107 protein-coding genes, 1 pseudogene and 1 riboswitch (1 of these 109 only partly in view) are annotated in these 115,343 nt (G+C 33.8%); of the genes and pseudogenes, 62 read left to right on the forward strand and 46 right to left on the reverse strand.

The window, feature by feature from the left end:
* Positions 1–138 precede the first annotated feature (138 nt).
* Positions 139–747, reverse strand: a complete 609-nt coding sequence (locus AAA453_RS01860) for a GNAT family N-acetyltransferase (protein WP_427705856.1) — start codon at positions 745–747, stop codon at positions 139–141.
* Between the two features lie 283 nt (positions 748–1,030).
* Here AAA453_RS01860 and AAA453_RS01865 point away from each other — a divergent pair, with 283 nt between their 5' ends.
* The 9 genes from AAA453_RS01865 (at position 1,031) to AAA453_RS01905 (ending at position 10,602) form a co-directional block, all read left to right on the forward strand.
* The gene (locus AAA453_RS01865) at positions 1,031–2,293 is read left to right on the forward strand and encodes a putative glycoside hydrolase (protein ID WP_427705858.1); all 1,263 of its coding nucleotides are present in this window, start codon (positions 1,031–1,033) and stop codon (positions 2,291–2,293) included.
* Between the two features lie 182 nt (positions 2,294–2,475).
* On the forward strand, positions 2,476–3,054 hold the full coding sequence (locus AAA453_RS01870; protein ID WP_427705860.1) for a glycerol-3-phosphate responsive antiterminator: 579 nt from the start codon (positions 2,476–2,478) through the stop codon (positions 3,052–3,054).
* Positions 3,055–3,174: 120 nt separating this feature from the next.
* A complete protein-coding gene (locus AAA453_RS01875; RefSeq protein WP_427705861.1) occupies positions 3,175–4,455 on the forward strand; it encodes an ABC transporter substrate-binding protein in 1,281 nt (426 codons plus the stop codon).
* A 20-nt stretch (positions 4,456–4,475) separates the two neighbouring features.
* Complete coding sequence (locus AAA453_RS01880) at positions 4,476–5,351, forward strand: carbohydrate ABC transporter permease (protein ID WP_427705863.1); 876 nt, start codon at positions 4,476–4,478, stop codon at positions 5,349–5,351.
* Positions 5,341–6,156 (forward strand): carbohydrate ABC transporter permease, encoded by an 816-nt coding sequence (locus tag AAA453_RS01885; RefSeq protein WP_069832535.1) that lies wholly within the window; start codon positions 5,341–5,343, stop codon positions 6,154–6,156. The genes AAA453_RS01880 and AAA453_RS01885 overlap by 11 nt, the downstream gene beginning before the upstream one ends.
* Positions 6,157–6,166: 10 nt before the next feature.
* On the forward strand, positions 6,167–7,237 hold the full coding sequence (locus AAA453_RS01890) for an ABC transporter ATP-binding protein (protein ID WP_427705865.1): 1,071 nt from the start codon (positions 6,167–6,169) through the stop codon (positions 7,235–7,237).
* A gap of 2 nt (positions 7,238–7,239) precedes the next feature.
* Entirely contained in the window at positions 7,240–8,019 is a 780-nt protein-coding gene (locus AAA453_RS01895; RefSeq protein ID WP_427705867.1) for a sugar phosphate isomerase/epimerase family protein, read from the forward strand.
* Between the two features lie 137 nt (positions 8,020–8,156).
* Entirely contained in the window at positions 8,157–9,104 is a 948-nt protein-coding gene (locus tag AAA453_RS01900) for a glycosyltransferase family 2 protein (protein WP_427705869.1), read from the forward strand.
* A gap of 1 nt (position 9,105) precedes the next feature.
* A complete protein-coding gene (locus AAA453_RS01905; RefSeq protein WP_427705871.1) occupies positions 9,106–10,602 on the forward strand; it encodes a DUF6056 family protein in 1,497 nt (498 codons plus the stop codon).
* 128 nt (positions 10,603–10,730) lie between these two features.
* Here AAA453_RS01905 and AAA453_RS01910 read toward each other — a convergent pair whose 3' ends face one another.
* The 8 genes from AAA453_RS01910 to AAA453_RS01945 form a co-directional block, all read right to left on the reverse strand.
* Positions 10,731–11,411, reverse strand: coding sequence for a PepSY domain-containing protein (locus tag AAA453_RS01910; RefSeq protein WP_427705873.1), 681 nt, complete (start codon positions 11,409–11,411; stop codon positions 10,731–10,733).
* Entirely contained in the window at positions 11,408–12,766 is a 1,359-nt protein-coding gene (locus AAA453_RS01915) for a sensor histidine kinase (protein ID WP_021338973.1), read from the reverse strand. Before AAA453_RS01915 ends, AAA453_RS01910 begins: the two co-directional genes overlap by 4 nt.
* 5 nt (positions 12,767–12,771) lie before the next feature.
* On the reverse strand, positions 12,772–13,449 hold the full coding sequence (locus AAA453_RS01920) for a response regulator transcription factor (RefSeq protein ID WP_002511690.1): 678 nt from the start codon (positions 13,447–13,449) through the stop codon (positions 12,772–12,774).
* A gap of 12 nt (positions 13,450–13,461) precedes the next feature.
* Complete coding sequence (locus AAA453_RS01925; protein WP_427705875.1) at positions 13,462–14,865, reverse strand: SLC13 family permease; 1,404 nt, start codon at positions 14,863–14,865, stop codon at positions 13,462–13,464.
* Positions 14,855–16,060: a glycerate kinase family protein gene (locus tag AAA453_RS01930; RefSeq protein ID WP_064783362.1), complete on the reverse strand. Its 1,206-nt coding sequence runs from the start codon at positions 16,058–16,060 to the stop codon at positions 14,855–14,857. Before AAA453_RS01930 ends, AAA453_RS01925 begins: the two co-directional genes overlap by 11 nt.
* A gap of 103 nt (positions 16,061–16,163) precedes the next feature.
* Complete coding sequence (gene chrA / locus AAA453_RS01935; RefSeq protein WP_427705877.1) at positions 16,164–17,318, reverse strand: chromate efflux transporter; 1,155 nt, start codon at positions 17,316–17,318, stop codon at positions 16,164–16,166.
* A 24-nt stretch (positions 17,319–17,342) separates the two neighbouring features.
* Entirely contained in the window at positions 17,343–17,645 is a 303-nt protein-coding gene (locus tag AAA453_RS01940; protein ID WP_107516837.1) for a PadR family transcriptional regulator, read from the reverse strand.
* Positions 17,646–17,869: 224 nt separating this feature from the next.
* Entirely contained in the window at positions 17,870–18,334 is a 465-nt protein-coding gene (locus AAA453_RS01945; protein WP_427705879.1) for a helix-turn-helix domain-containing protein, read from the reverse strand.
* Between the two features lie 218 nt (positions 18,335–18,552).
* On the opposite strand from AAA453_RS01945, the gene AAA453_RS01950 reads away from it, so the two are divergent.
* The 3 genes from AAA453_RS01950 to AAA453_RS01960 all read left to right on the forward strand — a co-directional run bounded on the left by AAA453_RS01950 (position 18,553) and on the right by AAA453_RS01960 (position 20,967).
* Entirely contained in the window at positions 18,553–18,777 is a 225-nt protein-coding gene (locus AAA453_RS01950) for a DUF3955 domain-containing protein (protein ID WP_069816891.1), read from the forward strand.
* Positions 18,778–19,031: 254 nt separating this feature from the next.
* Positions 19,032–19,796 (forward strand): 2,4-dienoyl-CoA reductase, encoded by a 765-nt coding sequence (fadH, locus tag AAA453_RS01955; protein ID WP_427705881.1) that lies wholly within the window; start codon positions 19,032–19,034, stop codon positions 19,794–19,796.
* A 331-nt stretch (positions 19,797–20,127) separates the two neighbouring features.
* Positions 20,128–20,967: a YitT family protein gene (locus AAA453_RS01960; RefSeq protein WP_069816892.1), complete on the forward strand. Its 840-nt coding sequence runs from the start codon at positions 20,128–20,130 to the stop codon at positions 20,965–20,967.
* Positions 20,968–21,067: 100 nt separating this feature from the next.
* Here the strand turns inward: AAA453_RS01960 and AAA453_RS01965 are convergent, their stop codons facing one another.
* From AAA453_RS01965 to AAA453_RS02000, 8 genes are all read right to left on the reverse strand, one after another.
* Positions 21,068–22,105: a galactitol-1-phosphate 5-dehydrogenase gene (locus tag AAA453_RS01965; RefSeq protein ID WP_069832546.1), complete on the reverse strand. Its 1,038-nt coding sequence runs from the start codon at positions 22,103–22,105 to the stop codon at positions 21,068–21,070.
* 36 nt (positions 22,106–22,141) lie between these two features.
* Positions 22,142–22,297, reverse strand: coding sequence for a hypothetical protein (locus tag AAA453_RS01970; protein WP_176721523.1), 156 nt, complete (start codon positions 22,295–22,297; stop codon positions 22,142–22,144).
* Positions 22,298–22,351: 54 nt separating this feature from the next.
* Complete coding sequence (locus AAA453_RS01975; protein WP_069832547.1) at positions 22,352–23,383, reverse strand: zinc-binding dehydrogenase; 1,032 nt, start codon at positions 23,381–23,383, stop codon at positions 22,352–22,354.
* 20 nt (positions 23,384–23,403) lie between these two features.
* Positions 23,404–24,663 carry a PTS galactitol transporter subunit IIC gene (locus AAA453_RS01980; protein WP_021338962.1) on the reverse strand — a complete coding sequence of 420 codons (1,260 nt, stop codon included), beginning with the start codon at positions 24,661–24,663 and terminating at the stop codon, positions 23,404–23,406.
* 129 nt (positions 24,664–24,792) lie between these two features.
* Positions 24,793–25,071 carry a PTS sugar transporter subunit IIB gene (locus tag AAA453_RS01985; protein WP_021338961.1) on the reverse strand — a complete coding sequence of 93 codons (279 nt, stop codon included), beginning with the start codon at positions 25,069–25,071 and terminating at the stop codon, positions 24,793–24,795.
* Between the two features lie 76 nt (positions 25,072–25,147).
* On the reverse strand, positions 25,148–25,615 hold the full coding sequence (locus tag AAA453_RS01990; protein WP_021338960.1) for a PTS sugar transporter subunit IIA: 468 nt from the start codon (positions 25,613–25,615) through the stop codon (positions 25,148–25,150).
* A 19-nt stretch (positions 25,616–25,634) separates the two neighbouring features.
* Positions 25,635–27,740: a BglG family transcription antiterminator gene (locus AAA453_RS01995; protein ID WP_427705883.1), complete on the reverse strand. Its 2,106-nt coding sequence runs from the start codon at positions 27,738–27,740 to the stop codon at positions 25,635–25,637.
* Positions 27,741–27,926: 186 nt separating this feature from the next.
* A complete protein-coding gene (locus tag AAA453_RS02000; protein WP_069816904.1) occupies positions 27,927–28,676 on the reverse strand; it encodes a DeoR/GlpR family DNA-binding transcription regulator in 750 nt (249 codons plus the stop codon).
* Positions 28,677–28,846: 170 nt separating this feature from the next.
* Here AAA453_RS02000 and AAA453_RS02005 point away from each other — a divergent pair, with 170 nt between their 5' ends.
* The 9 genes from AAA453_RS02005 to eutH all read left to right on the forward strand — a co-directional run bounded on the left by AAA453_RS02005 (position 28,847) and on the right by eutH (position 39,121).
* The gene (locus AAA453_RS02005; protein WP_069832549.1) at positions 28,847–30,313 is read left to right on the forward strand and encodes a rhamnulokinase; all 1,467 of its coding nucleotides are present in this window, start codon (positions 28,847–28,849) and stop codon (positions 30,311–30,313) included.
* On the forward strand, positions 30,300–31,559 hold the full coding sequence (rhaA, locus tag AAA453_RS02010) for an L-rhamnose isomerase (RefSeq protein WP_427705885.1): 1,260 nt from the start codon (positions 30,300–30,302) through the stop codon (positions 31,557–31,559). Before AAA453_RS02005 ends, rhaA begins: the two co-directional genes overlap by 14 nt.
* The gene (rhaD, locus tag AAA453_RS02015; protein WP_069816910.1) at positions 31,560–32,390 is read left to right on the forward strand and encodes a rhamnulose-1-phosphate aldolase; all 831 of its coding nucleotides are present in this window, start codon (positions 31,560–31,562) and stop codon (positions 32,388–32,390) included.
* Positions 32,391–32,705: an L-rhamnose mutarotase gene (rhaM, locus tag AAA453_RS02020; RefSeq protein WP_427705887.1), complete on the forward strand. Its 315-nt coding sequence runs from the start codon at positions 32,391–32,393 to the stop codon at positions 32,703–32,705.
* A 21-nt stretch (positions 32,706–32,726) separates the two neighbouring features.
* The gene (locus tag AAA453_RS02025; protein WP_427705889.1) at positions 32,727–34,073 is read left to right on the forward strand and encodes an MFS transporter; all 1,347 of its coding nucleotides are present in this window, start codon (positions 32,727–32,729) and stop codon (positions 34,071–34,073) included.
* On the forward strand, positions 34,070–35,503 hold the full coding sequence (gene aldA / locus AAA453_RS02030; protein ID WP_427705891.1) for an aldehyde dehydrogenase: 1,434 nt from the start codon (positions 34,070–34,072) through the stop codon (positions 35,501–35,503). Before AAA453_RS02025 ends, aldA begins: the two co-directional genes overlap by 4 nt.
* Positions 35,504–35,752: 249 nt before the next feature.
* Positions 35,753–37,210 carry a sensor histidine kinase gene (locus AAA453_RS02035; RefSeq protein ID WP_427705893.1) on the forward strand — a complete coding sequence of 486 codons (1,458 nt, stop codon included), beginning with the start codon at positions 35,753–35,755 and terminating at the stop codon, positions 37,208–37,210.
* Position 37,211: 1 nt separating this feature from the next.
* Positions 37,212–37,778, forward strand: a complete 567-nt coding sequence (locus AAA453_RS02040) for an ANTAR domain-containing response regulator (RefSeq protein WP_069816917.1) — start codon at positions 37,212–37,214, stop codon at positions 37,776–37,778.
* 107 nt (positions 37,779–37,885) lie between these two features.
* Positions 37,886–39,121, forward strand: a complete 1,236-nt coding sequence (gene eutH / locus AAA453_RS02045) for an ethanolamine utilization protein EutH (RefSeq protein WP_427705895.1) — start codon at positions 37,886–37,888, stop codon at positions 39,119–39,121.
* Positions 39,122–39,464: 343 nt separating this feature from the next.
* Here eutH and AAA453_RS02050 read toward each other — a convergent pair whose 3' ends face one another.
* Genes AAA453_RS02050 through AAA453_RS02060 form a run of 3 tightly spaced genes read right to left on the reverse strand, consistent with a single transcriptional unit; the run spans position 39,465 to position 43,120 of the window.
* Positions 39,465–40,232, reverse strand: coding sequence for an SDR family NAD(P)-dependent oxidoreductase (locus AAA453_RS02050; protein WP_427705897.1), 768 nt, complete (start codon positions 40,230–40,232; stop codon positions 39,465–39,467).
* A 26-nt stretch (positions 40,233–40,258) separates the two neighbouring features.
* Entirely contained in the window at positions 40,259–41,659 is a 1,401-nt protein-coding gene (locus AAA453_RS02055) for a glutamine synthetase family protein (protein WP_427705899.1), read from the reverse strand.
* Between the two features lie 21 nt (positions 41,660–41,680).
* The gene (locus AAA453_RS02060; protein ID WP_427705900.1) at positions 41,681–43,120 is read right to left on the reverse strand and encodes an NAD-dependent succinate-semialdehyde dehydrogenase; all 1,440 of its coding nucleotides are present in this window, start codon (positions 43,118–43,120) and stop codon (positions 41,681–41,683) included.
* Positions 43,121–43,344: 224 nt separating this feature from the next.
* Between AAA453_RS02060 and AAA453_RS02065 the strand changes: the two genes are divergently transcribed.
* A complete protein-coding gene (locus AAA453_RS02065; protein ID WP_427705902.1) occupies positions 43,345–44,415 on the forward strand; it encodes a M20 family metallopeptidase in 1,071 nt (356 codons plus the stop codon).
* Positions 44,416–44,507: 92 nt separating this feature from the next.
* Here AAA453_RS02065 and AAA453_RS02070 read toward each other — a convergent pair whose 3' ends face one another.
* Positions 44,508–46,034: an SLC13 family permease gene (locus AAA453_RS02070; protein ID WP_427705904.1), complete on the reverse strand. Its 1,527-nt coding sequence runs from the start codon at positions 46,032–46,034 to the stop codon at positions 44,508–44,510.
* A 254-nt stretch (positions 46,035–46,288) separates the two neighbouring features.
* Between AAA453_RS02070 and AAA453_RS02075 the strand changes: the two genes are divergently transcribed.
* Both AAA453_RS02075 and AAA453_RS02080 read left to right on the forward strand, forming a co-directional pair.
* Positions 46,289–46,798 (forward strand): YfiT family bacillithiol transferase, encoded by a 510-nt coding sequence (locus AAA453_RS02075; RefSeq protein WP_069832559.1) that lies wholly within the window; start codon positions 46,289–46,291, stop codon positions 46,796–46,798.
* A gap of 465 nt (positions 46,799–47,263) precedes the next feature.
* Positions 47,264–47,938 carry a transglycosylase family protein gene (locus AAA453_RS02080; protein ID WP_427705906.1) on the forward strand — a complete coding sequence of 225 codons (675 nt, stop codon included), beginning with the start codon at positions 47,264–47,266 and terminating at the stop codon, positions 47,936–47,938.
* Between the two features lie 392 nt (positions 47,939–48,330).
* Here the strand turns inward: AAA453_RS02080 and AAA453_RS02085 are convergent, their stop codons facing one another.
* Positions 48,331–48,999, reverse strand: a complete 669-nt coding sequence (locus tag AAA453_RS02085) for an RluA family pseudouridine synthase (protein WP_427705908.1) — start codon at positions 48,997–48,999, stop codon at positions 48,331–48,333.
* A 511-nt stretch (positions 49,000–49,510) separates the two neighbouring features.
* On the opposite strand from AAA453_RS02085, the gene AAA453_RS02090 reads away from it, so the two are divergent.
* From AAA453_RS02090 to AAA453_RS02100, 3 genes are all read left to right on the forward strand, one after another.
* The gene (locus AAA453_RS02090; protein WP_277575685.1) at positions 49,511–50,221 is read left to right on the forward strand and encodes a transglycosylase family protein; all 711 of its coding nucleotides are present in this window, start codon (positions 49,511–49,513) and stop codon (positions 50,219–50,221) included.
* A 151-nt stretch (positions 50,222–50,372) separates the two neighbouring features.
* The gene (locus AAA453_RS02095) at positions 50,373–50,792 is read left to right on the forward strand and encodes a hypothetical protein (RefSeq protein ID WP_427705910.1); all 420 of its coding nucleotides are present in this window, start codon (positions 50,373–50,375) and stop codon (positions 50,790–50,792) included.
* 11 nt (positions 50,793–50,803) lie between these two features.
* Positions 50,804–51,604 carry an HAD family hydrolase gene (locus tag AAA453_RS02100; protein WP_427705912.1) on the forward strand — a complete coding sequence of 267 codons (801 nt, stop codon included), beginning with the start codon at positions 50,804–50,806 and terminating at the stop codon, positions 51,602–51,604.
* Between the two features lie 44 nt (positions 51,605–51,648).
* On the opposite strand, the gene AAA453_RS02105 is transcribed toward AAA453_RS02100, so the two are convergent.
* Both AAA453_RS02105 and AAA453_RS02110 read right to left on the reverse strand, forming a co-directional pair.
* Positions 51,649–52,602 carry a rhodanese-related sulfurtransferase gene (locus AAA453_RS02105; RefSeq protein WP_427705914.1) on the reverse strand — a complete coding sequence of 318 codons (954 nt, stop codon included), beginning with the start codon at positions 52,600–52,602 and terminating at the stop codon, positions 51,649–51,651.
* Positions 52,603–52,957: 355 nt separating this feature from the next.
* The gene (locus AAA453_RS02110; protein ID WP_427705916.1) at positions 52,958–53,176 is read right to left on the reverse strand and encodes a hypothetical protein; all 219 of its coding nucleotides are present in this window, start codon (positions 53,174–53,176) and stop codon (positions 52,958–52,960) included.
* 153 nt (positions 53,177–53,329) lie between these two features.
* On the opposite strand from AAA453_RS02110, the gene AAA453_RS02115 reads away from it, so the two are divergent.
* Positions 53,330–53,800 (forward strand): peptide-methionine (S)-S-oxide reductase, encoded by a 471-nt coding sequence (locus AAA453_RS02115; RefSeq protein WP_069818080.1) that lies wholly within the window; start codon positions 53,330–53,332, stop codon positions 53,798–53,800.
* Between the two features lie 95 nt (positions 53,801–53,895).
* Here AAA453_RS02115 and rbsK read toward each other — a convergent pair whose 3' ends face one another.
* The 4 genes from rbsK to rbsR all read right to left on the reverse strand — a co-directional run bounded on the left by rbsK (position 53,896) and on the right by rbsR (position 57,351).
* A complete protein-coding gene (gene rbsK, locus AAA453_RS02120; RefSeq protein ID WP_427705918.1) occupies positions 53,896–54,810 on the reverse strand; it encodes a ribokinase in 915 nt (304 codons plus the stop codon).
* Between the two features lie 20 nt (positions 54,811–54,830).
* Complete coding sequence (gene rbsD, locus AAA453_RS02125) at positions 54,831–55,235, reverse strand: D-ribose pyranase (RefSeq protein WP_427705920.1); 405 nt, start codon at positions 55,233–55,235, stop codon at positions 54,831–54,833.
* 23 nt (positions 55,236–55,258) lie between these two features.
* A complete protein-coding gene (rbsU, locus tag AAA453_RS02130; RefSeq protein ID WP_427705922.1) occupies positions 55,259–56,140 on the reverse strand; it encodes a ribose/proton symporter RbsU in 882 nt (293 codons plus the stop codon).
* 215 nt (positions 56,141–56,355) lie between these two features.
* Positions 56,356–57,351, reverse strand: coding sequence for a ribose utilization transcriptional repressor RbsR (gene rbsR, locus AAA453_RS02135; protein WP_427705924.1), 996 nt, complete (start codon positions 57,349–57,351; stop codon positions 56,356–56,358).
* Positions 57,352–58,830: 1,479 nt separating this feature from the next.
* Here rbsR and AAA453_RS02140 point away from each other — a divergent pair.
* The 5 genes from AAA453_RS02140 to AAA453_RS02160 all read left to right on the forward strand — a co-directional run bounded on the left by AAA453_RS02140 (position 58,831) and on the right by AAA453_RS02160 (position 65,264).
* Positions 58,831–59,910 (forward strand): GntR family transcriptional regulator, encoded by a 1,080-nt coding sequence (locus AAA453_RS02140; protein ID WP_427705926.1) that lies wholly within the window; start codon positions 58,831–58,833, stop codon positions 59,908–59,910.
* A gap of 142 nt (positions 59,911–60,052) precedes the next feature.
* Complete coding sequence (locus AAA453_RS02145; RefSeq protein WP_427705928.1) at positions 60,053–61,651, forward strand: xylulokinase; 1,599 nt, start codon at positions 60,053–60,055, stop codon at positions 61,649–61,651.
* A 1-nt stretch (position 61,652) separates the two neighbouring features.
* Positions 61,653–62,348, forward strand: coding sequence for an L-ribulose-5-phosphate 4-epimerase (locus AAA453_RS02150; RefSeq protein WP_427705930.1), 696 nt, complete (start codon positions 61,653–61,655; stop codon positions 62,346–62,348).
* Between the two features lie 12 nt (positions 62,349–62,360).
* A complete protein-coding gene (gene araA / locus AAA453_RS02155; RefSeq protein WP_427705932.1) occupies positions 62,361–63,782 on the forward strand; it encodes an L-arabinose isomerase in 1,422 nt (473 codons plus the stop codon).
* 72 nt (positions 63,783–63,854) lie between these two features.
* Positions 63,855–65,264, forward strand: a complete 1,410-nt coding sequence (locus AAA453_RS02160) for a sugar porter family MFS transporter (RefSeq protein ID WP_069818089.1) — start codon at positions 63,855–63,857, stop codon at positions 65,262–65,264.
* 153 nt (positions 65,265–65,417) lie between these two features.
* Here AAA453_RS02160 and AAA453_RS02165 read toward each other — a convergent pair whose 3' ends face one another.
* On the reverse strand, positions 65,418–65,549 hold the full coding sequence (locus tag AAA453_RS02165) for a beta-class phenol-soluble modulin (RefSeq protein ID WP_002506432.1): 132 nt from the start codon (positions 65,547–65,549) through the stop codon (positions 65,418–65,420).
* A 244-nt stretch (positions 65,550–65,793) separates the two neighbouring features.
* Between AAA453_RS02165 and AAA453_RS02170 the strand changes: the two genes are divergently transcribed.
* The 7 genes from AAA453_RS02170 (at position 65,794) to AAA453_RS02200 (ending at position 73,327) form a co-directional block, all read left to right on the forward strand.
* Positions 65,794–66,519, forward strand: a complete 726-nt coding sequence (locus tag AAA453_RS02170; protein ID WP_427705934.1) for an ABC transporter ATP-binding protein — start codon at positions 65,794–65,796, stop codon at positions 66,517–66,519.
* On the forward strand, positions 66,519–67,613 hold the full coding sequence (locus tag AAA453_RS02175; RefSeq protein ID WP_427705936.1) for an ABC transporter permease: 1,095 nt from the start codon (positions 66,519–66,521) through the stop codon (positions 67,611–67,613). The genes AAA453_RS02170 and AAA453_RS02175 overlap by 1 nt, the downstream gene beginning before the upstream one ends.
* A 206-nt stretch (positions 67,614–67,819) precedes the next feature.
* A complete protein-coding gene (locus tag AAA453_RS02180; protein WP_427705939.1) occupies positions 67,820–68,809 on the forward strand; it encodes a LacI family DNA-binding transcriptional regulator in 990 nt (329 codons plus the stop codon).
* Positions 68,810–68,917: 108 nt separating this feature from the next.
* Positions 68,918–70,207, forward strand: a complete 1,290-nt coding sequence (gene hisD, locus AAA453_RS02185; RefSeq protein WP_427705941.1) for a histidinol dehydrogenase — start codon at positions 68,918–68,920, stop codon at positions 70,205–70,207.
* A gap of 33 nt (positions 70,208–70,240) precedes the next feature.
* Positions 70,241–71,554, forward strand: a complete 1,314-nt coding sequence (locus tag AAA453_RS02190) for a GntP family permease (RefSeq protein WP_427705943.1) — start codon at positions 70,241–70,243, stop codon at positions 71,552–71,554.
* 61 nt (positions 71,555–71,615) lie between these two features.
* Positions 71,616–72,551 (forward strand): 3-hydroxyacyl-CoA dehydrogenase family protein, encoded by a 936-nt coding sequence (locus AAA453_RS02195; protein ID WP_427705945.1) that lies wholly within the window; start codon positions 71,616–71,618, stop codon positions 72,549–72,551.
* 11 nt (positions 72,552–72,562) lie between these two features.
* Complete coding sequence (locus AAA453_RS02200; RefSeq protein ID WP_427705947.1) at positions 72,563–73,327, forward strand: SDR family NAD(P)-dependent oxidoreductase; 765 nt, start codon at positions 72,563–72,565, stop codon at positions 73,325–73,327.
* 233 nt (positions 73,328–73,560) lie between these two features.
* Here AAA453_RS02200 and xylE read toward each other — a convergent pair whose 3' ends face one another.
* From xylE to AAA453_RS02230, 6 genes are all read right to left on the reverse strand, one after another.
* On the reverse strand, positions 73,561–75,009 hold the full coding sequence (gene xylE, locus AAA453_RS02205; protein WP_427705948.1) for a D-xylose transporter XylE: 1,449 nt from the start codon (positions 75,007–75,009) through the stop codon (positions 73,561–73,563).
* A 20-nt stretch (positions 75,010–75,029) separates the two neighbouring features.
* Positions 75,030–76,520 carry a xylulokinase gene (gene xylB / locus AAA453_RS02210; protein ID WP_427705950.1) on the reverse strand — a complete coding sequence of 497 codons (1,491 nt, stop codon included), beginning with the start codon at positions 76,518–76,520 and terminating at the stop codon, positions 75,030–75,032.
* 5 nt (positions 76,521–76,525) lie between these two features.
* Positions 76,526–77,848, reverse strand: coding sequence for a xylose isomerase (gene xylA / locus AAA453_RS02215; protein ID WP_427705952.1), 1,323 nt, complete (start codon positions 77,846–77,848; stop codon positions 76,526–76,528).
* A gap of 144 nt (positions 77,849–77,992) precedes the next feature.
* Positions 77,993–79,129 carry an ROK family protein gene (locus AAA453_RS02220; protein WP_427705954.1) on the reverse strand — a complete coding sequence of 379 codons (1,137 nt, stop codon included), beginning with the start codon at positions 79,127–79,129 and terminating at the stop codon, positions 77,993–77,995.
* A gap of 395 nt (positions 79,130–79,524) precedes the next feature.
* Positions 79,525–80,277, reverse strand: coding sequence for an amino acid transporter (locus AAA453_RS02225; RefSeq protein ID WP_069818105.1), 753 nt, complete (start codon positions 80,275–80,277; stop codon positions 79,525–79,527).
* A 4-nt stretch (positions 80,278–80,281) separates the two neighbouring features.
* Positions 80,282–81,163 carry an ABC transporter ATP-binding protein gene (locus AAA453_RS02230; protein ID WP_427705956.1) on the reverse strand — a complete coding sequence of 294 codons (882 nt, stop codon included), beginning with the start codon at positions 81,161–81,163 and terminating at the stop codon, positions 80,282–80,284.
* Positions 81,164–81,689: 526 nt separating this feature from the next.
* Between AAA453_RS02230 and AAA453_RS02235 the strand changes: the two genes are divergently transcribed.
* The 13 genes from AAA453_RS02235 to AAA453_RS02295 all read left to right on the forward strand — a co-directional run bounded on the left by AAA453_RS02235 (position 81,690) and on the right by AAA453_RS02295 (position 95,309).
* Positions 81,690–83,123 (forward strand): YhgE/Pip family protein, encoded by a 1,434-nt coding sequence (locus AAA453_RS02235; protein ID WP_427705958.1) that lies wholly within the window; start codon positions 81,690–81,692, stop codon positions 83,121–83,123.
* Positions 83,124–83,150: 27 nt separating this feature from the next.
* Positions 83,151–83,612, forward strand: coding sequence for a MarR family winged helix-turn-helix transcriptional regulator (locus AAA453_RS02240; RefSeq protein ID WP_069818108.1), 462 nt, complete (start codon positions 83,151–83,153; stop codon positions 83,610–83,612).
* A 156-nt stretch (positions 83,613–83,768) separates the two neighbouring features.
* Positions 83,769–84,323, forward strand: a complete 555-nt coding sequence (locus tag AAA453_RS02245; RefSeq protein WP_427705960.1) for a DUF4064 domain-containing protein — start codon at positions 83,769–83,771, stop codon at positions 84,321–84,323.
* A 733-nt stretch (positions 84,324–85,056) separates the two neighbouring features.
* Positions 85,057–85,980 carry an AEC family transporter gene (locus AAA453_RS02250; RefSeq protein ID WP_427705961.1) on the forward strand — a complete coding sequence of 308 codons (924 nt, stop codon included), beginning with the start codon at positions 85,057–85,059 and terminating at the stop codon, positions 85,978–85,980.
* A gap of 170 nt (positions 85,981–86,150) precedes the next feature.
* Positions 86,151–87,647, forward strand: a complete 1,497-nt coding sequence (gene xylB, locus AAA453_RS02255; protein WP_427705963.1) for a xylulokinase — start codon at positions 86,151–86,153, stop codon at positions 87,645–87,647.
* A 164-nt stretch (positions 87,648–87,811) separates the two neighbouring features.
* A riboswitch (TPP riboswitch) is annotated at positions 87,812–87,920 on the forward strand.
* A 59-nt stretch (positions 87,921–87,979) separates the two neighbouring features.
* On the forward strand, positions 87,980–88,573 hold the full coding sequence (locus tag AAA453_RS02260; protein ID WP_427705965.1) for a thiamine phosphate synthase: 594 nt from the start codon (positions 87,980–87,982) through the stop codon (positions 88,571–88,573).
* Positions 88,566–89,690 (forward strand): NAD(P)/FAD-dependent oxidoreductase, encoded by a 1,125-nt coding sequence (locus tag AAA453_RS02265; RefSeq protein WP_427705967.1) that lies wholly within the window; start codon positions 88,566–88,568, stop codon positions 89,688–89,690. The genes AAA453_RS02260 and AAA453_RS02265 overlap by 8 nt, the downstream gene beginning before the upstream one ends.
* Positions 89,668–89,868, forward strand: a complete 201-nt coding sequence (gene thiS / locus AAA453_RS02270; RefSeq protein ID WP_069832732.1) for a sulfur carrier protein ThiS — start codon at positions 89,668–89,670, stop codon at positions 89,866–89,868. Before AAA453_RS02265 ends, thiS begins: the two co-directional genes overlap by 23 nt.
* 1 nt (position 89,869) lies before the next feature.
* A complete protein-coding gene (locus AAA453_RS02275) occupies positions 89,870–90,637 on the forward strand; it encodes a thiazole synthase (RefSeq protein ID WP_427705969.1) in 768 nt (255 codons plus the stop codon).
* Positions 90,634–91,635, forward strand: coding sequence for a ThiF family adenylyltransferase (locus tag AAA453_RS02280; protein WP_427705971.1), 1,002 nt, complete (start codon positions 90,634–90,636; stop codon positions 91,633–91,635). The genes AAA453_RS02275 and AAA453_RS02280 overlap by 4 nt, the downstream gene beginning before the upstream one ends.
* A 138-nt stretch (positions 91,636–91,773) precedes the next feature.
* On the forward strand, positions 91,774–93,642 hold the full coding sequence (gene nrdD, locus AAA453_RS02285; RefSeq protein WP_427707036.1) for an anaerobic ribonucleoside-triphosphate reductase: 1,869 nt from the start codon (positions 91,774–91,776) through the stop codon (positions 93,640–93,642).
* Positions 93,639–94,175 (forward strand): anaerobic ribonucleoside-triphosphate reductase activating protein, encoded by a 537-nt coding sequence (gene nrdG / locus AAA453_RS02290; RefSeq protein ID WP_427705973.1) that lies wholly within the window; start codon positions 93,639–93,641, stop codon positions 94,173–94,175. The genes nrdD and nrdG overlap by 4 nt, the downstream gene beginning before the upstream one ends.
* 150 nt (positions 94,176–94,325) lie before the next feature.
* The gene (locus AAA453_RS02295; protein ID WP_427705975.1) at positions 94,326–95,309 is read left to right on the forward strand and encodes a choloylglycine hydrolase family protein; all 984 of its coding nucleotides are present in this window, start codon (positions 94,326–94,328) and stop codon (positions 95,307–95,309) included.
* A 141-nt stretch (positions 95,310–95,450) separates the two neighbouring features.
* Here AAA453_RS02295 and AAA453_RS02300 read toward each other — a convergent pair whose 3' ends face one another.
* The 4 genes from AAA453_RS02300 to AAA453_RS02315 all read right to left on the reverse strand — a co-directional run bounded on the left by AAA453_RS02300 (position 95,451) and on the right by AAA453_RS02315 (position 98,903).
* Complete coding sequence (locus AAA453_RS02300) at positions 95,451–96,017, reverse strand: NADPH-dependent FMN reductase (protein WP_427705977.1); 567 nt, start codon at positions 96,015–96,017, stop codon at positions 95,451–95,453.
* A 10-nt stretch (positions 96,018–96,027) separates the two neighbouring features.
* Positions 96,028–97,089: an LLM class flavin-dependent oxidoreductase gene (locus AAA453_RS02305; protein WP_069818121.1), complete on the reverse strand. Its 1,062-nt coding sequence runs from the start codon at positions 97,087–97,089 to the stop codon at positions 96,028–96,030.
* 13 nt (positions 97,090–97,102) lie between these two features.
* Complete coding sequence (locus AAA453_RS02310; protein ID WP_069832729.1) at positions 97,103–98,029, reverse strand: VOC family protein; 927 nt, start codon at positions 98,027–98,029, stop codon at positions 97,103–97,105.
* Between the two features lie 256 nt (positions 98,030–98,285).
* Positions 98,286–98,903 (reverse strand): GntR family transcriptional regulator, encoded by a 618-nt coding sequence (locus tag AAA453_RS02315; RefSeq protein ID WP_427705979.1) that lies wholly within the window; start codon positions 98,901–98,903, stop codon positions 98,286–98,288.
* A gap of 115 nt (positions 98,904–99,018) precedes the next feature.
* Between AAA453_RS02315 and AAA453_RS02320 the strand changes: the two genes are divergently transcribed.
* Genes AAA453_RS02320 through AAA453_RS02330 form a run of 3 tightly spaced genes read left to right on the forward strand, consistent with a single transcriptional unit; the run spans position 99,019 to position 102,668 of the window.
* Entirely contained in the window at positions 99,019–99,894 is an 876-nt protein-coding gene (locus AAA453_RS02320) for an NAD(P)-binding domain-containing protein (RefSeq protein ID WP_427705981.1), read from the forward strand.
* Between the two features lie 13 nt (positions 99,895–99,907).
* Positions 99,908–101,290, forward strand: a complete 1,383-nt coding sequence (locus tag AAA453_RS02325) for a four-carbon acid sugar kinase family protein (RefSeq protein WP_427705983.1) — start codon at positions 99,908–99,910, stop codon at positions 101,288–101,290.
* Between the two features lie 16 nt (positions 101,291–101,306).
* The gene (locus AAA453_RS02330) at positions 101,307–102,668 is read left to right on the forward strand and encodes a gluconate:H+ symporter (protein ID WP_427705985.1); all 1,362 of its coding nucleotides are present in this window, start codon (positions 101,307–101,309) and stop codon (positions 102,666–102,668) included.
* Between the two features lie 75 nt (positions 102,669–102,743).
* On the opposite strand, the gene AAA453_RS02335 is transcribed toward AAA453_RS02330, so the two are convergent.
* From AAA453_RS02335 to AAA453_RS02350, 4 genes are all read right to left on the reverse strand, one after another.
* Positions 102,744–103,421, reverse strand: coding sequence for an ABC transporter ATP-binding protein (locus tag AAA453_RS02335; protein ID WP_069818127.1), 678 nt, complete (start codon positions 103,419–103,421; stop codon positions 102,744–102,746).
* A gap of 18 nt (positions 103,422–103,439) precedes the next feature.
* Positions 103,440–104,489 (reverse strand): ABC transporter permease, encoded by a 1,050-nt coding sequence (locus tag AAA453_RS02340; RefSeq protein ID WP_427705987.1) that lies wholly within the window; start codon positions 104,487–104,489, stop codon positions 103,440–103,442.
* Positions 104,490–104,703: 214 nt separating this feature from the next.
* Entirely contained in the window at positions 104,704–105,132 is a 429-nt protein-coding gene (locus tag AAA453_RS02345) for a pyridoxamine 5'-phosphate oxidase family protein (RefSeq protein ID WP_427705989.1), read from the reverse strand.
* A gap of 91 nt (positions 105,133–105,223) precedes the next feature.
* Positions 105,224–105,799: a LysE family transporter gene (locus tag AAA453_RS02350; protein WP_427705991.1), complete on the reverse strand. Its 576-nt coding sequence runs from the start codon at positions 105,797–105,799 to the stop codon at positions 105,224–105,226.
* Positions 105,800–105,928: 129 nt separating this feature from the next.
* Between AAA453_RS02350 and AAA453_RS02355 the strand changes: the two genes are divergently transcribed.
* Positions 105,929–106,477 carry a helix-turn-helix domain-containing protein gene (locus AAA453_RS02355; protein ID WP_069818131.1) on the forward strand — a complete coding sequence of 183 codons (549 nt, stop codon included), beginning with the start codon at positions 105,929–105,931 and terminating at the stop codon, positions 106,475–106,477.
* 97 nt (positions 106,478–106,574) lie between these two features.
* Here AAA453_RS02355 and AAA453_RS02360 read toward each other — a convergent pair whose 3' ends face one another.
* The 3 genes from AAA453_RS02360 to AAA453_RS02370 all read right to left on the reverse strand — a co-directional run bounded on the left by AAA453_RS02360 (position 106,575) and on the right by AAA453_RS02370 (position 109,834).
* Positions 106,575–108,143: an alanine/glycine:cation symporter family protein gene (locus tag AAA453_RS02360; protein ID WP_427705993.1), complete on the reverse strand. Its 1,569-nt coding sequence runs from the start codon at positions 108,141–108,143 to the stop codon at positions 106,575–106,577.
* A 230-nt stretch (positions 108,144–108,373) separates the two neighbouring features.
* Positions 108,374–108,796, reverse strand: coding sequence for a DUF2871 domain-containing protein (locus tag AAA453_RS02365; RefSeq protein WP_069818133.1), 423 nt, complete (start codon positions 108,794–108,796; stop codon positions 108,374–108,376).
* A 177-nt stretch (positions 108,797–108,973) separates the two neighbouring features.
* Entirely contained in the window at positions 108,974–109,834 is an 861-nt protein-coding gene (locus AAA453_RS02370; protein WP_427705995.1) for an oxidoreductase, read from the reverse strand.
* Between the two features lie 81 nt (positions 109,835–109,915).
* Here AAA453_RS02370 and panB point away from each other — a divergent pair, with 81 nt between their 5' ends.
* The 5 genes and pseudogenes from panB to AAA453_RS02395 form a co-directional block, all read left to right on the forward strand.
* Positions 109,916–110,728, forward strand: a complete 813-nt coding sequence (gene panB, locus AAA453_RS02375) for a 3-methyl-2-oxobutanoate hydroxymethyltransferase (protein WP_427705997.1) — start codon at positions 109,916–109,918, stop codon at positions 110,726–110,728.
* Positions 110,725–111,574 (forward strand): annotated as a pseudogene (gene panC, locus AAA453_RS02380) (pantoate--beta-alanine ligase). The gene panB and the pseudogene panC overlap by 4 nt, the downstream one beginning before the upstream one ends.
* A 261-nt stretch (positions 111,575–111,835) precedes the next feature.
* The gene (mqo, locus tag AAA453_RS02385; protein ID WP_069818137.1) at positions 111,836–113,323 is read left to right on the forward strand and encodes a malate dehydrogenase (quinone); all 1,488 of its coding nucleotides are present in this window, start codon (positions 111,836–111,838) and stop codon (positions 113,321–113,323) included.
* A gap of 566 nt (positions 113,324–113,889) precedes the next feature.
* Complete coding sequence (locus tag AAA453_RS02390; RefSeq protein WP_427705999.1) at positions 113,890–114,624, forward strand: YSIRK-type signal peptide-containing protein; 735 nt, start codon at positions 113,890–113,892, stop codon at positions 114,622–114,624.
* A 27-nt stretch (positions 114,625–114,651) separates the two neighbouring features.
* Positions 114,652–115,343, forward strand: the 5' portion of a protein-coding gene (locus tag AAA453_RS02395) for an Ig-like domain-containing protein (RefSeq protein WP_427706001.1). Its footprint extends 5,005 nt past the window's final position; the window shows 692 of its 5,697 coding nt (coding positions 1–692); the start codon lies at positions 114,652–114,654; the stop codon falls past the right edge of the window.

The raw sequence follows: 115,343 nt of genomic DNA on the forward strand, positions 1-115,343 counted from the left end.
TCCTTCCACCCCATCACACCAACAAGGTCAGTCATCGGGTTGTCTGGCCGGACAATGCCGGATGTCTCGAAACAACAATAAAGCACGCGCTTCTTAGCTAAAAGGAGTGCGTGCTTTTCATATCTTAAAAAGTAACTACTAACCTAGATATTTCTGCATTTTATATACTTTAATATCGCCTTCGCCAGTTTCACCCACGTAATCGTAACCTTGTTTCTGGTACAAGCGCTGGGCAGAAGCGTTATTGATTTCTACTGTCAGTGAAATAGTATTATAGCCTTTATGTAAAGCAAGTAGTTCAGCATAAGTAAGTAGTTTTTTAGCTATACCCATACCTCTAAATTGAGAAAGTGTGGCAAGCATGCTTACATGATATTCTCCAGAACTACCTTCATCTAAATTAATCAAAGCGACTATAGCTTTAAAGTTATTGATGAACTGAGGCACAATTTGGAGTTTCTGTATTTTCACTATTTGTTCGACAGTGGATAGTGTCTGACTTTCAAGCGTATCGTAAGGTAGATAAGAGATAGCGCCAGCGGGTTGACCATCTACGAAAGAAATCATCGTATTGTTATAGCTAAAGCGATTGCCATTTTGACGCCATAAACTTTGCATGCCTTGTTCAAGTTTAGATTCATCATCTGTATTGAAAAAGACTTTGGCCATATCATCAATTGCTAGTAGGTTAAAATACCCACCTTCTTGTAATTCAGGGTAGGCAGGTTTAATTGTTATATGTGACAAAAGCATCCTCCTTTTCTGACTCACGAATATTTTATATTAACATTTACCCTTAAAATGATATAAATAAATTGAATATCAAATTATTTCACAAGGAATTATTTAATTCTACGATTGCTAAATATATAAAGTGTCCAATTATTTTGTTATAACAAAAAATGACTTAATAATAAACAATAACTTTTATAATTAAACGTTTGCAACATAAGTGCATTGTGCTAAACTTAAAATCAAGGCATTCGAACGTGAAGGGATACCTAAGTTTATGTTAAGGGGTAAATTAATAATGAAAGAAAAACTGATTTTATCAACGATACTTGCAGGGACGCTTGTATTAACGGGGTGTGCGAATGATTCATCACAAAAGGGTTCCGAAGAAGATAAGCATAAAAATCATGCAAGTGAATCAAAAGATAAAGAAAATGGTAAACCTTATAGTGACGTTGCGTATCCTAAAGATGGCGTGAAAGGTATTTATGTTACTGCAAATTCAACAAATGGAGAAAAATTTAAAGAATTAACGAAATTTATTAATGAGACTGACTTAAATGCGATGGTCATTGATGTTAAAGATGACACTGGTAATGTGACAATCAATTTCAATACTGGTAATAAGCAGATTGATGATAATACGATAGACATCGTGGATGCAAAGCCATTGCTTAAGCAAATGGAAGCAAAGAATATTTATCCTATTGCCAGAATAGTTACTTTTAAAGACTCAAAATTAGCTGAAGACCACCCAGAATGGTCATTTAGAGAAGAAGACGGCTCAGTTTGGGAAAATGATGGTGGCGATAAGTTTGTTAACCCATTTAATAAAAATGTATGGGATTATAATATCGATATTTCTAAAGAGGCGGCTAAGGCTGGATTTAAAGATATTCAATACGATTACGTGCGTTTCCCTGAAGGTTTTGAAAATGTGGAAAGTAGTTTGCAGTACAACAAAGGTGCATATAAAAATAGTAAGTTAAGTGATGTAGATCAACGTGTAGATACAATTACTCAATTTTTAGGTACAGCTAGAAAAGAATTGAAAGATTATGATGTGAAAGTATCAGCAGATGTATTTGGTTATGCTGCGATGGTCGAAGAAGCACCTGGTATAGGTCAAAGCTTCCCTAAAATTGCGAAAAATACAGACGCAATTTCATCTATGATTTATCCTTCGCATTGGAGTCCAGGAGATTTCGGTCTTGCAGCACCAGATAAAGAACCGTACAAAGCAATAGATAATTATTTAGATAAAGAAACGTCAGTGTTAAATGCATTAGGCAAAGATAAACCAAAATCACGTCCATGGTTACAAGATTTTACTGCTCAATATTTGGGTGAAGGAAATTATAAAGCGTACGATAGTCAAGCTATTGAAGACCAAGTCCGAGCACTTAAAGATCATGGTGTAAATGAATTTTTATTATGGAATGCTGCGAATGATTATACAACAGGCGTAGACTATACACCTGAAGCAGATAAGGAAAAATTAAAAGAAAACAAACAAGAGTTAAAGAACGAATCAAAAGAAAACAAAGATAAAGAAAAGTAATATTTAACTAAATTAAATTGCCGACAAAGACTCAGACTTTGTCGGCAATTTTTTTGTGTGTTGTATTTGACTCAATATTAAAGCTTCAAATAATTTTAACAAACTTTAAATGTGAAGGCGTATCTGTATTAATAAAATAATGCTTAAATAGTATTATAGATATTTATAAAGTGGAGGATAAAATGAAAGACAATAGAGTAGTGATTGCATCTGTGACAAATGAAAAACAGTTAGAAACTGTTCTAAAATATAAAGATAATATAAAAGCAGTGTTTATTTTAACGGGCAACTTTATAAACATAAAAGAGTATGTGAAGCTGTATCAATCATATGGCATTGATGTTTATATTCATGTAGAGATGATTAAAGGATTAAAATTAGATGATTTTGGTTTTAAATATATAAAACAAATGATCCAACCCCAGGGTGTTGTAACCACAAAAACGAGCCATGTTAAATTAGCTAAGAAAAATGGCATCTTTGTGATACAACGTTTCTTCTTAGCGGATCATGATATGAAAGAAAATATCATTAATACCGCTCGTGTAAGCCAACCTGATATGTTAGAAATGATGCCAACAATTACATCGTTTTTAATCAACTCGATTCAGTCACAAGTGAAGATACCAATTATTATGGGGGGTTTAGTAGATAGAGCAAGTTACTTAACTCAAGCACTTGAAGATGGTGCGTTAGGCGTATCGACAGCGAATGAAGAGATGTGGAGCAGAGAATTTACTGAATTTTTACATGAGCATTGATGAAACTCAATATTGATTTGTTACATTGAATATGACAAGTAAACGATAGGCAATTGGAGAGCCAAATAAGCGTGTATTTACACGTTTATTTGGCTATTTTTTTGGGAGGTTTTAAGGCAAATGAAAAAAATTGGTTTTCTATTGTGTATTGGATTGTTAATTTTAGCCGGTTGTAGCGCTGAAGGAAACAGCAATAAGACAAAGGATGGCAAGGTCAAAATAGAATATTGGCATGTCAATGCTGAGACGCAAGGTGGTAAAACAGTAAAAGAGCTTGTGAAAGATTTTAATGCGCAAAGTGATGATGTTTACGTGCAATCTAAATATAATCCGGACATGTATAAAGGATTAATACAGAATATGATGTCTGAAGCCGCGGGAGGAAGGACACCAGATGTTGTTCAAATTGGTTGGTCATTTAAAAACTATTACAAGGATAACTTTGAATATACATCACCTGAAGCAATCATCAACGAATCATTTCCAGAAGACAAGGAATTTATAGAGAAAAAATTCGACGATAAAATGTTGAGTATTGCACAGGATGAAAAAGGCGAACAATTAGGCTTGCCATATTCTGTCAGTAGCCCCGTAATGTTTATAAATAAAGATATTTTACGTAAGGCAAATTTAGATGAAAGTGGTCCGAAAACATGGGAAGAAGTTAAAACATACGCTGAAACGATTAGAAATAAATCAAATCAATATGGCGTGTTTATACAAGAACCGGCTGATAGCTGGGCACAACAAGCAATCGTTGATAGTAACGGTGGCAATATTGTTAAAGATGGAAAAGCATCATTTGCGAGTGAAGAGGGCGTAGAAGCGTATCAATTGATGCAAGATATGGTGAAAAATAAATCAGCATTACATACAAATGATGAACAAGGTCAACAAAGCTTTATTAACGGTGAAGTTGGTATGTTATTTACAACCAATGCGAAACAAACACATATTAAAGATAATGCCAAGTTTGATGTGGAAGCGATAGAAATGCCTGGATGGGAAGGAAAAGAGAAAAAAGTCCCAGCTGGTGGATCAATGCTAGGTATTACTTCAGATACAAAAGAAGAACAAGAAGCATCGTGGAAGTTTATGAAGTATCTATATAAAGTAGAGAACATGGCGAAATGGACAAAAGGTACAGGCTATGTGCCGCCAAGTAACGATGTTGTAGATGATCCGAATGGCTTGAAAGCATATGTTGCAGAAAATGAAATGATGCAACCCGCAATTAAACAGATGAGCAATGTTGTACCATGGGCTGCTTTCCCTGGTAATAGTGGTTTAGAAGCTGAACAACAGATCATTGATATGCGAGATAAGATACTCGGTGAAGATGCAGATGTAAACCAAACAATGAAAGAAACACAAAATAGAATTAATCAGGAATTAGATTAACGAGTTGAGGAGGACGCGTAATGAATAAAAAATGGTTACCTTACGCACTGTTATTACCATCTGTAATCATCATTTTAATATTTAACATTATTCCTTTAATTTATACCGTATATTTAAGCTTTTTTGATTGGAATATGGTTAAAACACATAAAGAATTTGTGGGATTGAATAATTATATTGATCTTTTTACAGATCCTAAATTTTATATGATTATCGTTCAGACATTTGCTTATATTGCACTACTTATAGCATTTAATACAGTGATGACCTACATTTTTGCATTTATTGTAGATTACTTTGTAGGCAAAGGTAAACGGATTTATCAAACGGTATTATTTATACCTTCCGTAATTTCTTTAGTGGTAGGAGCGATGGTGTTCCTTTGGATACTGAATCCTGTATCAGGGCCTGTAGCACAAATACTTGGTGTATTTGGATTATCGATACCGAACTGGACGACAACAAATGGCTGGGTCATATTCGTGATTAGTTTAATCGTTGCTTGGAAAGTATTTGGTTATAACTTCCTAGTACTATATTCAAGTATTATCGGTATTCCAAGAGAGATGATTGAAGCGGCAAAAATAGATAATGTAAAACCATCGCGTATTTTTATCGATATTATTTTACCGATGAGTTCGGCGACAGGGTTTTATATTTTAATTATGACGATTGTCCAAGGGTTACAGTATGTCTTTACGCCCATTAGCGTCATTACTAAAGGCGGCCCAAATTATCAGAGTAGTAACTTAATCTATCACGCTTACCACGAAGGTTTCACCTTATATAAGACAGGAATGTCAGCTGCAGTATCAACAATTACGCTAGTTATTTTCTTTTTACTATTACTGGTTCAGTTTTTAGTGGTTGAGAGGAGGGTTAAGTATGAAAACTAAATCTTATATTGCGCATATTGTATTAATTACGTGTATATTATTGGCAATTTATCCGATTATTTTTGCGGTAAGTAATTCATTCAAAAAGTTAAGTTATGCGTATGACTCCATGCTTAATTTAATTCCGATACCATTTACGATGGAAAATTTCGATAAGTTAGTTAACGATATTCCGTTACTACAAATTACAACGAATACATTTGTAATTGCGAGTGTGATTACGATTGTTAAAGTGGCAATCTCATTTTTAGCAGCGTTTGCCATTGTCTTTTACCAATTTAAATTTAAAAAAGTGACATATATGGTACTTGTAGCAACGATTTTCGTGCCATTTACAGTAACAATGGTTCCGAACTACATTATTATGGCACGTTTAGGATTTGTGGATTCAGTTTGGGGCGTCATTTTACCGCAGCTTGCAGACGCAATTGGCATATTCATGTTAACGCAGTCTATGCGTAATATTCCAAGAGCTTTATTAGACTCGCTTCAAGTAGATAATATTTCAGTGTGGCACACGATGAAAGATGTGATTGTGCCGATTACTAAGCCTGCACTAACATCTACAAGTATTTGGTTTTTCATATTGTCATGGAATGAGTATATCTGGCCGAATTTAATGTTGAAAAATGAAGAAAATTATACGTTACCTTTAGCATTACAACTGTTTGTAAGTTCAGAAGGAGGAACAAACTTTACTGTGGCGATGGCCTTAAGTGTCTTAACAATGGCGATTCCACTCATTATATATTTAGTGTTCCAACGTTTTATTATCGATACCTTTACTACTAGTGGAATTAAATAGGAGGATGACAATGGGTACTTTAGAATTAAAAAATTTAAGTAAATCATTTGGTGATACCAAAGTAATTGAGAATTTAACTTTAAAAATAAATGACGGTGAACGTGTTGTGTTTTTAGGTCCTTCTGGGTGTGGAAAGTCTACGATACTCAGAATGATTTCAGGTATTGAAAGTGTTTCAGACGGTCAAATTCTTTTTGATGATAAAGATGTAACAAGTTATGAACCGGGGGAACGAGATATTGCGATGGTCTTTCAAAACTATGCACTGTATCCGCATATGAGTGTAGAGAAAAATATTACTTATGCATTGAAACGGAATAAAGTCCCACAAGAAGAGATTAGCAAGAGACTGGATCAAGCACTTTCTATACTTGATTTAAATCATTTAAAGGAGCGTAAACCGAGTGAATTATCAGGCGGACAACGTCAAAGGGTTGCCTTAGGGCGTGCAGTTGTTAAAAATGCTTCATATTTCTTGTTAGACGAACCGTTGTCTAATTTAGATGCCTTATTACGTGTTTCTGCAAGAAGAGAGTTGTTGCATTTACATGACATGTACCAACATACCTTTATTTTTGTTACGCATGATCAGTTAGAAGCGATGGCATTGGCAGATCGTATTGCATTGTTTAATAAGGGTGAAATACAAATGTTCGATACACCTGAAAATATTTATAATCATCCACGTAATGTCTTTACGGCGCGTTTTATTGGTGCACCTCCGATGAATATTTTGGATGCAACATATGAAAAGCATCGACTTAAATTTGATGACCAACTTTCAATTAATGCAGAAAGTTTAAAACAACAACATCTAAATCAGTATGAGGGGCATCAACTTTTAGTTGGTATTCGTCCTGAAGCAGTTCATATTATAGACGAACCAACGGAGCTGAAATTTGAAATAGAAGATATTGAAAATTTAGGTGAATGCTACAGTCTCATTGGTAAGTTAAACCAACAGACACTGACTGTGAAAAGTTATGACAAGCCTGAACAATTAGTTGTAAATATAAAGTTTGATATGAATAAAGTAACATTGTTTGACCCAAATACAGAAATAAATATTGAGGAGCGATAATCATGGCATTAATCTTAAGTACAAACGCATATATTAGAAGCGGGTTAGCACCAATTTATAGTCTATTAGAAGTAAATCCCAATTTAGGCATAGAACTTTTTGGTAACAATCAAGATGAAGCTTATACGAAGGAATTACTTGAGATAGGTAAAGATTCACAACGTTTCTTAACATATCACGAACAAATTTTTGATGTAGAGCATTCGCGTCCTAGAGAAGCAGACCCATATAGCTTAAAACAAATTAGATTGGCAATTGAACACTGCGTGGCATTAGGGATTAAAGATATTGTTTACCATGTAAATAATGTAGCTATTAACAATAAACAGCAAATGATTGCTGAGACAGCAAATAATTTAGACAATATTACATCAGAAGCGAAAGTACAAGGTGTAAACATTTTAGTAGAAAATGTAGGGGTAGATACTAAGCAAAATAAACTGTTAACAGAATCAGAATTTATTGACTTCTGTAAAGAAAGAGAGAACAGTGTATTAATTGATGTGGGACATGCTAACGCTAATAATTGGGATTTAGAACATGTGGTTCAACAACTTAAGCATAAGATTAAATTCTATCATTTACACAACAATGATGGTAAGCATGATGACCACAATTTATTGCATGAAGGAACATTAGATATGGATGCATTTTTTGAAATTTATCATCAATATACGCCGAACGCACATCTGACTCTAGAATATAATTATGATATAGGGGAACAACCAGAAAACATCCAACGTGATATTAATTATGTAGTAAGTAAAATGGGAAGTAAATAAAGCAAAATAAAATAGACATAGTGCACACGATAAATCAGAATGTACAAAATATATGGTACATTCTGGTTTTTTATATTGTATAATACTGTATATAATACATTTTATATAATTATAATTCAAAGAGGTGCGCCGTTTTAATGATTAGAATATTGATTCCATGCTTTAATGAAGCGTTTGTAATTAAACAAACGTATGATAAATTAACAGAAATTATGCAACATGATAGTTATATTAACGGTTATACATATGAATTACTTTTCGTGGATGATGGTAGTAGAGACCAAACATTAACAATAATTCAACAATTATCTGAATTAGATAGTAGGGTGAAATACATTTCGTTTTCACGTAATTTTGGTAAAGAGTCTGCGATGTATGCAGGGTTGAAAGCGAGTACGGAAGCTGAGGCGTTGATCATCATAGACGGAGATTTACAGCACCCGCCGTCATTAATTCCACAAATGATTGTAGATTTTAGAAATGGTGAAGATCAAGTGGTGGCTAAAAGAGATCGAACTGGAGAACGTTGGTTACGTAAGCATCTGTCTAAAATGTATTATTTAATGATTAATAAAATGGTAGATGTTACCTTAGAGGATGGCATAGGAGATTTTAGGTTACTGAGTCAGCGTGCCGTTAAAGAAGTTGTGAAATTAGGAGAATACAATCGATTTTCAAAAGGATTATTTGCATGGATCGGCTTTGAGCCAAAAGTCATTGAATATCAAAATGTACAACGCGAAGAAGGAGAGTCTAAATGGTCATTTAGTTCATTGTTAAATTATGGTATAGATGGACTGATTTCCTTTAACAATAGACCGTTACGTATTATTATTTATTTAGGATTATTTAGTTGTTTGATGAGCTTTCTCTATATTATATTCAATTTAATTTATACACTGAGTTATGGTGTATCTACGCCTGGTTATTTCACTACTATTTTTGCAGTATTGTTCCTAGGCGGCGTGCAGCTGACTTCTTTAGGTATTATTGGAGAATATATAGGTAGAATTTATTATGAAGTGAAACAGAGACCGTTATTTATTATACATAAGACGAATTTAAATAAACATGAGGTAAATTAATATGAAATCACTAAATTTGGACAAGATGTACCTGACACTTACCGCACTATTTTTATTTTACTATTTTATGGCGTTCTTTTTACCATTAACCCATGATGATTGGGATTGGTATAGTCAGTATGGCGTGCAAATGTGGCAGGAAAAATATGCGAATTTAAATGGGCGTTATTTGGGTAATATTTTAGAAACTGTAGCAGTTCGTTTGGATTGGTTTAGGTGGATATCTTACGCGTTAATTAGCATGGCTATGATATATATTATTGTTCGTTTTACTCACAATACGAAACAGCCACTATATTATTTAATAGCTTTTATACTTATGGTTACGATACCAAGTGAGATATACAAACAAACTTATGGATGGTTTGCAGGTTTTTATAATTATGTCCCAGCCACGTTGTGTGTGCTGTTCATTTTATGGTTTATCGTTACAGTTTTATTTGAACGAAAAGGGCTTACACCTGTAATCAATATTGTCTTTTATATTATTTGTTTTATTGGGCAGTTTTTTATGGAAAATACGACGCTCTTTAATAGTATGATTTTGGTGTTAGCTATCGCCCTGAACTTATTACTTTATCGACAAATTAACCCTAAATTTATTGTTGGTTTATTATTATCTGTGGCTGGCACAGTAATCATGTTTTTAAACCCCAATTATCGTAAAATATTTTTTGAAGGCAGCAGTTACCAGAATGTATCTAGTGAAACAGGATTATTCGATAAAATATTCCATACGGTGACTACGACAATTCCAGATTGGGTCTTTTTCAATCAAATTGTGATTTTATCTATGATTATTGCTGTGGTGCTAGTTATGCTTTATCGCAGTACTGTGCTGTACAGCTTATCCAAGGTGAAAATAGGGCTGACTGTTAGTGGATTATTGATATTGCCTATTTATTACTTTTTCATATATAAACAATTCGAATTACAAAATTTCCATTCAATCACTATAGCAAATCTGCTTAATACTGTGATTTGTATTATATTTTTAGGTGCAATGATTTATGCAATACATTTAGTGATCGGGCAAAAGGAAGTACGTTATACATTATATTTACTCCTAGCCTCAACTTTACTTGTATGTGCACCTTTAGTCATTGTATCACCACTCGGTCCAAGGAATTTTTATACAGTATATGTAATCTATAGCATCATTCTACTGATATTACTTGTTCAACTCAACGTCATGCATGCGTTGTGGCGTAATATGATTGTGGGAATTGCAATTATGTTTGGTGTTGTTTATTTGAGTGGTTTTTACTATATCCACTATCAAAATGAAACGCGAATCGCGAATTTGAAACAAGAAGTAAAAGAGCATCCAGATAAGGATTTCTATACGATGGAGAAACTGCCATTTGAACATTATTTACATCATGCAACGCCAACCAGCGAGAAATATCAAACACTATTCAATAAATATGAAGGTTTACCAGCAGATACAAAAGTTAAGTATGTGCCTTTTGGTAGCGAAGAAAAGAAGAGTGATTGATGAAATAATGTGTTAATTATTATAAATTATTACTAGTTTTCGAATTACTCGAAACAGATAAAAGCTCCGGGATAGTAAATTTACTAACTACCTCGGAGTTTTTATTTAAATATTTGTAAAGTGATTTATTAATCATCGCCATCTTCATAATCATCATAATCGTCGCCGTCGTCATCACTGTCATCGTCGCCGTCATCATTACCGTCATCATCACCTGAATAAATACGTTGTTTTTGATTTGTAGGCGGTGGTTGTGTAGGTTGGGTTTCAGTTGATGCTGCATCATTATTTTTATTGAACCAAGCTACTGAGGATACTTTACCTGTAACATGATTGATAATGATATTAGCACCTTTTTGACTACTTATATCTTGAGTCACCAAATAGTATTTAATACCTTTATCTTCTTTTAAAGTAATAGATTTAAAGGTACCGCCGACGTGTTCTTTTGCTATATCTTTGGCTGATGCTTCACTGATTTTTTTATCTTCCTTTTTCTGTTCCTTTTTGGGTTCAGGTTTCTTTGGTTTTAAATCCTTTGTTTGTTTTATATTAGAAATTGTTTTCTTTTCTCTATCTACTTTAATGTGATATATACCTTCACTTGATTTTAATTTTACTAAAAATTCATTTTTATTATCAGTGAGCTTGATAGATTCAATATCACCGTTGTAACGTTTCTCAACCATTGCTTTTGCATCTGTCTCTGCCATAAGTTGCTGATTCGCTTTTAAAAATATAATTACACATAGGGCGACAGATAATCCAATACATGTCATTATTAAAATTAATTTAACGAGCAGTTTCATTTTTTGACTCCTTTAGGCACAGTTAAAATAAAGGATGATCCTTTATTTACTTCGCTTTTTACATCAATCACTATATTTTGTTGTGTGGCAATTTCTTGCGCAATGGACAATCCTAAACCTGAACCGCCAGTGCTACGTGACCGTGCTTTATCTACACGATAAAAGCGAGTGAAAATATGAGGCAAGTCAGATTCTGGAATACCTATACCGTCATCCATAATTTCAATATTGAATGAATCTTTATTATCAGAAATTCTGACAATAATAAGTGATTCACCATATTTGTGTGCATTATCTAAAAATATGTGTATTAATTGCTTGAATAAAGAAATATTTAGCCAAGCTTCATAAGATTCACAAGCTACTTCTACTTTTATATCTTGTTTATATACATGCTTTAAGCGATGTGTGATTTCTTCAATTAATTCCACTATATTTTCATATTCAAGACTACTTTCCGTCTTATTTTTCGTTATTTGAGCATAATATAACAATTGTTCTGTTAAATATTTCATTTTTTTAGCTTCATCACCAATAGCATGGATACTTTCATCTAATGTTTTTTGATCTTTCTTTCCAAATCGCTGCAACATTTGACTATAAGAGTTTATAACTGTAATTGGTGTTTTTAATTCATGTGACGCATTCATAATAAATGCTTGTTGTCTCTCGTCGTGTTCTTTCAATTTGTTCATCATGTCATTAAAGGAAGTAGATAATTCCTGCAATTCATACGAATCATTTTGTTGTACTTCTACAGGTAAATAATCTTTGGTTTCTTGTGTTTCTTTGATGTGCTTACTTAATTTCAAAATCGGTTGCGTGATAATATTGGTGATTACTCTATTCAAGTAAAAAATTACTATTAGTAATAATATAACTGAGCCGATTAAAATCCATTTTAAAATTTGAAAGGATTCATACTTAAAGTCTACATTTTCATAAAGCTGTAAATTGACGACTTCACCATGTTCCCAAACGATAGGCAAGGAAATCATTGCAAAATGATGACCTTTATAAGCAACGGTTTTTTTATATTGCTTACTTTGAAAGGGTTGTTGGATATTATTATAATCTACATTAGTCGTGAAATTCACTTTGGCTTTATCGTTCTTATCAATAACACTGATGTAGCCATCAGAAAGTATGTAACTGTTATTCATAATTTCTTGATTCGTTCTATTATCCGATTTTTTAATTTCTTCTATAATATTAATACTACGTGCTTCAAGTTGATTTAGCTCAGAAGCTATTGAAAAATGTTTGAAAATAACATACACAAAGATGTTCACACAAATAATCAAAATTACGGTCATCACGGTGATATACAACTGGATTCTAGTACCTAATCTCATATAAATTAATCCTTAATCATATAACCATACCCACGGACACTATCGATAATGGATGGTTTGTTTTTGTCTAACTTTTTACGTAAGTGACGTACATACACATCGACTACGTTAGTATCGCCTTGGTAATCAAATTGCCATACGTGTTTGATTATTTGCTCACGCTCTAAAGCCTGATTTTTATTTTCCAGGAAATAAACAAGCATTTCATATTCTTTTGGCGTAGTACTCACTATAGTATCGTCCATATAGACTTCACGTGACTTTGTATCTACAGAAATATGTCTATGTACGAGAATGTCATCATCTTCTTCTGTGTCAGCATGTAGCATTTTTAAATGCGCACGGATTCTAGCTAATAATTCTTCTATTTCGAAAGGCTTAGTAACATAATCATTTGCGCCAGAATCAAGGCCGCCGACTTTATCCATTAATGCGTCACGAGCGGTTAACATGATGACCTTTATTGAATTATCTTTCGTTCTAATACGTCTCAACACTTCCAAACCATTTAATTCTGGCAACATAACATCAAGCAAGATGAGATCAAAGGAATTATCTTGAAATGCTTGTATTCCTTGCTTGCCTGTATATGCTAAAGTCACATCGTATTCTGCAAACTCTAGTTCTAATTGCAATACACGTGCAATTTTTTCATCATCTTCCACAATTAAAATCTTTTCCATTATTCAATACACCTACTTTAGTTTTAAACCTATAAATTGCCAATAAAATAAATACATTAAGACCATAAATACTACATAAATAGGGAGTAACCACATATTTAATTTTAAAAGTTGTGAAGTATTAAATGGTCGATCATCTAACTCATAAAATATTAATAATGCTTTTGAACTTACTGGTAATGTTAAGCAATAGTTTATGCCAATTAATGTTATAAATACAACTGACATAGGATTTAATTCAAAGGTTTCCGCGAAAATAAGTACCGTTGGAACAAGTACCACAGCTCTTGTTGTATGGCTTGTAATGAGTAAATGTGAACCTACACTAATGATGCTTAGTATAATCACAAATACAATTGCAGGCATTACTGGTAATCCGTTAAGTAATGATAAAATTTGGTCTTGTATGTACTTAACGACACCGTATTTTATTAATAATTCTCCAAGTGCAGTTGCACTCGCTACGAAAAATATTAAACTCCATGACACTTCGGACAAAGCTTTTTTCCAAGTTATGAGTCCTAATTGAGGAATCAACATGCAAAAAGCCATTAAAATTGTTACAAAAGCAATATCAAGTCCATGTAAACTTTCAGTAACCCACAGTACAATAGTTATGCCAATTAAAATAATTGCTTTACGTTCCTTTGACGAAAGTGGTGTTTGTTCAACGTCAACTTCAATATCGACAGGTTCTTTATCTGAAACTTCCTTCATAGGTTGTTGTTTAATAGGACTGTACATTAATATGACAGCAGCAATCAAACTAATTAGTAAACCAAAGGGTAAGCCCCATAACACGAAATCAATATAAGAAATCGATTTATCTGTTTGACCTTCTAAAATACCTATACCTATTAAATGACTTCCCGCACCAATTAAGGTCGTATTCGTCATAGTTAAAATAAGTATAGGTATCATTAAACCATACATCGTGGCACGCTTTGGAAACTGTGTTTTTATCGCTTGATAAATAGGTAACATTGCTGCTGCACGACTTGAAGTTGAAGGTATAAAGAAAGTCATGAGTTGAATCGTTGCCAAAATGAATAAACTTGCACGCTTTTCAGTATGGCATTTTCGGCTAAACCAATTGACGAGCCTTGTTAATAAACCACTTTCTTCTATGACACTACTGATGATAAATGCGCCAATCATTAACCAAACGATATGTTGATTTAATGATTCAAATAATATTGAATCTGGAACACCCAGCAACACTGCACCGATCAAACATAGCATCCCAGCTAATCCTGCAGGTAAATTTGAAAATATAAATAATATAATAGCTAAAATAAAAATCATTATACTTACTTTGCCTAAGTAACTTAAATCTAATACCAAAAAGATATAAAAACTTAAACAAAGAAAAGATATCCAAATCCATAGATGTGAAAATGAAACATTAGCTAGCATCTGTAACGACTTCCTTCAGTTTATGCTTTTGTTGTTCTCTTGCTTTAAAAAGGTTCATACCAATCATAATATAACGAATCGCACTTTCTACACTGCCCTCTAACCATTTATCTGCGTCGTTGATTGCATTTTCTAAAGTAGCTGGCTCAGGTATAATACTAGAAAATGCATCAATACCACTTTGATAATTTATTTTTGCGCCTTTACCAATCGTTCCTGCAAAAGCTATTACAGGTTTATTGTGATTTTTAGCAATACGTGCAACTTCAGCAGGCACTTTTCCATTCGGTGTTTGATAGTCAATACAACCTTCTGCAGTAATGACAATATCCGTTGATTCAAGATTGCTTTCGATTTGAATATAATTTTTAATCAAATCAAACCTTGGATGCAATGTTGCATTAGCGAAAGCGATGAGACCGGCTCCAAGACCACCTGATGCCCCTGTACCTTCTGCATAACGTAAATCCTTATTTGTATGTTGCTTAATTAAAGCAGCTAAATGATATAAATTATTTGATAAATGTTCTACGTCCTCTTGTGACGCCCCTTTTTGAGGACCAAATACTCGTGCAACGCCTTTATCACCACATAATATATTAGACCAATTTACAGCAACATCAATTGGTGTTGTTGATACTCGGCTGTCTATATTGCTTAAATCTAAGTCATGAATTTTATCAATATCAACGCCACCATCAATGTAAACTGCCTCGCCATGCTTATTATAGAATTTAACGCCAATAGCTTGAGCCATACCTACGCCACCATCAGATGTACCAGAATCGCCACAACCTATAATTATTCTATCTACACCGTAATCAAGTGCTTTAATAATCATTTGACCTACGCCATAAGTTGTTGTGTATAATGGGTTTCTTTGTGTCTTAGGGACATGTCTTAATCCTGCAATTGCAGCCATTTCAATCACAGCTACAGTTTCTTTTCCTTCTTTAAATACGCCAAAGTAAGATTGGATGCGTTGTCCGACAGGGCCAGTGACATGAGTCATTATTTTATAGCCATTTCTAATTTTAATAATAGATTCTACGAAACCTTCGCCACCATCAACCATAGGTATAACATTTACTTCATAATTTGAATTGACACGTTTAATACCTTTTTCAATTGCATAACCAACTTCTTCTGCACTTAAACTTTCCTTAAAACCTGATGGAATAACTGTAAATTTCATAATCTTCATCTCCCCGTATATAGTCTTAATTAATTGATACTCTTAGACTATGGTATGGGGGTTTACAATTGCTTAAAGAATTATTAAAAAATGATTAAAAAATTTAATAAAACATGATACCCAGTGCTAATCCTAAAATTACAATTAGCCATGACGGGGCTTTACAGTATGCTAGCAATACAAATAATATGGCAGCAAATGCGAAATCCATGTGTGAATTGACGGATGATGTAAAAATAGGATCATACAGTGCTGCGATTAGAATACCAACTACACCAGCACTGACCGCTTTTAACATTGCTTTAGCATAGCGATTCGACTGCACGTGTTCCCAAAATGGTAAAACGCCAATTAATAGTAAAAAGGCAGGTAAAAAAATAGCGATTGTTGCGACAATGCCACCTGGAATGCCAGACATAACGGTACCGATATATGCTGCAAAGGTAAATAATGGACCCGGCACTGCCTGTGTTAATGCGTAACCTGTTAAAAAGTCGTTCGCACTGATCATATCTGTTGCGACAAATGCTTGTTCTAATAATGGTAGAACAACATGGCCGCCACCGAAAACAAGTGCACCTGAGCGATAAAAATGATCAATCATACTCACCCATGAATTGGTTGTGAAGAAATTAATAATAGGTAAAATTAATAAAAAACTGAAAAAGAGTGTAAGTGCAATAACACCAACCAATTTAGGAATATTGAATATCTTTATTGATGGTTTACTTTCATCATTTTCTTTAAAGAGTATTAATCCAGCAAGCGCCACGATAATCAATGCACCCAATTGTGACATAGGGTGAATCACTGTGACTGCCATAACTAAGGTAAATAGTGCAAGAAGCTTTGTTTTCACATCAGGCAAAAGCTTCTTGCCCATGCCAATAATGGCATTAAGCACGATGGCAACTGCAACTAATTTCAAACCATGCGTCCAACCTAAATCACTGCTGTAAGCAAGGAGCAGCGTCGCACAAAACATTAATACAATGACTGAAGGCAATGTAAAACCAATAAATGAAATAACACCACCAAGTAAACCTGCCTTCGTTATGCCGATACCAAAACCGACCTGGCTACTTGCAGGACCAGGTAAAAACTGACATAACGCGACTAAATTTGTATATTGCTGTTCTGTGAGCCACTTCCTACGTTTAACGTATTCATCATAGAAGTAACCGAGATGTGCTGTTGGACCACCAAAAGATGTACAACCTAATCTTAGCGCGACCAAAAAGACTTCAAGATATTTCATTAGCATAACCTCCCAATTTATAAATTATACTTCGCCAACAAGTTCTTTTAATTTTTGTTGGCTTTTGGCTAACATTTCTTTACCAAATGAAGTGATGATATAGTTCTTGCGTTGTTTACCTGCAACCACATTTTTCTCACTAACAAGTAATCCTTCGTCTTCCATACTATGTAAGAGGGGATACAACGTACCAGCACTCATTGTATAACCGTGTTCTTGAAGTTCCTCAATCATCCAACTACCATAGATAGGATGTTCACTTGCATGATGCAAAATGTGAATATAAATAAACCCTAAAAACATACGTCTTTCTAATTTTGATTCCACATACATTCATCCTCTCTAATTAATATATCGAAAAGCGATATCGTATTTCGATTTCAATGTAACATTTATACTTTTGTCTGAGGTTGAATTTACATAAAATTTAAGAATTTATCATATTTTGTAATATAGATAGTGGATAACTCTTGTTAATGAAAAAGACCTATTTCAAAACAACTTTAAATAATTGTTTTGAAATAAGTCTTATATAATGGGGAGGATATTTTTTAACTGCGACGTGAATGTTTGTAGTGACTCATGAATATTAACATTAAATTGATAAGTCCTACGATGAGACCGCCTATCAACGCATACAATCCAAGGGGTACGAGGAACCAAGGCTCATGCAGTATGCCGTCTTGTGAAACGTAAGAGGGTATGACTAAGAAAAGTATCGCACAGGTGATACCAATTAAAATTAAAATCATACTTACAATGCTTAGACGTATGCGTTTGATACTTTTCCCATCATTAACGAGCTTATCTTTAATAACATCATCGCCTAAGATTAAATCATCGAGTGACAAGTGGAACGTTTTAGCGATATGGACAATCATTTCTATATCTGGTAAATATCTATTATTTTCCCAAGCTGATACTGTTTGTCTGGATACATTAAGCTGTTCGGAAAGTTGTTCTTGTGTGAGTTGATGCTCTTTTCTAATCGATTTAATTTGATTTCCAAAATCCATACGATCTTTCCTCCAATCTCTATAGCGTTAGATTCTTCGTAAAAAGCTGTTGTTATGCGATTGCAAGCAACACTTTACACCTCCCGCAAGACATACTGTCGCTTAAAACAGCTATGTCTTGTGATGCTTTCTTTTATTAATTAATTCTATGTTTGATAATAAAAACTTGAAAGCAGCCAGCTAATTGGCTAATAAATTTAGGAGGTTATATACAGATTATGAGTAAAAAATTATTTTTTTCAAGTATTTTTTGCATGATTTTTGGAATTTTAATGGGAGGGCTATTTATTGTTTTACCTAGTCATGTTGATCAAGATGGCACCTTACGTGAACCATGGTTTTTAGTGGAATTTGGTTTTATATTTGTGGCATTGGGGTTATTATTAATGTTCGTAACTGCCGGAAAATATTTATATCATCGTTTTTTACAGCATAAACAATAATATTTTAAGCATCTAGGTCATAAATAAAACATGTTATGTTGTAAATTTTAATATCTAGTAATCCTTGTAGAGCGAGAAAGAAACCAAATTTCTAAGCTTGGTTTCTTTCTTACTTTTTTCAATTTAATAGCAATCTTTTTAAAAACTAAAATAAGATGATTTACTAAAAAAGTAAAATTAATGTACAATAATATGTAAGCGCTTACTAATTTATTTGAATCATATTAAATCAAGCTTTTAAAAGGAGAATGTAAATGAAGGACAAAGTGATGATGATAACGGGCGGTAGTAGTGGCATGGGCAAAGCAATGGCGAAACGATTTGCTGAAGAAGGTGCCAAAGTAGTTATAACAGGTCGCTCATTAGAACGACTTGAAGTTGCTAAAGCGGAAATTGAACAATATGAAGGTCAAGTGCTGTGTATAGATATGGATGTACGTGATCCAGAGCGTGTGCAGTATACAGTAGATGAGACTGTAAAAACATTTGGACAGATAGATGGTCTTGTGAATAATGCAGCAGGTAATTTTATTTGCCCTGCAGAAGATTTATCGATTAATGCGTGGAATTCAGTTGTAGATATTGTATTAAATGGTACATGGTATTGTACACAAGCAGTAGGTAAAGAATGGATTAAAAATGGTCAGAAAGGTCGTATTTTGAACATGGTTGCGACGTATGCTTGGAGATCTGGTCCGGGCGTTATTCATTCGGCAAGTGCCAAAGCTGGCGTCCTTGCAATGACGAGAACACTTGCAGTGGAATGGGGTTCTAAATATGGTATTACAGTGAATGCCATTGCACCTGGACCAATCGAAAATACGGGTGGAGCAGGAAAATTAAGTCTATCTGAAGAAGCACGTCAACAGACACTAGATAGTGTGCCAGTAGGTAGAATGGGTCAACCTGAAGAAATTGCAGGCTTGGCTAAATTCTTGTTCTCAGGTGATGCAGACTATATTAATGGCGCTTGCATGACTATGGATGGCGGACAATGGCTCAATCAGAATGCGTTTTAAGCAATTCGCAATTTATATATTAGACAAATTGGACGCGTCATATCGTTTAATTTGTCTTTTAAATTCAACACTATTGCTAATATATAATAAAAACAACGGATTCAATTACAATTTATAAAACAAATTAACCTAATTCAATTGAAATAAATGACTATTTCTACTATCATATATACTTGTGCTAAAAAAATAACAAAAATTATATCTTTCGAAACTTTTTGGTTAATAACTGAAAAGTTTCTTTTTATGTCGGTCTTTCTAGCCGATCAATATAAATGAAATAAAACAGTAGAATTGAGTGATTTTCAAATAAAAGAAATGAGGTGTTATTGGGATGTTGTACAAAATTCATTTTAAAAATATATGTTTCTGTATTTTAGGGACATTTCTTATAGGTATAGGTATTAATGTGTTTGTAATTCCTGCTAATTTTGGGGAGGGTGGTACGGTTGGTGTTTCGTTAAATCTAAAATATACACTAGGCTTATCACCGGCAATTACCTCTCTAATTATAAATATGATATTAATTGCGGTAGGTTGGAAATATTTAAGTAAAACGACAGCAGTTTACACATTGATTACAGTAATTTCGAGCTCAATGTTTTTAGGACTAACTGAATCATTTAATATGCAGATTGAATCTGATTTTATAAATACAGTGTTTGGCGGCTTACTACTTGGTGTCGGTACTGGACTTGTAATCTCAGCACGCAGTACATTAGGTGGCACATCTGTTATTGCTAAAATTATAAATAAATATACTGAAATCAAAACTTCTCAAGCGTTGTTTATGCTTGATTCAATCATTGTGCTATCTTTCTTAATCATCCTTCCCGCGCAAAATGTTTTATATACCATTGTTATGCTTTTTATAGTTGAGAAAAGTATGTCATTTGTAATAGAAGGTTTTAATCCTAAAAAGGCAATTACAATTATTTCAAATTATAATAATGAAATTAGTAAGGGGATTAATAAAGAAACTGGTAGAGGTTCAACATTATTGAATGGAGTCGGTGGCTATGAACGAAAAGAGACGAATGTGCTTTATGTTGTCGTACCACAAAACCAATTATCAAGAATTAAGAAAATCGTTAATGCTCACGATGAAAATGCTTTTCTTGTTATTCATGATGTGCGAGATGTCTTGGGGAATGGCTTTATGAAAGTACAGTAATGTAAAATATGTGTGGGTATCAATACGCATTGAAAAAGTCCTAATACTGTCAGCAGTGTTAGGACTTTTTTATAATAATTATGGCAATGTTAGATTTTAATTATGGGTGGAAGATTACTTTATCAAAATGTTTCTTTTTATTAACTAATGCATCAAATGTTTCAGGACCTTTTGCTAAATCTAAGCGATCTGAAATCATCGGATCCACTTGAATCTCTCCTGTAGACATGTAATGAAGGGACGCATGCCATTCTTCGCCTGGAAATGGGGCGGATAAGCCGTTCCAAGATCCAATAACATTAAGTTCATTGCGTAATATTTTTTCAAAATGAACACGATCCATTTCAATATCGGAGTAAGGTATGCCTAGCAGTAAGACTTCCCCGCCCTTAGCTGGTAACGTTAAGACTTGTCCAATCGTAAATGGTGAGCCTGCTGATTCAACAGCGACATCTATGTTATGAGGAATAGTAGCGATGACGTCATCTAAATTTTCTGTTTTAGAATTAATCGTATAATCTGCACCGAGCGTCTTAGCAATTGCTAGTTTATCTGGGTCGATATCAATCGCAATCGTTTTAGCAGCACCAAATATTTTAGCCCATTGAATGGCTAGTAAACCGATACTGCCACACCCTATAACAGCTACCGTTGCACCAGGTTTCATGCTTGTTCTATAAAACCCATGTGCTACTACTGCAGAAGGCTCGACCATAGCAGCTGTATCAAAGTCTACATTAGCTGGCAATTTTAAGACGTTATTTGCAGGTAGTTTAACGAATTCTGCAAAACAGCCAGGTTCATAAGAGCCAATAACATATAAATGTTCACATCTAGAGTATTCACCTTTCTCACATTGTTCACAGGCGTGACAAGCGATAGCTGGACAACCCGTGACTGCATCGCCAACTGCCACATGATTTACGTTACTGCCTATACTTTCCACAACTCCTGAAAATTCATGCCCAAAAGTCATGCCCTCACGATAAGGTCCTAACTTTTTATAGCGGGAATTATCCGAACCGCATATACCAGTTGCAATCACTTTAATAATGACATCATTACTGTCTTCAATTTCAGGAGATTTTGTTTCTTCGTACCTTAAATCTTCAATGCCGTATAGGTTCAAAGCTTTCAAAGTATTTCACCTCTTATCTTCTGAATAATAAGCGCATTAATTTTGTTCAGAAGTAACTTTTTTCTTTTTAAAAAATTTTGCGCCGAAGTAACCAAGAAAAACGACTATATTACAATAAAGTAAGTTATCCATATATAAATCTGTAATACCTCTCAATGGCCCAAGCATGAAATCTAACATATGTTCTACCATAATAATTATCTCCTTATATCATTTAAGTGCTAAATGATGATTATTTAAAACAAGTTAATCGATAGGGCGAAGGAGTACTTTGATGCCTTCTCCACCTTTGATATGGTTGTAGCCTTCTTCCCATTGCGTAATATCAAGTTCATTTGTGACTAATGCTTCAGCATTGACATCACCACTGCTTAACAGTTGTAAAGAAGGTTCCCAGTCGGCTGGTTTTTGACTTCTCGTACCGACCATTCGTATTTCTTTTTGTATGATTTTTTCTAAATCAAAAGAAATTTCTGGATCTTTAAAGATACCAACTTGGACATATTGTCCTTTTTTACGTAAGATATCTAAACCTTGTTTGGCGGCAGGTACTGCACCAGAGCATTCTAAAACTACGTTTGCACCATAACCATTGGTAATACTGTTTACATAGTCTTTTAAATCAGTATTTTGAATATTGACGACATGATCTAATTTAAGTTCTGTTGCCTTATCTAATCTTGTTTGATCATTATCTAATCCAGTGATTACGACTTCTGCACCTTTACTTTTAACGACTTGCGCGACAAGTAATCCAATAGGTCCAGGCCCCATAACAACTACGACATCGTCAGGCTGTATTTCAATTTTAGAAACGGCATGGTGGGCACAAGCTAATGGCTCCGTCATAGATGCTGCTTTATATGAAACATTGTCAGGAATACGGTGGACACTCGCTGCACGTGCAACTAAGTATTGTGTGAAGCCACCGTTTTGTTGTGTGCCTAAACCTTTACGATGATTACATAAGTTATAATCACCACTTTGACAATATTCACATTCACCACAAATGTAATATGTTGTTTCAGAAGTGACGCGATCACCAATTTTAAAATCGGTGACATTAGCGCCTGTCTCTACAACCTCTCCTGAAAATTCATGGCCAAGTGTTACTGGAAAGTTCACTTTATAATGACCTTCATACGTGTGCACATCCGTACCACAAATACCTGCATAATGGACTTTTATTTTTACTTCATCTGCGTTCGGTGAAGGTATCTCTCTATCTAAGACTTCTAGATTCCCGAATCCTGGTTCAGTTTTAACGAGTGCTTTCATGTAATGTCAGCTCCTATCTGTTAATTAAATAAACTAAAGAATTTGAAAATAATGTAATTTAAGATGTTACCACCTTGGTCAAGACTTGAAATTTGAGATGAGCCAGATGGCATGTTTACGTTAGTGCCTTCTGCCATGCTTGTGAATATCGGTGCAACATCTGTTGCGATATATAAAGAGATGGCAATCATAATTGTGCCGACAATAACCGAGTGTATGATATTACCTCGTGCAGCACCTACGATAAATGCGACAATAAATGGAATTGTTGCTAAGTCACCAAATGGTAAGACTTGGTTACCAGGTAAAATAACTGCTAATAATACTGTGATCGGAACTAAAATTAAAGCTGTTGAGATAACTGCTGGGTGGCCTAATGCAACCGCAGCGTCTAAACCAATATAGATTTCACGATCCCCAAAGCGTTTGTTTAACCAAGTACGTGCAGATTCGGAAACAGGCATTAAACCTTCCATCAAAATCTTAACCATACGAGGCATTAACACCATAACGGCAGCCATTGACATACCAAGGTTGATAACATCGCCAGCGTTGTAACCAGCTAACAAACCAATGATTAAACCAAGTACTAAACCGACGAATATGGATTCACCAAATGCACCGAAACGTTTTTGAATCGTTTCTGGGTCTGCATGTAGTTTGTTGATACCAGGCACTTTTTGTAAACCTTTTACTAAGAAAATACCTGGAGCATATGAAATTGTACTACCTGTGGCAATCGATACCCCAGGTAAATCGTAGAACTCACTCATCATTGGTGCAGTCCAGTCAGCCACTTTTAGACAGACGATTTGGAATATTGCTGCAGCCACTAATGATTGCCAAATGCTATCAGATACGGCGTAAACCATGGCACCCATAAATGTATAATGCCAGAAGTTCCAAATATCTACGTTCATTGTTCGAGTAGTCTTTGTCAGTAACATAACAATGTTAATTACAATACCTAAAGGAATAATAAATGCTGCGATAACAGATGCCCATGCAATAGAAGATGTTGCTGGCCAACCCACATCAATAACATTTAAGCTTACACCTAAGTTCTTAACCATCGCTTGGGCAGCGGGCCCCAAGTTGTTTACAAGTAAATCAATAACTAAGAAAATCCCTACGAATGCGACACCAATCGTCAAACCTGATCTAAATGCTGCACCGACTTTTTGCCTAAAGAATAATCCTAGTAAAAATATAACGATTGGAAGGATTACTGTTGCCCCTAAATCTAGAAAAGCTTGAATAAAATCTACAAATCCACTCATCCCTTACACCATCCTCTTTAATATAAAGTGATGTTGGTATAAATTAAGACGCCATTTTGATATAACCATGAACTTCTCTTTTGATATTTATCCCAACGGTTGATTCGGTATGTTAAATTAAATGACTCATTATTCTTGTAATGCGTCTAAGATTTCTTTTTTAGTATCTTCAACGCCAATTCCAGTTAAGAAATTACGTGCGTTAATGACAGGGAAGTCGTATTCTTTTTGCGTCATTGCAGTTGTAACTAATAAATCTGCTGAATCTGCGTAAACGCCAACTTCTGAAATTTTAATTTGTTTTAAATCTACTTTGATATTGTGCTCTTTTGCCATTTCTTCGATTGCACTATTTACTACCGTTGAAGTTGCGATACCTGCGCCACATGCTACTAATACTTGTTTCATAATAATTTCCTCCTAATTTGAGAACTTAATATTTAAATTCTCTTCCTGTTATATTTTTTATTAATAAATTGAATGATTATGCGTCTGCTAATTCTTGCTCAATAACTTCTACGACTTGATTGCTATCTGTTGCGTTGGCAATGGTTTCAAGTATTTGATCATTTTGGAAAATGCCCATCAATTTTTGTAGTAATGATAACTGTGCATCCTCTTTATCCATTGCGAGCATAAAGATTAATTTCACATCCGTTGTTTCTTCAACTTCGCCCATAATGACGAAAGGAACTGTTTCTTTAAGGACAGCCACACCGATTGATTTTGAATTCACGTGCTGGATATCTGTGTGCGGGATGGCTACAGAACAATATACTGTAGGTAACCCTGTAGCAAATGATTGTTCTCTTTCGATGACTGCATCTTTGTATGATGCTTTGACGTAACCATTGTCATGCATTAAATCGGCTAATTGACTTAAGACGTCTTCCTTTGTTGTGGCCTCTAAACCAATGACAACATTCGAGGCATCAACTGTTAAACCTTCCATATGACGCAACCCCTTTGCTTTAGTCTATTTTTGAAAATTGTTTAATCGTTTCAAATATTTGTGATTTTGAATCTGTTTGTATGATGCTTTGCATACTTTCATTGTCTTGTGCTAAATCTCGTAACTGTAATAGGGGTCTTAAATGTTTGAATTTATCTGTTGCTGCGATAACTACAAAGACATGTACATTACGTCCTGTACTTAGCGTCAATGGTTCGTCTAATACCAACATACTCATAGACGTACGGTTTACATTTTGTTCGTTCTCAGCGTGTGGTATGGCGATGTTTTGATTGATAACCATATAAGTATCGTCGAAAGATTGAATCATCGAATCGATGTAATTTACATCTATATAGCTTTGACTAGAAAGTGGTTCAGCTGTAAGCCGAATTGCTTCTTCCAAATTTGAAACACGAGATGCAAATTGAATATGGTGTACTGGCAACAAATCTTGTAAATTCAAATGACCATTTAACGAAATTGAAGACGATTTGATTGAAGCGTATGCATGAATATCATCAAATTGGTTTTTAATTTCATTAAGTAAAGCATCTTCGTTATGAATATCTGCATGCTCACGTATCATGGCGAGCATCTTTTCAGCGTGTATGTCTGTCTCAAAATTATTGTTGAGTTGACCGAATACGTACTGACGAAGATCGTGTTTTTCTTTGGCAGTTAATATTGCCTTTGTGATATATAATCTTTTGTGTGTCATCACGTGCATTGGTGAAAAGACAATATCAAAGTCTAGCGTATACTGATTAAATTCACGTAGTGATAAGGCATCTAAAAATATGAATTCTGGAAACACACTCCGTAATTCTTGTAACATGAGTTGAGAAATTGACGTACCTTGTGTACAAACCACCACAGCTTTTACTTTTTTGTCGATGTCTTCATCTTGTCTTCTTAAAATACCGCCAATGAGTATGGTTAGATATGCGATTTCATTATCAGGTAATGGTTGGTTAAAGAACTTTTCCATAGGTTTGGAAGAGAGTTTAACAAGATGAAATAATTCCTTGTAATCATCTTTCAGATTATTCTGTAAACTATCGACATCAGATAACTCATATCTAATTCTGTAAAAGGCGGGCTTCATATGAAACAACAATTGGTTGACCAATGTTTCACGATCTTCAAAAGTGATAAAAGTAATTTTCTCAAATTGATCAAGCATGCTTTGTAGTGCAGTTTTTAATTCCGGTAAAACTTTCACATCATCTAATTCCGACCATTGCACACTTGTTGATAAGAGCTGCAATGTTATAAATAATTTCTCTTGCCGAGGAATATCAGGATAGTTTGAAGTTAGTATTTCGGTCGCTTGATACTCCTCAGTGTCGGAAAGGTCATCGTATCCAATTGAAAAAGGTGAGACGATCTTATCGTGTTGAATTCTTCTCAAGATGAAATAGAGTTTATAACGTAATGTCTCAGTACTTTGATCAATAAAATTATTCTCTAAATATTGTTCTATTTTGTTAATTTGAAGATCGATGATTTGAAGTTTATCTTCTTGCAAAGCTAAACTTGTTAAAATATCATCTTTTGAAATATTTAAAGTGAATACTTTATCAATTAAGCGTGTTAAAAGTCTTCTAATTTCAAACTCATTACCGACTAAATAATAACCCTCCTGTCGTGAATATTTCAGAGTGACATCATATGGTTCTAGTAATAATTTTAATTTTTTTAAATCATTTAACACTGTGTTCTTACTTACTTTTAAATCGATTGCAAAGTGATTTAATGACAATGTTTCATCTTCTCTAAACAACATCAGTAAAATGAGATGCGCGCGTTGGTAAGCAGTATATACTTGCTCATCTTCCTGTGGAATAGGTTCAAGTGATACATTAAGAAAATTTTTGATTATATCATCAACGATGAAGAATCCTTGGCTTGTGCGTTCAATTGTTGGGCAATCTTGTTCAGTTAACCATTCATTGATTTTTTGGATTCGATAGCCAAGTTGTCTGCGAGACATGTTGAACATTACTTCTAAGTCTTTGCCTTTAATTTTCGGATTTTTAATCATTTCGGTAATGATATTAAAGTTTTCTGCTTGTATTTTGAATCCCTCCCTTGTTGTTGACTCTAATTTAGCACAGGTCATCAAAGAGTTGTACACTCATTAGACACAAATGCATTTCCGTTTTATGTACATCATTGTGATTAGAACGAGAAAAAGCACTTACCATCGCATTTGGAATGATAAGTGCTTATCGTATAATATGTTTATTATTTTAATAATTTCATTCTTAATTCATTGATTATAAGATATGAAAGTTAAAAAGAGAAATTATATTATCTTTACTGAATGATTTTCTAGGATGCTTTTCCATTCGTCATCAAATTCAGTATCTGTTACGATATAGTCGATATTGGATAGGTGACCAAAGCTTATTAAACTATTGCCATCAAATTTAGAAGCATCAATTGCCAAAATAACTTGTTTGGCTTTATTGATCATGAGTTCTTTAATGTGAGATTCGTATTCATTAGAGTCGGTGATGATGCCATCTTTAGACAAGGCTTTACAGCTTAAAATCGCATAATCAGTATGGAATTTATTAATTGATTCTGTCGTTTGAGGACCAACTAATGCAGAAGAATGTTTTAATAATTTGCCACCTGTTGAGTTGATTTCCATAGATGTTTGATTAAGTTCATATAGTGCGTTTACAGCATTTGTTATGATATGAATTCTTTTATTGGAAATAGCAAAACGCTTTAATGCTTCATTTATTGTAGAACTGGAATCAGCAAATAAACTTGTATCATTTTGTATAAATTGATCAATTTTTTTAGCAATAATGACTTTGCTATCTTTATTGCGCGTATGTCTTACAGAATAAGGCAGTTCTTCAGTTTTGATTAGTTTCGCGCCACCATAATTCCGTTCTACGATACCTTCTTTTTCCAATTTTTCTAAATCTCGACGAATTGTTTCTTCTGAAACATTAAATTCAGAAGCTAATTTATTCACATAAACAACATTGTTTAAATAGAGATGATTTAGTAGTGACTTTCTTCTTTCAAATGGCTTCATAATAAATTTCTCCTAAATATATATTGTCATCATTATAGCATAAAACCGCTTTTAATCTCACAAAAAAAGACTGAAACCAACATATAAACCACATTAATTATCAAAATATTTTGTTTTATGTTGATTTATGTGGATTGTTTGATTATAATCATAACCAAAGAGGTGATAAGTTGAAGCATTATATAGCTGTTGATATTGGGGCGTCTAGTGGTAGAGCCATCTTAGCAAATATCGACAATAACCAGATTAAAACACAAGAAATCAATCGTTTCGCCAATGGTTTTACAACACAGAATCAACAGGAAGTGTGGGATGTTGACTATTTATTTGAAGAAATTATTGTTTCTTTGAAAAAAGCTAAAGCTATGGGCATCACAGAGTGTTATTTAAGTATAGATACGTGGGGCGTAGACTATCTTTTTTTAGACCACAAAGGGAAGCGCTTACAAAACGCCGTCTCATATAGAGATTCAAGAACGGATACAACGATGGATAAATTATTCACTGAAGTTTCCAAATATGATATTTTTCAAAAAACTGGAATTCAATTTTTAACTTTTAATACAATTTATCAGTTGTTTGAAGAGACACACGCATTAAAAGATCAAGCACATGATATTTTGCTTATTCCTGATTATTTGAATTATTTACTTACCAATGAGAAAAGAAATGAAATTACCAATTTAAGTACGACACAATTACTCTCAGTGCATGATCATTCATTAGATCAAGCGTTACTAACATCAATAGGAATAGATAAGGCACAATTTCCAAACACGATTGAACCTGGCACATACATAGGCGAAATCAATGCAGACTTAAACATCCAGGATGATTTACCTGTGACACATGTTTATGCCACAGCATCGCATGATACCGCATCAGCTGTTTTAGGTTCTGTTGGAGATGCATTTAAAAAATGGGCTTTTTTATCAAGTGGGACTTGGTCATTAATAGGTAAAGAATTAGAAAGCCCAATCGTAACTGAAAAAGCATTAGAACTTGGATATTCTAATGAACGCGGTATGAATCACACCTATCGCTTCTTAAAAAATATTATAGGTATGTGGATTATACAGCGGATACGCAAAGATTGGCCTGAAAATTATACATTTCCTGAAATGGTAGAGGAAGCAAAGCAACATCAAGACTTTAAAGTTTATATCGATTTTAACGATCAACGCTTTATTAATCCTGACTGTATGGTGGATGAAATTAAAAATTACTGTATTCAGACAAACCAAACAGTGCCACAAACGTTAGGTGAAATTGTGCAAAGCGTCTATATGAATCTGGCAATAATTTATGCAATTTCCATAGAAGAGTTAAACGAAATAACAAGAGAACCAATCGAAGTAATCAATATTGTTGGCGGTGGTTCCAACAATGACTATTTAAATGAACTTACGGCCTTGTATACAAATTGTGACGTCATTGTGGGGCCAACAGAAGCGACAATTTATGGGAATTTGGCAGCAACAATGATTGGCACAGGTGAGTTTGAAAATATTCAAGAAGCTAGAGCGGTAATTAAGCGTTCTACAGATACGACAAAGATAGACAAACCGGAGTTAAAGCATATAGCAAATCAAGATATTAAGACATTCAAGGGGGTTACTCATTATGAGTACGTATAATAAGCAAGCATTTGAAGCAGCAAAAACACAATATGAGACATTAGGCGTTGATGTAGAGAAAGCATTAACTAAATTAAAAGATATTAAAATCTCTATCCATTGTTGGCAAGGAGACGATGTAGAAGGTTTCCTTTTCAATCAAGAATTATCAGGAGGCATATCAGTTACTGGTAATCATCCAGGTAAAGCAAGTAATGGAGCAGAACTTAGAAGTGATTTAGAAGAAGCTTTAAAGCATATTCCAGGAAAACATAAAATTAATCTACATGGTATTTATGCCGAATCTGAAGAAGCAATCGATTTAGATGAAATCGAGCCAAAGCATTTTGAAAAGTGGGTGCATTGGGCAAAAGAGAATGAATTGGGATTAGATTTTAACCCAACATGCTTCAGTCATGAGAAGTCAGAAGATGGCTTTACATTAGCGCATCCGGATAAATCAATTAGAGACTTTTGGATACAACATTGTAAACAATCTAGAAAAATCGGTGAATATTTTGGTAAAGAGCTCGGTCAACCTTCAACAACAAATATTTGGGTGCCAGACGGTTATAAAGACACACCGGTAGATCGTTTAACACCTCGCAAACGTTTGATGGAGAGTTTGGATGAAATTTTTAAAGAAGAAATAGACGAAAGCTACAATATCGATACATTAGAAAGTAAATTATTTGGTATTGGTTCTGAAAGTTATGTTGTGGGATCTCATGAATTTTATATGGGTTATGCCTTAACAAGAAATAAACAAATATTACTAGACGCCGGACATTATCATCCAACAGAAGTGGTGTCTAACAAATTATCGGCACTCAATTTATTTACAAAAGGTTTAAGTTTACATGTTTCTAGACCAGTAAGATGGGATAGCGATCATGTGGTTACATTGGATGACGAATTGAATGAGATAGCCAAAGAACTCATTTATAACGATTTACTTAAGAGTACAACAGTTGGTTTAGATTTCTTTGACGCATCTATTAATAGAGTGGCTGCATGGGTTATTGGTACTAGAAATATGCAAAAAGCATTGCTTAAAGCATTATTAGATCCTATTAATGAATTAAAAGAAGTTGAACAAAGCGGTGATTTTACGAGACGTTTAGCGTTACAAGAAGAAATGAAGATGTATCCGTTTGGCGCGATATGGAATGAATTTTGTAGCAGAAACGATGCTGAACCAGGATTGGATTGGTATGAGCCAATTAAAAAATACGAAGAAAATATTTTACAGGAAAGAGGAATTTAATTGGAAAACTTTGTAGATTCTCCCGCGGTTAAAGAATTATCTAAGATTACACATTTAATGTATCACAAAGGTTGGGACGAACGTAACGGAGGCAACATATCTTGGATATTAGATGCTGCCAAGGTTCAACCGTATTTATCAGAAGATGGCAGAAATATAAGAAACGTAAGTCTGCCATTTGAGGTGCGTCCATTAGCGAATAAATATATTCTTGTCACTGGTACAGGAAAATACTTCAAAAATATTATAGACGATCCACAAGATGCATTAGGTTTAATTAAAATTGCAGCAGACGGTAAAAGCTATAACATTTTATGGGGTTTTGTGAACGATGCAGTAGCAACAAGTGAATTGCCAACGCATTTAATGAATCATATCCAACGTTTAGAAGTCGATGCTACACACCGCGTTATTATGCATTGTCACGCCACACATACGATTGCGATGACGTATACGCACGAATTAGATGAAAAGGCATTTACGAAAACATTATGGAAAATGTGTACAGAATGTCTCGTTGTATTTCCAGATGCAATTGGTATTATTCCGTGGGTGGTACCTGGCACAGAACAAATAGGACAACTCACTTCAGAAAAAATGAAACAGCAAAGATCTGTGATTTGGCCATTTCATGGTGTATTTGGAGCAGGGCATGATTTAGACGAAGTGTTTGGTCTGATTGAAACCATTGAAAAAGCAGCTGAAGTATATACGTATGCGCAAGCACAAGGTGGTATTAAACAAACGATTTCGGATGAGAATTTATGGGAGTTAGCTCAAGGATTTAATGTAGAACCTAAAGAAGGTTACTTAGAGGTTGAGGTGAGATAGATGACGCGAATTGCAACGGTGATGTATGTCAATGAAGGTTCTTATGATGCATATAAACGAAGACATGATGAACTATGGCCTGAAATGAAACAGTTATTAAAAGAGAGCGGCGTGCATGACTACAGTATTTTTCTAAATGAAGCCACTGGAGAATTATTTGCAGTACTTGATGTTACCGATAAAACAGCATATGACAATATGGAGAAAAATCCGATTTGTCGGAAATGGTGGGACTACATGGCCGATATCATGCAAGTGAATGAAGATAACAGTCCTAAATCAACTGAATTGAGAGAGATGTTCTATTTGAAATAAACGAAAAATGGGGATGAGGTTATGAGTTTAAAACCTAAAAAGACAAATGGCTGGCTGGCAACAATTGCAGTTGCGATGGCCAATTATATAGAAGCGGGTTCAATTATTGCAGCAGCGAGTAGTTTATCACTCTGGCAAGCATATTTAAATATTGATAATTGGCAGATGGGCTTACTGAGTGCATTAAGTGCGAACGCGTTAGGTGCAGCAATTGGTGCATTAATCGGTGGTCCATTAACAGATAAATTAGGTAGAAAATTTATCTTTAAATACGATCTATTATTATACATGGTAGGTATTTTAATTATCATGCTATCTGTTAATTTATCAATGTTACTCACAGGTACAATCATTGTTGGTATAGCTGTAGGTATAGGGGTACCTGTAGCTTGGACATATATTGCAGAAGAAGCACCAGAAAAAGAAAGAGCAAAACGTGTAGGAACTGCACAATTAGCTTGGTCTATTGGACCAGCAATTACTTTTACTTTAGCAGTTATGTTAGCGCCATTAGGATTATTAGGCTCAAGATTAATTTTTCTACATTTGTTTATCATCGCAGGTGTTACGTGGTGGATTAGACAAGGTATGGAAGAATCTAAAATCTGGGAGGAAGAGAAGGAAAAAGAACAAAGAGAAGCTTCGTTTAATGTTAAAAAGACATCAGCTTTTAAAGAATTATTTACTAACCCAGTGAATTTAAAAGCAATGTTATTACTTATAGGAATTTATTTATTTTGGAATTTAACGTCTGGCGCCATGGGGTACTTTATGCCCTTTATTTATGAAAGCGTCGGTGGTCTGAGTGGTGCACAAGCCAACATTTTACAAGCGATTTTATGGCTGTGTACAGTGATTACGACTTACTTTGGATTTATGAAATTAGGAGACCGTATCAGTCAAAGATTACTATTTAGTATTGGTGCAACGATGGGTATTGTTGCTTGGATTATATTGACCTTTGCACCTATGAATTGGATATCACTGATTTTATTTGTTTTATTATGGGGGTCAGCAGCAGGTATAGGTGCCCAAGTCTTTTATGCATTATGGACAAGTGAACTATTCCCAACCCGTTATCGTGCCGGTGCGCAAGGCTTGATGTACTTTATAGTACGAGCAGGAATATCAGTATATACATTTGTATTACCTACCATTTTAGCATCACTTGGATTCAAAATTACTGGAATCATTATGATTTCATTTTTAGTTATTCATGCAGTCATTGGCATTGTCCTAACTCCTAAGACACAAGGTAAGACGTTAGAACAGATTGAACGTGAAAGATATGGAGAAAGGGCAAATAGTAGCGTAAGCATTACACCAGAAACAAATACCATGATTCAAGAAGGGGAGAGTAAAATATGATAAATATTAAAGATTATATTAACGGTTCATTTGTTGAAAGAAACATGGAAGATGCAATTGATGTGAAAAATCCTGCAACTGAAGAAACAATTGCAAAGTTATACAGAGGTTCAGAACAAGACACTAAAGAAGCTATCGACTACGCAGATAAAGCCCAAACGAAATGGAGCGAACTGCCAGCAATTGAGCGAGGCAACTACCTTAAAAAAATTGCAGCAGGTATTCGAGAACGTAGTGAAGAAATTACCAAAGTCATTATGCAAGAAGGTGGTAAAACATATGATTTAGCGAACACGGAAGCCTTTTTTACAGCAGATTATATAGATTATATGGCAGAGTGGGCAAGAAGATATGAAGGAGAAATCATACAGAGTGATCGTAAGAAGGAACATATTCTAATGTACAAAAAAGCTCTGGGTGTTACTACAGGTATTTTGCCATGGAACTTCCCGTTCTTCTTAATCGCACGCAAAACAGCGCCAGCACTTATTACTGGAAATACAATTGTAGTTAAACCTTCAGAAGAAACACCTATAAATGTGCAAATATTCACTGAGATTTTAGATACAGTTGACTTACCACCTGGTGTGTTTAATTTAGTGAACGGTGAAGGTAGCGTGGTGGGTAATGAGCTTGCGAGTAATAGTAAAGTCGCACTCGTATCTATTACTGGTAGTGTCTCAGCAGGTAAAAAAGTAATGGAAGCTGCAAGTAAAAATGTAACTAAAGTTAATTTAGAATTAGGTGGTAAAGCACCGGCAATTGTCTTAGAAGATGCTAATTTAGATAAAGCAGTTCAATATATTATAGATTCACGTATTATTAATACGGGTCAAGTGTGTAACTGTGCTGAACGAGTGTATGTACATTCCAGTATAAGTGAAAAATTCACACAACGATTAGTTCAAAAAATGAGCGAAGTTCGTTTTGGTAATACATTAGAACATAATTACGACATGGGTCCTTTAATTAATAAGCAGGCTCAAGAGCGTGTGCATAATCATGTTAAAAAAGCTGAAGCACAAGGTGGCGTAATTAAATGTGGCGGAGAAATACCTGAGCAACAAGGTTACTTCTATCCAGCTACAATCATCACAAATTGTAAAAATAGTATGGATATTGTTCAAGAAGAAGTCTTTGGACCTGTCTTGCCAATTGTTGAATTTGATACTTTTGAAGAAGCAATTGAATTAGCAAATGACAGTAAGTACGGCTTAACATCTTCTATCTATACAGAGAGTATCCAAAAAGCATTTACAGCAGTAGAAAAATTAGAATTCGGTGAAACATATATAAATAGAGAAAACTTTGAAGCAATTCAAGGTTTCCATGCAGGCGTAAAACAATCAGGTGTTGGTGGAGCAGACGGTAAGCATGGCTTAGAAGAATATTTAAGAACACATATCGTATATATGCAGTTAGATGAATAAATAATTTACAACCGAGCTTGTTTATAGAGAGTCTTGTGGGGGCGGGATAGGAAATCAAATTTTGATTTCTATTCTGCTCTCGTTTTAATTATAAGAAGCGTAGAGCAACACATATATGAGCCATATAAAAATGCGATGTAGAATAAGCGAGAGCACGCAATAATGATGAAAAATTACTATAAATTTTTAGATTTATCTCATTTTACATTGACATATAATCGTCAAAATTTCATAATGGTAGTTATATATATGAGAAATCTAAAAATTCGCACAACTATGTTTGGAATGATGACTATCAACGAAGTGAAAAATTTATGTAAAACGCATACAAGTTTAACACCACAGGCTACACAACATATCGTAGAAGTATCTGATCATTTACAAATGATTGCTGATTTAAATAGGGCGAATGTGTTTATTGATTGTCCTACTAAAAAAGATGGAGAAGTTATAGTAGTAGCGGAAGCCATACCTACAAATGACGAAGGTTTATATCAAGGTTCAGTCATTGGTGAAAATGTGTATGAAAAATTTGAACCCGCTGTATTCCAAGTGTTGGAAGGAGATGATTTTGCACAACATCGTGCAATCACTCAAGAAGGTAAAGTCGTAGAACAAAGTGTTACACCAATTAAATTGGAAAATGCCATTGTTGGCACGCTGATTATGGAAATAGATGTAAGCAACAAAGTAATGGAAGAAAAACGATTAAGAGCTTTGACACAGGCGACTACAACATTAAGTGATATCGTCTCGCAAAATAGTGATAACCCAATTTTTGTACCGGATATGATTGAAGAAAGTTTATTTGATTTAGATAACTCATTAGACATCCGCTACTATAATTTAGCCGGTGAGACAATGGTTAGAGATTTAGTGGGTGTCGATTGTGAAGCGGGATTGAATTTCGTAGCATTGTTTCCGAGCATTAAAGACATGCTTACAGATGGTCGTGTTATTACAATTGAAGAACGCGAGCTTAAAGGACACTACTTTCAAGTGAAATGTATTCAGTTACTTGAAGAAGGCGTAATGACAGGTCATTTAATTCTACTGAAAGATATTACAGATTTGAAAGAAAAGGAACGCGAACTTATTTCTAAATCTGTAGCAATTAGAGAAGTACATCATCGTGTGAAGAATAATTTACAGACCGTAGCCAGTTTACTGCGCTTACAGATGAGACGCGGTTTGCCAAATGGCAGTGAAAAATATTTCCAAGAAAGTTTAAATCGCATTCTAAGTATCGCATCTGTGTATGAAGTCATTCTAGATGAATCATCGACAGATACGGTGAATATCGATAAATTGATTAAAAAGATAGGTAATATGGTCGTTTATAACGAATCATCGAATAAAACCTTACATATTACATATCAGACAGATGAACATATTAATTTAGTATCTAATATTGCAGTCTCTGTAGCGTTGATTGCGAATGAATTAATTACGAATTGTCTAACACATGCTTTCAACAATCAGACTGAGGGTATAATAAGCGTAACGCTAGCTTACGATACAGAATCGGATACCGTAAAGCTTGAAGTTCAAGATACGGGCGAAGAAGAGAGTGCTTTTCTACCATCATTTGGATTGAAAATTGTTACTACTATAGCAGAAAATGATTTAGAAGGTACATTTAACATTGACCGTAATTCAATTGGAACAATAGGTAAAGTTGAATTTCAACACAAAGGGGTGGATTGAAATGAAATCTATTATGGTAGTTGAAGATGAAGCGATTGTCCGAATGGATATAGTAGAAATGCTTGGGGAAGCAAACTACAATGTCGTCGCAGAAGTAGGTAATGGAGAAAAAGCAATTGAAGCCGCAGATCAATTTCGGCCAGATTTGATTGTCATGGATATTAAAATGCCGAAGTTGAATGGTTTAAAAGCCAGTAAAATTATTGGTAAGAAACATGATATTCCGATACTTATCCTGACAGCATATAGTCATTGTGAGTACGTTGAAGAAGCTAAGCAACAAAATGTCGTAGGTTATATCGTTAAACCTATATCTGAGTCACAATTGCTACCAGCTATTGAAATTGCAATGTCGCAATCAGATAGTATGGGTAAACTCAAGCAAGAAGTGAGTGATACACGTTTGCAAATGGAACATCGGAAACGTATAGAAAAGGCAAAAGGCTTATTAATGAAACAACTTGATTTAACGGAAGAAGCAGCTTATCAAAAGCTTAGGAGAAACAGTATGGATAACCAAATAGCTATTGAAAAAGAAGCTTCAGCAATCATTAAACAATTGGGGTAATAGCTTTACAATACAAGTGAATATAATCAAGCAAAGGTGCTTATTTGAATTAATCAAATAGGCACCTTTTTGTTTTTTTATAGCTCATAAAAATGGGGGAAACTATCATGGAACATATTGGTACAGTGATTATTTACATTATTATGGTATGTGCAGTGTTAGGTGCTTTTGGTGCAATTCGGAATGCGAATGAAGGGATAGGGAAGGAATTTATGGAAGGTATTTATACCATCGGACCTATCTTTGCTAACTCAGCAGGTATTATGGCTTCTATTCCATTCATATCGCAATTTATAGAAAAATTCTTTGGACCGCTTTTTGATAAAATTGGTGCGGATCCCGCTATAGCTGCAACATCAATACTCGCGACAGATATGGGGGGATATCAACTTGCAGATGTATTAAAGGATAGCTATGAAGGTTGGATTATGGCAATGATTGTTGGTTTTATGGCTGGTGCCACAATCGTGTTCACAATACCGCTTGGTCTACCAATGCTTGATAAACGAGATCATAAATACATGGCTTTGGGTATTCTATCAGGATTGTTGGCCATTCCTTTTGGTGTATTTATTTCTACGGTAACTATTTTATTTAGTCATACAAAAATCCGTACAGTGATTGATACAACGAGTGCAGCCACACACGTTTTTCAAATCAGTTTATCCACTGTATTTATCAACTTATTACCATTAATTATTTTTGTAGTAGTAACAGCCATTGGACTGTATTTCTTCTCGGATATTATGATTAAAACCTTTATTGTCTTTGGTAAAATACTAGATTCCTGTATTAAATTGGTCTTTGTATTTTCAGTAGTAGAAATATTTACAGGATTATTTACAACAGTTTTTGGTGTCTGGGGCTTCGATCCAATTATGGCGGATAGTGAAGATAACTTTAGGGCATTAGAGAACGCAGGGAATATTGCTATTATGTTATCGGGTGCATTCCCAATGGTTTATTTAATACGTAAGTACTTCTCTAAAGGTTTGCATACTGTTGGTAGTAAAGTGGGACTCAGTGAAGTAGGTAGTGCTGGGTTTATCGCTACAATTGCTAATATTCTAGCTATGCTCAAGTTAGTAAGAGATATGCCACCTAAAGATAAAGTGTTAAATATCGCATTCGGTGTCTGTGGTGCGTTCTTATTAGGAGATCATTTGTCATATACGGCAAATTTTCAGCCAACGCTCATACCAGCTGTATTAATTGGTAAATTGAGTGCGGGTATTATAGCAATATGCTTTGCTTACATTCTATGTATCCCGAAAGCGAGAAAATTGGAAGAAATTGATAGACGTGCCGGCATCATTGGAGAGCATGAATATTTAGATAAATAAACTGAAAAACAGGGACGGGTCATAAATACCTCAGTCTCAATTTTAAAACACCAATCTATTATTTTCTAATGGATTGGTGTTTTAAAGTTAAAATAATCCGGTTTTAAAAGCGCATGCTTGCCTGGGGAATAGTATGGCTCGAGCCTATAGTCTCTCACTCATACTATTTCCCTAGGCGTCAGCGCTTTACAAAAATGGTTCAATTATATAACTATATATAATAGAAGAAACACGTCATGAAATTTATTTAGAACACAGTAAAAGGAAGCGGGAATATGAAATCAAAATGTAGAATTTGATTTCGTGTTCCTGCTTCCTTAAAGGCTGTTTCTATAGAGAGGTATTAGAAGTAGTTTGCAGTGATACCGCCGTCTACGTTCATGTTTGCACCGTTTGTCCAATCCGATTCATCTGACGCTAAGTATAACGCGGCGTTGACAATATCTTCTGGTTTGCCAAATCTTCCAGTAGGTTGTCTGTTTAATCTCGCATTTTTAGCTTCTTCATCTGCAACTAACCATTCCATTAATAAGGGTGTTTCAATCGGACCAGGGCTGATTGCATTTGTACGAATGCCTTTAGGACGGAATTGAATTGCTAATGATTTCGTTAAAGATACGACTGCACCTTTTGAAGCGGTGTACGCATCTTGAGGCACTGAACAACCCATTTCAGCAACAAATGAAGCTATATTAATGATAGATCCAGAGTTATTTTTTTCCATTTCTGGAATAACATATTTCGTCATAAAGAAAATACCTTTAACATTAATATTCATAACTAAGTCCCATACGTCTTCGCTTGTATTGACGACAGAGTTATCTGCTTCTGGCATGACACCAGCATTATTATATAGCACATCAATTTTTCCATAAGCTTCAACTGTATCGGCGACCGCATTTTTAACATTGGCTTCATTAGCAATATCCACTTTGAAAAAAGAAGCTTCTCCGCCATTATCTGTGATTGCCTTCACAGTCGCTTGACCGGCTTGTTCATCTCTTTCGAATACTGCGATTTTACCGCCTTCATTTGCAAACATTTGTGAAGCTACTTTACCCATGCCACCGCCAGCACCTGTAATAATACATACTTTGTCTTGTAATCTCATAATCGTTTTCCTCCTCAGTAGTATATTTAGCTTTGTTCAAAGTAACGCGAACGTTCCCAAGTTGTTACGAAAGAATCGAAGTCATTCTGTTCTGATTGTGCAGCTTCTAAATAATGATTCGCGACATCTTCACCAAGGACTTTTGTCACAACATCACTATTTTTCCAAGTTAAGATAGCCTCGTGTAACGATGATGGGATACGGTCGATATTATCTTGTTCATAAGCATTACCAACTAGTTCATCAGTAAGTTCGATTTTATTTTCTATACCATATAAACCAGCACCAATTAAAGCAGAGTAAGCTAAGTATGGATTCATATCTGCACCTGAAATACGTGATTCAAAGCGTAATGCATTTTGTTCTCCTACAACACGGTAGCCAGCAGAACGATTGTCTTGGCTCCATGCAATACTTACCGGTGCCCATGAGTTAGGCGCAAAACGTTTATAAGAGTTTACGTAAGGCGCAAACATTAATGAAAAATCTCTCGTAAATTTAATGATACCTGCTAAGAAATGTTTCATCGTTTCAGATTTTGGTTCTTCTGCGTCATCACCTGCATAGAAAGCATTCGTTTTCGTGCCTTTTTTCATCATACTTAAATGAATATGACCGCTTGAACCTGTCCATGCTTCGTAAGGTTTAGCCATGAATGTTACGGATTTATCATTTTGGATACAGATTTCTTTCATACCATGTTTGAACATAATATGTTGATCAGCAGCATCTAAGGCGTCTGAGTATTTTAAGTTGATTTCGTGCTGTCCTTTATACGCTTCACCTTTTGAAGATTCGATAGTAATGCCCATTAAGTGCATTTGATTTCTAATTTCTTGATAAATTGGTTCATTCTTACTACCTTGCAATAAGTTATAATCTTCATTTAAGTGACCGGCAGCTTCTAAATTGTCGTATCCTTGTTTCGAAATATCTTCAAATGAATTATTGAATAAATAGAATTCAAGTTCACTTGCCATATGTGGTGACAAGCCTTGTGCTTCTGCTTTATCAATTTGTTGTTTTAGAATGTTACGTGGCGCAATCGCAATCGGTTCACTACCATCTACGGTATATACATCACAAAAGACCATCGCAGTGTGTTCTAACCACGGTACAACTTTTAACGTATTCAAGTCAGGTACGGCTAAGTAATCACCGTAACCTTTGTCCCAGTTCATAAATTCAAAATTATCGTTCGTATCCATTTCAAAGTTTGTACCTAACAAGTAGTTACAGAAATGTGTACCATCAGATATATCATTTTCTAAAATGAAATCACCCGTGATTCGTTTCCCCATCAAACGGCCTTGCATGTCACAAAAGCCCATGATAAGTGTATCGATATCATCAGATTTAACTAATTCAAGTAATTGTTCCTTTGTAATATCGCCAGTTACTTTTTTGCCTTTAATATTGTTATTCATATATGACAACCCCTTATTAGTTTATTTAAGTAAAGATAATGAAATATATTTCAATTCTAAGAACCCATCTAATCCAAAGTGACTGCCTTCACGACCCATTCCACTTTCTTTAATACCGCCAAATGGTGCTTGAGGGACACTTAATTGAGTACCGTTAACACCAATCATGCCAAATTCTAATTTTTCACTGATTTTATAAACCGTATTAATATTATTAGAAAAGAAGTAAGCAGCTAAACCATATGGTGAAGCATTTGCAATATCAATCGCTTCATCTTCGTCGTCGAATGTAATGATTGGTGCGACAGGGCCAAATATTTCTTCCTGTGCAATAGCCATTGTTCGTTCAACTCCTGTTATGACAGTAGGTTGATAGAAAAGACTTGATGTAGAAATGTCAGCTTTATCTCCGCCAGTTTCAACTTGTGCACCTTGTTTTTTAGCATCTGCGACTAAGTGTTCAACTTTATCAATCGCTTTTTGATTAATGAGCGGTCCTACTTGCGTATCCTCTTGATCACCTGGGCCGACTTTGATGGTTTTTACACGGTCGATAATTTTCTGTGTCATCTCTGCTTTAACATCTTTGTGTACAAGTACAACGTTGATGCCATTGCACATTTGACCGCTATTTTCGAACTTGTTATCAACGATTGCGTCTGCAGCGTTATCTAAATCGGCATCGGGTAACACAATTGCTGGTGCATTGCCTCCGAGTTCGAGTGAGATGCGTTTGACTTGATCAGAAGCTTTGCTCATTAGCTTCTTGCCAATTGGCGTTGAACCTGTGAATGACATTTTTCTAACACGCTTGTCCTCAAATAGTTTGTCTGAAATGACTGAAGAACTACCAGTAACAATATTTGCGACTCCTTTATCAATGCCGGTTGCCATTAATTCATCGAAAATCGCAATTGCAATTCTTGGTGTTTCACTTGATGGTTTGACGATTACAGTACATCCAGCAGCTAATGCAGGTGCCACTTTACGTGCAACCATTGCGCCAGGGAAATTCCATGGTGTAATCAATCCACAAACGCCTACAGGTTGTTTCGTGACTGAAATGCGTTGATTCTCTGATGAAGGTGGAATGACTTCACCATAAATACGTTTCCCTTCTTCAGCAAACCAACGAATGAATTTAGCACAAACTCCGACTTCACCAAAAGCTTCTGCGTAAGGTTTGCCTTGTTCTTCACTCATAATCGTTGCGAGTGCTTCTTGTTTATTTAATAAATTGACTGCCCATTGTTCTAAATAACCTTGCCTTGTTTCAGCAGTATAATTCGACCATGTTTCAAAAGCAGTGGACGCACTATCAATTGCTTGTTGCACGATGTCCTCAGTTACACTTGGTACTTTGCCAATTGAGTTTCCATTTGCTGGGTTAACGACGGCGATGGTATTGTCTGTTTCAACTTTTTCACCGTTTACCCAGTTATAATTTAAATTACGTGTCATATAATCTCCCCTTAATACGCAAAAAGACGCCTATATACTCAATTTTTGTTAATTGAGATATAAGCGCCTTTGCTTAGTTGTTATTCACTTGGAAAAAACTAAAATCATATTATTGAAACCCTTTTCAATTTCGTGTTAACCAAATGTTACTAAAATTTTTAAATCTTGTCAATATTCAGATAATATACTATACTTTGCACAAATAAGCATAGGGGGTAGATTGAATGGGCAAAACGTTGGATTTATTACAAAAATTAATTACTTTTGATAGTTCTAATCAAGAAGTTGCAAATGAAACCATTGATTATTGTAAGCAGTGGTTAGAAGAACAGGGACTAAAACCTGAAATTATAACGAACAATGATTATAAGATGCTTATATGTAATGTAGGCGAAGGTAGTAAGCGACTCATTCTAAATGGACATGTTGATGTGGTGAGTGGTAAAGAAGCACAATTTGACCCTGAAATTCAAGATGGCAAAATTTATGGACGCGGTTCTGCTGATATGAAAGCAGGCGTCGCTTCATTTATGGTTGCAATGACTGAACTTCAAGATGCTGATTTAGGTGATGCCAGCGTTCAACTTCAATTAGTTACAGACGAGGAAATTGGTGGCCATAATTGTTCTGCGTATTTAACTGACCAAGGCTATTTAGGTGATTTCGTGATTTGTGCTGAACCAACTCAAATTGGAATTGGCTATCAATCTAAAGGCCTTTTACAATTTGATGTTCAATTAAACGGTAAGTCAGCACATGGTAGTAGACCCTGGGAAGGTGACAATGCCATTATAAAAGCGTATGAAGTATACGAAAAAATAATTGATTTACCGTTTGCAAAACAATCTACAGATATTTTTGATGGCCCCTCAATCAATCTCGCTAAAATTTCTGGTGGTGAGGTTTATAACAAAGTACCAGATGCATGTACGCTTTCAATTGATATTCGTTATTTACCTAACCAAGATAAAGATGACATTCTAGAACAAATTAAAGGTGTTACAGATGATGAAATAGCTGTGCATATGTCAGGTCCTAGTGTGAAAAATGAAATTGACAATCCTTATATTCAACACCTTGTAAAAGAAATCAAATCTGTAACTGGCAATCAAGAAGCTAATATTTTTGGACAGCATGGCTTTGCAGATACAAGATACTTTTCAAGATTTGATGTGCCAGCAATTGAATTCGGACCTTCTGGTGATGCGTGGCATGGAGATGGTGAATATGCCGTAGTAGACTCATTAGATCAATATAAAGATATCATTGTAGGTTTTGGAAAAACGTTTAATTAGAAACAGGCAAGTGGTTGAAATAGATATGAAAATATAAGCGAACGCTCAATTTTAATCATTGTGCGTTCGCTTTTTTAGATAACTAAAAGTGTTTAAATGAAACCTATCCATTGCCAGTAAGTAAAACTAAATAATACGATAAGTAAGTAACCAATAACGGTGATTGGAATACCTGTTTTCAAGAAATCTTTAACGGTAAATGTTTCTGTACCATATGCCAACATAGATTGTGGTGAACTAACAGGAAGTAAGAAGCCAAAGCTAATTACAAATTGTTGTATGAGCACAAAGGCCATAGACTGCGCTCCTAAATCTAATGTCATCGTGAGTGAAATAAACACTGGAATTAATGCAGATGCCAAGCTTGTGGCACTTGCAAAACCTAAATGAATTAATATATTAAACAAAGAAATTAAAGCAATCGTCATCACTAATGGATAGTGTTCAAGGCCAATCAGCCCAAAGGTTTGATCACTTAGCCATTGCGCAGCAGTTGTTTTTAATAACACATTACCCAAGGAGATACCCACACCAAATACAATAATCGTACCCCATGGAATGCGAGACTCAGCTTCTTTCCATGTCATAATACCAATTTTAGGGGTTAACATGATTGCTAGCGCTAATAAAATAATAGAAGATGAATCAATCGGATGTAGCACTTTTTCTGTAGACCAAAGTAAAAGTAATGCAATTGAAATAGCAATGAGACGCCATTCTTTAGCAGTGACAGGTCCCATTTCATGTAATTGTTTTTTGATCAGTTGTTTGCCTCCAGATATTTCGTGTACTTCTGGTGGCATTACTTTTAGCATAATGAAATAAAGTGCAATAGACATCAAGATAGACCACGGACCAGCATAAAGAAACCATTGCCCCCATGAAATATCTATTCCTAATTGATCATTAATAAAATTGATGGCAACGATATTTTGAGCGGCTGCCGTTTTAATACCTACGTTCCAAATAGACACAGCTTGGACCGCCGTAATGACAAGTAAAGCGGCAAGTTTACTATTTTTAGAAATGCCAAAAGCAGTAACCATACCTAACAAAATAGGAATAACTGCCCCAGCACGCGCAGTTGCTGAAGGTACAAAGAAAGCTAGAAAAATGGCAACAATAATTGTGCCAATAACGATGCGGTTGGTCTTATTACCTACCATAGAAAGAACGATGAGTGCGAGACGTTTATGTAGATTTGTAATTTGCATTGCAGTAGCTAAAAATAGTGCAGCAGCTACTAGTGCAATAGCAGTAGATGAGAAGCCACTAAAAGCAAGCTTCAATGCGTTAGTCGTACCGAATAAGCTACTGCCTTCTAAAACTTTACCGCCTGTTTGTGGATTGCCTAGCGACTCAGTTAAATTTTGTACGGGGCTAAATCCTAAGAGCAAGATAATCAAACCGACAATCATCGCTGCAGATACAGGATAAGTGACTGCTTCAGTTACCCATAAGATAACGGCGAATATTAAGATAGCTAATGCACTTTTAGCCATGAAAGGTAAGGTATCTGGCGTTGGTAATACCATGATAACCACAAGCGCAATGACGCTAATGATTAACCAAAGCGGTTTAAATGTAGTGTTTTTCTTCTTAGTTGAATGCTGTTTCATCTTTAAAGTGCTCCTTTTCTTATTTTTTCAATTTTATAATATCAAATACCTAAAACGTGCTCACTATAATATTAAAAAGTTCATAAAAATGCCTTTAGTTAAGCAGAAAATAAAAAGAAGAGGATGAGAACCTACATTACAATGACTGAAAAGTTTGTGTGTATTTTATAAAATGTTTAATTATACAGAAACAGAGAATAATAATGATGTAGAGTAATGTGCGGGATTTAAATAAATGATAATAAGGTGATTAAATGGATGTAAGGTTTCCAATAGGAGAATTAGAAATACCAGATAAAGTAACATTAGATGATATTCAAAAATGGGCGAAAGAAATAGAAGGTTATACTGAACGCTTAAGAGAGACTGTAGATTCATTAGATGATGAAGCGTTGAATGCAAAGTATCGTGCAGGGAGTTGGACAGTGCGTCAACTTGTACATCATATTGCTGACTCTCAATTAAATATGTATCAGCGTTTGAAGTTAGCGCTCACAGATAATAATCCGACAGTACCAGCATTTATTCAAGATGAATGGGTGATGTTGCCGGATAACGACTTACCCATCGAAAGCTCGATTAAGATGCTAGAAGGTATGAACGAACGTATTGTAGCAATTGCTAACAATTTAAATGAAGATCAATTAGTACAAACATTTACGTTAAAAGATAGTGGCGAGATAACCGTAGCTGAAAAAGTTGCAAAATTATCTTGGCACGAAGAACATCACTTAGCGCATATTAAAATAGCACTATCTAAATAGTAGAATCTAGAAGGCCGTTCAAATTATGAAAATTTGAACGGTTTTTTTAATTTGTTATCTAATTGATTTGTATGATTTATATAGAACTACAGTAAAATAACTCTTAAAAAGACTGCAAGTAGGATTTTCAATAAATTGCAAATGGAAAAATAAGGTGGAATTGTACACAATTGACAAACAAATTACATAAATATTACGTGCTTATATTCTAAATTAATCTGTTTACAGACGTTCATCAAAGCTTTTCTTCACTTTTTAGTCATAATGAGTCACTTTTTCACTGTAATTTAGATGTAATGAACATACGTATATTTTAATTTGACTGTAACCTACAAACATTTTATGGATGTTATAGTATTATTTGTGAGTTGGTTGAAGCAGTAAATTATTTTTTAATTAAATAATTGAAATTCAACCGCATAAAATAAAAAATGAAAATTATCTTTCTGGGAGGATTTATTAATAATGAAAAAAACAGTAATCGCATCAACTTTAGCAGTAGGATTAGGCGTAACAGGAGCAGCAGCAGGAAATTCAGCTGACGCTTCAGAACAAAACGTAGACCAAGCACAATTAGCGCAACAAGCTCAATCAAATCCAGAGCAATTAAATGAAGCACCTGTTCAAGATGGTTCATATGACATAGACTTTAATCATAACGGTACAGACTATAGCTTCGAATCAGATGGTACAAACTTTAGCTGGAGCTTTGGTGGAGGATCAACTGAAGCACCAGCTCAACAAGAAGCACCAGCTGAACAAGCAGCTGAGCCAGCACAACAATCAGCACCAGCTGAACCAGCTCAACAAGAAGCTCCAAAAACTGAAACAACTCAACAACCACAACAAGAATCTACTTCAAAAGAATCTAGCTCAAGTGAAGCTTCAAGTGGTTCATCAGTAAATGTTAACTCTCATTTACAAACAATTGCTCAACGTGAATCAGGTGGCGACATTACAGCTATCAATGCTTCATCAGGTGCAGCAGGTAAATACCAATTCCTACAAAGCACTTGGGATTCAGTAGCTCCAGCAGCATACCAAGGTGTATCTCCAGCAGAAGCACCTGAGTCAGTACAAGATGCAGCAGCAGTTGAACTTTACAACACTGCAGGCGCTTCACAATGGGTTACTGCATAATTTAAACAGTAATTAATTATTTTAAATAAAGTATTCAAAACCTGCTTCTATAATATAGAGGCAGGTTTTTTGATTTAATAAATAATTTGAGATAAATAAAACAAGGGAGTGGGACAGAAATCTAATTTTTCTAATAAAATTTCGTCGTCCCACCCCGGCTCAGCTGACTAGAAAATGGAATACAAGAGCTGAAGCTCTTGCATAAGAACTACTTGTCTTCATAAATGAAGTAGTAGTATTATAAAAGATTGATATAAGCGCATTTTCAATTCAGTCAGCCACTGCCAATATAAAAAACTGAGGCTAAGACATGTGATATGTCCCAGCCTATTGTTTTTGTTATTAAAATATTTCCGAGGAAATGCAAGCGTAGTATGAATGCAATGCAAGTATTACAAATAACGTGACCAGATGCCTTCGCTTGGGATCGATTCTACAGATATAATTTCATCTTTAGTCGGATGTTTTACGCTAAGGTGCGATGCCCATAAAGCAATTTGTTGACCAGGTTTATTTATATGTTGTCCATATTTTTGGTCACCATATAATGGTAGGTTTTGATTCGCAAATTGCACTCTAATTTGATGTGAGCGTCCAGTTCGTAATTGTACTTCGACTAAACTTTTCTTTTCAGCATTATGAATCATCTTATAGTCTAAGATGGCTTGCTTTGCTTCTTTTTTTCTTGAATCTACCACATGTACGATGTTTTTATTCCGATCTTTCCAGAGATAATTTTTAAGTTCACCTTGTTTTTTTGCAGGTGCACCATGAACAACCGCTAAATATGTTCTATCAAAGTTTTGTTTTCTTAGTTCATTTGATAAGCGAGATGCAGCTTTAGATGTTTTGGCAAAAACCATAGCACCACCGACGGGTCTGTCGAGACGATGTACTAAACCAAGGTAAACCTTTCCTGGTTTATTATATTTTTCTTTAATGTAATCTTTTAACATAGATAATAAATCTTCATCTTTTGAGTCATCAGCCTGTACTGGTATATTAATAGGTTTTTCGACCATAAGTAAATGATTATCCTCATAAAGGACATTGATCAACATTGAACTCCTCCAAATCGATATAATGCTTTACATAGTTAGTACGCAATATTAAAAAATAATTAAAAATATATCAACATATTATATTATCATATTGTAGAATAAATTCAATGACATAAATATATTGTAGAAATAAAAAATAATGTATTTTAAATAACGTGAAATAAAAATAAATCGAAGTAAAAAGCAACTATATACTATTGGTGTAAAGATACACCGTTGTCACACTAATTACATAGAGATTACATAGAGGTAAAGCCAAGTATTCTATTTATGAACTATCATGAGAGGATTTTGGTTGAATTTTCTGGAAATTATTAAGATTTTTAGTGTAATGGGAGTGTAAAAAGTCGATTGTTTTTTTAACTTCACTGTAACCCACGGGCTATTTATAGATGTTACAGTAGGTCTTGTAAATTAATTGAGGAAAGTAAATCGTCTTAGCGATGATTGAAATTACGAATTAATTTTAAAACTATAAAATAGAAATTATCTCTTAGGAGGATTATTAATAATGAAAAAAACAGTAATTGCATCAACTTTAGCAGTAGGATTAGGCGTAACAGGAGCAGCAGCAGGAAATTCAGCTGACGCTTCAGAACAAAACGTAGACCAAGCACAATTAGCGCAACAAGCTCAATCAAACTCTGAACAATTAAATCAAGCACCCGTACAAGAGGGTTCATATAATCATAACTTTACTCAAGATGGCGTAAATTATAACTTCCAATCAGATGGTACAAACTTTACTTGGAGCTATGGTGAAGGTTCAAATGGTTCATCAGAGCAAGCTTCAACTAATAGTGGTCAACAACAAGCTCAACCACAACAAGAGCAAGCACAACAAGCAACTGCTGAGCAACCAACTGAACAATCAGCTCCACAAACTGAAGAAACTCAACAACCACAACAAGAAGCAGCTTCAACTCAATCTTCAGAAAGTTCAAATGAGTCTAGCTCAAGTGAGGCTTCAAGTGGTTCATCTGTAGAAGTTAATGATCACTTAAAAGGAATTGCTGAACGTGAATCAGGTGGGGACCTTAAAGCTGTTAACCCTTCATCAGGTGCAGCAGGTAAATACCAATTCTTACAAAGTACTTGGGATTCAGTAGCACCTGAAGAATACCAAGGTCAATCACCAACTGAAGCTCCAGAATCAGTACAAGATCAAGCAGCAATGGATCTTTACGAATCTGAAGGTGCTTCACAATGGGTTACTGCATAATATAAGCAGTAATGTCTAATTAAAATTAAATATAGTTAAGTGAATAAACTAATCCCTGTTTCTACACATGTAGAGGCAGGGATTTTTATATGTAAGTAAATTTATTTTAAAAGCTGATTAACTAGTGGGTGTAAGGGAATAACATGATATTATGAAAAAACTTTTAGCACATTTAATCATAGCTTTGACGTTAGCAATTATATTATTTTTGACTACTTTATTATTCGATTTATTTAAATCGATGCACTTAACGGCATTATTACTGAATATAGATTTTTTAATAGATGACAATGCTTCAAATGTTATTTTGGAATTTCTAATTCATGTAGGTATTACAATTTCACTTTATGCTTCACTCTATTTTATTTATAAAAAGTGGGGAAATTATTATTATATGGCATTAATTTGTGCCATGATTTCATTTTTAGCACTGTATCCATTATTAATTTATATGGCAGTTAGCCCAATTTTTCAATTTCATTATACAGGTTATATCTGTTGGACTATTGCACATATAATATTTTTAGTTTGCACGCATAAAGGAATTAAATTTATGGAGAGCAAGCTTTAAAATTCATAATTTTGTTAAAAAGTTATCATAGTAAAAGTGAAAATGCGGTTTATAATTATTATGTAACGACGTTAATTACTCTTAAGGAGGGGTTTTTAATTAAAAATGCAGAATTAGTATTATTTGATTTAGATAATACTTTATTTCCTTTCAATGATTTATGGTTAATTGCGAATAAACAAATTTTCAACCATTCATCATATGCAGAAGATATTGCATATGATGAATTCCTGAAAATTTATACTTATTACGATAAAAAATTTTGGTCGGAACATAGTCGTGGAGAGATAACTTTAGATGAACTTAGGCAACTACGATTAATTGAAAGCTTAAAATATTTTAAGAAAAATATTACAACGAAAGAAGCTCATGAATATTTCTTAGCATTTTTTGACATTATTATTCAACATATTAAACCTAATATAATATTAAATGATCACCTTAATAAATTAAAAAAATGGGTGAATATAGGTATATTAACTAACGGGAAAAATTTAGAACAAATGACTAAGATAGCGCGTTTAGAATTAAATAAGGTTTTTGAAAGTAATATATTTATATCTGAAGATATTGGAAGTGAAAATCCTGATAGTGCTGCTTTTTTAAAAGTGACTCATATGCTAAATATCAAACCTGAACATACAATATTTGTAGGAGATTCTTGGGAAAATGATGTTTCTGGTTCACTTAATGTAGGCATGAAACCAATTTGGTTTAATGGTGACAAAAACATAATTGACAAAAATATAGAAGTTATTAATAGTAGTATTGAAGGGTTAGTAGAAAGTTTGATAACACGAGTGAAACGATAAATAAAACACTGTTATGCATCATGCATAACAGTGTTTTATATTATTTATTGGCTTACAAGATTTTTGAAGTTTTCCAAGCGTGCTGCTTTTTCTTCTTCGCTAATGTCATGTTTTTTTACATAACGATTATTTTCGTGAGTTGCACATTCGTATGTACAAGCACCTAAATAACGTTCTTCATTTTCTTCAGAAACAAGAATTTGTTTGTTACATTCTGGATTGCTACAGTTGATATAACGTTCGCATGGCGTACCATCGAACCATTCTTTGCCCACAACTGTTTTATCTACTTGGTTAACTTCTACACTAATACGTTCATCAAAGACATACATTTTACCGTCCCATAATTCACCTTTTACTTCCGGATCTTTACCATAAGTAGCAATGCCGCCTTCAAGTTGACCAACATCCTCAAAGCCTTCTTTTAATAAGTAACCAGAGAATTTTTCACAGCGGATACCGCCAGTACAATAAGTGACAATTTTTTTGTCCATGAATTGCTCTTTATTTTCTTTAATCCAATCAGGGAGGTCTCTAAATCTCGTGATATCAGGGCGAACCGAACCACGGAAATGACCTAAATCGTATTCGTAATCATTTCTTGCATCAATGACTACAGTATCATCAGCTAATAAAGCTTCTCTAAATTCTTGTGGTGATAAGTAATTTCCTGTTAATTCTCTTGGGTCAACGTCATCTTCTAAATCTAGTGCAACAATTTCTTCTCTTGGACGTACATGCATTTTTTTGAAAGCATGTCCTTCAGCTTCATCAACTTTAAAAGTAATCCCTTTAAATCTTTCATCTGATTTCAACTGTTCCATATATTTATCAGTAGCTTCGACTGTTCCAGATACAGTACCATTGATACCTTCTGTAGATACTAAAATACGACCCTTAAGTTCTAAATCCTTACAAAATTCTAAATGCTCCGTGGCAAAAGTTTCGGGGTCATCAAGTGTTGTATATTTATAATACAATAATACTCTATAATCCATAATTCGATTCTCCTCTAATCTATTCTTTTCATTATTATTAATATAAAATTTATGGTTGAAGTGGTTGGTTGTGTTGAAGCAGTGTGATGCTTCATTTATAATTTACTTACTCATTATTTCGAGTAAAAGAACAAAATTCTCCTTATTGCATTATAACAAAAAAAGGATAATATTCAATTTATTAATTTAAATTAGTGCAATATTTTTATTATATATGAAAAGTACATTCTAAGAAATAGAAAAGTAAATATGCTCTTCTCAAAGCCGTCACTTTAAAAGTGATAACCATGAAAAGAGCATAGGTGTATAGCATTTATTTTATACTTCTTAAAATTTAGAAGTAGCTATGATGAACTTATTTCTTTTTGTTTGTGCAAACAAGTGCAACCACTAAGCCAATTGTACTTATAGCAAAAATGATGTTCATAATTGCTAAAGTTTCGATGATTACGACGTCTTTGCCTAATCTTTCAAAGGCATTTTGCTGCATTTCTTTTTCAGAGCTTAAATCGCTTTGTGATCTTGAAGGTTTTTCTTCGATATCTTCTAACATTCTTTCTTCAACTTTAGGCATGTAATTCCTCCTTGTGTACTACTTTAATGTTTTCCCTTTTGACAAAAAATCAATCATATACCTTTGAAAGCGCTAAACTATAAGTAATTGCAAATAGATGTGGTTATTACTATACTGAATTGATAATTGTTAGTAGAAAAAGGAGAGATGTAAATGGAAACGGTATACTTGGCAGGCGGATGTCTATGGGGTGTACAAGCCTTTGTTAAAACTTTGCCTGGCGTCGCAGATACAGAAGGCGGTAGGGCAAACGGTATTACAGATACACTCGATGGAGAATATGATGGTTATGTAGAAGTCATTAAGACAACATTTGATCCAGAAAAAGTAACAGTTACAGACTTAATGGGATACCTATTTGAAATTATTGATCCTTATAGTGTAAACAAGCAAGGTGAAGATGTTGGCTTAAGATATAGAACAGGATTATACAGCGAAGACGCCAAACATTTAAAAGAGGCGCAAGCGTTTATAGACGCAATTGAAGACCATCATCTGATTGCAACAGAAGTATTACCACTGACAAATTACGTGAAAAGTGCAGAAGAAAATCAAGATAGACTAACAAGATTCCCTGATGATTACTGTCATCTTCCTAAAGCACTTGTAAATAAATATAAATAAATGAACAAGGCGGCTCTCAGAATAATGAGAACCGCCTTTATTTATGTGCAATGATTATGAACTATCTGATGATGCATAAAATAAGTAGTATATCTTTAAGCTTTCAATACATCTTGTTCTAATGGAATTGATTTTTGAGCGCCTTCAACTTGGACTGTAAGCGAAGCTGCTTTATTTGCGTAAGTAATACTTTCTTCTATATTAAAGTCTGTCATATTGAGACGACTTGCTAGTGCACCGATAAAAGTATCACCTGCTGCTGTTGTATCAACTGCTTTCACTTTAAACGAAGGTATTAAACCAGCAGAATTTGCTGTTGCGTAATAAGTCCCTTGCTCGCCAAGTGTGATAATGACAACTTTCATACCTAAAGATAAAAAGTATTCTGCGTTTTGATGCATTGATGAACGATCTGTAACTGGGATACCACTTAATAATTCAGCTTCTGTTTCGTTTGGCACAATAATATCAGTTAAAGTAAGTAAATCCTTAGACAATTCACTTGCTGGAGCTGGATTTAAAATGGTAGTGACATTGTTTTCACGAGCAATTTTAAAAGCACTAATAATCGCAGGTACAGGCACTTCAAGTTGAGCAATAATGTAATCTGCTTCTGCAATCGCATCAGCTGCTTTATTTACATCTGTGTCATTTAATTCCATATTTGCGCCACCATAAACTAAAATTGTATTCTGTCCATTAGCATCAATTGTTATGAATGCTTGACCTGTTTGAGCAGTATCTGTTGTCATGATGTAGTCTGTATTAATATGCGCTTGTTCAAAATCTTCTAACATGAAATCTGCATCGTCTTCAGTTCCAATCTTAGAAATAAAAGTTGTTTGGGCATTTGAGCGTGCAGTTGCAAGTGCTTGATTTGCGCCTTTACCGCCACCATAAATTTTTTGAGCATTTTGAAGATGTAACGTTTCTCCCGGTTTAACAAAACGATCTACGTTTAAAATTTTATCTACATTGGTAGAACCAATAATTACAACTTTATTTGTCATAGTATATTCTCCTTTTTTCTTTAAAATGTCACGTTAGATTCAAGTGCAATATTTGAAAATGGTGTCGTTTCCCCTGTACGAATATTAGCTTTTGTTAGTGAATGATTTAAATTTTGTTTCATTTCTACGTGTGGAATAAATGAAATTTCTACATTGTCACCAATTAATGATTTGATTTGTTTAAGTTGGTCAGCGTTTTGCGTTTTAATTTCTTCTGCAAGAAATATTTTTTGAACTTCAACTTCGGATAACACGTTTTCTAAAACATCGATAAAACGTGGTAAATCTTTAGTAATCGCTAAATCAATTCGACGTTCGTCATTTGGAATCGGCATGCCCGCATCATTAATTGTTATTACATCAAAATGCCCCAATGTTGCAATTGCATGTGATACATGACTATTTAATACCTTTGTTTTTTTCATAATTAAATCTCCCATCTTATACTTTATTTAATAAATACTGTAACTGCTGCTGCTATTAATATGATTACAAGTCCAATAATAGTAACGATAAGTTCTTTTGGTGTTTTTCTCTGATTCAAGAAATAAATACCTGTTAACGTAGCTAACACTACTGATGTTTGTGACAGTATAAATCCTGTCGCTAAACCATTCATATCTGACTGTGCAGAAATTAAGTATGTTAATGCACCAAATGCAAAGAATAATCCTGAAATAATTTGTTTCCAGCTGACTTTCTCTAAGAAAGCATTGCCTTGTTTCATATTCATAAATGCATAAATGACTGCAGCAAGCACCATACCCATTGCTTGTGGTAAGAATGCTTCCATGCCACTGATATTAGTTGCTTGAGGTGCTGCAGAGTAGGCCCAATAACCTATTTCACCTATAAGTAGTAAAATAACTGCATTTCTTAATTTTTTATTATGCTGTTGTCCTGATTTTTCACTCCAAACTGTCATATATGCACCAATGAGTACAACAAGTAGAGCAGCGAATCCGATAATTTTATTTGTTACTCCTGGCCAATCACCTAATGCGAAAACGCCCCACAGGGATGCACCTAAAAGTTGAAACGCTGTTGTGATTGGCATAGCTCTAGAAGAACCGACTAGACCAAATGCTTTAAAAGTAATTATTTGTCCAAAGCCCCAACCAACACCTGAGATTAATGAAAATATAAGGTTCATTCCTGTTGGGAAATCGACACCTTGAATGAATGCGAAACATAATGCGAAAATCAATGTTCCTACTGTTGCACCAAATATTTGGTTAACTGGTCGACCACCAAATTTAGATGCGATGGTAGGGAATAGCCCCCAACCCAGTAATGGTCCAAGACCAATTAAAATTGCTATAATATCCATAAGACACCTCTATATATATTTATGTAGTGATAATTTTTAGGTAAAACGATTTAGTAAAACGTTTTACTACGTCATAATAACACCAATTTCTATTTTTGTACACGCTTTCATTCATGCAAAAAAATATAAGACCTAAATGATAAACTGAAAATTGATTACTGCTAACTCGAATTAAGCATCAATGACATATCATTTGGTCTTATATTATGTGTGTTTTATTTTTTTAAATATTGCGTTGTTTCTCTAATAATTAACTCATTATGTAAAGCAACATTATGTAAAGTTGCATCATTTTGTTTTAGCTTATGCGTGATTAAAGCTAATGCTGACTCGCCTATTTCTTTAATTGGCTGTGCAACTGTTGTAAGGGCAGGAACAAGATACTTTGCAATGTCTATATCATCAAATCCAATTACTGAAATATCGTGTGGCACGCGAACCCCTTTATCAGCGAGACCACGCATAATACCAATAGCCATCTCATCATTCGTTGCAAAAATAGCACTGGATTTGGATTTTATAATCTCATCGATGACTGCAAATCCACCTTCTTTATTTAAAAGGGTTTCGATAATTATAGGCGATGGTATCTCATGCATTTCACAATATTTGATGAAACCATCTGTTCTTGCTTTCATATTACTCGTTAAATTATAAGGTTGAATGATTGAAATGTGCGTGTGGCCGTAATCAATAAGATGTGCGGCCGCAAGTTCACCACCATTGCGTTCATTTGTTTTTACGATATCCGTAAATCCATGGTCATCACTTTGATCTAGTACGATATATGGAATGTTATGATTTAATAAATATTGATTTAAACGAGACGGGTTTTTAATCATCTGCGCAATAATCAGACCATCCATGCCTCGTTCGACAAGATGCATAATACCTTCTTCGATTTTATCTTCCTTTGTGGTTAAGAAGAATAGATCGACATCATCTGGTTTATGATCATCCATAGTTTGCATCATCGTGGAAAAGAATGGATTAGTTAAATTTGGTAATAGCACACCGATTAATTTTGTATTGCTACCACGTAATTGTTGCGCATTTTTATTAGGGAAGTAGCCTAATCGCTCTTTAGCAGCAATGACTTTGTTTACTGTTTCCTCTGAAAAACGGTTACTTTTTTTATTTAAAATTTGCGAGACCGTAGTCAAAGACACGTCTGCTGCTTTAGCTACATCTTTGATAGAAACTTTTTTCATCCAAGTTCACTCCTTATACAATCTATCCATTTAATATAATAAGTAATATTTTTATTAATTATAGCGTACCATGTACAAAGTAAAATGTATCAATTTCTTATTAATAAAATGAAAACGTTTTATATTTTGAGGTGAATTTTTCAAAAAGTGAAGAAAAGATAGGAGTGAAGCAGATCGTGTAGTAAAATATTTTTACAGACAAGTTGGAATAAAGGTGGCTAATCTCATTGAAAATGGGGTGATACCTATGGTTTTGGTCTCTACTCCAAGAAAGAATAGAATATGACTGATTATGAAATCATAATGGTTGTGTTAACAATCATTGGACTCATATTAGTTTGTAATAACCAAAAAAAATAACGTTCCAACTTTAGGCAGATAAATGTTGGGACGTTGTTTTCACTTTGTCTAGCGACCGTCTTTTTAACGGGTCTGTGAGGGAGGTATGTTAGCGCATATCTCCTTCTTAATTTTAATATAACAACGGTTAATTCATAAGTCAAAACATTTTATTATATTTTTAAAAGCTTACATAGAGACGTTTTAAGACTTCGTTAGAATAATTCATATAGGGATAGCTAAATTTTTCAAAAAGTGAAGAAAAGATAGGAGTGAAGCAGTTCATGTAGTAAAATATTTTTACAGACAAGTTGGAATAAAGGTGGCTAATCTCATAAAAAATGGGGTGATGCCTATGATTTTGGTCTCTCCTCCTAGAAAGGATAGAAGATGACTGATTATGAAATCTTAATGGTTATATTAACAATCATTGGACTCATATTAGTTTGTAATAGCCAAAAAAAATAACGTTCCAACTTTAGGCTAATAAGTGTTGGAACGTTGTTTTCAACTAAAAAGCCACCGTATTTTAACGGGTCTGTGAAGGAGGTATGTTAGCGCATATCTCCTTCTTAATTTTAATATAACAACGGTTAATTCATAAGTCAAAAGATTTTATTATATATTTTAATTCTCACATGGAGGGTTTTGTAGAGGGACCAGAGCCTTTAAAACACTATTTTATTTTTACTCATAAAAAGGGGATAAATGACTGATTATGAAATCTTAATGGTTGTGTTAACAATCATTGGACTCATATTAGTTTGTAATAGCCAAAAAAAATAACCTTCCAACTTTGGACAAGTTAAGGTTATTTTAACCAAAAGCCACCGTCTTTTTAACGGGTCTGTGAGGGAGGTATGTTCACGCATATCTCCTTCTTAATTTTAATATAACAACAGTTAATTCATAAGTCAAAAGATTTTAGTGAGTGAGGTTTCAATGGTGTTACAGTAGTTTTTAAAGAGAGAATGTAGTATAAAATACGACGTTTAAATAAGTATGTAAATGCTTAAGATTATATGATGAATTTAGCGTTGAAATTCAATTTTTCTTAAAATTTGATTCATTGAATAAATATGACGTATGCTATAATATGCGGTATTAAGACAAATTGGTGAGACTAGGAGATTTTCGATTATGAATAAGCCAAAATATCAAATTGTAGCGGACGAAATTAAAGAAAAAATAATTAACAAAAGCTATCAAGTTGGAATGCTCTTACCTACAGAAAAGCAATTTCAGGATAGATATAATTTAAGTCGCTATACAATCAGACAAGCAATGGATTTATTAGTCAAAGAAGGATACATTAAAAAGAAAAAAGGTTCTGGATCATATGTGAGTTACAATTACTTAAATACAAATCAGAACAATGAAACTAAAAAAATAGGCGTAATCGTGACTTACTTATCGGATTATATTTTCCCGAGTATTATTCGAGGCATTGAGAATGTATTAAAAAAACATGGCTATTCTTTAATATTAGCAAGTACGAATAATAATCATGAGGAAGAACGTAAATGTTTAGAGATGATGCTGAATCAAGGTGTGACGGGACTTATTATAGAACCTACTAAGAGTAATGTCTATAACCCGAACTTGTCCTATTATTCATTATTCAAACAGCGAGATATTCCGATTTTAATGATTAATGCTAAGTATGATGAGTTGAATTTACCTTATATCGCAATCGATGATGTGAAATCTGGCTATTTAGCAACAAAATATTTAATAGATCAAGGACATGAAAATATTGCTTTAATCACAAAAATAGACGATAACCAAGGTAAATTAAGAATGAAGGGTTATTTTAATGCTTTTGAAAGTAATCATATTCTTTTTAAAGGTGAACATATTTATACATTCGATACCGAAAGTAAGCCACAAGTCATCGAACAAATTGTTCAGCATGTTTGTGATAAAAAGATTAATATCACTGGCTTAGTTTGTTATAACGATGAAATTGCTTACGAGATTATCCAAAGATTGAAACAGCGAAACGTGCAGATACCAAACGATTTATCTGTGGTTGGCGAAGATAACTCAGTACTAAGTAAATTGAGTGAGATGGATTTGACTACAACGTCACATCCCCAAGAATTACTTGGTAGAAAAGCAGCAGAATGGATGATTAACGCGATAGATACAGAAAAAAACCAAACGTCACAACTTATCGATACATATATTATCGAACGTAATTCTGTAAAAAAAATATAAAAACAGGCTCAAATCAATCACGCTATTGGTTTGAGTCTTTTTATTCCTAGAAACATGTACGGACATAAAATAATAAATGTTGACATGTACGGACAAATATTATAAAGTATACTTGAAAACGGTTTCAATAGGAGTGTTGGAAATGGATGGTTTGAAGAAAGCATTAAGTAGTGAAGATATATCGATTGGTATTGAACTTGGTTCTACAAGAATTAAAACCGTAGCAATTGATCAGCATTTGAATACAGTAGCATCTGGACATTTTGAATGGGAAAACCAATTCGTAGATGGATATTGGACATATTCAATTAATGATATCTGGGTCGGTTTACAGAAAAGTTATAATGCAATGACAACAGAAATGAAAGAAAAACATAATTTAACATTAAAACAAGTGAAGTCGATTGGTATCAGCGGTATGATGCATGGTTATCTAGCGTTTGATCATAATGAAGATTTACTTGTACCATTTAGAACTTGGAGAAATGGTAATACAGCAAAGGCAGCTACGTTACTTAGCGAAGCGTTTCAATTTAATATTCCAGAACGTTGGAGTATTGCGCATGTATATCAAGCCATATTAGATAAAGAAGCCCATGTGAATCAAATTGAATATTTAACAACGTTAGCTGGATATGTACATTGGTACTTAACTGGTGAAAAGGTTGTCGGTATTGGCGAGGCTTCAGGCATGTTCCCAATAGATGTTAACAACAAAACGTATAGATCAGATTTATTAAATACAGCTAATGACTTATTTGAAAGTAAAGGATTTGCAAAGTCAGTAGAAACTATATTACCTGAAATTAAATTGGCAGGTGAAAATGGTGGTCGTCTTACAAGTGATGGTGCAACATTATTAGATCCTTCAGGAAATCTTGAAGCTGGTAGCGTGATGTGCCCTCCAGAAGGTGATGCTGGTACTGGTATGGTAGCAACGAATACAGTAGCGCAGAATACAGGTAATATATCAGCCGGTACTAGTGCGTTTGCAATGGTTGTATTATCTGATGCATTAAAAGGTATGTACCCGGAAATTGATGTAGTAACAACGCCCGATGGTAGTGAAGTAGCAATGATTCACACCAATAACTGTACTTCTGATATTAATGATTGGATGAACATATTTGGCGAAGTATTAAGTGTCATGGGTGTTGATTTTTCATCAGATGAGTTGTACGGACAAATATTCGAGCGTTCATTGGAAAGTGATGACAACATTGGTGGCTTACTTTCATACAACTATGTTTCAGGCGAAAACATAACAGACGTAGAGACAGGTTATCCATTATTTGTACGTGAACCAAACTATAATTTCAATTTAGCTAATTTTATGAAAATGCATTTATATAGTGCATTCAGTACTTTGAAAATTGGAATGGATTTATTGAAAAATAATGAATCGATTAACATAGATAAATTAATAGCACATGGCGGTATTTTTAAAACGAAAGGTGTCGCACAGCAAGTATTATCATCAGCACTTGAAAATAAAATTACCGTAATGGATACGGCAAGTGAAGGTGGCGCTTGGGGTGTCAGTGTTTTAGCTTACTATAGCGCACAAGAATCTCAACAACCTTTAGCTACATTTTTAAATGAAGTTGTATTTTTAAACACAGAAGAAGTAACAGTGGAGCCAGCAGAACAAGAAGTGATTAACTTTAATAACTATGTAGAAAAAGTTAAAAAAGGTTTACCTATAGAACAATCGATAGCTAAGTATTTAGGAGGCAAATAACATGTTAGAAGCGTTAAAAGCTGAAGTTTATAAAGCAAATTTAGAGTTGCCAAACCGAGGATTGATTAAATATACATGGGGTAACGTGAGTGCCTTTGATGCAGAATCACAATTATTTGTTATCAAGCCGAGTGGCGTAGATTACGATGTCATGAAACCAGAAGATATGGTGGTTTGTAATTTAGATTGTGAAGTGGTTGAAGGAGATTTAAAACCTTCTTCAGACATGCCAACGCATGCTGTCCTTTATAAAGAATTTGGTGATATTGGCAGTGTTGTACATACGCATTCACCATGGGCAACAACGTGGGCGCAATCAGGATTAAACGTGCAAGCTATGGGAACAACACATGCTGATACATTCTACGGCGAAATTCCGTGTGCTAGATTTTTAACGACTGAAGAAATCAATAAAGATTATGAGTATGAAACAGGCAATGTCATTGTTGAAACATTTAAAGAAAAAAATATTAACCCACATGAAGTACCTGCAGTATTATTGCATGGTCATGCACCATTTATTTGGGGGGGGAATTGCGAAAAAGCTGTGATGAACGCAGTAGTGTTAGAAGAAGTATGTAAGATGAATATCTTCACAAGACAATTAAATCCATTCGCAGAAACATTACCTAAAGCAGTACTTGATAAACACTTTGAAAGAAAACACGGCGCTAATGCCTATTACGGACAAAACTAAGGAGGAAATAAAATGGCTACAACAAAAAAATTCTGGTTTGTGATTGGATCACAAGAACTCTATGGTGATGATGCACTCGCACAAGTTAAACAAAATGCACAAAATATTACGGACGAATTAAACGCGCAAGCACAATTACCGTTTGAAATAGAATTACAAACGAAATTAGCAATTTCTGCAGATATTATTACAGATATTATGAAAGAAGCGAATTATCGTGATGATATTTTAGGCGTGATTACATGGATGCATACATTTTCACCAGCGAAAATGTGGATTAGAGGTACTAAATTATTACAAAAACCATTGTTACATTTAGCAACGCAATACAACAATGATATTTCATGGGAAAACATTGATATGGATTATATGAATTTACATCAATCAGCGCATGGAGATAGAGAGTACGGTTATATTAACCGCCGTCTTAATAAGAAAAATGAAATCATTTTTGGACATTGGAAAAATGAAAGTGTACAAAAACAATTAAGCGAATGGATGGTTGTAGCCAATGCTTATAATGAAAGCTTTAACTTAAAAGTTGCAAGATTTGGTGACAACATGCGTAATGTAGCTGTTACTGAAGGAGATAAAATCGAAGCACAAATCCAATACGGTTGGACTGTAGATTACTTTGGTATAGGTGATTTAGTAGAATATGTGAATCAAGTAACAGATTCTGAAGTAAATCAATTATTTAAATCATATGAAGATTTATATGACTTTGATTACAGAGAGTACAGTGAAGACGCATTTAATGCTTCTGTTAAAGAACAAATCAAATATGAAATTGCGATTAAACGCTTTTTAGATGACGGTGGATATACTGCTTTTACTTCTAACTTTGAAGATTTACATGGCATGAAACAATTACCAGGTTTAGCAGTACAAAGACTTAACGAACAAGGTTACGGCTTTGCAGGTGAAGGCGATTGGAAGACTGCTGCTTTAGACCGCTTACTTAAAATTGCTGCAGAAAATGAAGCAACAGGATTCATGGAAGATTATACGTACGACTTAAGAAGTCATCAATCACATATTCTAGGCGCACATATGTTGGAAGTTGATCCAACACTAGCAGATACGAAACCTAAAATCGTTGTAAATCCCCTAGGTATAGGTGGTAAAGAAGATCCAGCAAGATTAGTATTCGATGGAAAAGCAGGCGACGGCGTAGTTGTCACAATGATGGATCTTGGTACACACTTCAAGTTTATTGTGAATGAAATTACTGCTAAACAATTAGATGAACCTGCACCTAACTTACCAGTAGCTAGAGTGTTATGGGATGTTAAACCATCATTAGAACAAGGCGTGAAACGTTGGATTGAAGAAGGCGGCGGTCATCACACAGTACTGTCACTTAAATTGAATACATCGCAAATAGAAATATTATTAAACATGTTTGATTCAGAATATACATTAATAAATTAAATTACAGTAGATTTGTCGTTAATCAAATGACGTAATGTAAGGCATATTTTGTTTTAAAAAAGGGTGAATGGGATGAAAATAAACAGTAAAGTTTCGAATCGCTTTATCTATTTCTTCGGCGCTTTTGGTGGGATACTTTTTGGTTATGACATAGGTGTTATGACCGGAGCGTTACCATTTTTAAGAGAAGACTGGAATATTAATAGTGGATTTATAATTGGCTTAATTACTTCGTCAGTAATGCTAGGCGCAATATTTGGTGGTATTTTAGCAGGTAAATTATCTGATACGCTTGGTAGAAGGAAAATGATTTTAATTTCTGCAATCATTTTCGTAATTGGTTCTGTTTTGTCAGGTATCGCACCACATGATGGTAGTTATTTCTTAATTATATCAAGGGTAATTCTGGGGTTAGCAGTTGGTGCTGCATCAGCATTAGTACCAGCTTACATGTCAGAAATGGCTCCTGCCAAGTACCGTGGCCAATTGTCTGGTATGAACCAAACAATGATTGTATCTGGGATGTTGTTATCATACATCGTAGACTATTTCTTAAGAGGTTTACCTGTTGAAATGGGTTGGAGATTAATGTTAGGAGCAGCAGCAGTTCCGGCAATCATTTTATTCTGGGGCGTATTAAAATTACCAGAGTCTCCAAGATTTTTAATTAAAAATAATAAATTTAAAGAAGCTAAAATGGTTTTAAGCAACCTTAGAAATAACCAAAATGTAGATAAAGAATTTGAAGAAATAAACAAGACAATTCAAATAGAAAGTAAGAATAAAGTAAACCAATCATTAGCAACATTATTTAGTGGCAAATATAAATATTTAGTTATCGCTGGATTGGGTGTAGCTGCGTTCCAACAATTCCAAGGGGCAAATGCAATATTCTATTATATTCCATTAATTGTTGAACAAGCTACTGGTAGCTCAGCAAGTACAGCTTTAATGTGGCCAATTATTCAAGGTGTAATTTTAGTATTAGGATCATTACTCTTCATTTGGATAGCGGATAAATTTAACAGAAGAACATTGCTTATGTTAGGTGGTACTGTGATGGGATTATCCTTCATATTACCGGCAATCATCCATTTGTTCTTACCAAATGCGAATCCGATACTCATCGTGGTATTTTTAAGTATCTATGTAGCATTCTATTCATTTACATGGGCACCATTAACATGGGTGATCGTAGGAGAAATCTTCCCGTTAGCAATTAGAGGATTTGCTTCTGGTGCTGCATCTTCATTAAATTGGATTGGTTCTTTCTTAGTTGGATTACTATTCCCAATTATGACAGTGTATTTCCCTCAACAAATCGTATTTGCGATATTCGGCATTATTTGTATACTCGGCGTACTATTTGTGAAAAAATTCGTTCCAGAATCTAGAGGACGCACACTAGAAGAAATCGAAGCAATCGGTGCTACACATGCGTCAAACAATGAAAAAGCACAAGCACAAACTGAAAAAGTATAGTTAAAATATTACTTTGAGGCTGAGACATATACTTATGTCTCAGCCATTTTTTTATTTTCAAAAATTACAAATGTTTAGAAGTTAAATTTAAGACCTTCTCTAAAAATATCACACGTGATTTTAGAGAAGGTCCTGTTTGTGAGGAAAATGACTTTATTTTAAGAAACCTAAAACAAAGTCTACACCGCTAGCTAATGCACTTGCAATGCTTGTACCCATAGTTACCCAATCATGAGCGATACCTGCTTGGATGGCATTATTTAGTGCTTCTATGATTGCTGACATATAAAACACCCCTTTCCAAGTATTTAAAATTAAAACAAAGTTTTAATTTATCAACTACAATATAAAATATTTCACTGTTAATTTGTACGAAATTGCCTAACTAGAGGATTTTTATGCCTAAGTGTAATATTACTTATTTTATTGGATTTGTAAGAATTAGTATTTTTTAGTGCTAAATTGATTTTACAAATGAGAGGTATATACTCGTTTTATAAACAATAATATACATGGGAGAGGGAACTCTATGGCTGACCTTGTAGCAAAGTTAACAAACGCAGTAAAATATTATGATCAAAAGAAAGTCTTAGATGGCATTAATATAGAATTAATTGAGGGAGAAATTTTAGGATTGATTGGTCCTAGTGGTTCAGGAAAAACTACGACAATAAAATGTTTAATGGGTATGGAAAGTTTAGATGAAGGACAGGCTCAAATTTTCAATAAACAAATACCAAATCGTAAAGTACTGAATGAAGTAGGCTATATGGGGCAAAGTGATGCGTTATATGAGTCATTAACAGCTCGAGAAAATTTAGTGTTTTTCGGTAATTTGATGGGGTTAAAAGGTAAGAAATTAGAAGAAGCAATTGCTGAAAATACAAAAATAGTAAATTTAGAACCTGAATTAGGAAAGGTCGTTTCTCATTTTTCAGGTGGTATGAAACGTAGACTTTCTTTGGCTATAACACTGTTAGCTAATCCCAACCTTATTATTTTAGATGAGCCTACGGTTGGTATTGATCCTAAACTCAGAAAAGATGTTTGGAAGCAATTGAATGGTTTAGCAAATGAGGGTAAATCGGTGATTGTTACGACCCATGTTATGGGAGAGGCGGAACGTTGTGATTGTATAGGCTTAATTGTTGAAGGGAAACTATTTACGATTGGAACCCCTCAAGAATTAAAAGATAAATTTGACGCTGATTCTATAGAAGAAGTGTTTATAAAAGCAGAAGCGGAGGTGCAATAATGAGATTTAAGGCGATTTTTATCAGAGTTATTAAAGAATTATTACGAGATAAAAGAACGTTAGCTTTAATGTTATTTGCACCTATTTTGGTTTTAACACTGATGTATTTTATATTTGATACTAATAATAAAACAAATATAAAAATAGGTATGAATGCTTCAGTACCAGATGAAATTGTGAACGCTTTGCCCTCAGATAAAGTAGATATTGAAAAATATGATGCGTCTAGCTCAATTAAAGATACAATTGTGGATTCAGAGTTGGATGCATATATTGAACAAAAAGGGTCTAATCTAGAAGTCACTTATAAAAATGAAGATCCAAGTCTTACAGGGTCAACGAAACAATTGTTAGCGAGTGCAATCCAAAAGAATAAGATGCAAGATATGACTAAAATTGTTGAAAAGATACCGGACAATATGAAACAAAGCAATGGACAAGAGACAGAGGCATTGAGCATAGATAGTCACTATCTTTATGGTGATGCTGACAGTACATTTTTTGATAAAATATTTCCAATTCTCATTGGTTTCTTTGTCTTTTTCTTTGTATTTTTAGTTTCTGGTATAGCACTTTTAAGAGAACGTACGAGAGGGACTTTAGAACGTGTACTTGCAACGTCTGTTAAAAGAAGTGAAATTGTCTTTGGTTATTTAGCAGGTTATGGTTTGTTTGCGGTATTACAAACATTAATTATTGTATTTTATTCCATATACTTACTGAAAGTTGAGGTTGTAGGAAGTATATGGTGGGTATTATTAATTAATATACTTATTGCATTATCTGCTTTAGCTATAGGTTTGTTTGTTTCAACTTTTGCAAATTCAGAATTTCAAATGGTTCAATTTATACCGTTAGTTGTTATACCTCAAGTCTTTTTCTCTGGTCTTATCCCTTTAGATAGCATTGCTAATTGGGTTAGTGCTATTGGCTATGTATTTCCGTTAAGATATGCCGGTGATGCGCTGACTAATGTAATGATTAAGGGACAGGGATTTGAATTTATTTGGTTCGATATTGTTATACTGTTGCTATTTATTTTGATATTTACAATACTAAATATTATTGGACTTAAACGTTACAGAAAAGTATAAAGAATGATATTGAAATTTTATACACATTAAGATAAAAATCTAAAAACACTTTCGTGTAAATTCATATGTTATGGATGCTTACGGAAGTGTTTTTACTATTAAAATAGTGCAACATTTGAAATTCTTATTCTATAATGTAATATAAAGAGTTATAAAATATAGTGTGCTACATACAAATATGAAGACGTATAGATGAGGTGGTAAAGTTGAAAAAGAAGAATGTTTCAGCAGAATTGGTAGCTAAAAAAGCGAATGTATCACAATCTACAGTTTCCAGAGTTTTTACACCTGGTAAAAGTGTGTCAGAAGAAACAAAACAAAAAGTGTTAAAAGTTGCCAATGAATTAAATTATAAACCGAATGCTTTAGCTAGAGGTTTAATCACTAACAAATCTAAACTCATTGGTTTAGCTATGAAAAATAAACAGAACCCATTCTATCATGAAGTTTTAGCATTATTTACACAAAAGCTGAAACAATTTGGCTATTCTGTACTATTTGTATATACAGAAAATGAAGAAATTCAACAAGAAGAAATTAACCAATTTATTGAGTTTAATGTTGAAGCAATTATTATCACGGATGCAGTTTTATCGTCAGATTTGGTGAAAAAGTTAAAAAGCTCAAATATTCCAGTCATGTTATTTAATAGATATGATGAAACTTTAAATTGTAATTCAGTTTCAAGTGATAATATTTTTGCAGCAAGATCGGTAGCCGAATATTTTTATAATCAAGGATACAAGCACAACTTGTACGTGTCAGGTCAACATAACACCTCTACAAATAGAGATAGATTATATGGCTTTAGGCAGTATTTTAGTGAAAAAAAACAAGATATAGATGTGGTTGAGGGAGATTTCACCTTTGAGACAGCGTATAAAGCTACATTGAAATATCTAAAGGATGGCAACAGACCTCGAGGTATATTTGGCGCAAATGATATTACAGCACTCGGTGTATTAGAGGCAGTGAAGAAAATGAATATTGAGGTACCTAATGAAATTGAAGTGATAGGATTCGATGATATACGAATGGCTTCATGGCCCAATCATCAGTTGTCTACTTGGTCACAGCCACTGAATGAGATGATCGATGAAACAATTGAAATCCTATTAAAAGATAACTTAGATGAGATAGAACAAAGGAAGTTAAAAGGGAAGTTTAAATTCAGAAAAACAACGAAAACAATTTGACATTTGAAAGCGCTTACTATAACATAAAGTGAAATATTTGCATACGTATGCAAAGTTCTTTTTTTGTGTTTAATTGCATGCGCACGCACTGGGAGAGGGGATTTTTAAATGTCTTACAAACTAAAAAATGGTAAAAGCCAAGAAGAAATAAAACAATCTGATGAGAAGGTTAGTCAAATTGTAAGTGATACGATTAAAACGATTGAAGCTGAAGGGGATAAAGCTTTACGCGATTTGTCAGTGAAATTTGATAACTGGAGTCCAGAAAGTTTTAAATTAAGTGACGAAGAAATTGAAAGTATTGTTAATGATATTCCACAACAAGTTAAAGATGATATCGCATTCGCGCAAAATAACATTCAAAGATTTGCTGAAGCTCAAAAAGCTTCCTTACAAGACTTCGAAACAGAAAATTCACCTGGTGTCATACTTGGTCAAAAGAATATACCGGTTGATAGTGTAGGATGTTATATTCCAGGTGGTAGATACCCGATGATTGCTTCTTCGCATATGAGTATTTTAACTGCCAAAGTTGCTGGGGTGAAACGTGTTATCGCTTGTACACCGCCAATAGATGGTAAAATTCCCGAAACAACTGTATACGCAATGTACAAAGCAGGTGCCGATGAAATTTATATTCTCGGTGGTATTCAAGCCATGGGTGGTATGGCGATAGGTACAGAAACGATAGATTCTGTAGACATGATTGTTGGGCCAGGTAATGCTTTTGTGGCAGAAACGAAACGCCAACTATTTGGCAGAGTTGGTATCGATTTACTCGCGGGACCTACAGAAACATTAGTAATCGCAGATGAAACATCAGAACCTGAAATGATTGCTACAGATATACTGGGTCAAGGGGAACATGGGCCCACATCTCCAGGTGCGATTATTTCTACTTCTGAAGCAATTGCTGAAGCAGCTTTAAAAGAGATAGAAAGACAATTACAAACGTTATCAACAGCTGATATTGCAAGTGAATCTTGGAAAAATTATGGGCAAGTGATTATTGTAAAAGATGAAGCAGAAGCTGTAATAGAAGCGAATAAACTCGCTTTTGAACATGTTGAAGTATTAACTAAAGAACCAGACTACTTTTTAAATCATTTAACAAATTATGGCGCGCTATTCCTGGGTCCAGAAACAAACGTAGCTTATGGCGATAAAGTCATTGGTACGAATCACACACTACCTACTAAAAAAGCAGCACGTTATACAGGGGGCTTATGGGTAGGTAAATTTATTAAAACAGTGACTTATCAACGTATCACATCTGAAGAACAAAGTGCAGCTATGGGTGAGTATGCAGCGAGACTATGTGGTTATGAGAATTTTGCGGGACACGCAGAACAAGCATTATTACGTGTAAGAAAGTATGGAGATAAAGGAAATAAATAAAACCGTTTATGTTCTAAAGGGGGACATACTTATATGTTAGGTGTTATAGGATTAGTTGGTGGGTTAGTTATTTTAACTATTCTAGTAATGAGAGGCGTAAATCTATTAATCGCAGCGCCTTTATCTGCGTTGTTTGTTGGCGTTTTAAATGGTTTACCTTTATTTTCTCAACTTGCTACAGGTAAGGAAATGGATTTTGTTACAAGTTATATGGATGGGTTTTCTGGTTTTGTGACATCTTGGTATTTAATGTTTTTAACTGGAGCAATTTTTGGAAAAGTCATGGAAGACAGTGGTGCAGCAGAAAGTGTATCACATTGGATTATTAAAAAAATAGGCATGAAAAGAGCCGTTTTAGCAATTGTACTAGCCTGTGGTGTCTTGACTTATGGCGGGGTTAGTCTATTTGTAGTCGCATTCGCCGTTTATCCGATGGCTGTAAATTTATTTAAGGAATCTGATTTTCCAAGAAGATTTATTCCGGCTACTTTAGCTTTAGGTTCCACTACATTTACAATGACTTCAGCTGGGTCTCCAGAAATACAAAACTGGATACCGATACCGTACTTACATACAAGTCCATATGCAGGATGGACTGTTAGTATCATCACTGCATTGTTTATGTTAGTTGCAGGTTATCTATGGTTGATGCATATGATTAAAAAAGCAAAACGAAAAGGTGAATATTTTATTAGTAGAACTGGGGATCAAATGGAAGATAGGAATAAACTACCTAATCCATTTTTAAGTATGATTCCGTTATTTATTGTGTTGTTAGTATCATTTTTCTTACATGATGCATTAGAGCAATCCGCACTCATAGTCGCTTTAACGAGTGGTATCATCGCAACGTGGTTATTGAATAAAAGTTATTTTAAAGATTTTTGGAAAGCAGTCGGAAATGGTACTGAAGGTGCATTGATTGCGTTAGGTAATACGTCAGCAGTTGTAGGTTTTGGAGGCGTCGCTAAAGTGACACCAGCTTTTAATGACGCTATTGATTATGTTACGAACTTGCCAGGTTCTCCATTAATTACAGGTGCATTTGCGGTAATGGTTATCGCTGGTTTAACCGGTTCGTCATCTGGTGGACAATCAATTGCCTTACCTATCTTAGCACCACACTATTTAGATATGGGTGTAAATGCTGATGCGATGCATAGGACAATTTCGATGTCTTCAGGCACGTTAGATTCATTGCCACATGGTGGATATACCGTAACGACGATTCGTTCTATTGCAGGTGAAACACATAAAGATGCATACGGGGCGTTTGGAGCTATGACAGTCGTTGTTCCACTCGTAGCAGTGATTATCGCAATCGGTCTATTTATGTTAGGTCTATAAAATACTTGGAAATTTACTGCGATAAATAAATTGAAATAGTTTAGCCAAAAGGGGTGTAATGATGGAGAATATTGCTGTATTAGGTAGTGGAACGATGGGACATTCAATCGCTCTATCTGTTGCTTGGGCAAATTATAAAGTTAAAGTTTACAGTATCAACTTGGAAGATTTAAAAAGAGCTGAAACAGAAATTGATAAAAAGGTACTGCTATTATATAAAAATGATTTAATTAGTGACGTTCAAATGCAAAATATCAAAAATAATATTACCTTAGACACAGATATTGAAGCGGTAGTGGAAGACACTACATTTATCATAGAGGCTGTGCCAGAAGATTTAACTATTAAAAGTGAACTATATGAAAAATTAAATACTTTATTAGATGAAAAAACCATATTAGCTAGCAATACATCTGGTTTTACATTACAACAATTAACTAAAAATTATAAATTTCCCAATCATTTTATCATCACACATTTTTGGAATCCCGCACATTTAGTTCCATTAGTAGAAATTGTGAAAAATGAAGACACAGATATTGAAACTGTTGCACGTACTGAAAATGTAATTAATGCTATAGGCAAAAAGCCGATATTAATACAAAAAGAAATATCAGGATTTATCGGTAATAGATTACAGTATGCGCTTTTTAGAGAAGCACAATCATTACTTGATCAAGGTGTAGCGTCTAAGGAAGATATTGATGCTGCAGTAACTTATAGTGTAGGTAGAAGATACCCTGTCGTTGGTCCACTCATGACAGCGGATTTAGGAGGATTGGATGTTTTTAGTGCTATATCTGATTATTTATTTGAAGATTTAAGTACTGAAAAAGCATCTGGTAAAACTTTGAATAAACATGTTGGTGAAGGCAACCTTGGATATAAAACGGGGAAAGGGTTTTATGATTGGGGTGCAAGCGAGTCTCAAGAAATTATTGATAAGCGTGACGAAGTATTGATGTATTTTTTGAAGAAAGATCAAGAAAATAAATAGGATGATTTATAGTGCAAAAAAACTTTAATGATTTAGAAGGTAAGAATGTTATTGTAACTGGTGGCAACCGAGGTATTGGTCAAGAAATTGCAATCGATTTCGCTCAGCTAGGTGCAAATGTAATCGTTATAGCTAGAGATAAAGATTCATTAGATAAAACCTTAGATATACTGAATGAATCTAGTGGGCAACATTCGGTTTATGCGTTGGATATGACACAAATTGATCAACTTTCAAAAGTAATAGACGATATTGTTTCAAAATATGGAAAAATTGATGTACTTGTGAATAATGCTGGAATAAATATAAGTAAACCTGCATTTGAAATTGAGGAAAATGATTGGGAAAACGTATTAGATATTAATTTAAAATCATTGTTTTTTATCTCTAAGTTTGTTGGAAAATACATGGCACAAGAACAGCGTGGAAAAATTGTGAATATGGCATCACAAGTTGGTTTTGTTGGTTATTTTGATAGAGCGCCATATGCTTCAAGCAAAGGTGGCGTGATTCAACTAACAAAAGCACTTGCTGTTGAGTGGGCACAATACAATATCAACGTTAACGCAATTGCTCCAACATTTGTAGAAACAGAATTAACAGAGAAGATGTTCAAGAATGAAGCGTTTAAAGAAGACGTATTGGATCGTATCTTATTTCATAAAATGCCAAAACCTACAGATATTTCAGGCGCAGTCATATATTTAAGTTCACAACTATCAAATTTTGTTACAGGTGAAACGATTAAAATAGACGGCGGTTGGACAGCGATTTAGTTATCTTTTATCATAAATAGACTTCTATAATAAACCATTATTATGTTAAATAAAGTAACACAAAATACATTCAGTAACTTTTCATAGAAAAACACTTTCGCGTAAATTCATTTAAATGAATCTAGCGAAAGTGTTTTTTAATTAATTTTTACGATTTAGGTTAGTTCGTATAAATATATGATTGTTTTTTAAGTTTAAATCTGGTGGAAATATCTTCACATTAACTTCGAATTTTAATGTGCTGAGTTATTACTTTGAACTTCTTCTGCATGATTAGAAACTTGTTTATCTTTATCTTTAATCCAAACTTTTTCTAATTCTTCTAGTGTTTTACCTTTTGTTTCTGGAATGAATTTCCATACGAACAGGCCAGCTAGAATACTCATCAGTGCGTAAAATCCGTAAGTCATTGTACCGCTAATTTCCATCATAGATGGGTAAGTAGAAGTGATTGTAAAGTTTGCTAACCATTGTACTGCGACAGCTATTGCCATTGCGCCACTTCTAATTCTGTTAGGGAATATTTCTGATAATAGCACCCAGATAATTGGACCCCAACTCATCATAAATGATGCAGTATATATAACTAAGAATATTAAAGTTGTAATGCCAAACGCGCCATTAGCAGCGAGTGCACTCATTCCGATCATTCCAACTGCCATGCCAGTAGAGCCGATAATTAATAAAGGCTTACGACCAAATTTATCGACATATAATATAGCGATAACGGTGAAGATTACGTTTACTAATCCCATCACAACAGTTTGTATCATTGAGGTATTCTCACCTGCACCTAAATTTTCAAAAATACGAGGTGCATAATATAAAGCCACGTTGATACCGATGAATTGTTGGAAGATAGATAATAGAATACCGATAATAATCACAGTTTTACCAAAACTAAATAATGGTGCTTTTACATCTGTTAATTTATTTTTAGTTGATAAGATATCGTTTAAAACGTTTTGTGCATGATTCTTAGAAGAGTATATTCTATTTAATACTGTAAGTGCTTCAGTATTTCTATTATTTAAAGATAAATACCTTGGTGTTTCAGGTACTAAAAATAATAAAAAGAAAAATGCAATTGCTGGAATTGCTTCAGTCATAAACATGTAACGCCATCCGATTAGTTCAATCCAACTTTGAGATTGACCAAAAGTAATACCGTAGTTCACAAAATAAACGACTAACATACCAAATATAATAGCGAATTGGTTCCATGAAACAAGTCTTCCTCTTATAGAAGAAGGGGCAATTTCACTAATATACATTGGAGATATTGCAGAGGCTAATCCTACACCAATACCACCGATGACACGATATAGATTAAATGTTATCAGTAAACCAAGACTAGATTCACCCGGTTCAAAAAATAAAAACTCAGGATAGCCTGATAAAAGTGCAGAAACTATAAATAAAATAGCTGCTACTTGTAATGATTTTTTACGACCGAGCCGACTTGAGAAAATTGAAGATAACAAGCCACCAATAATACAGCCGATTAAGGCACTAGAAACTGTAATACCATGGACAAAGCTACCGTAATCTTTAGTTAAATATTTCTGGAGGGATTGTTCAGCCCCAGAAATAACTGCAGTGTCATAGCCGAATAACAACCCGCCAAGCGTTGCGATTAAAGCTATTTTAAAGATAAACTTCTTATTATTATAAGTTGACATATATCCATCCCCTTGATAAATCACTTAAATTTACTTAGTTTTTGAGTTACTGGTTGTGTAGCGTCATAGATTGTTTTATAAATATCAAATAAGTTGTGGTATGATTTACTATTTTCTTCAATAGGAGATACTTTTTGATTATATGTAATCCATGATTGACTCATTTCATTGAAAGTATCAAACCACGATTCACCCATGGCGGCTAACATCGCTGCACCATAAGCTGGACCTTGTTCTTCAGTTCTTGTGGTAATTGCTGCATCGAAAACATCTGCTTGGATTTGGAGCCACTCATGATTTTTTGCGCCGCCCCCGATAGAAACAATTTCCTTAATGTTAATACCGTTGTTTTTCATAATTTGAATGCTTTCATTTATAGAATATGTGATACCTTCGATAACAGAACGTTTCATATCGAGTTGTGTGGTATTCGCATCCAAGCCGATAAAGCTGCCTCTAACTGCCGCGTCATTATGTGGTGTACGTTCACCGAGTAAATAAGGTGTGTACATTAATCCATTAGATCCAACCTCAGAATCAGAAATCGCTTTTAAGAATGCACTAAAATCTTCATCAGGGTCTAGTAGTTGTTTTAACCATTCCAGACTATAACCAGCGGATAAAGTTACCCCCATAATGTATTTTTGGTCAGGTACACAGTGATTAAAGTAATGCACATTGCCATCATTTTCATAGTCAGCATTATTTTCAATAGATAGTGCGACGCCAGAAGTACCAATACTTACCAATTGTTTTTGTTCATCTGTGATACCAGAGCCTAAAGCGCCACATGCGTTATCTGCGCCCCCTTGATAGACATTGATATCCCAATCGATATTTAAAGATTTTTTCACATCTTCAGTTAATTGACCACTTTTTTGATGAGAAGCAATGATATCTGGACAAATAGATGCGTCAATATCTAAACTATTTAGTAGTTCAGTAGACCAATTTTCTTCTTTCAAGCTAAACATAATTGTACCTGCCGCGTCTGAAGGTTCTGTAAAAATGTTGCCAGTTAATTTATAAACGATATAATCTTTTGGCAACATAAATTTATGGATTTTGTTGTAATTATCAATTTCATTATTTTTCAGCCACATTAGTTTAGGTAATGTAAATCCTTCTAACACAGTGTTTTGTGTGAATTTCAGTAGTGCGTCGAGACCTAATTTATTTTTGATTTCCTCAACTTCATTAGAAGTACGTGTATCATTCCATAAAATGGCAGGTCTAATGATTGCACCAGCTTGATCAATAACCACTAGGCCATGCATTTGACCTGAAAAACTAATACCAGTGATTTCTTTTTGTGCATATTTGTTTAATAAATGTTTTAAACTCTCAATTGTTGCGTCATACCAGATATCTGGATTCATTTCGCTGTATCCAGATTTAGGATGCAGCGTATGATAAGAGACGCTGTATGAATCTACAACGTCTCCATTTTTATTAACAACAATAGACTTTAAGGAACTTGTACCAATATCTATACCGATTACATAAGTCATTTTTATCAGTCTCCATTATTAATGTTTAAAATATATTGATTCATTTGAGCTTTAATTACTTCTAAACGATCAGAAGTGTTATCAATCTCATTAATGTTGAAAGCATATTCCTCTAATTCTTTAAATGAAGTATTACCTTCAACTATTTTTTTACCAATACCTTCAGCAAAAGATTTATATTTTTCATCTACAATGTTTTCAAAGAAATTATCTTCAATCATTTTGTGTGCTACTTTTAAACCAAGTGCAAATGTATCCATACCAGCGATATGCGTTAAAACTAAATCTTCTTGTTTGAATGAAGTTCTTCTTGGTTTAGCATCAAAGTTTAAACCACCTGGATTTAATCCACCATTTTTTAAGATTTCGTACATTGCTAATGTTGTATCGTAGACGTCAGTAGGGAATTCGTCTGTGTCCCAACCTAATAGTGGGTGACCTTGGTTTGCATCTACTGAACCTAATAAATCATTATCACGTGCATATCTTAATTCATGTTGGAAAGTGTGCCCAGCTAATGTTGCGTGGTTTGCTTCAATATTGAATTTGAATGTTTTATCTAAGTCATATTTTTGTAAGAAAGCATGTGAAGTCGCAACATCAGTATCATATTGGTGTGTTGTAGGTTCTTTTGGCTTAGGTTCAATTAAGAATTGTCCTGTATAACCAATTTCTTCTGCATAGCTTTTAGCCAATTTTAAGAAATTAGCTAAGTTGTCTAACTCTAATTTCATGTCTGTGTTTAATAAACTTTCATAACCTTCACGTCCGCCCCAGAAAACAAAGTTTTCAGCGCCTAACTTTTTAGCGATTTCTAATGATTTCTTAACTTTTGCAGCGGCATATGCGAAAACTTCAGCGTTAGAAGAAGTTGCTGCACCATGTACAAAACGTTCGTGTGTAAAGTTGTTTGTCGTATTCCAAAGTAATTTTTTACCAGTTTGATCCATTTTTTCTTTAATAAGGTCTACAATGATATCTAAATTTTCATTAGATTCTTTTAATGTTGCACCTTCTGGAGCGATATCTATATCGTGGAAACAGAAATAATCAATACGTGTTTTTTCCATAAATTCGAAAATCGCATCAACTCTTGCTTTAGCTTTGTCCATGTCGTTTAAGTTATCCCAATCACGTTCAGCCGTACCAACGCCGAATGGGTCAGATAAGTCAGCTGTAAATGTATGCCAATAAGCCACACCAAATCTTAGGTGTTCTGCCATTGTTTTGTCGCCTACTTTTTCTTCGGGATTATAATATTTAAAACTAAAAACATTATTTGATTTAGGTCCTTCGTAATTTACTTTATCAATATTGAAATATGTCATGATAATCCTCCTATAACTAGTTGGTTAGTTTATTAAACAAACTAACTTTAGAGATAATATAGCACGGAAAATTATTTTTGTAAACGCTTTCTAAAATATTTCAAAAAATAACCCTTCTACAAAAATGTAAAAGGGTGTGTTTGTTTAGTTAGATTTTAATTGAATATCATCAATGTTTAATAATTTCTGCATAATTGCGATTGAGCCACCTAATAAGGTTGCGTGTTTCACATTCGTAGTAAGGTTGAGTTGTACGGAGTGAGTCGAATATTGATCTAGCTGTGTTTTAATCGAATCTAAAATAACAGGTAATTCATTGATTAATGTGCAGTTAACATAAATCATATCCGGATTAAATTGTGTATTTAAATTGTGAACTAATACTGCAATTTTGGTCGTAAAATATTCGATTTCTTGAATAACAATATCGTTATGTTGATGGTAAAGTTCAATAAGTTCTGGAAGTGATATATTTCGTTCAAATTGATTACTAATACTTTGAATTAATGCTTCTTGGGAGCAAATATTTTCAATTGTGTTGTATGTTTCACCGCTTTGAAGTACGAGCGTTTTACCGATTTCTCCAGCTTCGCCATTAGAGCCACGATATAATTTTTTATCGATGATTAAACCTGCACCAATGCCTTTGTGAATACTTAGAGCAATTAAATTTCTCATTTCTGAATTACTATGGATGCTTCTTTCATAAATTGCTGATAAGTTTGCTTCGTTTTCAATAATTACTGGAACTTGAGTCAGTGATCTTAACTCATCTGTAATGGAAATACCTTCACTTTCATGGAAGGGAAGGTGAATAATAGCTTGATTGTGATCTACAATACCGTGAATTGAGACAGACATACCCAACAAGCCATAGGAAGTATCATAACTTTCAGAAGTAGGTATATTTGTTTTTAATATAGCCAAGATACTACTCACTTTTTTGTCAGGTAAGTTATATGATTCATGTTTTAACACGGTACCATCAAAATAATTGTACATTAATTCTACAGAGCTATATGTTAAATCCATAGAAATATAATAACCATAATTTTTATTGATTTTTAGGAGGATTGGTTTGCGTCCGCCGCTTTTCGTACTATTACCTTCGCCCACTTCAATGACTAAGGATTTCTTTTTCAAAGCGTTTAATATATTAGAAATAGTAGCTTTATTGATTTCTAAATTCTTAGATATTTGAGTGCGTGAAATATTATGATTGTTGAAGATTTGTTTTAATACGCGTCTTTCGTTCATACTGATTTTTAAATTATTTTCCATTTTTTATTACCTCATATAAGTTTAAACAGGGTTTAAATGCGATTTTTGTCTAATATTACAACAGTGTAACACATTGCTCCAAAGTTATAGATTATAGATAAAGTTATGTTAGCGAGTAATATTAGTGATACATGTCTTATATTATATATTATAGTAGAGAGATTTAAAAAATGGTAATTGAAGATAAGATAAAACACAAAAATCATCTAAACATTTAAATGTTTAGATGATTTTATAGTGTCGACAAGATCTCCGACTTTGTTGGCAATCATTATATGCACTGCACGCTTTCCACAGGCACAGTCTGTAGTATCCAGTTAGTGATTTGAGCCGGCCCAAATCACTGTCATTCTTTAAAATATATTATAACCAATTATTCATTGTGATGTTTTAAGTTAATATTCTAAGCGTTTGAACAGTTTTAAACCTGCGAGATAACATACGATAGAGTAAACGAGTGTTATTAAAATAATAATTACGAGTTTAGTAAAGAATTCATTGATATTATTTGCTTCTTCATAGCTGTTAGGAAAGAAGTATTTAAATCCATGAATGAGCGGGGCAGCAGACATTATCATTAATAATATCACCACGCCAAGTATGTTAAAACCTGTTGAGAGTTTCATAGATAACATGATTCCAAAGAAAACAGCTATTAATGTAATCCCATAGATACCTATAATGCCTAAAATATCACTGTAGTTAATACTCGCAGAAGATGATAAAAAATCTCCCGAAGCATAATTGAATTTAATAATGTATGTAAAATATAAAACTTGAGAAGCAATGAACAATAGGATGAAATAAATAACATACATAGATAATAAAGCAGCTATTTTAGAGTTATAGAGATATGTACGGCTAATATCTTTATAAAAAATTAAACGACCAGATTCATATTCTTCATAAAAAAGAAAACTAATAAAATATGTAACTAAAATTAATGGTACAGCAAATTGTGATTGAGCAGCTAAAACGCCATAATAGAAATCTAGTCCGGTGAGTCCATTTGTTTCTCCATTAATTTGCATAAAGTTAGTAGGGAGGATGAGTGTAATTAAATATAAAAATGGATAAAGTGCAATTAAGTAAAAAATTAAAGCTGAATTGCGAGTGGATATATTACAAAATATATGTTTAGTAAGCATTTTCTCACTGCCTTTCAAATTCATCATAATGGTGATACAAATTATCTTGTTCGCTGACTGTATTTACTAATGTGTAATGATTAACTACATATTTCATAATATCGTTATACTCCGCAGAATCGATTTCAATAGAAATTTCATTCATAGAAATATTTTTGATTGTTGTAAATAGGTCTAATAATTCTTGTCTATGCTCAGGATAAATTTGTTCCTTAACTACAATTTTTAAAGCTTGGTCTTTGTTGTAATCAATATGATGAAGTTTGCCATTTTTTATAATCACGAATTTATCACAAACCTCGGATAATTCATTTAACTGGTGACTTGAAATAAGAAGCGCAATGTTTCTTTCTTCCACCCATGTTCTTAAAGCGCTAATGAGCGTTTTAACACCGTCAGGATCGAGACCAACAAATGGCTCATCCATAATTGCTAATTCAGGTTCATCTAGTAAACACATCGCCAAAGATAACCTTTGTTTCATACCAAAGGAAAAGTCTTTCACTTTTTTATTTTTAGTATGTGCAAGTCCAACAAGTTCTAGAACATTATCGATATTATCAAGATATTTTTCCTTATTATTTACTTTTAAGTAGTAAATCAAATTTTTTTTAGCGGAAAAGTGTTTGAAATAAACTGTATCAATCATAATGCCTACGTTTTTCATAACGTTATTATTTTTAAAAATATCTATACCATTTAAAGTGATAGATCCTGAAGTTGGTTTTTTAGACTTAGCAATAATTTTCATTAATGTAGTCTTACCAGCGCCATTTTTACCGATTAATCCAATAATATCGCCTTTATTAATCGTTAAAGAAATACCATCAAGCACATTAAATTCAGAATCTTTAAAGCGTTTATAAAGATTATCTATTTCAAGCATAATTACTACCTCCCTTTGTATAATAAAAATATCAGGTTTCATGATATTGAGAATAAAAGATAAAATTAAGTTTACTTAACTAGTATTAATCTATAAATAACACGTTTAAGGTTTATATTATATTTAATATAATGAATATATAAGGGGTGGTCAATATATATAAATACATATTTTATGAACAAATTATGTATGATGAATGCAATTAATTTACCAAATTTATATATTTTTCAGAATAAAACGCAACCTAGAAATATCAATATGTACTTCTATTAAACTGAGCTAAGTTACCATAGAGATATTTTTATATTTCGCTAATATTTTATGATTGACAAGTTATTTTCAAGAGCGTATTATATAAAAATGTACATGGGGTGTACTGTATAAATAAAAACACGCCACATATTGAAAAAATGGACGAATTCAAGGATTAACACGCTCCATAACGTAATATTTATAGCGTTTGGGATTATTTTCAAACTAATAGTACATGGGGTGTACATTTTTAAAAAAGAAAGGTAGATAGTAAATGTTTAATGAATTTAAATTTATATTTAGAAATAAAATGTTGATTGTATCTCTTATAGCCATAGCGCTTATCCCTCTAATTTATGTGGCACTATTTGTAGGCTCAATTTGGGACCCTTATGATAAGACAGATCAATTGGAAATATCTATTGTAAATCAAGACGAATCAGCCAAATTAAATGGTGAAAAAATAACAATTGGCGATGATTTGGTAGATGAATTAAAAGATAATGAGGATTTTAAATTCCAAACAGTTTCCGAGAAAAAAGCTGCACATGAATTGGAAAAAGGTAATAGTGTCGGAACAATTATTGTACCTAAAGACGCATCTAAAAATGCAACGACATTATTAGATGAAAATCCTAAAAAAATTAATTTAGAAACGCAAGTTAATCCGGGATCAAGTTACACGGGTAGTCAAACTGCTCAGAAAGCAATTGATACAGTAACAGACACAATTAAAGATGACATTCGTGAAAATTACTTAACTGAAATATTTGAGAGTACGAAAAAATCACAAGATGGTTATCAAGATACATCTGACGCACTTGGCGAAATGTCTAATGCAGAGTCACAATTAATTGATGGTAATCAGCAAGTCAGTGATGGCTTACAACAATTAGTCCCAGCCGTAGGTCAACCTGCACAGCAATTATTATCAGGTAATGACCAAGTTACTGATGGTTTAAATCAATTACAGGAAAATAATAATCAATTACAAGCTAAGTTAGATGAAGCAATCACGAGTCAGCAAGATGTTTCACTTGAAGATGACAATGAAAAAGCATTAAATAATGTGACAAAAACAAATGAAAATAATCCTACTGAGGCTGGCAATTATGGCGAAACAATTGTACCTTATATGGCGAGTGTAAGTTTATTTGTTGGAGCAGTGTCATTTAGTGCGATTTATCCTTTGAGAAAAACATTAAACAAAGGTGTTTCCTCAACTAAACAAGCGCTTGGTAAGCTATTACTTTATCTACTACAAGGTAGTTTATCAGCATTGTTTATGAGTAGCTGGGTTATATTTGCATTCAACATGTCGATTGACAACGTAGGACATTTCCTATTAGTGAGCTTCTTATGGGCTATTGCTGCAATAACGATTACGTCATTCTTAGCGTTATTCTTGGATAGAATTGGATTATTCTTATCCATGTTATTACTCATATTACAATTGAGTTCAAGTGAAGGTATGTTCCCAATTGAACTTTCAGACAGTTTCTTTAGATGGATTCATCCATTTTCTCCAATGTCCTATGCGATTCAAGGATATAGAGAAGCAATCTTTACCAATGCTGGACACTTTGACTTTAGTTTCATTGTAATACTATTAAGTGCTATTATTATTGGAATGATATTATTACAATTCTTAGTGCTATTATGGTTTAACAAGAGAGAAAAAGTTCCGTTTTCAGTGGAATTTAAGTAAAGCTAAAGCAATATAGGGGTGAAAAGTATGGAAAATGAAAACATCAATCAAACGATAGAAGAAGCCATTACCAAATTTCAGTTTGTTATGTTGCATTTAAATAAAGAAATTGTAGAAATGATAAAGGAAACAGGTTTAGGTAATTTTCTATCAAGAGAACAAATTGAAGCAATGAGAATAATACAAACTGAAGGTAAAGTGACGATTAATGAACTTGCAATGTTGCAAAATATATTTAAAACGGCAGCTTCTAAACGTATCGTTAAATTAGAAGAAATGGGCTACGTTGAAAGAGCCTATACAGATAATAAACGTATTAAATTAGTTAAACTCAGTACAGAAGGGGAGACTTTTTTAAAAAAGGCAAATTCAGTTATGATTGAAGCTGTTAAAGAACGTATAGGTGACAAATTCACAACAGATGAAGTACATGAGTTTGTAGACCAATTGGCAAGACTTAATGACGCATTTAAAGCACATAAAAACTGATGAAAAAGGCTCGTATACAATGCGAGCCTTTTTTGTTATTTTATTATTTATCATTTCAAACATATTTTGTTTAGAATGAATAGACTTAAATATTAACAATTAGTATAATTAGCATTGTAATTGAAGCGAATAAATAGAAATAGGAGGCGCACGATTATGATAAAAAGAACAACTGAACGCGTACTCACATGGATAGGTATTGCATTGCAATTAATTGGTGTAGTACTTATCGCAGTTTTCATACCAATGATAGGTAACAATGAGGTAAAAGAAACAGTCATTCAACAAATGATGGCAGATGATCCAAGCTTCTCATATGAAGATGGTACAAATATCTTCGGTATGTTGAGTAGTTTATTAACAGCAGGTTTGGTTTTATCTATAGTAATTTTAATCATTGCAATCATTGGAGCTATTCTAATAAATAAAAAAGCTAAAGCAGCAGGCATCTTACTTATTCTAGTAGGTGTTATTTCATTCTTAGGAAACTGGATAAATGCGGTATTATGGATTGTTGCAGGTGTTATGTTATTAGTAAGAAAACCAAAACAACCGATTCATGGCGATGGTGAAATGTATAATGACAATAAGCAAGACGCAGTGAATGAGCCATATGAAAGATCTAACTCTAATCAAGATCAAGATTTAAAAGACTTTGATGATTTAGATGGAAAACCGAAACAAGAGCAAAATGATCCATACAAATACTAATTAAACTCGATAATTAAATAAACCAAAAACAAACTAGGTTTCCATATGATTGGAAATCTAGTTTTTCAAATTACAAATATTATAGTCATATTCACATTCATAAAACCGTAAAAAATATGTTATATTTTAATAAAGAACTATTCTATTAAATTAATTGTTATCAGGGCTATTTTCTGATATTAAAATGGGGTGAAAAATATGATGATGGTAATTGGAATGCTATTACCTATTTTGGTAGTTGGATTTATAGTGATGTCAGTGTTAGAAGAGAAAAAAAGAAATCGCAAAAAATAATATATTAAGTATTGGAAAGAAACACTAATCTTAGAATGCTTAATTACAAAATAGAGCTAATTTCTTCGTGAAATCAGCAATTTAATTGAAGGTTAGGCTTACCTCTGAGTGAAGGAAGACTAGTGGAAGTCTAATTCTCGACTCAATATGTGGAAATTATAGCGTTTTAGCTATTCAAAGTTCCAGATGACCAAGTTAAAAAGAGTCTGGATTTCAGAAGCCTAAAAATGAAATTCCATACATAAAATATTTATAAAACAACGGATTGTTTAACGTGAAACAATTTGTTGTTTTATTTTTTTACGTAAATGTAAGGATGAAAAAAGATTTTATTAGTCAGACAAACGGTAAATTAATTAATATTCTGCTATGATAAACTATAATAATTAATTTATATAAGTCTAATTCATATATGATTTTGAACAAAGGGGGGCATATAATGAGTGAAATGTTGTATATTTTACAAACTGTACTTTTACCTATTTTTATCATGATTTTTTTAGGATTTATTTTACAAAAGAAATTCACTTTAGATTTAAAAACACTAGCTAAATTAAATATATATGTGTTTGTTCCAGGTTTTATATTTGTGAAGTTTTATAAAACAGACTTTGCTATAAAGCTTTTATTTTACATAGTTATTTTCTTTATTTTGTATATGATCGTCCTATATGTCATTGGTAAACTGTTGTCTACTATTCGTAAAACAGATAAAGGGGAAGCTACAACGCTGACGAATAGTATTCTGTTTTTCAATTCAGGTAATTACGGCGTTCCAGTTAATGATTTAGTTTTTAAGGGCGATCCATTGGCTATGTCTGTGCAGGTTATTGTGTTGTCATTACAAAATATATTCACTTTTTCATACGGGATTTTTGCGATTCAGTCATTGCAAATTGGGAAATTAAAGGCGCTACTTGGATATTTTAAAATGCCAGTTTTATACGCTTTGGTGTTAGCTATTATTTTAAATTATAATAATGTGCCAATCCCAGAATTTATTTGGACGCCAGCAAATTACGTAGCGGATGCAATGATTGCTATTGCGTTATTATTGCTAGGTGCTCAAATTGCGAATATTAAATTCAGCTTTAAATGGTCAATTTCTTATATTTATATATTTGTGAGATTAGTTATTGGCCCACTCATTGCTTTAGTGATTATTAAGTTACTTGGTTTAGAAGGCGTGATTGCACAAACATTATTTATTGCTTCTGCTATGCCAACATCGGTAAATAGTTCAGTTATTGCACAAGAATATGATAACCATCCAGAACTTGCTGCACAATTGGTCTTTTTATCAACATTACTAAGTGCAGTAACAGTAGTCATCGTCATCTATTTTTCTAGAATTCTATTTTAAATATCTAGTCAACATTTTGGGGGCCGGAATACGAAATCAAATTTTGATTTCTGTTCCGTTCCCTTTTTTTTTTAGAATTTTGATTTTTTTATCGAACGTGTTATAAATAGGTCGTATATCACATATTACGAAATAAAAATTTAAAATCTATTTATAAAGGACCGATTAAATTGACTGATGCAGTGTTAGGTATCGATATTGGAACAAGCTCCGTTAAAGTAATAGCAGTAAATAGACAAGGTAAAGTTTTACAGAGTGCAAGCGAATCTCTAGATATCATACAGCCACAAAATGGGTTTAATGAGCAACATCCAGAAGCGTGGTTTGAAGCAACTAAACAATGTATTAAGCGATTAATGGTGACAGATGAAGTTAAGTATATGCATATTAGCGGACTATCACTTTCAGGACAAATGCATAGTTTAGTGATATTGGACGATAATGACGAACCACTAAGAAATGCCATTCTTTGGAACGATACAAGGACTACACCGCAATGTGAAGTTATTAAAGAAAAACTAGGTGATTATGTGTTAGATAATCCTGTATTAGAAGGTTTTACACTTACGAAATTATTATGGATAAAGGAAAATGAACCTGAACATTGGCGCAATACTAAAGTATTTTTATTACCTAAGGATTATGTTCGATTCAAATTAACTGGCAAGTTAAATATGGAATATTCAGATGCCTCGAGTACATTATTATTTGATCATAAGTGCAAAGCTTGGGATGAAAATATTGGTAAACAATTTGGTGTTCATAATATTTACCCTGAACTTGTAGCTTCACATAAATTAGTAGGCTATATGGACGACAAGATAGCAAAAGAACTCGGACTAAATGCGCAAGTGGCTGTTATAGCAGGCGGTGGTGATAATGCATGTGGAGCGCTTGGTGCGGGAATGATTAAAACGAATGAAACACTCTGCAGTATTGGCACTTCAGGCGTGGTTTTATCATGTGAAAGTGAAAAACATACGGAATATCGCCGAAATATGCATTACTTTAATCATGCATTAGAAGATATGTCTTATGTTATGGGCGTGACACTTGCTGCAGGAGACAGTTTGCAGTGGTTACGCCGAAATATATTAGGACATTTAAGCTATGATGAAATTATTACTGTGGCAAGCCAATCACAGGTTGGCAGTAATGGATTATTATTCACACCCTATCTATCGGGAGAACGTACGCCACATGGGGACTCCAACATTAGAGGGAGCTTTATAGGTTTAAGCGCCTTACACAGTAGAGGTGACATGGCACGGGCAGTTATTGAAGGTATAACTTTTTCTTTATTCGAGTCGATAAAGTATTTACGCGATTGTGGTAAAGATATTCAACATATCGTGTCTATCGGTGGCGGTGCAAAAAGCGACTTTTGGTTGCAATTACAAGCGGATATATTTAATACTGAAATTAGTAAATTGAAATATGAAGAAGGACCTTGTATGGGTGCAGCAATCTTGGCTGTATATGGTCTAGGATGGTATGAAAGTATCGAAGCGGCTACAAAGCAATTTATACGTTATGAAAAATCTTTTAAACCAGATAGTGAGAAGCACAAACAATATATGCTGTATTTTGATTTATATCAAAGTGTATACCGACAAACTCAAAGCCTTACAGCTGGTTTACTAAAAATTTCTAAAGCTAAAACATAGTTACAAGTTGAATTATTTAAAAATAAGTAATAGTATCGACTTTAACACTTAGAAATCAACTTAAATTATAATACCACTTGAAATAATCAATGGAATAGGTTAAGTTGTATGTAATAATTCTTCAACACATATTTAATAATTATTATAAAAAATCAAATAGCTTAAATAACCACTGGAAGTGCCTTGCATAAGGCTGAGACCGAAGTAGTAACTTGGGAATTCCTTGAACCTGATCCAGTTTGTACTGGCGTAGGAAAGTGGCGTTATAAACATGCGAATTCGTTAATCCAACGTCATTTTTCTTACCAGAAAAATGACGTTTTTTATTTGGAGTGAAAACATTGTTTATAGCAATTACACAGTATAAGTATTTAAATTCAGTAGACATTAAGCAGTATATCAATATAGCGCAGTTTATAGACTATTTAATTATCAGAACACCAATGGAGACGACTGAATTGATTGATTGGGTTAATTTGCTTAGCCAATCCGGCTTTCCTAAAAGTAAAATAATTATTCATGACAATTTAACTGTATTAACACGATGCAAGTTACGTGCGATTCATTTTAAAGAAAAAGATGAACGCATAGCGGATTTTAAATGTAATCATCCTGACATCCAAGTCAGTATGTCTACACACGACACAAAACATATAGCGCAAGCAGAAGCATTACAGTTAGCTTTTGTCTTATATGGACATATTTTTAAAACCAGTTCTAAACCGAATCAACATCCAAGAACAGAAAATGAAATAAATAAAGCGTTAAAATTCAATATCCCAATTATCGCGTTAGGTGGTATCAATACACAAACTTTAAAAGAGCTACCTAATGGATTCAAAGGCATTGCAGGGATTTCCATTTTTGCGCAACAAAACATAAATGAAATCAAACAGCTGAAGGAGGCTTGGAAGACGTATGTATGATGTCATAATCATTGGCTCCGGTGTAATGGGTATGTCAATCGCAAGAGAATTAAGTAAATCAGATATCAAAATTGCTGTGATAGATCGTGATATACCAGGGAAACATGCTTCATTTAAAGCTGGAGGAATGCTTGGTGCTCAAAATGAATTTACTGAAGACAGTGATTTGTTTCATATAGCGCGAGAGGCTCAAGAAATGTTCGAGCCACTGAGGGATAGTTTGCTAGATGAAGTAGGCCTAGATATTGAATATCTGGATAGTGGTTTAATTAAACTCGCAAGTAGTATTGATGATAACCCAAGTGTTGAAAAGCAATACAAATTTCTGCATCAATACAACCGAGCTGTGGAATTATTGCCTGCAAAGTCACTGAAACAAAGAACGAATGGCAACGTAATATCAGACAATTTATCCGCGATGTATATACCGAATGATAATCAAATCAATGCCAATAAGTACACGAAAGCATTATTAAAATCGTTAGAACAACGAGGCATTCATCGTATTTACAACACAGAAGTTAGTGAAATAACACCATTAAATCCGGGCTATCGTGTGGTAACGCATACAGATGTGTTAACTGCGGAAAAGGTAATGGTCGCTGGAGGAGCTTGGAGTGGGAAATTATTGAGCCACTACATGCCAAACAGTAGTGTTACAGGAGTTAAAGGTGAAGTGTTACTTGTAGAGCATCCCAATCTGTCTTTAGAAACAACGTTATTTACTACAAATGGTTGTTACGTTGTTCCGAAAATGAAAAATCGTTATTTAATTGGAGCTACAAGTTACTTTGATGATTATTCAGTAGGCGTCTCGCAATTAGGGAAAAAATGGTTGTTACAACAGGCTACGACGCATATTCCTAAATTAAGAGCAGGTAAATTAATCAATCAATGGTCAGGCGTTAGACCTTATACCTCAGGTGAAAAACCCATTATGGATGAAGTAGCTAAACATTTATTTATTATTTCAGGACATTATCGCAATGGCATTTTATTATCACCTTACGTTGGAAAATGGATGAGCAATTGGATTCAGTATGATCGTAAGCCGGAACAATTTGCAGATTTTATAATTGAAAGGGGTAAGACCAATGAAGTGCATTATAAATGGTGACAACTTTACTTTTGATAAGACATTAAGTATTCAGGAAGTGATTCAAGAACTAGATTTGGATGAAACACGTATGATTGTGGAACATAATGACCAATTAATTCAGCGAGAACAGTTTTCAAAGCATAAGGTTACGGATGAAGATCGTTTGGAATTATTAGAATTTGTAGGAGGCGGATAACATGTTCAATATAGGAGAATTTAAGTTGAATTCAAGATTATTATTAGGTACAGGGAAATTTGATAGTGAAGCAATACAAACGGAAGCAATCGAGGCTTCCGGGACAGAGGTTTTGACCTTTGCAGTACGTCGAATGAATTTATACGATAAAAATTTACCCAATCCATTAGCGAAAGTAGACTTAACTAAATTCATTACTTTTCCTAATACTGCAGGTGCCAAATCAGCAGAAGAAGCAGTCCGCATAGCTGAAATCGCAAATCATGCAGGTGTCTGTGACATGATTAAAGTAGAAGTTATAGGAGACGATGAAACATTATTGCCCGACCCTTTAGAAACGTATAAAGCTTGTGAAATCTTGTTAGATAAAGGTTATACAGTTTGTCCTTATATTTCTAATGATGTGGTATTAGCAAAACGATTAGAAGATTTAGGTGTGCATGCCATTATGCCACTCGCATCACCGATAGGCACGGGCAGAGGTATTAATAATCCTTTGAATTTACGTTATATTATCGAAAAAGTAAATGTTCCTGTCATAGTTGATGCGGGTATCGGTTCTCCTAAAGATGTCTGTCATGCAATGGAACTCGGTGCAGATGGTATCCTACTTAATACGGCAATATCTAGTGCACAAAATCCAGTGAAAATGGCCGAAGCAATGAAATTAGGTATTAATGCAGGTAGGTTGAGTTATGAAGCGGGAAGAATACCAGTGAAATACACAGCACAAGCTTCGAGTCCTACTGAAGGTATAGGATTCCTATGACACAACGCTATGATCGACAAATGCGTTATGAAGCATTTGGTAAATATGGACAAGCACAATTGCAACAGACACATGTCATGATCATGGGCGCAGGTGCGCTTGGAAGCCAATGTGCAGAGTTGCTAACTCGAATGGGTGTTGGTCAGCTCACCATTATCGATATGGATATTGTAGAACAATCCAATTTACACAGACAGGCTACTTATGTTGAAGCAGATGCCACGCAAATGCTGCCTAAAGTAGAAGCGTTAAAAGTGCATCTTGGACAAATTAATAGTGAAGTTCAAGTACAGGCGTTATATCAAGAGATTACAAATACAAATATTGAAGTATTACTCTGTCAACATCAACCTGACATTGTTCTAGATGGAATGGATCATTTTGCGATTAGATATTTGATTAATGAAGTTTGTCATAAATTAGGTGTGCCATGGATTTATGGTGCAGCTGTAGGCAGTAAGGGCACAGTATATGCTATTGATTATCAGGGGCCATGCTTAAAATGTATGCTTGGTACAACGCCATCTACAGGGGAAAGTTGCGCAATAAATGGTGTGCTTCCTCCAGTAATTCACCAAGTGGCAAGCATGGAAGTCTCAGAGTTATTAAGGTGGCTGTCTGGAAAAGGTTTTTCTAAAAAATTAACAACGATGGATTGCTTTACGATGCAATATAAAACACTCAATATAGATTCATTAAAAAATAGTAACTGCCCTATCTGTAACGAAGGAAATTATGAATATCTCAACATGGCTCAACCAAATTCTATTGAAAAACAGTGCGGTAATGTATTTCTACTGAGATTTACTCCTCAAATATTTAAATATACAGATTTACTTCCAGTGAAAGTTATGAAAAGTAATCATTTCGCTAAAATGATAGCTTATCGAGATTATCAAATAACGCTATTTAAAGACGGCAGAATGAACGTGTATGGTATTGAAAATGAAGACCAAGCAGTAGCATTATATGAAGAATTTCTAAAATGCTTAAAGTGATAAATGAGTTAATGCATTTATTGCAAAAACAAACTAAAGTTCATGAAATGTTTAAAAATATATGACAAATTCGTTAACGTAGATGTTCATATTTGAATCACTATATATAGTGTTATAAATTAAAATAAAACGCAATATATAGTAAAGAGGGATAACGTGAATAAACTTGAAACGAATTTAAAAAATCTTATTACTAAAGATCCTACAGTAGTTAATGAAAATGCCAATAAAGATAGTTCTACTTTTTCAACAATGAGAGATTTAACAGCGGGGGTCGTTTCTAAATCATATGCACTGGACTATTTACTTCCAAAGCATGTGGCTGAAGCACATAAACAGGGAGATATTCATTTTCATGATCTAGATTATCATCCTTTTCAACCGCTAACGAATTGTTGCTTAATTGATGCTGAAAGTATGCTAGAAGATGGTTTTCAAATAGGTAACGCAACAGTGACTTCACCGAAATCGATTCAAACAGCATCTGCGCAGTTAGTACAGATTATTGCGAATGTATCGAGTAGTCAGTATGGTGGTTGCACGATTGATAGAGTAGATGAATTGTTAAGTAAGTACGCTCAATTTAATGAGCAAAAACACCGCAAAGTTGCAGAAAAATTTGTGCATGCAGCGGATATTGATACATATGTGGATAATCAAGTGACACAAGATATAGGTGATGCTATTGAGAGCTTAGAGTATGAAATAAATACTTTATATACATCTAATGGACAGACACCGTTTGTAACACTTGGTTTTGGACTCGGTTTAGATAAATATAGCCGTAAAATTCAGCAAGCAATTTTTCAAACGCGTATTAAAGGCTTAGGTAAAGACCGCATTACCGCAATTTTTCCTAAATTAGTATTTTCCATTAAAAAAGGCGTGAATTTCAGCGAATCAGATCCTAATTATGACATTAAACAACTTGCTTTAAAATGTTCTACAAAGCGTATGTACCCAGATATTTTAAATTATGATAAAACTGTTGAATTACTAGGTGATTTCAAAGCGCCGATGGGATGTCGTTCATTTTTACCAGCATGGAAAAATGAAGCAGGTGAATATGAAAATAATGGTAGATGTAATCTTGGAGTAGTAACACTCAATGTACCACGTATTGCATTAGAATCTGATGGTGATATAGAACTATTTTGGAAATTATTCCATGAACGTATGAATATCATGCATGATGCGTTAGTGTATCGTTTAGAGCGAATAGCAGAAGCAACACCTGATAATGCTCCTATTTTATATAAAAATGGCGCATTTAAGCATCGCTTAACAGACAATGATAATGTGATGGACCTATTTAAAGGTCAACGTGCAACATTATCTATGGGTTATATCGGTTTATATGAAGCGGCTACAGTATTCTTTGGTCCGAATTGGGAAAGTAAATCCAAAGGTAAAGCATTTACGTTAGCTATTTTAAAAGCTATGAAAATTTATCAACTGCGTTGGACAGAAAAATACGATGTGTGGTTCAGCATCTATAGTACACCGAGCGAATCTTTAACAGATAGATTTTGCAGATTAGATCGAGAAAAATTTGGGGATGTTGCTGATATTACAGATAAAGGTTACTACCAAAATTCATTCCATTATGATGTACGTAAAGACATTACACCATTTAAGAAAATTGATTTTGAAAAAGATTATCCTGTATATGCAAGCGGTGGGTATATTCACTATTGCGAATATCCAAAGCTCAATCATAATTTGAAAGCTTTGGAAGCGGTGTGGGATTATTCCTATGACAAGGTGAGTTATCTAGGGACGAATATTCCTATAGACCATTGTCGTAAATGTGATTTTAAAGGAGATTTCAAAACAACGGCTAAAGGTTATCAATGCCCTGAATGTGGTAATGATGACCCAACAACTGTAGATGTCGTTAAACGAACTTGCGGTTATTTAGGCAATCCTGTACAACGGCCGACAATTGAAGGTCGACATAAAGAAATGTGTGCACGCGTTAAGCACTTGAAAGATACGACATTATGAAAATCTTAGAAATCACTAAGGGACAAGGTTATATTGCCAAAATAGAAGCGCAGAGTTTTGTTGATGGCGAAGGGGTGAGATGCAGTATGTATGTTTCTGGTTGTCCTTTTGCCTGTGAAAATTGCTATAACAAAGCTGCTCAAAATTTTAGATACGGAGAGCGTTTTAATGACCCGATTTTAGAAGAAATTATGAATTATTGCGAACCAGATTATTTTTCAGGTTTAAGCATTTTAGGTGGCGAACCTTTCTGTAATGTAGATATTACTTTAAAATGTGCCCAAGTATTGAGGCAACGTTTTGGTAATTCCAAATCGTTATGGGTATGGACAGGATTTTTATATGAATATTTAGTTCAAGATACTGCTGAGAGAAGGGCATTACTTGAGCTCATTGATGTATTAGTAGATGGGCCTTTTATCAATCATTTGTTTCAACCGAACTTACCTTATAAAGGTTCATTAAATCAACGCATTATTGATGTACCAACTTCATTGAGCACAGGCAAACGATGCGAATATATTACGAATTAAAAAAGAACTTAGTTTTTAATATTTTAACTCGGTTACGCAAGCGAATTAGTATTAATATAGTAAGAAGTTTCCTAATATGGAGAGGAACAAGAAACTGAATGTAATCACTATAGATAGAGATTGAGCATAGCGTAAAGGAGTAGATTATGAATGTGTACAGGATTTTCATTCTTATCAAAAAGTAACCAGGCGATTTTAGGACGTACAATGGATTTTGTTTATCATTTGGACGGACAACCCGCAGTACAACCACGTCATTTTTATTGGGAATCGCGTGTTGGATATAAAGGTGAGACGTTGTATGGTTTTATCGGAGCAGGCAGTGATATGGCAGGCTTTGTATTTGGAGACGGCGTGAATGAACACGGCGTGGGTGCTTCCGTACAGTACTTTAGAGGTTATGCATCGTATGCCTCTGAAGTACGAGAAGGCTTTATAAATATTAGCCAAAATGAAATTATTACATGGATACTTGGCTATAATAAAGATATTGAGGATTTAATCGAAAATGCTAAATCAGTCAATGTAGTAGCGCATGTAGTAAACGAAATTGCAGAAGTTCCACCACTGCATTACCACATTTCTGATGATACAGGCAGATCTGTCGAACTTACCTTTCAAGATGGTCGTGTCATCATAAATGAAAATCCAATCGGTGTATTAACGAATAACCCAGATTTAAATTGGCACTATGAAAATTTAAGAAATTATACAAATATTACGCCTCATAAACCACAGGAAAGTACATTTATGGGGCAACCGCTAAAATCCTTAGGAAATGAAGGGGGCACTTATGGGTTGCCAGGTGGCTATACAGCACCAGAGCGATTCGTGCGTACTGCATTTTTTAAAAATTATCTTATAAACAGTGACAAACCTGAGTATGATGTATTAGATGCTTTCAAATTATTAGATGGCATTAGTATTCCTAAAGGTGCTGTGCTTGATGAAAATGGAGAATTGCATTATACCCTTTACCAAACTGTGTTCAATTTAACAACACGCACAATGTATGTTAAATGGTACGATACAAACCAAATAACTGAATTGCAATTAACTGAAGACCTCATCACAAAAAAAGATATTACAGTTTTTGAAACAGCTAAAGGTTTAGTTACCAATAAATTGAATTAATAACACATTGATTATAATGATGAAAGATTAAAAAATACGGAGAGACGATGATATTTATCGTTTCTCCGTATTTTTATAAAAACACAACAATTTTATAATTAAAAATTAGCGTACTTAAGTTTAATTCGTGAAATTCACACATTAAAAGTCATACTGGTCATTTTCTTCTTCTATTATTTGTGAATACACTTTGGCGACGCGTAATGTTGATGTTGCTAATTCATCTATTCTAAATAAGATATCATCATTTACAATCGTACCTTGTGAGAAATCACGTTCTTCTATAAAGACATAAGTTTGAATAATGTGTGCCTTCATATAACCTAATATTGGTTTTAATTGTGTTTCAGGAATTAAATAATGCTTAGGCGAACCGGCCGTGGCTATGATTCCGATAACTTTATCTCTAAAAGCGTTAACAGGAAGTAGATCAAATACGTTTTTTAAAGTGCCAGGAATGGAAGCTTGGAATATTGGGAAACCAATAAAAATAATATCGGCTTGCATTAAGGCAGTAGTGAATTCTAAAGTATCGCCTGAATAATCTAAATAATTGCGACCATCACTAAATGACAAATTCAAATTTTTTAAATCAAAGAATTGAATTTCATGTTCTTCATATTGATGAGAAATTGCTTCGTTTAAATATGTCATAGCTGTACTTGTTTTTGAACCGACAGTTGAACCGGATAGAATTACGATCTTCATACTAAGTCACCTACTTTTTCAGATGTTTTTTGACTCCAGGTATAATTTCATTACCGATAAGTTCGATATTTTTCATGATTTTATCGAAAGGTACACCACCAAAATCAATTTGGGCCATAAACCTTTGATGATTATATAGTTCATGTTGGTAAAGTATTTTTTCAATGATTTGCTGAGGGCTTCCTACCATTAGAGCATCTCTATAATCAGGTGTATTTGCAAATTGTTGTTTTGGATAACCAGTACCTCTTATAAACGACATACCGACATTAATATGAGGGTAAAATTCACGTAAAGCTGCTTGGGTTGTATCAGCAGTATAGAATAAACTTGCTGTAGAAACAGGTAATGCTTCTGCAGAATTGTCAAAGCCATATTCTTTGGCAGTTAAACGGTATTCGTCTATAGCATTTTTAAATGCCATTGCTGGACCACCTAAAGTTGTAATCATCATTGGAATACCTTGACGACCAGCCTTGATGGCACTAGCAGCAGGGCCACCTACCGCTCTCCAAATGGGTAACACATTATCAACAGGCCTTGGATAAATTTCTATGTTATTTAAGTCAGGTCTGAACTTACCAGACCAAGTAATTTTATTTGTTTTATTAAGCTCTAAAAGTAAATTTAATTTCTCTTCATAAAGTTCGTCGTAGTCATTTAAATCTAAACCAAATAAATCAAATATACCAGTGCGTGATGCTCTTCCCGCTACGATTTCTGCGCGACCGTGAGAAATAAGGTCTAGTGTTGCAAAGTCTTCAAAAACTCTAACTGGATCAGCAGCACTAATAATAGAGGATGAACTAGAGATTTTAATCGTATTTGTTGCTTGTGCGATTGCACCTAAAATAACAGTGTGTGCTTGTGTAGTAAAATGTTCTTGATGGCTTTCACCAACGCCGAAAACATTGATACCTGCTTGTTCAGCTAATTGACTCGCTTCGATTAATTCTTGTATACGTTTTTCAGAACTTACTTTTTCACCTTTATGAGGATTAAGTAAGTGGTCTCCAAGTGAATAAAGACCAAATTCTAATGGGGTGTTTTCATTCATTTTTAATTTAGCCATATCGTATCATCCTTTATAAATCATGTAGTTTAGACTCTATTTCTGTTCTTTGGTTTTCCATAAAATCTGGCAAATTGAGTTGTTTTCCTAGGTTTTCAATATCTGTATCAACCGTGAATCCAGGTGAGGCAGTTGCAAATTCATACATAATACTATTATGTCGATAATAAAGAGATTTGAAAAAGTAGCGGTCTATAATACCACTATTATTTCCTGGGTTATGATTGATTGTATTTAATACGGCTTCTAAATTTGAATCTTTTGGTGTGTTCACGGCGATATGATGTACATATCCTTGACCAGGACGCGCACGTTCCCCTTGTTGTTCAATAACTACAAAATCAGTATACAAACCTTCTTGATCTAATGTCATAACTGTTTCGTCAGTGTCTTGACGAAGTGCGTAATTTAATTCGTTTTTTAAAAAATCGATGGTTGGTTGAGCTTTACGTACTCTAAGCTCAACGGGTCCCATACCTAATATTTGATGTTGTACAGGAACATCCGTATAAGGATTTTTTCTCCAAGTTGTGGGGATTTTATAATCATCGTTAACAAGCAATACGATTTCTAGATTATCGACATCTTTAAATAATAGTGCTGGCTGATTTAAATATGTCATATCAGTTGTCGTAATATTAGCATCTGTGAGACGTGACTTGAAATAAGATAGTGCAGCTTCATTTGGAACAAGTAGTGATAAACGATGTATAGAATTTGTACCAGGACGATTCTTACCTACATTTGGAATTTCAAAAAAACTTAGTAACGTACCGACAGAGCCAATTTCATCACCGAAAAATAAGTGATACATAGTTGGATTATCTTGGTTCACAGATTTTTCAACCAAGCGTAATCCTAATATTTGAGTGTAGAAGTCTTTGTTTATTTGAGCATCTTTTGTATACATTGAAATGTGATGATGACCGACAATATTCATATGTGTACCCCCGCATTATGATAATTTCTAGTTTTAATACTCATTACCTATTTAAAAGAAAATAAACCGATGTAGTATAAAAAGTATACTAGTTATCTATAATATATGTCGAAAGTGGAAAAAAAGCAATAACTGTGAACTATTATAAGTATACATAGTTTTCATTTAGTTATATTAGTTCTAGAAATCTATAATTAGTCGAAATAAAAATAGGCATGGATACATTGAATTACTATGTATCTATGCCTATTTGATGTTATTCAGTTTTTTTAAAATCTAAATAATAGAGACTGAATTCTAAATCATTTTTAAGATGTGTTTCTAATAATTCAACAGCTAAATCTATGTCTCTGTTAAATAGTGCCGCAACAATTTCCTTATGTTCTTCGATTAATCCAGGACGGCGTTGATTAATCACAGTTTGACTAAATAGATAGATAAAACTTTTATATTTTTGATACGTATCGAGTATAAATTGATTATTTGTAGCTGCAATAATCTTTTGATGGAACTTGTCATTCGTTTCAATAATTTGAGATTCAGATTCTTTATCGATATTTATTTCGGCATACTTATTTAATTCTTCTAAATCTTCTTTTGTGTATACTACTGCTGCTTTTCTTAATGCATAGGTTTCTAATAAAATACGCATTTCAAAAATTTGTCTATATTCTTCACTTGTTGGCATGAAAATATAAGAGTTTTTAATAAAATATTCTAATTCTAGTTGTTTCAAAGCCTCGCGTATAGGTGTTCTGCTTACATCATACTTCTTAGCAAGTTTAGCTTCTGTAATCTTTTCATCTTTTTTTAATTCACCAGAAATAATATCATTTCTAATCTTTTGATAAACAGTTAATTCATTAGTGTTCAATTTCTTCACCTCATTATAATAAGTGTACTATAAATAATTCTTTGAATAAATGTATACATTTTAACCGTTCTAGTATACAATAATGTTTGTAAACGTTTTCAGGAGGGTGTAATTTATGAAAATAGGATTTATTGGTCTCGGTATAATGGGAAAACCAATGGTTAAGCATTACTTGAAAGAGAATGTAACGGTTCTCGTTAATGATTTAAATAAAGAAGCAGAAGCAGAAGTTATTAATGAGGGGGCACAAGCAGTATCTGTAAAACAAATGGCTCAAGAAGTAGATCACATTATTACTTCATTACCTAATGGTGAAATTGTAAAAGCAGTTTTATATAGTGGAAAAGATGCAATTTTAAATCAGTCAGATATTAGTGTTCAGACAGTTGTTGATACAAGTTCGTTAACGCCAAATGAGTCGTTAGAGATAAGTAAAGTTTTGAAAGAAAAGCAAATTAAATATATAGACGCACCTGTAAGTGGCGGTGAGCCATTAGCAATTACTGGTGAACTCTCAGTCATGATTGGTTGTGATGAATCAGATTTAGAAATCGTTCAGAGCGTTCTAAAACCAATTGCAAAATCTGTGATAAGAGTCGGTGATGTTGGTGCGGGAAGTGTTGTTAAATTAGCGAATCAAATTATAGTAAATACAAATATCGCAGCACTTTCTGAAGCAGTTGTACTTGCGAAAAAATTTGATATTGACTTAGAAAGTATGCATGAGGCAATTAAAGGCGGCCTTGCAGGTTCAAATGTTATGGAAGCAAAATTTCCTAAGATGATTGAAGAAGATTATCAACCTGGTGGCACACTTAATATAAACCTGAAAGATATGAAGAATGTAAGTTCGACAGCAGATACAGTTGGACTTACATTACCTTTAGCAAACCAAGTCAAAGAAATATATAAATCAGAAGTAGCCCAAGGGAATGGCGCAAATGATCATTCTGGTATTATAAAATATTTTGAAAAAATTAATAATATATAAATGAGGTGAGAAAGTGCTAACTGAAGATATAATTAACCAAAAAAACAATGACGAGATTGATAAGCAGTTAGATGACTTTAAATATAAAATCATAGTTTTGGATGATGATCCAACTGGTACACAAACAGTTAAAGACTTACCTGTGTATACAGATTGGTCGGAAGATTTAATTGAAGATGGATTTAAGCAAGAGAATCATATGTTTTATATATTAACTAATTCTAGAGCATTGAATGAACAAGAAACGACAAAATTGCATCAGGAGATTAGTCGAAATATAGAATTGGTTTCTCGACGTTTAGACTACCCGTTTATTGTAATTAGTAGGGGTGATTCCACTCTAAGAGGTCACTTTTACCTAGAACCTAAGGTCTTAAGTGAAGCTTCAGAACAAGCATTTGATGCGGTGTTTTATTTACCGGAATTTTTTGAAGGTGAGAGGTATACATATAACGGCGTCCATTATCTTAAAGAAGATGGGAGATATACCCCTGTTTCTGAAAGTGAATTTGCCAATGATACTACATTTGGTTTTGAATCCCAAACGATGGCAGATTTTATAGAAGAGAAGAGTTCTGGTGACGTTAAAGCTGAAAATGTACACCACATTACACTATCTCAAATAAGAGAAAGAAATAAGGAAAGTATATTACAAACATTTCACGAAGTATCAAACTTTGATGCAGTAGTGGTAGATGCATTGAATGATGAAGATATGGATTATTTTGTCTCTTGTTTAACTGCATTTTTAGCGAATGATGATAAGAAATTTATGTTTAGAACAGCAGCGTCCTTTGTGAAATCGATGTGTCAGACTCCAGGTGAAATCATTAACCTAAATCAATTTAGTAATAATAACCATGGTGGTTTGATTATCGTTGGATCACATGTGAAGAAAACATCATTACAATTACATCATTTACTAAATAATACGCATATCAATCCAATTGAATTTGATGTTAAGTCAGTTACTAAAGCAGATTTAAACATATATATAGATAAAAGAATTCAAGAAGTAGAAGATTTAATTAAAAATAGTAAAGATGTGGTTGTGTATACTTCTAGAGATGTTATAAAAACTGAAGATTTAACAAATAATTTAGGGATTTCTACAAACATTTCAAATGCTTTGGTAGAAATTGTAAGGGGCTTAAGCATAAAACCAAAGTTTATTATTGCAAAAGGCGGAATAACTTCTAGTGATGTTGCAACTAAAGGCTTGGAAATTAAAAAAGCACAAGTAATTGGGCAAATAACACAGGGCGTACCTGTGTGGATGACTGGTGAAGAAGCAAAATATTCTAATATGCCTTATGTTATTTTCCCGGGAAATATTGGTAGTACTAATACGTTAACCAATGTATACAAAATGAACAGTAGTATAAAAGAGAATTAGAAGGTAGGGAGATAAAATGATGGGAGAAATGTGGCCATTAATTGCTGTAGTAATAGGGGTACTTATATTATTAATGTTAATTATTTGGCTTAAATTAAATACATTTATTGCATTAATCATTACTTCAATGGTAACAGGTATATTGCTAGGTATGCCTTTAGACACGATTGTCACAACTATTGAAAAAGGTATGGGCGATACTTTAGGGCATATTGCCATTATCTTTGGTCTAGGGTCCATTTTAGGAAAACTGTTATCTGACGGTGGTGGTGCAACACGTATTGCAGACACACTTATAAACGTTTTTGGTGAAAAATATGTGACATGGGCTATGATTATTGCTTCATTTATTATTGGTATTTCATTATTTTTAGAAGTAGCATTTGTATTATTAATTCCATTAGTATTTACATTAGCAAAAAGAATGGAAATCTCAAATTTAAAAGTCGGATTACCAATGGCAACATCAATTGCTATAACACATGGATTTTTACCACCTCATCCAGGTCCTGTAGCGATTTCTGAAGCTGTTAATGCAAATATTGGTTATGTGTTAATGTATGGAATTATTATTGGAATTCCATTAGCAATTATTGTTGGCGGAACATTTCCTATAATTGCACATAAGCTGACACCAGAAGCTTTTAAAAGAGAAGGAAATCAAGTAGCAGTTGGAGAAATGAAGGAATACGATCAAGATCAATTACCTAGTTTTGGTATTAGTCTACTAACAGCACTTGCGCCAGTTATATTGATGTTATTGGCGACAGTGGTACAACTCATTACGGGTAATGATGATGGTAATGCCAAAGGATTTGAAGGTTTTATTTACTTTATTGGTACTTCTGTAACTGCAATGCTTATCGCTGTGTTGTTTGCGATATATACAATGGGAATTAGACGTAATCAAACAATGAAGGAAATTATGGACACTGTTTCTAACGCAATTACACCAATTGCTATGTTAATACTTATCATTGGTGGTGGTGGGACGTTCAAACAAATATTAATTGATGGTGGCGTTGGTGACACTATATCAGAAATATTTAAAGGCACAGAAATGTCACCAATCGTTCTTGCATGGCTAGCTGCTGCTTTATTACGTACAGCATTAGGCTCCACGACAGTAGCAGCGATATCTTCAGTAGGAATTGTATTACCTTTATTACAAACTGCAGATGTGAATATCTCTTTAGTAGTATTAGCAATTGGAGCAGGGAGTATTTTCTGTTCACATGTTAATGATGCAGGTTTCTGGATGTTCAAAGAATACTTTGGCTTAACTATGAAAGAAACATTTTTAACATGGACACTACTAGAGTCTATATTATCTGTGGTAGGTCTTATTTTAATATTAATCACAAATTTAATTATATGATTTTAATTATTAATTAAAATAAAAATATCCCTTCATAAATATGCACTTAAATGTGAATACTATGAAGGGATTTTATTATGCTTTGTTGTCCTGAGTGAGCGTAAGCATACCATCTTCCATGTGATATACACTATCACAATACTCAGTTAGTCGTTCATCATGCGTAACAACGATGCAAGTTTTGTTTTGTTCCATCGTTTGTTCTTTTAAAATTTTCATTACTTCCATTGCATTGTTCGTGTCTAATGAAGCGGTTGGTTCGTCAGCTAAAATAATTGATGGTTTTGTATAAAGTGCTTTAGCAATCGCAACGCGTTGCTTTTGTCCGCCAGATATTTCACTTGGGAGTTTATTCTCAAGCACCGCAATATCAAGTTGCTTAACAAGTTGGTTATAACTTGCTTCGTCTAGCACATCTTTTTTCTGTTTTTGTAGTAACTTAAATTGCTGTTTTACATTTAGAAATGGCACAAGATTCGTAGCTTGAAGAATAAAACCGATTTCTTGCATCCTCGTTTTGGCTAATTCTTTCAGCGAAAGTTGAGATACTTGTTTATCATTGATGATAATTTCACCAGATGTGGGCGTCTGTAATGCGCCGGCCATTGTTAGGAATGTACTTTTTCCAGAACCAGAGGGTCCGATAATGGCAATCAGTTCATTTTTATTAAATTTCAAAGATGTAGGTTTTACAGCTTCAATTGTTTGATTCCCATCTTTAAAGCTTTTAGTGACGTTTTTAAATTCTAGCATTTATTTATACACTCCTATTTATCCTATTGCCTTGAGTGGATCTACTTTTCTAATCGTCAATATCGAGAAGAGGCTACCTAATAGAGAAACTATGATAAGGACGACGCCGTATACTAATAACGTAGTAACATCAAATTTAACTGGGACCACACTTGGTAAAAAGGCACCAGTAAGTAAAGTTAGCGCAAGACCAATCACTGTACCAATCATCGCAATGATGAACGTTTGTGATAATACAACTTTTGCTAAATATCCATTTGTGAAACCTTGTGCTTTTAACACACCGAATAAATTAGTTTTTTGTAACGTAATGACATATAAAAAGATGCCAATCACTGTTGCAGAAATAATAAATAAGAATGTAATCATAAAGTTTAACGTTAAGTTTTGAGCTTGATAACCTGGTAAGTTTTCAACGAAACTTTCAATTTCTATAGCTTCTAAATCACTATTTAAATCTTGTTTATTCCAATCTTTATCTCTGACCACGACCGCATTGGTTTTATCTTCATTTAATGAAGGATTAATTTTTTGTATTGTACTATTATTAGAAAACAGCACTGGAGAGGCATTGTATTTAGCACTTTCACTAAAGCCTACAATTTTCAATTTTTCATCTGATTGTGATAACGATAATTTATCTCCTATTTTAAATCCTTTATCTTTTAGAGTTTCATCGGCTACTACTTCATTGTCAGATTTAACTTTTTTGCCTTCTATCATATCAGGTACTAGGAAAGAATCAGAAGTGACACCAAATAGTAAGGCATTTTCTTCTGCATTACCATTAGAAGCGATAACACCTGTCTGTTTTAAAGTCGTTTGTTTATCATATGTATTTCCGACATCATCTTTATTGAACGAAGACTGCTCTACAGTTTCATTTGCATCTTTATTTAATACAATAGCATCGGCTTGCCATTTATCGATACCTTCCCTATTCATATTCATCAGTCCGCTTGCTAAGCCAGATAAAAGGAAGAGTAGGTAACTAATCATAATTAAGACACCGATAATCAAGCTGAATTTCAACTTGTTACGTTTAATTTCATTCCATGCTAAAAACATAAATTACCTCCTATATGTAAATTGTCACTAGATTTATATAAATTAAAAAATTCATTTTCAACTTATTTTATAAAGCTTACTTCTATAATAACCTATTTAAATATAGAATGTATTCATTTTCTATGTGAAAAAGACAGTGTATCTTGAATCGTAGATTATTTAACGAAAGACAAAACACTTGTATAAGTTATTACTTATACAAGTGTTTTGAAAATTAACCTTCAAAATTTATAGTTTGTGGTTCGTCTAATGTTTTATCATTCATTATCTTAAGAGATTTTGGATGAGCTTTAACTACACATAGTTCTGGGTCAGTTTTGTTATCGAAAAATGATTTGTCTTGGTTTTTCCATAACCAATCAATTGTTTCTTGATCTTGAACAATTGATAATGTGGCATCAATTTCTAGAAAACTACGATTATTTGTATCATCGTAACCAATTAAAATATGTGCACGTGGGTTTGACTCAATTTCTTCAATTTTTATTGAGTTAACATTTGTTTTTGTATAAAGCGTGTTACCGTCATTATAAAAAATCATATATCTACTGTTAGGTATATGATTATATGCGGTAGATAACACCCCGACACGTGATGTGTTGAGTATTTCGTTAATCTTGTTAGTTAAATTAGTATTATCCATATATGAATCACCTCTATATATTTTATTCCCTAATAGTGAGAATTAAAAAGTAAATTCAAAGGAAATTTAATAAAGTTCAATTTGATAATAATCATTCTAAAATCATCATAAATGCTAAAACTACAAGACATGCAGACATACTAACTTTATAGATGAATTCATATTTTAATAGAATTTTTTTAAAACAAAGGCCCATAACGGCCCAGGCGACTGCACCTGAAACACCGATAAGTGCAATGATAATTGTATAACTCAGTGTAGCAAGAAAACTTATATTTTGAGTAGTGACATAGGTCACGATAGCAGTAAGTACATAAACGATTGTTTTAGGATTCATATATTGAAGAAGCAAACCATCTCTCATACGATACGTATTGCTTTGTTGAGCGTCTTTACTATCATGTTTAAATACAGAATAAGCAAGATACAATAAGTAAATAAATCCCACTATTTTAATTACAAATATAAAACTTGAAAAGTAAGCAGCCATATATTCACTAAATAACAAGCAAAACATGGAAAGCGTTAAAAAACCTAATCCAATACCAATTAAGAATTTCGCAGTGCCTTTAAGACCTAATTTTAAAACGCCGTCTAATGCTAATAAATTGTTAGGGCCAGGGGTATAACTCATAAAAAACGTATAAAAAATAAATGATATAAACAAATTGCATTCTCCCTTCATTATCCTGTATTATGGAAATATAATCACAAAACTTCCGCTCAATAGGATATTTCCTTTTAAAAGGATTTTATATCCATTGAACAGGAAAGTCAATATAAAAGGGGTCAAATAATGGAATTTCATAAAATAGTAGCTAAGAATATTTACTTATATAGAAAGAAAAATAAGATTAGCTTGGACAAATTATCAAAACTCACAGGGGTGAGCACATCTTCATTAAATGAAATTGAAAAAGGTAATACGATTCCTTCAATAAATACCGTTTGGAAAATTAGTAATGGTTTAAAATTATCGTTTAGTAGTTTAATGAATGAGGCAGAGTCAGATTATACACAGTTAAAAAAAGAAGATGTTGTACCTGTGACTGAAGATGAGGGAAAATATCGTGTTTATCCATATTTCCCATTTGAAAAGAGTAAGTCCTTTGAATTCTTTTATGTAGAGCTCGATCCAGGAGCAACATTAGATGCAGAACCCCATTTATCCGGTTCAGAGGAATCGATTATTGTAATTGATGGGCAATTAGAAATGCATTTAGAACATGAAACGCTTCATTTAGGCGAAGGCGATGCCTTGAGGTTCAAATCAGACATCTCTCATAGTTATATTAATAATGGAGAAAATATGACTCTAATATCTATGGTTATTGACTATCAATAAATTAAAACCCATGTTCCTCGATGTAGTTGAGGGCATGGGTTTTGTTATATAATTCATACTATAAAATAAGTTTATAAAGTTTTGCTCTGAATATTTATTATTCTTGTTTATGAGCATCTTCATTATTTTTTTCTCTGTTAAACCAAAAATATGCATTAGGAGCATCTTGTTGAGTGGGTTTATAAACAGCCAAGCTGCCAGAGCCTTTCGATTTTTTCTGATTTTCAAAATCTTTTAAAGCACGAAAGGCGGGTTTACATAAAATCCATATAGCTATAATATTTAGCCATGCCATCATACCAACACCTACATCGCCCATGGCCCACGCAGCATCAGCGGTTTTAATAGTGCCGTATGCAGTGGCAAAAATAAGTAGGAAACGAGTCAATGTAATATAAAAATTTGATTTTTTAGTACTCATATTTCTAGTGAGATACGCAATATTTGTTTCAGTAATGTACGAATAAGCTAATATGGTAGTAAATGCAAAGAAAAACAATGCAATAGCTATAAAATAAGAGCCGAACCCAGCAAAATTTGGATCAAATTGGTAGCTATCACCTTGAAATGCTTTATCGATACCAGATTGTACATACATGGCAGTCCCAGAAAAATCTTTAGAGCCATCTGCATTCAATACATAAACACCATTATCTTCAATTAAATTAGGCTGTCCCTGTGTATTCTCTGTGCCATCTGTTGTATTATAAGTTCCTGAAATTAAAATAATTAATGCGGTAGCTGTACAGACGAAAATAGTATCTATATAAGCTGAGAAAGCTTGTACAAGCCCTTGTTTTGCTGGGTGAGATACTTCTGCTGCTGAAGCTGCATGGGGCCCTGTCCCTTGACCTGCTTCATTTGAATATAATCCACGTTTTACACCAATTTCAATCATTGCGCCAATAATGCCACCAAAAGTAGATTGCAACCCTAGTGCAGATTTAAAAATAAGTGCGAACAATGCAGGAACTTCTTCAATATTTAAAAAAATTACAATAACAGCTAATAAAATGTAAGCTATAGCCATAAAAGGGACAATTGCTGTTGCCATACTGGCAATGCGTTTAATTCCACCAAAAATGATAAGCGATAGTAATATTACGAGAAAAATAGTGACTGCCCATTTTGGAACGCTAAAAGCACTATGTAATGAAGTTGCAATTGCATTGGACTGTACGCCTGGCATTAAAAGTCCGATTGAAATAATAGTCACTATGGCAAATATCAACGCAAATATTTTTCCGAACTTTCCTCCAATACCATTTTCAATGTAATAAGCAGGGCCGCCTCTGTATTCCCCATTTTCCTTTTGTTTATATATTTGTCCCAATGTAGACTCTACAAATGCAGTGCTTGCGCCTAGTAAAGCTGTCACCCACATCCAGAAGACTGCACCGGGGCCGCCAATAAATATGGCTGCTGACACACCAACGATATTCCCTGTGCCAACTCTGCCTGCTAAAGATAATGAAATAGCTTGAAAACTAGAGATACCTTGTGGAGATTTTTCTCCTTTGAATAATAAACGTATCATTTCTTTAAATTGTCTCACTTGTGCGAAGCGAGTAATAAGTGAAAATATCAGTCCTGTTATTAATAAACCAAAAACTAACGGAGGACTCCATATAATTTTATCTAAGAAATCAATGAATTCTGTAATCAAATTAATTCTCCTAACATAAAATGGATTTTATACTGACTTATGTAAGCGCTTGCTCGCAATTGTACACGTCTGAAATCTGTGAGCAAGAGTGTCAATTAATTCATTAACATTTTAATGAATTAAAATATGGAATTAATTTTTAATAATTTTATATATGGAGGGAATTGAAAAAATACAAAAAAATCTGTTCAAGTTTCTATTATTGAGACTTGAACAGATTTTTTGTTATGCTATTTTCTTTTTTCTGCAGTGGCGTTAATTCTTTTGTTTAATAACACAAAGAATAATATGAATGCGATAGAAATAAAGATGTGACCTAAACCAGCAATGCCCGCGATTGCAGGACTTACACTGAATCCTTTGATAGTAGCAATACCATTCACAAATTGCATTGCTACAGTTACTAATACGCCTAAGTGGAAAATATAAAAGAAACTATTAAATAATTTACTATTACGAGTCAATTTAAGTTGATGTTCGATAACCATGAAAATCAAGAACATAATTGTACCTAAAACTAATAAATGTGTGTGCGTTACATTTAATTGCGAATAATCGCTGAAATTTTCTCCTTTTGACATTTCTCTATAAAACAAACCACTAAGTAATCCTAATAAAGTATAAAAGGCAGAGCTGAACATTAATTTTTTCATTTTTTCTTCCTCCAAATTGTTAATAACTATAATATAAAGTGATTTTATGAACTGTTTATGAACAGCATAAAAATAAATTAACAGTTTATAGCAATATGAAAGAAAAGCATGATAACGAATGAAATATAAATTTTAATATTGGCATATCAAGTAGAATAAATTTTAAAAAATAACATATTAATATTTTTGTTGTGCCAATAATAGTGGATAAATAGTATCGAGTACAGGTGTAACCAATTGATGTTCTCTTGCTTTTTTGAATAGAAAGCCTTGGATGCCTGCTATTTCTAATGGATTAGCTGAGATGATGTCATAATACATACTTGTGCCCATTTGATTGGGATAACCTTTGTAAATTGTCATAATATCATCGACAATGTCATCATCAAAGTACACATTTTCAGCTTGTGCAATGGCTACACCTTCAACTAATAGTTGCTTGCAAAGGTGTTTGATACCCGGAACTTGAAGTACTTCGGCAGTACGACGACTTAATGCAGTGACACTATTAATGGCTAAATTAACAAGCAGTTTATACCAAATGGCATAATCAATATCGTTTGTGAGTTCAACTTCTAAAGAAGAGCCCGCTACAATATCACGGAATGCACGCGTTTCTGGACAATCTTCTAAAATGAGTTTGTGATCACGATAATGCGTTACGGTAGAATCAGATTTTTGTCCGCTAATATAAACAACAGCTTGAAATACGTGAGGATGTTCAAAGCGTGACAACTGACCGTGCCCATTTTGAGCGAGTATAATAATGGTTTGCTCATGGATTAAATGTTCCATTTCTCTTAATACATCATCAAGTTGAGGTATTTTAACAGCAATAATTAAAACATCAACTGGGTTTTGATCAGTTATTAATGGCGTAACCTGTAAAGTGCGTTCATGTTCAGTATTATTATTGGCATAGTAGGTGAGCGTTTGAGGTCGGCGACCGAGTAAGCGTAAATCAGGATGTGTTGCTAAAAGATCAATTGCAATCGTGCTACCTACTGCGCCAGGTCCAATTATTGCAATTTTGTTCATGTTTTTAATTTCCTTTTCTAAGTAGATTGGTTAGTATATGGATAACAATACAAATATAACAAACTGCGGAGATGATTTTAATTGAAAACATTAAATCAGTTAATAGATATGAAACAGAGTAACGATAAGATATCAATGGTGACAGCATATGATTATCCTAGTGCGAAGCAAGTTGAAGCAGCACAGATAGATACAATATTAGTTGGTGATTCATTAGGGATGACGGTCTTAGGTTATGACAGCACAGTACAAGTAACAGTAGACGATATGATTCATCATGCCAAAGCTGTACGACGAGGTGCGCCAGACACATTTGTAATTGTAGATGTGCCTTTTGGTGCGGTAGGTGTAAACGAACAGTCGGATTTAGAAACAGCTGTAAAGTTATATCAACAAACTCAAGCGAATGCGATTAAGGCTGAAGGTGCGCATTTAACTCAATATATTGAAAGTTGTAGCAATATGGGTATCCCAGTTGTTTCACATCTTGGGTTAACACCCCAAAGTGTTGGTATAACAGGGTATAAAATGCAGGCAAATACCAAAGAAGCAGCGCAACAACTTATAAATGATGCGTATGCTGTACAACAAGCAGGTGCTGTTATGTTAGTGTTAGAAGCTATTCCAAGCGATTTAGCTGCTAAAATCACTGAAAATTTAGATATCCCAGTTATTGGAATTGGCGCTGGTAAAGGCACAGATGGACAAGTATTGGTGTATCACGATTTACTAAATTATGAAGTGAATCATCAAGCGAAATTTGTTAAACAATATGGTGATTTTTCAAAAGGTGTTCAAGCATTATCTCAATATGATACTGAAGTTAAGTCACAACAATTTCCGAGTGATGCGTACACTTACAAAAAGCAGGTCATGAATGAGGTGTCTGAATGACTGAGTTAATTACTACTATAGAAGAAATGACTGAGATGTCTAAGCAATGGAGAAAATCAAATAAATCAGTGGGCTTTGTACCTACGATGGGCGCCTTACATGAGGGCCATTTAAAAATGATGTCACAATCTATTTCTGAAAATGATATGACAGTTATTAGTGTATTTGTAAATCCACTGCAATTTGGGCCTGATGAAGATTTAGATGCGTATCCTCGAGACATTGAAAGTGACACAGCAAAAGCAGCGTCAGTAGGCGTAGATTATATTTTTTATCCGAGTGAAAAAGAAATGTATCCGGAACAACCTACAATTGAAGTGAAGGCTGGACGTCTAGCGTCAGTATTAGAAGGCGCACAGCGTCCGGGTCATTTTGACGGCGTAGTGACAGTAGTAAATAAACTGTTCAATATTATACAACCACAGCGTGCTTATTTTGGAAAAAAAAGATGCACAGCAGTTAGCTATAGTGGAAAAAATGGTTGAAGACTTTAATCATGCAATTGATATTGTAGGCGTAGACATTGTTCGTGAAGCGGATGGTCTAGCTAAAAGTTCACGTAATATTTATTTAACACCAGATGAAAGAGCAGAAGCGCCTCACCTCTATAAAAGTTTGCAGTTAGCACAATCATTATATAATCAAGGTGAACGCAGCAGTTTGAAAATCATTGAAGCTACCCGTGATTATATACAACAATATACGAGCGGGGATATCGAAACAGTAGCAATTTATAGCTATCCTCAACTTGTCGAGCAACATGAAATTACAGATAGAATTTTTATATCGCTGGCAGTCAAATTTAGCCAGGCACGTCTAATAGATAATATTATTATCGGTGATTAATTTGTCTTAATGTATTTACATGTTTAGTGAACAATTCAGTTAGATACAATATTCTCTCAATATACAATTTACATTTTCTTAGTGTTGATTTATCATATATAGAGAGAGATATTTATCGAGAAAACGATTATATGATAATTAAATAGTTTTAAGGGTATAAATACAGTAGTGAAAATGATGTATGTGTTATCTCAAGAACGAAACAACTATGTTTTATCTTATATAATTAATTAAAAAGTGATCACGAGAGGTGGTAAAAAAATGAGTGAATCTAACTCAAAAGATGTCATTTTAATTGGTGCTGGTGTTTTAAGTACAACATTCGGTACGATGTTAAAAGATCTTGCACCAGAATGGAATATAAAACTTTTTGAAAGACTCGAAAAACCTGCAATTGAAAGTTCTAACGAACGCCACAATGCTGGTACTGGACATGCCGCATTATGTGAATTGAACTATACAGTTGAACAAAAAGACGGTTCAATCGATATCGAAAAAGCAAAAGAAATTAACGAACAATTTGAGATTTCAAAACAATTTTGGTCTCACTTAGTAAAAAGTAATCAAATTCAAGATCCACAAGAATTTATACGCCCATTACCGCATATTAGTTTTGTGCAAGGCGATAAAAATGTGAATTTCTTGAAGAGACGTTATGAAGCACTTGCGCCTTTATCAATGTTTAAAGGTATAGAATATACAGAAGACCATAAAAAACTACAAGAGTGGATGCCATTAATGATGGAAGGCCGCGATCCAGAAGAAGTAGTTGCAGCTAGTAAAATAAACGAAGGTACAGATGTGAACTTCGGTGAACTTACAAGAAAAATGGCTAAAAACTTAAACGAACATGAAAATGCAGAACTTTTCTACAAACATGAAGTTCAAGACTTCAGCCGTCGTAAAGATGGTAAATGGGAAGTTAAAATTAAAGACCTTAAAACTAATAAAGTAGAACATCACATTACTGACTATCTATTTATTGGTGCAGGTGGTGCTGCAATTCCAATGCTACAAAAAACTGGTATTCCAGAAAGTAAGCATTTAGGTGGTTTCCCAATTACAGGAGAATTCTTAGTATGTAATAATCCTGATGTTGTAGCTAAGCACGAAGTTAAAGCTTATGGTAAAGAACCTGAAGGTACACCGCCAATGACGGTGCCTCACTTAGATAGACGCTATATCCAAGATGAAAACTCATTATTATTTGGACCATTCGCAGCGATTGGCCCTAAATTCTTGAAAAATGGTTCTAATTTAGATTTATTTAAATCAATTAACCCTAGCAACATAATCACTATGTTAGCTGCAGCGGCGAAAAACTTCCCGTTAATTAAATATTCTATTCAAGAAGTATTAGCTAAAAAAGAAGATCGAATGAAAGAATTACGTCGATTTGTTCCTGATGCTAAAGATAAAGATTGGGATATTATGCAAGCTGGTAAACGTGTTCAAGTTATCAAAGATACAAAAGAACACGGTAGAGGATTTATTCAATTCGGTACAGAAGTTGTAAATTCAAAAGACCATTCTGTAATTGCATTATTAGGTGAATCTCCAGGTGCTTCTACTTCAGTTTCAGTTGCATTAGAAGTAATCGAGAAAAACTTCCCAGATTATATGGCTGAATGGGAACCTAAGTTGAAAGAAATCATTCCATCTTATGGTAAATCATTAATTGAAGATTACGCATTATTAAAAGAAATACGACAAGCAAATAATGCTGAACTTGAATTAAACAATAAATAATAAGTAATAAACTATCCCTTGAAGTATCATGCTTCAAGGGATTTTTGTATCTAATTTTAATTTTTTTAAATACTACAAACATGTCAAAATTAATTAATGACATTTCTTACTATTTTAACTATTAAACTTCTATTTTTTTATTTACATTGATGTCAACTGTATTTATAATATTTAAGAACTCAAGTTACAAATGCTACTTTTAAGATACAATAAGAAGTTTATTTTGAATTTTCAATACTAATTAATAATAATATAAAGTTCATGTATACGCATAACATCTAATAGTAAAACCCTACAATTAACCTTCAGTATAATCCTACACGAACTTAATCGTTAACTTTCAAGTTTAAAAGCAGAACTTTTTTAATGCTATTCATTTTAAATTATTATCTAATGCATTTTACATTTAATAAGGTAAACGCATAAAATCATTATTTGTTTTATTATTTATTAAAGGAATTCAACTTTTCTATTTTAGATGATATTAAAAATTAAAAAACTTCTTGTGTTTTAAAACTAATTGTGTAATATTGAGTTGTACAAATCTATTTTGAGGTGGAAATATTATGAAAAACAAACAAGGGTTTTTACCTAATAAAATGAATAAATATTCTATTAGGAAATTTACAGTTGGGACGGCGTCACTTTTAATTGGAGCTACATTAGTCTTCGGTGTGGGAAGCGAAGCACAAGCAGCTGAGTTAGACGCGATTACAACCAATGATAGTAGAATTAATAAAGGGGAAGCATTGGATATAAGTGATATAAAAAGCATTGAAACAGAAACGCAAAATGTAGAAAAAGAATCAATTACTAATTCAACTGAAATTATAGATACAGAGAAAAATGCAGAAAAGACTGAACCTAATACATCACAAATAGAAACGGATACTACAGAAAATGTTCAAGATACGAATAATACTGTAGAAACAGCAAAAGAAAATACAGCTAGCGAGACTTCTATAGACAACAAAAATCAAGAAGTTAACGATACGGATACTACAGAAAATAATGTTATTAAAGAAGAAACATCAACGAATGAAACAACAGAAACTGAAGAACCAAAAGCTGAAAATTCACAAACTACTAACGTAAATGAAAAGACATTAACAACTGAAGAATCATTAAATTCTGGAGAAAAAGCGACTACAAATGATGAAGTAAATATGGATGAGTCAAAAACAACTGATGAAAACCAGTCGGAAATTACTGAACAGAAAATAGAAATTGAGAAAACACCTCAGAAACCAACAGAGTCAATTAACGAAGAAATACAAAAAGAAGAAACAGAAGCAATATAACGAACAGAAATAGCTAGCGACAGCAATGTGAATAATAAAACTGAAAAGACAGATTCGGAAAACACAATAATTGAATCAGATTTGACACAACAACTATCAACTACTACAGATAAAGAAGCAGAAGTTAAATCCTATTTAAGTACTGAATTGTCAGATGAAGATACGACAGCAATTATAGATCAAGCAAATATTAATTTTGAAGAAGCATCTGATGAAGAAATCAATAATGAAATCCTAAAAGCACTAGCGATTCAATTAGCTAATGAACAAGATGCGAATACAATTTTAGCTACGCCAAAAAGAACTATGCTTCGTACTATGGTAGCACCAACAGCATTGGTAACAGCCAGTGAACCAAATGAACAAATAGATAAATCACTTGACTATATGGACAACTATACATTCGCTAGTTTAATCTTTGATCCAGTAGCATTATCTTCTCAAGCTGTTTTAGATGGTAAAGAAATCAATTTTAATATTGAAAGTTATATGTCAGGAGCAAACTCTGGGGATAGATATAAGATTGATTTGAAACTAGATCCAATTATTGCTAAGCATGTTACTAAAATATCGGTGAATCCAGCCAATCGTAGCAATCCAGTAGAATTAGTACGTCTAACTGATGACCAAGGTAATCCAACAAATACATGGGAAGTTAATTTTATCAGAGCAAATGATGGATTGTTTGGTGGTGCTGAATTGTTAGGACAATATACAGC

Source organism: Staphylococcus parequorum (assembly GCF_039237145.1).
GTDB lineage: Bacteria > Bacillota > Bacilli > Staphylococcales > Staphylococcaceae > Staphylococcus > Staphylococcus equorum_A.

Coding starts and splice junctions, on each gene's coding strand:
- AAA453_RS01865 (WP_427705858.1), top strand. CDS start 1,031: ATGAAAGAAAAACTGATTTTATCAACGATACTTGCAGGGACGCTTGTA.
- AAA453_RS01870 (WP_427705860.1), top strand. CDS start 2,476: ATGAAAGACAATAGAGTAGTGATTGCATCTGTGACAAATGAAAAACAG.
- AAA453_RS01875 (WP_427705861.1), top strand. CDS start 3,175: ATGAAAAAAATTGGTTTTCTATTGTGTATTGGATTGTTAATTTTAGCC.
- AAA453_RS01880 (WP_427705863.1), top strand. CDS start 4,476: ATGAATAAAAAATGGTTACCTTACGCACTGTTATTACCATCTGTAATC.
- AAA453_RS01885 (WP_069832535.1), top strand. CDS start 5,341: ATGAAAACTAAATCTTATATTGCGCATATTGTATTAATTACGTGTATA.
- AAA453_RS01890 (WP_427705865.1), top strand. CDS start 6,167: ATGGGTACTTTAGAATTAAAAAATTTAAGTAAATCATTTGGTGATACC.
- AAA453_RS01895 (WP_427705867.1), top strand. CDS start 7,240: ATGGCATTAATCTTAAGTACAAACGCATATATTAGAAGCGGGTTAGCA.
- AAA453_RS01900 (WP_427705869.1), top strand. CDS start 8,157: ATGATTAGAATATTGATTCCATGCTTTAATGAAGCGTTTGTAATTAAA.
- AAA453_RS01905 (WP_427705871.1), top strand. CDS start 9,106: ATGAAATCACTAAATTTGGACAAGATGTACCTGACACTTACCGCACTA.
- AAA453_RS01910 (WP_427705873.1), bottom strand. CDS start 11,411: ATGAAACTGCTCGTTAAATTAATTTTAATAATGACATGTATTGGATTA.
- AAA453_RS01915 (WP_021338973.1), bottom strand. CDS start 12,766: ATGAGATTAGGTACTAGAATCCAGTTGTATATCACCGTGATGACCGTA.
- AAA453_RS01920 (WP_002511690.1), bottom strand. CDS start 13,449: ATGGAAAAGATTTTAATTGTGGAAGATGATGAAAAAATTGCACGTGTA.
- AAA453_RS01925 (WP_427705875.1), bottom strand. CDS start 14,865: ATGCTAGCTAATGTTTCATTTTCACATCTATGGATTTGGATATCTTTT.
- AAA453_RS01930 (WP_064783362.1), bottom strand. CDS start 16,060: ATGAAATTTACAGTTATTCCATCAGGTTTTAAGGAAAGTTTAAGTGCA.
- chrA (WP_427705877.1), bottom strand. CDS start 17,318: ATGAAATATCTTGAAGTCTTTTTGGTCGCGCTAAGATTAGGTTGTACA.
- AAA453_RS01945 (WP_427705879.1), bottom strand. CDS start 18,334: ATGGATTTTGGAAATCAAATTAAATCGATTAGAAAAGAGCATCAACTC.
- AAA453_RS01950 (WP_069816891.1), top strand. CDS start 18,553: ATGAGTAAAAAATTATTTTTTTCAAGTATTTTTTGCATGATTTTTGGA.
- fadH (WP_427705881.1), top strand. CDS start 19,032: ATGAAGGACAAAGTGATGATGATAACGGGCGGTAGTAGTGGCATGGGC.
- AAA453_RS01960 (WP_069816892.1), top strand. CDS start 20,128: ATGTTGTACAAAATTCATTTTAAAAATATATGTTTCTGTATTTTAGGG.
- AAA453_RS01970 (WP_176721523.1), bottom strand. CDS start 22,297: ATGGTAGAACATATGTTAGATTTCATGCTTGGGCCATTGAGAGGTATT.
- AAA453_RS01975 (WP_069832547.1), bottom strand. CDS start 23,383: ATGAAAGCACTCGTTAAAACTGAACCAGGATTCGGGAATCTAGAAGTC.
- AAA453_RS01980 (WP_021338962.1), bottom strand. CDS start 24,663: ATGAGTGGATTTGTAGATTTTATTCAAGCTTTTCTAGATTTAGGGGCA.
- AAA453_RS01985 (WP_021338961.1), bottom strand. CDS start 25,071: ATGAAACAAGTATTAGTAGCATGTGGCGCAGGTATCGCAACTTCAACG.
- AAA453_RS01990 (WP_021338960.1), bottom strand. CDS start 25,615: ATGGAAGGTTTAACAGTTGATGCCTCGAATGTTGTCATTGGTTTAGAG.
- AAA453_RS01995 (WP_427705883.1), bottom strand. CDS start 27,740: ATGACCTGTGCTAAATTAGAGTCAACAACAAGGGAGGGATTCAAAATA.
- AAA453_RS02000 (WP_069816904.1), bottom strand. CDS start 28,676: ATGAAGCCATTTGAAAGAAGAAAGTCACTACTAAATCATCTCTATTTA.
- rhaA (WP_427705885.1), top strand. CDS start 30,300: ATGAGTACGTATAATAAGCAAGCATTTGAAGCAGCAAAAACACAATAT.
- rhaM (WP_427705887.1), top strand. CDS start 32,391: ATGACGCGAATTGCAACGGTGATGTATGTCAATGAAGGTTCTTATGAT.
- AAA453_RS02025 (WP_427705889.1), top strand. CDS start 32,727: ATGAGTTTAAAACCTAAAAAGACAAATGGCTGGCTGGCAACAATTGCA.
- aldA (WP_427705891.1), top strand. CDS start 34,070: ATGATAAATATTAAAGATTATATTAACGGTTCATTTGTTGAAAGAAAC.
- AAA453_RS02035 (WP_427705893.1), top strand. CDS start 35,753: ATGAGAAATCTAAAAATTCGCACAACTATGTTTGGAATGATGACTATC.
- AAA453_RS02040 (WP_069816917.1), top strand. CDS start 37,212: ATGAAATCTATTATGGTAGTTGAAGATGAAGCGATTGTCCGAATGGAT.
- eutH (WP_427705895.1), top strand. CDS start 37,886: ATGGAACATATTGGTACAGTGATTATTTACATTATTATGGTATGTGCA.
- AAA453_RS02050 (WP_427705897.1), bottom strand. CDS start 40,232: ATGAGATTACAAGACAAAGTATGTATTATTACAGGTGCTGGCGGTGGC.
- AAA453_RS02055 (WP_427705899.1), bottom strand. CDS start 41,659: ATGAATAACAATATTAAAGGCAAAAAAGTAACTGGCGATATTACAAAG.
- AAA453_RS02060 (WP_427705900.1), bottom strand. CDS start 43,120: ATGACACGTAATTTAAATTATAACTGGGTAAACGGTGAAAAAGTTGAA.
- AAA453_RS02065 (WP_427705902.1), top strand. CDS start 43,345: ATGGGCAAAACGTTGGATTTATTACAAAAATTAATTACTTTTGATAGT.
- AAA453_RS02070 (WP_427705904.1), bottom strand. CDS start 46,034: ATGAAACAGCATTCAACTAAGAAGAAAAACACTACATTTAAACCGCTT.
- AAA453_RS02075 (WP_069832559.1), top strand. CDS start 46,289: ATGGATGTAAGGTTTCCAATAGGAGAATTAGAAATACCAGATAAAGTA.
- AAA453_RS02080 (WP_427705906.1), top strand. CDS start 47,264: ATGAAAAAAACAGTAATCGCATCAACTTTAGCAGTAGGATTAGGCGTA.
- AAA453_RS02085 (WP_427705908.1), bottom strand. CDS start 48,999: ATGTTGATCAATGTCCTTTATGAGGATAATCATTTACTTATGGTCGAA.
- AAA453_RS02090 (WP_277575685.1), top strand. CDS start 49,511: ATGAAAAAAACAGTAATTGCATCAACTTTAGCAGTAGGATTAGGCGTA.
- AAA453_RS02095 (WP_427705910.1), top strand. CDS start 50,373: ATGAAAAAACTTTTAGCACATTTAATCATAGCTTTGACGTTAGCAATT.
- AAA453_RS02105 (WP_427705914.1), bottom strand. CDS start 52,602: ATGGATTATAGAGTATTATTGTATTATAAATATACAACACTTGATGAC.
- AAA453_RS02110 (WP_427705916.1), bottom strand. CDS start 53,176: ATGCCTAAAGTTGAAGAAAGAATGTTAGAAGATATCGAAGAAAAACCT.
- AAA453_RS02115 (WP_069818080.1), top strand. CDS start 53,330: ATGGAAACGGTATACTTGGCAGGCGGATGTCTATGGGGTGTACAAGCC.
- rbsK (WP_427705918.1), bottom strand. CDS start 54,810: ATGACAAATAAAGTTGTAATTATTGGTTCTACCAATGTAGATAAAATT.
- rbsD (WP_427705920.1), bottom strand. CDS start 55,235: ATGAAAAAAACAAAGGTATTAAATAGTCATGTATCACATGCAATTGCA.
- rbsU (WP_427705922.1), bottom strand. CDS start 56,140: ATGGATATTATAGCAATTTTAATTGGTCTTGGACCATTACTGGGTTGG.
- rbsR (WP_427705924.1), bottom strand. CDS start 57,351: ATGAAAAAAGTTTCTATCAAAGATGTAGCTAAAGCAGCAGACGTGTCT.
- AAA453_RS02140 (WP_427705926.1), top strand. CDS start 58,831: ATGAATAAGCCAAAATATCAAATTGTAGCGGACGAAATTAAAGAAAAA.
- AAA453_RS02145 (WP_427705928.1), top strand. CDS start 60,053: ATGGATGGTTTGAAGAAAGCATTAAGTAGTGAAGATATATCGATTGGT.
- AAA453_RS02150 (WP_427705930.1), top strand. CDS start 61,653: ATGTTAGAAGCGTTAAAAGCTGAAGTTTATAAAGCAAATTTAGAGTTG.
- araA (WP_427705932.1), top strand. CDS start 62,361: ATGGCTACAACAAAAAAATTCTGGTTTGTGATTGGATCACAAGAACTC.
- AAA453_RS02160 (WP_069818089.1), top strand. CDS start 63,855: ATGAAAATAAACAGTAAAGTTTCGAATCGCTTTATCTATTTCTTCGGC.
- AAA453_RS02165 (WP_002506432.1), bottom strand. CDS start 65,549: ATGTCAGCAATCATAGAAGCACTAAATAATGCCATCCAAGCAGGTATC.
- AAA453_RS02170 (WP_427705934.1), top strand. CDS start 65,794: ATGGCTGACCTTGTAGCAAAGTTAACAAACGCAGTAAAATATTATGAT.
- AAA453_RS02175 (WP_427705936.1), top strand. CDS start 66,519: ATGAGATTTAAGGCGATTTTTATCAGAGTTATTAAAGAATTATTACGA.
- hisD (WP_427705941.1), top strand. CDS start 68,918: ATGTCTTACAAACTAAAAAATGGTAAAAGCCAAGAAGAAATAAAACAA.
- AAA453_RS02190 (WP_427705943.1), top strand. CDS start 70,241: ATGTTAGGTGTTATAGGATTAGTTGGTGGGTTAGTTATTTTAACTATT.
- AAA453_RS02195 (WP_427705945.1), top strand. CDS start 71,616: ATGGAGAATATTGCTGTATTAGGTAGTGGAACGATGGGACATTCAATC.
- xylE (WP_427705948.1), bottom strand. CDS start 75,009: ATGTCAACTTATAATAATAAGAAGTTTATCTTTAAAATAGCTTTAATC.
- xylB (WP_427705950.1), bottom strand. CDS start 76,520: ATGACTTATGTAATCGGTATAGATATTGGTACAAGTTCCTTAAAGTCT.
- xylA (WP_427705952.1), bottom strand. CDS start 77,848: ATGACATATTTCAATATTGATAAAGTAAATTACGAAGGACCTAAATCA.
- AAA453_RS02220 (WP_427705954.1), bottom strand. CDS start 79,129: ATGGAAAATAATTTAAAAATCAGTATGAACGAAAGACGCGTATTAAAA.
- AAA453_RS02225 (WP_069818105.1), bottom strand. CDS start 80,277: ATGCTTACTAAACATATATTTTGTAATATATCCACTCGCAATTCAGCT.
- AAA453_RS02230 (WP_427705956.1), bottom strand. CDS start 81,163: ATGCTTGAAATAGATAATCTTTATAAACGCTTTAAAGATTCTGAATTT.
- AAA453_RS02235 (WP_427705958.1), top strand. CDS start 81,690: ATGTTTAATGAATTTAAATTTATATTTAGAAATAAAATGTTGATTGTA.
- AAA453_RS02240 (WP_069818108.1), top strand. CDS start 83,151: ATGGAAAATGAAAACATCAATCAAACGATAGAAGAAGCCATTACCAAA.
- AAA453_RS02245 (WP_427705960.1), top strand. CDS start 83,769: ATGATAAAAAGAACAACTGAACGCGTACTCACATGGATAGGTATTGCA.
- AAA453_RS02250 (WP_427705961.1), top strand. CDS start 85,057: ATGAGTGAAATGTTGTATATTTTACAAACTGTACTTTTACCTATTTTT.
- AAA453_RS02265 (WP_427705967.1), top strand. CDS start 88,566: ATGTATGATGTCATAATCATTGGCTCCGGTGTAATGGGTATGTCAATC.
- thiS (WP_069832732.1), top strand. CDS start 89,668: ATGAAGTGCATTATAAATGGTGACAACTTTACTTTTGATAAGACATTA.
- AAA453_RS02275 (WP_427705969.1), top strand. CDS start 89,870: ATGTTCAATATAGGAGAATTTAAGTTGAATTCAAGATTATTATTAGGT.
- AAA453_RS02280 (WP_427705971.1), top strand. CDS start 90,634: ATGACACAACGCTATGATCGACAAATGCGTTATGAAGCATTTGGTAAA.
- nrdG (WP_427705973.1), top strand. CDS start 93,639: ATGAAAATCTTAGAAATCACTAAGGGACAAGGTTATATTGCCAAAATA.
- AAA453_RS02295 (WP_427705975.1), top strand. CDS start 94,326: ATGTGTACAGGATTTTCATTCTTATCAAAAAGTAACCAGGCGATTTTA.
- AAA453_RS02300 (WP_427705977.1), bottom strand. CDS start 96,017: ATGAAGATCGTAATTCTATCCGGTTCAACTGTCGGTTCAAAAACAAGT.
- AAA453_RS02305 (WP_069818121.1), bottom strand. CDS start 97,089: ATGGCTAAATTAAAAATGAATGAAAACACCCCATTAGAATTTGGTCTT.
- AAA453_RS02310 (WP_069832729.1), bottom strand. CDS start 98,029: ATGAATATTGTCGGTCATCATCACATTTCAATGTATACAAAAGATGCT.
- AAA453_RS02320 (WP_427705981.1), top strand. CDS start 99,019: ATGAAAATAGGATTTATTGGTCTCGGTATAATGGGAAAACCAATGGTT.
- AAA453_RS02330 (WP_427705985.1), top strand. CDS start 101,307: ATGATGGGAGAAATGTGGCCATTAATTGCTGTAGTAATAGGGGTACTT.
- AAA453_RS02335 (WP_069818127.1), bottom strand. CDS start 103,421: ATGCTAGAATTTAAAAACGTCACTAAAAGCTTTAAAGATGGGAATCAA.
- AAA453_RS02340 (WP_427705987.1), bottom strand. CDS start 104,489: ATGTTTTTAGCATGGAATGAAATTAAACGTAACAAGTTGAAATTCAGC.
- AAA453_RS02345 (WP_427705989.1), bottom strand. CDS start 105,132: ATGGATAATACTAATTTAACTAACAAGATTAACGAAATACTCAACACA.
- AAA453_RS02355 (WP_069818131.1), top strand. CDS start 105,929: ATGGAATTTCATAAAATAGTAGCTAAGAATATTTACTTATATAGAAAG.
- AAA453_RS02365 (WP_069818133.1), bottom strand. CDS start 108,796: ATGAAAAAATTAATGTTCAGCTCTGCCTTTTATACTTTATTAGGATTA.
- AAA453_RS02370 (WP_427705995.1), bottom strand. CDS start 109,834: ATGAACAAAATTGCAATAATTGGACCTGGCGCAGTAGGTAGCACGATT.
- mqo (WP_069818137.1), top strand. CDS start 111,836: ATGAGTGAATCTAACTCAAAAGATGTCATTTTAATTGGTGCTGGTGTT.
- AAA453_RS02390 (WP_427705999.1), top strand. CDS start 113,890: ATGAAAAACAAACAAGGGTTTTTACCTAATAAAATGAATAAATATTCT.